This window comes from Streptomyces sp. NPDC107522 (genome assembly GCF_055657525.1).
In genome coordinates this window covers 513,419-625,643 of sequence record NZ_JBVKAU010000004.1, presented here as the reverse complement: position 1 = coordinate 625,643, position 112,225 = coordinate 513,419, and the positions used below count along the sequence as shown (strand labels likewise).

Genomic DNA, 112,225 nt, shown 5'->3' with positions numbered 1-112,225 from the left:
GCCGAGAAGTACGGCAACGGGCCGTTAGGGATGACGCTGCGTGTGCGGGTGGGGGGCGAGACGGAGGCCGGTCCCGGTTATGAGGGGGAGCCCGAGCCGCAGGGGGTCTTCGAGGTGGCGCCCGGCGATCGGGCTGCGGCTGCAGTTGCGGCCGGTGGCGGGTCCGGGGGTGGCGGTGACGCTGCGATGACGCTGCTGGCGGTGAGCGGGATCGGGGCGGGGACCGTGGTGCTGGTGGTGCTGGGGGTGTGGGCGGTGGTGGCTCGGCGGAGGGTCGGGGCCTGGTAGGGGGACGTGTTGGGGTGCTGGGAGGTGCGGCGCGGGCACTCTCGGACATCCCGGTCCGGCGGGGGAGGGAAGGCCCTCCAACGCGGGTGCTCAGCGTTTGGACGCTCGTGGGCATCGGCCCAGCAGGGTCCGGTTCGCCTGCTCGCGGCCTTCGGCGCCTCGGTGATCTCAGATGTGGGCCAGCGCCCAGAACCCGACGGCGTAACAGGCCAGCGCCAGCAGCAGGAGCGGGACTGCGATTTTGGCGGGCGGGCCGGGGCGGCGGCTGAGGCCGTGCGCCGCGCGGCGGGCGGCGCGGTGGCCGCCGCGGCGGTGCGACTGCGGAATTGAGGGTGCCGAAGGTGGAACCTGCGGGCTCTGAGCGGTGTACGAAGCAGTAGAGGCGTCGACGCGCTGGTGTGCCGCAGGCGTCGGCGGCTCGGTCGGGTAGAGCGGTGCGGGCGGGTGAGGGGAGGACAGGACGTGCGTGGTGTCGTAGGGGGAGATGTGAGCGGCGTGGTGCTGGGCGTCCTGGCGCTTCTGTGGCTGCGCTTGGGCCGGGGCTTGGGTCGCCTGTCTCGGGCCGTGCGCCTGGGGCCGGGACTGGGGTGGCGCCTGTACCGGGTACGGGCTCGCGGATCCGCCGACCGGCTGCGATGGGGGCGTTTGAGTCCGGGGCGAGGAGCCGGTGGCCTGAGGCGGTGGCAGATGGAAGCTGCCGGTGTCCGACATGGAGAGCGGCCCGCTGCTGTCGCCGGGCTGCGAGGGGCTGGACGGCTCCTGGGCGGCAGGCGGTGCCGTCCCGGGCTGGGGTGGGCGCTGGGAAGGCGTGGGCTGGGGCTCGACGACATCAGACGCCGGGACAGGGCTGGCCACACCTTGCCGCGGGTCGCTCGGTGCGGTGCCCGAGCCGGTGCCGGCAGTCCCGGAACCGGGAGTCCCGGCACCGGCAGTCCCGGAACCGGTGGCCCGCTGTCCAGGGCCGGTGCCGGGGCCCATCGACCCTGTAGCTGCCGGTCCAGAGCCGGTGCCGATCGGCACGGAGCCTGCACCTGCCGATACGGAGCCGGTGCTCGTCGGCCCGGACCCGGCACCCGGCGACACCGAGCCGGTGGCGCCCCTCCCCACGGTGCCCATGTCGAAGTGCCGCGAGCCACCCCTGCCCCCTTCGACCCCCGGCGCCGCCTTGAGCGGCCCGTCCGGCGCGAACCCGGGTGGCAGCGGACCGATCTGGTCGAAGATCTCGATCAGCTCGTCATCGGGCCCGGGCTCAGGCAGAAGCTCGATGGCCGAGGCGAGGGCCTTGCGCGCCCCCGTAGCGGTGCGGAACCGCGCCTGCGGATCCGGCTGCAGCAGCGAGGCCACGACCTGCCACAGTGGCTCGGGAATTCCCTTGGGCGCAGCGGGAGTTCCGTGCGCGGCGAAGTACTGGATGAGCGCCTTGGCGTCGGGTTTGGCACCCTCCAGCAGATACAGCGCCACCAGTCCTACGGCGAACAGGTCGGCGGGGAAGTCCGGTTCCGCACCCATGAGTTGCTCGGGAGCGAGGTAACCGGGCGTTCCCACCACGAGGTTGGTCTCGGTCAGACGGGGCTCGCCGAGCCGCATGGCGATGCCGAAGTCGGACAGGCGCAGTCGCGGGCGCGCGGTGCCGGTGGCCTCCAGGAGCAGGTTGGCGGGCTTGATGTCGCGGTGGACGACGCCCTCCGCGTGCACCGCGGCCAGCCCCGCGAGGAGCTGGTCGAGGAGCGTGCAGACGAAGGAGGGCGGCAAGGGGCCGTAGTCCCCGACGAGATGGACCAGCGAACCGCCGGCCACCAGGTCCATGGTGAACAGGACCTTGTCGTCGTCGGCGGCCCAGCTGGCGGGCGCGAGGACATGAGGGTGATCGATCCGCAGGGCCTGTTCCCGGACGAACCGCAGCAGCGAGTGCGCGTCGCTCTGCTGCAGCACCTTGGCGGCCACATACCGGCGGCGACGGTGGTCCCAGGCACGCCATACCGCGCCGACGCCGCCGCGTCCGATCGGGTCGACCAGTTCGTACCGGCCGGCGAAGACCTCACCCATGGCTGTGCGTCGCTCCTCCCCCTTCGGTTACCCCCCTTGCTTCCCCCTCGACGAGCGATACGACTCCCCCCTCGTCGACGTCCTCTCCCCCGGCGGACTCGCGGCTGAACCGCACGACCCCCGCCTGCCGCTCAGGACGCGGGCCGTCGGCCCGGCTGCCGAACCCCCTTCGGCGACCGGGCCTCGGGGTCAGTTCTGGTGGGACTGGTAGTGCGCGACCGCGTCGGAGGTGCGGCCGGCGCCGTACACCCGGAGGAACTCTGCCAGTTCCGGGTGGGTGGGGGCGAGGGTGTCCGCAGCGTCGATGATGTCTCCCGCGGCCGCCACCGAGCGCAGCAGCGACTGGATCTCGCGGACCACTCGCTTGACCGTCGGCGCCCCCGAACTGCTCGTCGTCTGTGTGGTGTTGCTGAGCACCGAGCCCCCCTGCGACTTCTTGATCTCCTCCATGCGCTCGGTGGCCTCGGCCGCACTCACGCTGCCGTCCGCGACCTGCCCCGCCAGGTCCTGCAGCAGCTGCACACGCTGCACCACGGCGGGATTGCCGATCTTCGCCCGCTGGCCGCTCATCAGCTGCGACAGCATCGGCGCCGACAGTCCCAGTACCCCCGCGAGACGAGCCTGGTTGAGCCCAAGATCGTCGATGAGCTTACGGAAGAGCGCCCCCAGCGGCTCCCCGTACCAGTTCCGCTGCAGTTCCCGCGCTCTTGCGGTGGCTTCCTGCTGTGCGGCGTCCATTGCGTCTCCCCATCGCTTCCCCAAAAAACCGTGGTTCGCTGTAGCGAACCACGCCGAGCATCTTACGGAGAGTGGTCGTTCATCGGGACCCCCAATCTTTTTGCGAGATACGGGGGGCGACCCGGTACTCTGGTCTGCGGCGCCCGCCGGATGATGGTTCTTCCGGCTGGACGCTTCTCTTCCGGGGCCTTAGCTCAGTTGGTAGAGCGCTGTCTTTGCATGGCAGATGTCAGGGGTTCGACTCCCCTAGGCTCCACACCTCGGACCGGTCAGACGCCCTCGCGGCCTCTGGCCGGTTTCTGCATCCCAGGCATCTCGGCGGACCTTCCATGGGTGACGTGCGTCACCTGGCGGCGGGCGACACCGTTGCGGATGTTTGCGCAAAGAGGTGGTCGGGAGCACTCCGGGGTGACCGCTCAGCCCGCCGACGCGGCGCGAAGTTGGCGTGCTGCGGCGCTGAGGCCTTGCTTGAGCTGGTATGAGACAGATCCGGTAATCAGAAGGTCGCGTACCGTTAAGAAACCCTGCGCATGACCTGCACACACGGTCGTTGCAAACGTCATCACGGGCGAAGGGCGTAAACACGCGCCGTCCCCTCCGCCAAGCCGCCCATGTTCCACGTGAAACATGACTGTGGGGCGGAAGACCCTCAAGTCTTCCGCCCCACAGCTCACTTCACCATGGCGGCCGTTCAGCGGCCCTCACATCGCCGGCCCTCACACATCGCCGGCCCCTACATCACGGGCCTTCGTCGCGCCGGGCTGCCTCCTCCTCGGCCTCCTTCACCTGGACCTCGGGGTCAAGGTCGGACTGGCCGCTGCCGTCCACCGAGGTGAGACGGCCAGACTCGGGCACCTCGGTCGCCGCAGGCGGCTCGACCAGCCAGTCCGGGTTGGCCTGCTTGTCCCACCACTTCCAAGCGGCGAAGGCAGCGCCCGCGAGGGCACCGAACATCGCCAGCGCCTTCGCGGCACGGCCGGCCTTGGCACGCCTCTGGTGCTTGCGGGCCAGCTTCTGAATGTCCTTCGGCGAGATCTGGCCGCGCAGCGCCGCCAAAGCAGCGGCCCCACGCGCAGCAGCCTCGCCCCTGACGGGCCCGGCCGCGGCCACCGCCTGCTCGATCCTCGGCCGGGAGTAGTCGGCAGCCTGCCGGGCAGCCTTACGCGTACGAACGGCTGCCTCATGTGCGGCATGGTCGACCTTCGGCGGCACATGCGCACGGGCCTGCTCCAAGCGCGGCGCGACATACGTGCCGTACTGCATGAGCGCCTGCGCGCGGGCCTGCTCGGTGGCCTGCGACACCTTGGGCGCGAGCCGTACGCGTGCCTCGTGCGCGTAGTGCGCGGCCCTGTCCTTGGCGGTGTCGGCGTAGGGCGCCACCACTTCCGCGGCGTGCAGCACGCTGTCCTTCGCCGAGCCGGTCGCGGCGCGCACGCTGTCAATGCGGGTCACGGGTTCCTCCTCCTCGGTGGCGTACGGTTTTCGACTTTCCACCCTTTTACGGATCATGCCTGCCAGAACGCTCCGCGGCATGTGAGGGCGGGCATATGGGTGCCGATGGACTTGATCGAGTGCAATAACGGATTAATGCGGTTCAACGCGGGCTTGTCGTCGACAATGCCACGGTTCGTCGCTTCGCGCCCCCGCCGCGGACCTTCTCGACCGGTTTTCTGCAAGCGATCACCAGGGTTGCGGGCCGGTGAACAAGTGCCGGGCGACGCCGGCCGCCGTCCGTGCGAGGATCGGGGGGTCACGGAAAGACAACGGAAGGCAGATCGTGGCTGAGCAGCTCTACGCCACCCTGAAGACCAACCACGGCGACATCGAAGTCCGGCTCTTCCCGAACCACGCGCCGATCACGGTCAAGAACTTCGTCGAGCTCGCCACGGGCGAGCGCGAGTGGACGAACCCCGCCACCGGCGAGAAGTCCACGGCCAAGCTCTACGACGGCACGGTCTTCCACCGCGTCATCAGCGGCTTCATGATCCAGGGCGGTGACCCGCTGGGCAACGGCACCGGTGGCCCCGGCTACCAGTTCCAGGACGAGTTCCACCCGGACCTCCGCTTCGACAAGCCCTACCTGCTCGCCATGGCCAACGCCGGCCCGGGCACCAACGGCTCCCAGTTCTTCATCACCGTCTCCCCGACGACCCATCTCAACCGCAAGCACACCATCTTCGGCGAGGTCACCGACCCCGCCAGCCAGAAGGTCGTGGACGCCATCGCCACCACCCAGACCAACCCCCGCACCGACCGTCCCCTCAATGACGTCGTCATCGAGTCGGTCGTCGTCGAGACCCGCGAAGGCTGAGTCCGACACATCCCAGAGGGAACCAAACGCCCCGCTCGTCCGTAAGGATGAGCGGGGCGGTGCATGAGGAAGTGCATCGCGTAGACGACCTAGGGGACCTCATGGACCAGCCGGCAGGCAGCCCGCAGGACGCCCAGAGCCTGCCCGTCTGCTACCGCCACCCGGACCGCGAGACCGGCATCCGCTGCACCCGCTGCGAGCGCCCGATCTGCCCCGAATGCATGGTCAGCGCGTCCGTCGGTTTCCAGTGCCCCGACTGCGTCCGCAGCGGTTCCGGGACAGGGCATGCCCCTACCGCCTCCCAGCCCCGCACACTGGCCGGCGGCACCATCACCGCCGACCCTCGCCTGTTCACCAAGATCCTCATCGGGATCAATGTGGCGGTGTTCATCGCCGTGCAGGCAGGGTCCGACGCACTGCTCAATGACCTGGTCCTCATCGGCGCCTGGCCGCCGGCCCCGTTCACGCCCACCGAGGGCGTCGCGTCAGGTGAGTGGTACCGCCTGGTCACCTCGATGTTCACGCACGAGGCGCCCTGGCACATCGGCTTCAACATGCTCAGCCTGTGGTGGCTCGGCGGACCCCTGGAAGCAGCCCTCGGCCGTGCCCGCTACCTCACCGTCTACTTCGTCTCAGGACTGGCGGGCAGCGCTCTCGCCTATCTCCTGACGTCTCCGAACACCGCCACCCTTGGCGCCTCCGGCGCAATCTTCGGCCTCTTCGGCGCCACCGCCGTCCTGATGCGACGGCTCAACTACGACATGCGACCGATCATCGCCCTGCTGGTGATCAACCTGATCTTCACCTTCAGCCCAGGGTTCAACATCTCCTGGCAAGCCCACATCGGTGGTCTCGTCGCCGGCGTCATCACGGGGTACGCGATGGTCCACGCCCCACGCAAGCACCGCTCCTTCGTGCAGTACGGAACCTGCGCTCTCGTGCTGGCTGTCGTGGTGCTCATGGCCCTGCTCAGGACGGCTCAGCTCACCTGACCGGCACGGTTGTCCACAGCGGGTGGCCAAGCCTGTGCACACTGTTGCGCGAACAGCGGCGCCCCCTGTCACTGACCGTATTTTCGCAGGTCAGACAGGGGGCGAACGCTCGTCCGGATGTGCGGTGTGTCAGTCGTACCGGCGTCAACACTCGACGGGTTATCCACAGATCGTCGTTCTTTTTCCCCAGGTCGCCTGTGGATACCTTTGCGATCTGTGGATAACTCAGCGGATAGCCCTGGGTAGAGCTGAGTTCATCGAGTAGCGACCGCTACTTCCACTGCGTGGAGACGCCGAATCCCGCCGCGATGAAGCCGAAGCCCACCACGATGTTCCAGTTGCCCAGAGCGTCGATGGGCAGCGAACCGTCGGTGACATAGAAGACGACGATCCATGCGAGGCCGATGATGAACATGGCCAGCATCACGGGTGCTACCCAGGCGCGGCTGTTCAGCTTGATGGCGGTCGCCTGCTTCGACGGCGGCGGCGTGTAGTCGGCCTTCTTGCGGATACGTGACTTCGGCACGAGGGTCTCTCCTGTCGATGCGCTGCGTGGCCGCGCAGGGAACTGGGGCTGGCTCGGGGCGGCGTACAAGGGGACTCTGATTGCTCCCCCGGGCGTCCGTTAGCGTAGTGCTTCCGCGGCGCTGAAGGAGATAAGGGTACGTTGAGCAATTCTGCCGACTCCCCCGGGACGGGATCCAGCCCTGTCCGCGGCCGCTTCCGGCCGGTTCGGGTGCTCACCGCGGCCGTCTTCGCTCTGGCGGGGCTCATTTTCTTCACCAGTTTCAATACGGCCAAGGGCACCAATATCCGCACGGACGCCTCGCTGCTGAAGCTCTCGGACCTCATCCAGGAGCGCAGCCACGAGAACGGCAAGCTCAATGAATCCAACGCTGCCCTGCGGGACGACGTAGAGGCACTGGCCGAGCGGGACGACGGCAGCACGAAGGCCGAGGACGAGAAGCTGGCGGCGCTGGAGCAGAGGGCCGGTACGCAGAAGGTGACGGGCGAGGCGGTCACGGTCACGCTCAATGACGCCCCGCCGGATGCCACGGCCAAGCTTCCGGGGTACCCCGAGCCGCAGCCCGACTACCTGGTCATTCATCAGCAGGATCTGCAGGCCGTGGTCAACGCCCTGTGGCAGGGCGGCGCCAAGGGCATCAAGGTCATGGACCAGCGGCTGATCTCCACCAGTGCCGTGCGCTGTGTCGGCAACACCCTGATCCTCCAGGGCCGGGTCTATTCGCCGCCGTACAAGATCACGGCAGTCGGTGACCCGGAGAAGCTGCAGAAGGCGCTCGCGGCCTCGTCGGCGATCCAGAACTACATGGTGTACGTCAATGTGTACGGCCTCGGCTGGAAAGTCACCGAGGACGGGACGGTGACTCTGCCCGGCTACTCGGGCACAGTGGATCTGCAGTACGCCAAGCCCGTGGAGTGAGCCTTCTCTGGAGCTGCCGGTGCGCGTCGTCGTCAGGACCGCCAGCGAGCTGTGCATCACCGTCGGCACCGTGATCGTGCTTTTCGTCGCCTATGTGCTGTTCTGGACCGGCGTGAAGGCGGACAGCGTCATGGACGATCAGATCGACCGGTTACAGGAGCAGTGGGCGCAGGGGGCGGTACGGCCGACGGCCGGGGCGCCCGGCAGCCCCGCGAGTCCGGACGAGAGCTCGCCGACGAGTCCGCCGAAGCCGGCCCCGTACACCGCTGACGAGCCGTTCGCGATCATGTACATCCCGCGTCTTGGTTTCACGTGGAACAAGCCGGTCCTCGAGGGCACCGCCACCAAGACCCTCAAGAAGGGTCTCGGCCACTACGCGAGCACCGCCCAGCTCGGTCAGAAGGGCAACTTCTCGGTGGCCGGCCACCGGCGTACGTACGGCGATCCCTTCAAGGACTTCCCCAGGCTGCGTCCGGGCGATGCGGTGGTCCTGACGGACGGAACGACCTGGTTCACGTATCGGATCGACAAAGGCCCTTACAAAACCCTGCCCACCGACATTGAGGTGATCGACCCTGTGCCCCGTAAGTCGGGGTACACGCGTGAGGGCCGCTATCTGACCCTGACCACGTGTGATCCGGAGTGGGGACACAGTCACCGGTTGATCGTGTGGGCCCACCTGGACTCCACACAGCCTGTGGAGGCCGGGAAACCGGAGGCGTTGCGCCGTTAGTCTGTTGGCTGTACGGCGTGAGTCTGGTGCCGTGGTGCGACGGAAGGGACGGCATGTACGGCTGGATCTGGCGGCATCTGCCGGGGAATGCGTGGGTGAAGGCGTTGATCTCACTCGTGCTGGTCGTGGCAGTGGTCTACGTCCTTTTCCAGTACGTCTTCCCGTGGGCCGAGCCGCTGCTTCCCTTCGGCGATGTGACGGTGGAGGGCGAGTGAGCGCGCGCATTCTGGTCGTGGACAACTACGACAGCTTTGTCTTCAACCTGGTCCAGTACCTGTACCAGCTGGGTGCCGAGTGCGAGGTGCTGCGCAACGACGAGGTGTCGACGGCGCATGCCCAGGACGGCTTCGACGGGGTGCTGCTGTCGCCGGGTCCGGGTACGCCGGAGGAGGCGGGGGTGTGCATCGAGATGGTGCGGCACTGCGCCTCGACCGGGGTGCCTGTCTTCGGTGTGTGTCTCGGCATGCAGTCGATGCAGGTGGCGTACGGCGGTGTGGTGGACCGTGCGCCGGAGCTGCTGCATGGCAAGACGTCGCTGGTCGAGCATGAGGGCAAGGGCGTCTTCGCGGGCCTGCCGACGCCTTTCACCGCGACGCGCTACCACTCCCTCGCCGCCGAGCCGGAGACGGTGCCGGCCGAGCTGGAGGTCACGGCCCGGACGCACGACGGCATCATCATGGGTCTTCGGCACCGTGAACTCCCGGTCGAGGGTGTGCAGTTCCACCCCGAGTCGGTGCTGACCGAGCACGGTCATCTGATGCTGGCCAACTGGCTGGTGGAGTGCGGCGACCAGGGTGCGGTGGCGAGGTCGGCGGGGCTCGCCCCGGTGGTGGGCAGGGCCACGGCGTGACCGCACTGCGCCCCGAGCGCGAGTCCGGCGCCGCGTACGGGGAGTCCTTCACGGACTCCTACAGCGACGCCGACGACCAGGGCACCTCGTACGGGCAGCAGCCGTACGGGGCGTCTGGTGCGCTTGGGGAGTGGTACGGAGGGGAGGACTATGTCGCCGCTCAGCGGCGGGGTGCCGAGGGGTACGGCGCGGAGGGGTACGGCGCTGACGGTTACGGCAGCGAGGGATACCAGGCTGGCGGCCACGGTGCCGAGGGCTACGGGACTGACGGCCAGGGTGCAACGGGTTACGAAGCCGACGGCCACTCTCCCCAGAGCGCTGCCGCGGCCCAAGAGCCGTACGCGGAGCCGTACATACCCCCTCCGGACGACGAGACCGTAGCGCTGCGGATACCGGACCCGCCCGCAGGCGTGGCCAAATCGGCTTCTGCCGCGTCCTCCGCCACGTCGGCCACCGGAACCACCACGGGCGGCCGTGCGGCCCGTAGAAAGGCCGCCAAGCGGCGTCACGGGCGCCATGGGGGCTCCCGGCAGGGGTCGGAGGCCGCCGAGGGTGGCGGCGAGAGTGGCTCGGAGGGTTCGCAGGCGCCCCTGTCGCGCGTGGAGGCCCGTCGGCAGGCACGGGCGCGCAAGCCCAGCCCGGGTGTCCTGGCCAGCCGGGCGATCGGTGAGGTGTTCATCACCACCGGCGTGCTGATGCTGCTGTTCGTCAGCTACCAGCTGTGGTGGACGAACGTCCGGGCGCACGCGCAGGCGGACAAGGAGGCGAGCAGCCTCCAGGACGACTGGGCGAGCGGCAAGCGGAACCCGGGGACCTTCGAACCGGGTCAGGGTTTCGCCATCCTCCACATCCCGAAGCTGGATGTCGTCGTGCCGATAGCGGAGGGCGTCAGCAACAAGAAGGTGCTCGACCGGGGCATGGTCGGTCACTACGGCGAGGGCAAGCTGAAGACGGCGATGCCGGATGCCAAGACCGGCAACTTCGGGCTGGCGGGGCATCGCAACACGCATGGTGAACCGTTCCGGTACATCAACCGGCTCGCTCAGGGCGACGCGATCGTCGTCGAGACGCAGGACAAGTACTTCGTGTACAAGATGGCGTCGGTCCTGCCGGTGACGTCGCCGAGCAACGTGAGCGTGCTGGACCCGATTCCGCGGGACTCGGGCTTCACCAAACCGGGCCGCTACATCACGCTCACCACGTGCACGCCGGAGTTCACCAGCAAGTACCGGTTGATCGTCTGGGGCAAGATGGTCGAGGAACGGCCGCGCAGCAAGGGCAAGCCGGATGCGCTCGTCAGTTAAGGGCAGATGAAAAGTGGCAGCGACCACCGAGGGCACGGAAGAACACACGGCCGCCCCTGCGTCACGGCGCCCGCCGGCACGCCGCCGTATGGGCCGGATCGCGATGGCGGTCAGCGTCTTCGGTGAACTCCTCATCACAGCGGGCCTGGTGCTCGGTCTGTTCGTCGTCTACTCCCTGTGGTGGACGAACGTCATCGCCGACCGGGCGGCGGACAAACAGGCCGACAAGGTCCGCGACATCTGGGCCCACCAGGAGGGCTCCGGCCGTCCCGCCGAGTTCGACTCCAAGAACGGCATCGGCTTTCTCCACGTGCCCGCCATGGGCGACGACGACATCCTGGTCGAGAAGGGCACGACGTCGAAGATCCTCAACGACGGAGTCGCCGGCTACTACACCGACCCGGTCAAGGCGACGCTGCCCACGTCCGGCAAGAAGGGCAACTTCTCCCTCGCCGCCCATCGGGACGGTCACGGCGCCGAGTTCCACAACATCCACAAGATCAAGAAGGGCGACCCGATCGTCTTCGAGACGAAGGACAAGTGGTACGTCTACAAGGTCTACGCCGTCCTTCCCGAGACCTCGAAGTACAACGTCAAGGTCCTCTCCGCGGTCCCGAAGGAGTCGGGGAAGAAGAAGGCGGGCCACTACATCACGCTGACGACTTGCACGCCGATATACACGAGCCGGTATCGGTACATCGTGTGGGGCGAGTTGGAGCGGGTGGAGAAGGTGGATGAGGCGCGGACGCCGCCAGAGGAACTGCGCTGACTGAGTTACCTGGAGCAACTCAGTCACCCAGCATGACGGCGGCCCGAAGCCGCAACTTGCCTTTGCGGCTTTGGGTCTCTTGCTCCGTACGCTGTTAATGGCCCAGAACCTTCAGCGGTTCCCCGGCGCTTTCTCCAGTAGCGAGCGGTCTACGGCGGTTATGCCGCTCTCGGTGGCGATGCTCAATGCGTCAGAGGTGAAGGGGCACGTCGCCACGAAGAGGGCCACATCCGCGCTGTACAGAACCTTGGCCGAGCCGACGAACTTCTGGACGTCGGAGCTGGTGATGGAGTTGTAGGGCGCGAACCTCTTGCAGGGGGCGACGAGGCGCCGGCCGTCGGCTGTGAGCGCGATGACGTCGATGCCCCGATCGCCGAGACCTCTCTGCACGACTACATCCGTGCAACCGTCGCGGTTCAGCAGTGTGGCGATGTGCTCCTCGAACTTGCGGCTGTTCATGGCGTCCATCGCGGCCATGACACCGGCGAGGGGGCGCTCCTCCAGCGGTGCCTCGAGCCTCTGCAGCCGGGCATGGTGGTGCCGAAGCCGTCGCTCGAAGCGCTGGACGCCTGCCCGGAGCGCGATCAGCTCCCTGCGGTGCTCGCCTGATGTTTCACAGGCTGTGTGCGGGCCCTGTATTCCATGTCGAGGAGGTACACACGCACCTGACGTGCGACTTCGCTGTTGCGGAGGAGCATGGCGACGTTGAGGACGGCGCGGCGGGAGAAGAGGGCGAGCGCCTTGGAGCGTGACTGAATCCCACTGGCCCTCTTAAAGAGGGCCAGTGGCGTACCTGTCAGAACTTGGTAGCAGCTGCCTTCCAGTTCTTCGTGATCCTCCACCACTGACTCGAGGGGCTTCACGGCAACCTCGAAGTAAGCCGCCACCATCGCCGTCGTCACATGCACTCCCGTCGGGTAGCAATGATGGTTGCCCTCACACTGTCGAGCACGTCGGTGGGTTCCAGCACGCTGTCGCGCAGGGTCTTCGACTCCAGCAGTGCCGATTCGTTGATCACGTTCTGCCGTTCCACTCGTGGTGTGGCCGTATGGCCGGGGCAGAGCTCTGACTCCCCACCCCACCCGATCAACGAGTCGTGAAAGTGTGAAGGCATGATCTTTGGACGCACCTAGTGCGACAAGGTGGGGGGAAGGTGACGGTCGTCCCGAGAGACCGGGCTGGAGCCGTGGTGGCGAGTGTTCTAGGCGATTCCGGACTGCCCCGTGCCGCAGCTTCCCGAAATGATCCTCTTGGTGCTCCAGTTGCCTTCGCAGGCGTAGAAGTAGACGTCGTAGAGCTCGGGGAAGTCCTTGTTCATGTACCGCACAGTGTCGTTGCCGGAGGTGTTCCAGATGTATCCGGAGCGGACGGCGGGGCCGTTGAACGAGGTGCTGATCTTCCACTTGACGACGGCGGAGTGGCCGTCCTTGTCACGGTCCTCGATCGAGAACCAGTCGCCGTCATGGAAGAAGCAGGCGCGAGCACCGACAGCGTCATCGCACATGAATTCATCCCACTCGGGGCCAGCGACGGCAGTGGCGCGCTGATGGCCGTCGGCGGCGGAGGCGGTGGTGATGGTGAGCATGGTGGCAGCGGCGATGGTGCCGAGGATGGTGGCTGCGCGGGACTTGAGCACTTACTGTCCTCCCCGTGTTGAAGTTGAACATGCGGTCAATGGTCTGTTGACCCGCGGCGAAAGATAGCACAACTGTTCGACTATTGTGGGGAGTTGTACTGTCAGACACCGGTACGTCAGAGCCCCAGCGCCCTGAGCAGGGCACCGGGGCTCACCCACGTGGGTCGGGGTCAGTCCTCCGTGCGGGCCGACGTTCCGGTGACGCCGCCGAAGATCTGGCCGCCATTGTCGCCGCCGCCGTTGTTGTTGCCGCCCTGGTCGAACGCGACCAAGTTGACCGCGGTGCCCTTGGCCACCTGGGTGTTCGGCTGCGGGTCCTGCTGGAAGACGATGGCCTGGTCGTTCTGGGAGCCGGTGATGTTGCCTACCGTCAGGCCGACGTCCTGCAGGGCCTTCTTGGCGTCCTTGAGCGACAGCTGGGTCACGGTCGGCACCGGCACCTGCTCCTGCTCGGCGGCCTTGCCGATCCGGATCTGCACCGGCGAGTTCTTGGAGACCTGGGTACCGATCGCCGGGTCGGTGTCGATGACCTTGCCGACCTGGTTGGGGTCCTGGGTCTCCACCTCGACGCAAGTGCCGACCAGCTCGTTGGCCGACATCTGGGCCTTTGCCTCGTCACAGGACTTGAGAGCGACGTCCGGAACCGTGGACTGTGCCTTCTCCTTGGCCACGGTGAGGGTGATCGTCGTGCCCTTCTCCTGTTCCGTATCGCCCTCGGGGTCCTGGCTGATGACGATGCCCGGTTTCCGGTCGGACTCCTCGGTCTTCTGCTCGACCTTGAAGCCCTTGCCCTCAAGCTCGGACTTGGCCTTCTCGTAGGTCAGGCCCTCCACGCTCGGCACGGTGACCTTCGGGGCCCCGGTCGACACCACCAGATTGACGGTGGAGTTCTTCGGGACCTTCGTGTTGAAGTCGGGGTCCTGGTCGCAGATCTGGCCCTCGGGCTGCTCCTCGCAGGCCTTCCTCGTGACCTCGCCGACCTTGAGGTCGATGTTCTCCAGCGACTGCCTGGCGTTGGGCTCGGTCTGGCCCACGAGGTTGGGCACGGACACATTGTCGTTGCTCGCGTTGTTGCCGTCGAACACCCACCTGCCGATCAGCACCGCACCCACAAGCACCAGCACCGCCGCCACGACCAGCAGGATCGTCGATGTGTTGGACTTCTTCTGGCGGCGCCGGTCCACGCGGTCGTCGTAGCCGAAGCCGCCGTCGTCGGGGTTCATCGGCGGCAGCATCGACGTGGCGCCGGCGTCCGTCTGGCGCAGGGCAGTGGTCGGCTGGTCGTCGGGGTAGCCGCCGTAGCCGACGGAGCCCAGGGCGGCCGTGGCCGCGACCGGCTGGCCGTCGAGGCAGGCCTCGATGTCGGCGCGCATCTCGTCGGCCGACTGGTAGCGGTAGTTCGGGTCCTTGACCAGCGCCTTCAGGACGATCGCGTCCATCTCGGGCGTGATCTCGGGGTCGAAGACCGACGGGGGCTGTGCTTCTTCCCGTACGTGCTGGTACGCGACCGCGACCGGGGAGTCGCCGACGAAGGGCGGGCGGACCGTCAGGAGTTCGTAGAGCAGGCAGCCGGTCGAGTAGAGGTCCGAGCGCGCGTCTACCTGCTCGCCCTTCGCCTGCTCCGGTGAGAGGTACTGAGCGGTGCCGATGACCGCGGCCGTCTGGGTCATGGTCATGCCGGAGTCGCCCATGGCGCGGGCGATGCCGAAGTCCATCACCTTGACCTGGCCGTTGCGCGTCAGCATGACGTTCGCGGGCTTGATGTCGCGGTGGACGATGCCGTTGCGGTGGGCGTACTCCAGGCCCTGGAGGATGCCGATGGTCATCTCCATGGCGCGCTCCGGCAGCAGCTTGCGGCCGGAGTGGAGCAGCTCGCGGAGCGTCGAGCCGTCTACGTACTCCATGACGATGTACGGGATCGACACGTTGTCGATGTAGTCCTCGCCCGTGTCGTAGACCGCGACGATCGCGGGATGGTTGAGCGAGGCGGCCGACTGGGCCTCCCGGCGGAACCGGGCCTGGAAGGACGGGTCGCGCGCAAGGTCCGCGCGCAGCGTCTTCACTGCCACGGTGCGGCCGAGGCGGGTGTCATGCGCGAGGTAGACCTCCGCCATGCCACCACGACCGAGCACCTGGCCCAGTTCGTACCGGCCGCCGAGGCGACGCGGCTCTTCCATAGCTACCTACCAGCCCTCTCCGTCGGTCCCGACCTCACCCTTGTGGGTGTGTCGGTGTGCCGTCCGGGCATACCGTACCCGGCTCATCTTGTGTGACCTGGCCAAGCCCAGAACCCGATACAGGACCGGTATCGCAACGTGCACCGATGTGAAGGGGACGTGAGCGGGGTCACTTCTTGTTGCCGATGACCGCCTCCATGACGCTTTTGGCGATGGGGGCCGCGAGGCCGCCGCCGGAGATGTCGTCGCGGACCGCCTGATCGTCCTCGATCACTACGGCCACCGCGACGGGCGAGCTGCCGTCGGCGAGCTTGGCGTAGGAGATGAACCACGCGTAGGGGTTCTCGCTGTTGTCGACACCGTGCTGCGCGGTACCGGTCTTGCCGCCCACCTTGACGCCGTCGATCTGTGCGTTCTTGCCGGTGCCGTCCTGGACGACCGTCTCCATCATCGACTGCAGGATCTGCGCGTTCTCCGCCGAAAGAGGCTGGCTCATCTCTTCGGGGGTGGTCTTCTCGAGGGGGTCGAGGTTGTTCGTCTGGAGCTCGTCGACCATGTACGGCTTCATCAGCGTGCCGTCATTGGCGACGGCCGAGGCGACCATGGCCATCTGCAGCGGGGTGGCGGCGGTGTTGAACTGGCCGATGGAGGACAGCGCGGTCTGCGAGGGGTTCATGTCGTCGGAGAAGACCGACGCGCTGGTGCGGATCGGCGTGAACTGCTCCTCGGTGAAGCCGAACTTCTTGGCCTCCTCCAGCATCTTGTCGTTGCCGAGGTCGGAGCCGATCTTGCCGAAGACGGTGTTGCAGGAGTACTGCAGGGCGACCCGCAGCGTGGCGTTCTTGCAGGGGATGTCGCCCTCGTTCTTCAGCGGGGTCGTGGTGCCCGGCATGGTCCAGGGCAGCGGCGTCTTGGTGTTCTGGTCCGCTTCCGTGTACAGGCCGTTCTCCAGTGCCGCGGCCGCGGTGACCACCTTGAAGGTGGAGCCCGGCGGGTAGACCTCGCGCAGCGCCCGGTTGAGCATGGGGTCGTCCGGGTTGTTCTTCTTCTGCAGCTTCTGCCACGCCTCGGTGTCGGTCGTCGTGGAGTTGCCGGCGAAGGACGAGGGGTCGTACGACGGGTAGGACGCCAGCGCCAGGATCTTGCCGGTGGACGGCTCGATGGCCGCGACGGCGCCCTTGCCGCCCTGCTTCTTCAGACCGTTGTACGCGGCCTTCTGTGCGGCGGCGCTGAGGGTGGTGACCACGTTTCCGCCTTCCCTCTCCTTGCCCGTGAGCATGTCGAGGGTGTTGCGGAAGAAGAGCCGGTCGTCGTTGCCGGTGAGGATGCCGTCCTCGATGGACTCCAGTTGGTTGGCGCCGAAGGCCTGCGAGGCGTACCCGGTGACGGGCGCCCACATGGGGCCGTTCGTATAGGTGCGCTTGAACTTGAAGTCGCTGCCGTCGGTCTCCTTCGAGCCCGTGATCGCCTCGCCGTCGACGATGATGTTGCCGCGCGGAGTGCCGTAGCGCTCGATGATGACGCGGCGGTTGTCCTTGTTCGTCCTGAGTTCGTCGGCCTGGACGTACTGGATCCAGTTGTCGCGGATGAGCAGTGCCAGGACGAGGAGTCCGCAGAAGATCGCGATCCGGCGCAGGGGCTTGTTCATGACGGGCGGACCACCTGGGTCATTTCGGCGTCGGGGTTGGGGGCGGGGGCGGGTGCCGGGCGGCGCGCGGTGTCGCTGATCCGGAGCAGGATGCCGATCAGGGCCCAGTTGGCGATGACGGAGGAGCCGCCGTACGCCACGAAGGGCAGCGTCATACCGGTCAGCGGAATGAGGCCCATGACACCGCCGGCCACGACGAAGACCTGGAGGGCGAAGGCGCCGGACAGGCCGACGGCCAGCAGCTTGCCGAACGGGTCGCGGGCCGCGAGGGCCGTGCGCACGCCGCGCTCGACGATCAGGCCGTAGAGCAGCAGGATCGCCATGACGCCCGCCAGGCCCAGCTCCTCGCCGAAGGTGGCGAGGATGAAGTCGGAGTTGGCGGCGAAGCCGATGAGGTCGGAGTTGCCCTGGCCGAGGCCGGTGCCGAGGGTGCCGCCGGAGCCGAAGGCCCACAGGGCCTGCATGGCCTGCTCGGAGTGGACGATGCCGTCCTGGACCCCGGAGCGGCTGAGCTGGAACTCGCGCATCGGGTCGAGCCAGGCCTGCACACGCGTCTGGATGTGCGGCTCGAAGCTCGCCACGCCGACGGCACCGACCGCGGACATCAGCAGACCGAAGACGATCCAGCTGGTCCGCTCGGTGGCGACGTACAGCATGATGACGAACATTCCGAAGAACAGCAGGGATGTACCGAGGTCGGTCTCGAAGACCAGGATGAGGATCGACATCACCCAGACGACGAGGATCGGACCGAGGTCGCGGCCGCGCGGCAGGTACAGGCCCATGAAACGCCGGCTGGCCAGGGCCAGGGCGTCTCTCTTGACCATGAGGTAGCCGGCGAAGAAGACCGCGAGGACGATTTTCGCGAACTCACCGGGCTGCAGCGTGCCGAGGCCGGGGATCTTGATCCAGATCTTGGCGCCGTAGGTGGGGGCGCTGAGTCCGGGCACGAGCGGCAGGATCAGCAGGAACAGCGCACCGGCCATGGAGATGTAGGTGTAGCGCTGCAGGACGCGGTGGTCCTTGAGGAAGATCAGCACGACCACGAGCAGGGCGACGCCCATCGCGGAGTAAAGCAGCTGGCGCGGTGCGGCATCGGCGTAGTTGCTGAGTCGCTTCGACTGGTCCAGACGCCAGATGACGACCAGGCCGAGACCGTTGAGCAGGGTGGCCAGCGGCAGCATCAGCGGGTCGGCGTAGGGCGCGAATTTGCGTACGGCGAGATGGCCGATGCCCGCGAGCAGCCCGAGTCCGATGCCGTAGCTCAGCAGTCCGGGCGGCACCTGGTCGTTGATCGCCAACCCCACGTTGGCGTAGGCGAACACCGGGATGACAACCGCGAACACCAGGAGCGCGAGTTCGGTGTTGCGGCGGCTCGGTGCGCCGATCGCGCCGATCGTGGATGTGTGATGCGTCGGCGAGTTCGTAGTACTGCTCATCGTGTGACGGGGCCTCTCACGGCTTGCCTACTGCGTACCGCAGTTCGTGACGACCTTCTGCTCTTCCTCCGAGAGGGTCGGGCCGGGGTTTGGCGTCGCAGTCGGTGTCGGGGAGGTGGAGGTGGACGGGTTGGGGGTCGGGGACTTGGACGCCGACGGGTTCGGCGTCGGTGTCGCCTTGGACGTAAGGGAGGTACGGGTGGTTCCCGTGGTGCCTCCGGCCTCGCCCTCGCCCGTCTTGGAGTTCTGCTCGCTCTCGGCGGCCTGCTGCTCGGACCGCTTCTTGCATGCGGAGGCCTGCACGGCGAGCTCGTCGATCTTCGCCTGCGCGTCCTTCAGGCTGCCTTCGGCGATGGTCCCCTCGACGCCCTTGCGCTGGTACGGCGGCAGGTACTTGAGTTCGATCTCGGGGTGGTCCTTCTCCACCTTCGACAGCGAGACCCAGGCCAGGTCCTGGCTGATCCCCCGGTACAGGGCGACGTGTTCGTCGTTGGTGCCGACGTAGTACTGGGTCTGCGTCCAGCGCCAGCCGCCGTACATGCCGCCGCCGATCACACCGAGCGCGAGCGCGATGTAGAAGGATCTCTTCAGCCACTTGCGGCCCTTGCGGGGCTTGACGAAGTCGTCGTCGGTGTAGCCGAAGCCGTCGGTCGGGATGAACCCCGTGACGTCGCCGGAGCCGGGCGGGCCGAACTCGCCGCCCCCGCCGCCCTGTCCGGGGACCTGGCGGCCGAGCCCGGAGGCGCGTCCGGCCGGGGTCTGCATGATGCCGTTGTCGTGCAGGTGGTTCTGGTTCTCGGCGACGGCGCCGACCACGACCGGGGTGTCGTGCAGCTGTCCGGCGAGGGTGTCGCCGGTGTCGAGGTCGAGGACGTCGGCGACGATGACGGTGATGTTGTCCGGGCCGCCGCCGCGCAGCGCGAGCTCGATGAGCTGCTGGACGGTCTCCTGGGGGCCCTGGTAGCTGGCGAGGGTGTCCTCCAGGGTCTGGTGGGACACCACCCCGGACAGGCCGTCGGAGCAGATCAGGTACCGGTCGCCGGCGCGGACCTCGCGGATGGACAGGTCGGGATCGACATGGTCGCCGCTGCCCAGGGCGCGCATCAGCAGGGAGCGCTGCGGGTGGGTGGTGGCTTCCTCTTCGGTGATACGGCCCTCGTCGACGAGGCGCTGCACCCAGGTGTGGTCCTGGGTGATCTGCGTGAGGACGCCGTCGCGGAGCAGGTAGGCGCGTGAGTCGCCGACGTGGACGAGGCCGAGGCGCTGTCCGGTCCACAGCAGGGCGGTGAGCGTGGTGCCCATGCCTTCGAGCTGCGGGTCCTCCTCGACCATGGCGCGCAGCTGGTCGTTGGCGCGCTGGACGGCCGTGCCGAGGGAGGTGAGGACGTCGGAGCCGGGGATGTCGTCGTCGAGGGCGACGATGGTGGAGATCGCCTCGGAGGAGGCGACCTCGCCCGCGGCCGCGCCGCCCATGCCGTCGGCGATGGCGAGCAGGCGGGGTCCGGCGTATCCGGAGTCCTCGTTGCCCTCCCGGATCATGCCTTTGTGCGATCCGGCGGCGAAGCGCAGTGACAGACTCATGCGCACCTCGCCTGTCGGCTCCGGGTACATCCGCACGGTGCCCACCCTCCGGTCGGGAGCGCGCCGGGGCCCGTGGGGTGGGCCGCCGTTGCGTGCTCGCTCCGCTCGCTCATTGTCGTACTACTTCCGCAGCTCGATGACGGTCTTGCCGATGCGGATCGGCGCGCCCAGCGGAATCGGTGTGGGGGTCGTCAGCCGCGTTCGGTCGAGGTACGTGCCGTTGGTGGAGCCGAGGTCCTCGACGATCCACTGACCGTCGCGGTCCGGGTAGATCCTGGCATGCCGGCTGGAGGCGTAGTCGTCGTCCAGCACGATCGTGCTGTCGTGCGCCCGGCCCAGGGTGATGGTCTGGCCCTGGAGCGCGACGGTGGTGCCGGTGAGGGTGCCCTCGGACACGACCAGCTTGGTGGGGGCGTTACGGCGCTGGCGGCCGCCGCCCTGCTGGCCGCGCTGCTGGGGAGGCGCCGCCTGACGCGCGGCCTGCTGCGGCCGGGCGGCCTCGCGGCGCGAACCGCGCTGCGTGACGCGCGTACCGAACAGGTCGCTGCGGATGACCTGCACGGCCACGATCACGAACAGCCACAGGACGGCCAGGAAACCCAGCCGCATGACCGTGAGGGTCAGCTCTGACATTGCCCCCGCTTCACCCTTCGGCTTGCCTATAGATAACGGTGGTGCTGCCCACGACGATCCGCGAGCCGTCGCGGAGCGTAGCGCGGGTGGTGTGCTGCCCGTCCACCACGATGCCGTTGGTGGAACCGAGATCCTGGATCGTCGAGGGCGTTCCGGTCCGGATCTCGCAGTGCCGGCGGGAGACGCCGGGGTCGTCGATCCGCACGTCGGCCTCGGTGCTGCGGCCCAGCACCAGCGTCGCGCGGGAGATCTGATGGCGGGTGCCGTTGATCTCGATCCAGTAGCGGGTGCGTCCGCCGGCCGCGGGGGCCGCGGGGCGCTGGCCGCCCGCGGGCTGCGGGTAGCCGTAACCACCGGGGCGGCCGCCGGGGGGCGGCGCGGCTGGCATGGGCGGGGCGCCCGCGGGCGCGGCGGCCGGCGGGTAGCCGTAGCCGCCCGGGGCGCCGGGCCGCCCGGCCGGGGCGGCGGGTGCGGGAGCCTGCCGGCCGCCGGCCTGCTGGTCGGTGGAGCCGGCGAGCGTACGGCTGCGCACGCGGTACAGGCCGGTGTCGAGGTCCTCGGCCTTCTCCAGGTTGACCTTGATCGGGCCCATGAAGGTGTAGCGCTGCTGCTTGGCGTAGTCGCGGACCATGCCGGCGAGCTCGTCGCCGAGCTGGCCGGAGTAAGGGCTCAGCCGCTCGTGGTCCGGCGCGCTGAGCTCCACGATGAAGTCATTGGGTACGACCGTGCGGTCGCGGTTCCAGATGGTCGCGTTGTTGTCGCACTCGCGCTGGAGCGCTCCCGCGATCTCCACGGGCTGGACCTCGGACTTGAACACCTTGGCGAAGGTGCCGTTGACCAGACCTTCGAGACGCTGCTCGAACTTCTTCAGGACTCCCATGGGGCACCTCCTCCGTAGCCTGCTTCGTCCTGTATCCCGCCGGGCGGGTACTGCCTTACCTGGTACTGCTTACTGATCGTATCCACGCGCCGGTCAATCGGCTGGTTCCCCCTGTCGGCCCGGTCGACGGGTGTCGACGCCCTCGAAGTTCCCTGTGGAGCTCCCGTTCGAACTCCTCACGGACAAGTCTTGCCATGGATCGTAGAGGCGGCCGCAGACCAGTGTCCCGCACCTGACTGTGGACCTGGACCGGCTCCTGGGGAGATGGGCGGTACCGGTACGAGGTTGATACGTGAACAGGTACTCGTTGATACGGAGCGGTCGGCGCCGAGGGTTGGGCGGTGCTCAGGGGTGCGTGCCGACTGTGCTGGTGGGCGGGCGCGCGGCGGTTGCACGGCGGCTGCCTGGGGATAAGGGATGTGAACCCACCCTGGACGGCGTGCTAATGTTCTGGGTGTCGGAAGGCGCCAGGCCCAAGGGGCAGGGAGCCGGAGGACACACCCAATGCGCGGGTGGCGGAATAGGCAGACGCGCTGGATTCAGGTTCCAGTGCCCGCAAGGGCGTGGGGGTTCAACTCCCCCCTCGCGCACCCTCGAAGAGGCGGCATCGTAGTCACGATGCCGCCTCTTCTTTTGTGTTCTGGTGCGTGTTCTGTTGCGTTCGACACGTTGCCCTTCGGTAGGTGTCCGCGGCGGCCGTGACCTGTGATGAAGCTCTCAGGTCACGGCCCTGGTCAGCCCGCCGCGATGACCGTGGCGAGGGTCACGGCGGCCGGCAGGGCCTGGGCGAAGAGGATGCGGCGGTTGGCGGTGGCCGCGCCGTAGACGCCGGCGACGACGATGCAGGACAGGAAGAAGATCTGGGCGCGGTAACCGGTCGGGTCGCCGGCGATCAGACCCCAGACCAGGCCCGCGGCCAGGAAGCCGTTGTAGAGGCCCTGGTTGGCCGCCAGCGGCGCGGTGGCACGGGCCATGTCGGCGTCGAAGCCGTGGAAACGGCGGCCCGGGCCGCGCTGCCACAGGAACATCTCCAGGACCAGGATGTAGGCGTGCAGCAGCGCCATGAGGGCGACGAGGATGACGGAGATCAGGTGCATGGGGTGATTGTGCCGGTGTCATGTTCGCGCTCGACTGGTCGAGCTGTGGGTGGGTGGTCTGTGGGTGGTGGTCGGTCTGTCGATGGGTGGTCTGGCGGCGGTCGGACGCTCGACGGTCGGACTTTCGGCTGAGCCGCCCGTCGCGAGGGCCGTGAACGGTGGCCGTTCGGCTGAGGTGGCCGATTCCGCCCCCGGGCGAGATTGGAGCTCCCTTCCGCAGGAGCCCACCGATGCCACCCGCGTCACCCACCCTCGTTGCCGGAGCCGTAGTCCGGCCAGGCGGTTCTGTCCTCGCTCCTCCCGCACCGCACAAGCCCCTTCAAGGCGGCCGTGGGTCGTCCGGTCGGGCTCCACGCGCGCGTGCCCGCGTGCGCTGGGACGTGCTGTTCTGGCTCGGATGCGCGGGCTTCGCCCTCGTCATGGCCCTGGTCACGACGCTGACCCCGCATCGCATCTGGGGCGCCTGCGCGGCCGTCGGGTACGTCGTCGCCGCCGGGTTCGCCCGTCGGTCGCCGAGCCCCTGGGGCAGGCGCGGTGCGGTGGCCGCGCTGATCGGTTCCGTCGTGGTCCCGCTGACGCTGATGGTCGCGGTGAGTGCCGCGCAGTCGGAGGTGCATGTCGTCGAGCACTCGGGCGGCCTGCTGCTGGACTCGGTCAGCCCGTACGTGCCGCACCCGGTCGGCGTCGATGACTACAACCCGTACCTGCCCGGCATGGCGCTCTTCGGGATACCTCACGCGCTGTTCGGCGGTGAGCCGCTCGCGGACGCCCGGGTGTGGTTCTGTGCAGCGTTCCTGGTGTGCATGCTGGTCGCCGCGCGGGGGCATGGCCGTAACTCCCTTCGGCGAAGCCTGCCTTCGGACAGGGGCGGCGCGGCGCACGAGGCATCGGCTGCGAACGCCGTACTGCTCCTCGCCGCCTGCCCGGCCGTCGCGCTGCCGTTGGCCGTCGGCGGGGTCGATCTGCCGGTGATCGGGCTGATGTGCCTGGGGCTGGCGCTGGCCGGCCGGGGCGGGTCCGGTACGGCGGCCGGGCCGGCGATGGGGGCCGCGGCCGCGCTGAAGTGGACCGCCTGGCCGCTGCTGCCGGTGGGGCTGGTGCTGCTCGCGATGACGGCGGGGCGGCGGGCGGCCGTACGGGCGGGGATCGTCGCCGTGCTGGTGGCCGTGCCGGCCGTCGTGCCGGTGGCCTTGGCCGATCCGCACGCCTTCGTCGAGCACGTGGTGCTCTTCCCGCTCGGTGAGGGCGGGGTGCGCTCGCCGGCGGCCAGCCCGCTGCCCGGACACCTTCTCGCCGCGTACGTCCCCGGCGACTCCGTACTCGCCATGGCCGCCCTCGCGGTCGCCGCGGTCGGCGTGGCGGCGTCGTTGGCGGTACGTCCGCCCCGGACCGTCGTCGCGGCCGCGGACCGGCTGGCGATCGGGCTGGGGCTGGCGATGTGCCTGATCCCGGCGACCCGGTTCGGGTACCTGGTCTATCCGCTGGTCCTGGCCGCGTGGTTCCGGCGTGCGGAGCTGGTGACGGCTGCTCGGCGGGTGGGGCGGTTGGTGCGGGGCGAGCGGGTCGTGCGGGTCTTGCGGGGCGAGCGGATCGTGGAGGTCCAGCGGGTCGTGTGGGGCGGGCGTGCGTGAGGGAAGGGGCGCGGCTCCGGGGCGGGTCGCGGTGTTCGCGGTGATCGGGCTGGTCGTGGTGCTGTGTCTGCCGTCGGTGGGGCAGCCTGCGGGTCTGCCGTCGGTCGGGCAGCCTGCGGGGCGTCCATCGGTCGGGCAGCATCCGGCGGGGAACTCGTCGCGGTCCTCGACCACCGCGGTCCTCGAGAGGGGTGTCGGTGCGGGGATCGACAGGGGTGTCGGGGGAGTCGGCGGGCGCCGGTGAGGCGTGTAGCCGCCTCGCGTGGTGTATCGGCGACTTGCGCGTACGCGCGCGTACGGCCCGTACCGCTGGAACGGGACCCTACGCGCGCGTGCGGCCGTCGACCCTCGCGACTGCTGGGCCGCTCAGGCCGCTCAGGCCGCGAGCCGCTGGGCCAGCTGCTTCGCCTTCGTGGCGGCCTCGTCGAGTGCGCGCTCGCGGGAGGCCTCGAAGAGGGGGACCAGCTCGGCCATCTCGGGGTCGGCCGGGGCCATCGTGAGCTCCGGGACGATGAACTCGACGTCGGCGCCGAGGAAGTCGGCCAGGATCGCCGACAGGTAGTTCTGCACGTACTCGTAGCCCGCGCGCGGAGTGCCCGGCCCGTACGCGCCGCCACGGCTGGCGACGACGGTGATCGGGGTGCCCTTCACCGACTGGGCGTTGCCCGCCGTACGGCCGAACAGGACCACGTTGTCCAGCCATGCCTTCAGCGTCGACGGGATCGTCAGGTTGTACATCGGGGCGCCGATCAGCACCGCGTCCGCCTGCTCCAGTTCCTCGATCAGCTTCAGTCGCTCCGCGAAGGCCGCGGCCTGCTCGGGGCTGTGCGAGGCCGGATCGGAGAAGCCGGCGGTGTGGGCGTGGGCGGTGATGTGCGGCACGGGGTTCGTGGCGAGGTCGCGGTGGATCACCGTGGCCTCGGGGTGCTGTACCTGCCAGGTGCGGCGGAAGGCGTCGGTGACCGCGCGGGAGGCGGAGGCGTCGGTCGGGAAGACCGAGGAGTCGATGTGCAGGAGCTTGGCCATGGAGATCTCCAGGAGTCGGTACTGAAAGTTCGTACTCGACTATGGATAACACAGTCACTTACTTTTTTTCACCCCCGTACGGGAGGGCAGTACGCTGAAGGCATGGCGGCGGGTGAGCAGAGGCACGACGTATCGGAGTGCAAGCGGGTCGACGACGGCATCAGCCGCGTCTTCCAGCTGCTCGGAAAGCGCTGGACCGGCCCGATCGTGTCCGTCCTGACCGCGGGGCCCGCGTACTTCGTCGCCCTGCGCCGGGCGATTCCCGGCATCAGCGAGCGGATGCTGTCCGACCGGCTCACCGAGCTGACCGCCGCGGGACTCGTCGTGCGCGAGGTGTACGAGGGGCCGCCGCTGCGGGTCGTGTACCGGCTGACGGAGGCGGGTGCCGCACTGGAGCCCGCGCTGACCGAACTCGGCGGGTGGGCGAAGAAGCATCTGTCCGAGGGGGAGCGGCCGGAGGGCTGCTGAGGCCGGGGTTCGGTGAGGACTCCGTGCAGGGTTCGGTGAGGACTCCGTGCAGGGTTCGGTGAGGAATCCATGGCGGGTTCGGTGAGGAATCCGTGCGTGGCTCCGGGCAGGGCTTGGTGCCGGTTTTCCACAACCGCGGAGTTGTCCACAGGGTCTGACGCGTTTCGGCCACCGGTTGTAACGTCGGCACGAGTTGATGTTCGTGTTGATGCGTGAGCGGGGGAGGCGGTCGCTGTGACCGAGGTCGGTGCGGAGACTGCGGCGGGGGCAGATGCGGAAGCGACTGCGGTGGCGCCGGAGTCGGCGTCGCGGCCCGTGGTGCGCCGGCTGCCCCGGGTGGGCGGCTTCGCCGAGTGGCCCGGGGGCGGGTCGCCCAAGGAGGAGGGCAAGGCCCGGCGCAGGCGGGTCCCGCGCGGTGAACACGCGGTCCTCGATCTCGACGCCGCCCGCCCCGACGCCGTGGCCGCCGTCGAGGAGTCCAACCTTGGCCGGCTCCCCGAGCTGACGCCGATCAGGGTCGGCCGGATGGCGGCGACGCCCTTCGCGTTCCTGCGCGGCTCGGCGGGGCTCATGGCGTACGACCTCGCCCGCACCCCGATGACCCGGATCCGCGCCCAGATCTGCGGCGACGCGCACGCGGCGAACTTCGGCCTGTACGGCGACGCGCGCGGCGGGCTGGTCATCGATCTGAACGACTTCGACGAGACGCTGTACGGCCCCTGGGAGTGGGACCTCAAGCGGCTCGCCGCCTCGCTGGTGCTCGCGGGCCGGGAGGCCGGCGCGGACGAGGACGCCTGCCGCAAGGCGGCGCACGACACGGCCGGTGCCTACCGGCGCACCATGCGGCTGCTGGCCAAGCTCTCGGTGCTGGACGCCTGGAACGCGATCGCGGACGAGGAACTGGTCTCCCACACCGACGCCCATGACCTGCTCGGCACGCTGGAGCGGGTCGCGGAGAAGGCGCGGGCCAACACCAGCGGGCGCTTCGCGGCGAAGTCGACGGAGCCGACCGAGGACGGCGGCCGCCGCTTCGTCGACGCACCGCCGGTACTGCGCCGGGTGCCGGACGCGGAGGCGGCGGCGGTCGCGTCGTCGCTGGAGGGCTACGTCACCACGCTCTCCGAGGACCGCCATCCCCTTCTCGCCCGTCACGCGGTGCACGACGTGGCGTTCCGCGTGGTGGGCACGGGCAGCGTGGGCACCCGCTCGTACGTCGTGCTGCTCCTGGACCACCGGGGCGAGTCGCTGGTCCTCCAGGTGAAGGAGGCCCGCCCCTCGGCCCTCGTCCCGCACCTGCTGACGGCCGGCTTCGAGGTGCCGGAGGTGGCGCACGAGGGGCGGCGCGTGGTCCTCGGCCAGAAGCGGATGCAGGTGGTCAGCGACATCCTGCTGGGCTGGACGACGGTCGACGGACGCCCCTTCCAGGTACGCCAGTTCCGCAACCGCAAGGGCAGCGTCGACCCGGCCGCGCTGGCCGCCGACCAGATAGACGACTACGCCCGCATGACCGGCGCCCTCCTGGCCCGCGCCCATTCCCACAGCGCCGATCCCCGCCTGATCTCCGGCTACTGCGGCAAGAACGAGGAACTGGACGAGGCGATCGCCACATTCGCCGTCAGCTACGCCGACCGCACCGAGGCCGACCACAGCGCGCTGGTGGCGGCGGTCCGGGCGGGCCGGATCGCGGCGGAGGTCGGCGTGTGACCTGGTGCGGATGTGTGGCCGGGTGCCTGCGCCGGGCGGCGTCATTCAGCCCGTCTGGGGGTGCCCTCTCTGGGGGAGTTTGAGGACGAGGCCCGTTCAGGGCGAAGCGGGGTCTGGGGCGGCAGGCCCGGCAGGCCCGGCAGGCCCGCGACAACGCCGGTGCTGTCCGGGCGGCGGTGCTGCGGGGCTCGGCTCAGCTGACGCGGTCACGGTGTGGCCTACGCTGGTCGGGTGACGACGCCCGAAGCTGAGCAGTCCCAGGCCGAGCCCGCAGGTGCGGGGACGCGGGGCGGTGCCGAGGTGCCCGCCGGTGGAGCCGAGCAGGGTGGTGAGGCGCGGATGACGGCCGAGGACGGTGCGGCGCGGCCCGAGGAGCGGCTGGAGCGGGCCGTGCGGGCTGCTGAGCAGGCGTTGATCGAGTACGAGATCGCGGTGGAGACCTTCCGGGTCGAGGTGGAGAACTTCTCCCGGCTGCACCACCAGAAGCTCGGCCCGATGTACGCCCGCCTTGACGAGCTGGACGCCTGCATCGCCGAGGCGACGGCCGCTCGCACCGGCGACCCCGAGGACATCCGCAAGGCCGACGAGGCACGCGCCCGGGTGCTGCCGATGCCCGGCGTCGAGGAGCTGTTCCACGGCTGGATGGATGGCGACGGGCTGTCCCCGGAGGCCGCGGCGATGCTCACGGACCAGTCGGTGCGGCCGCCCCAGCGTGTGCGCCCCAGCGACGAGGCCCGGAAGCTCTACCGCGAGCTGGCCCGCAAGGCCCACCCCGACCTCGCCCAGGAGGACGGCGAGCGGCGGCGGCGCGAGGAGTTCATCACCCGCGTCAACGCCGCCTATGCCCGAGGGGACGAGGCGCTGCTGCGGGAGCTGGCCGAGGAGTGGGCCGCGGGACCCGTGCCCAAGGAGCAGGGCCCGACCCCTGCCGAGGAGCTCTACGCCCGCCTCGAATGGCTCGCCCAGCGCAAGGAGATGCTCACCCTGGTCGCGAAGGACCTGGAGGAGAGCGCGATCGGCGCGATGCTCCGCATGGCCCCGGACGACCCGGATCGCCTCCTGGACGAGATCGCCGAACAGCTCCTGGCCCAGGTGGCCGAGCGGGAAGCGGAACTGGCGGCTCTGCTCGGCTAGGGGTGCGGGAGTCGCCGTAGTGGGGCGCGGGGCTGCATCGATATGCGGCTCCGCCGCGTGGGCGAGACAGGCCACGACGAAGCCCGCACTCTCCGGACGGCCGCGCCGCCCTCCCCCTTGGGAGCCCGGCGCCGGCCGGCGCAGCGTCCGGTAGCGTCGGGGTCATGAACTTCGGATCTGCCGTACCCACCGTCGAGGTCACCGACCTCAAGGACGACGACTTCCTCCTGGACGTCCGCGAGGACGACGAATGGCAGGCGGGGCACGCCGAAGGCGCCCTGCACATCCCGATCAGCGAGTTCGTCGCCCGTTACAGCGAGCTGACCGAGGCCGCCCCGCAGGACGGCCGGATCCACGTGATCTGCCGCTCCGGCGGGCGTTCCGCCCAGGTCGCGATGTACCTCGTCCAGCAGGGCATCGACGCGGTGAACGTCGACGGCGGCATGCAGGTGTGGGCGGCGGCGGGACGCCCCGTGGTGAACGACGAGGGACAGCCCGGATTCGTCCTGTAGGGGCAGCCGGGCTCCGCCGGTCAACCCAGCGGATGCGCCGCCAGCAGATCCCCCAGTGTCTCCTCGTGCGCCGCCGCGGGGCCGAGCGCCAGCTCCAGGTGCTTGGCCCAGGCGTGGTACCGGTGCAGCGGATAGTCGACGTCGGCGCCGAAGCCGCCGTGCAGATGCTGGGCCGTCTGCACGATCCGCCGTACGCCCTCCGAGGCCCAGATCTTGGCCACGGCCACGTCTGCGGAGGCGGGCAGCGCCCCCGGCGCCCCTGATGCGATCCGCCAGGCGGCCTGCCATAGCGCGGCCTCCATCGCGCGCAGGTCGATGTAGCGGTCGGCGGACTGCACGGCGACCGCCTGGAACGTGGCGATCGGATGCCCGAACTGCTCCCGCTTGCTCGCATACTCCGAGGTCATCCCCAGCACCCGCTCGCCCAGCCCGAGCGCCAGCGCACACGTCCCGGTGGCGAGCAGCTCCCGCAGCCACTCCCACGCTCCCTCGGCGTCGATGACGTCCCGTGCCGCGAGCCGCACCGACTCCAGCCGCAGCTCCCCCAGCCGCTCCCCGCTGGTCGAGAACTGCTCGGCGAGCGAGACCCCCTCCGCACCGCGCGGCACCACCGCGAGGACGGTGCGGTCGGCGGCCGTACGGGCCGGCACGACGACGAGATCGGCGTCGTACGCCCAGGGCACCGCGGTCTGCACCCCGTCCAGCACCCACCCCGAACCGTCCTGCCGTGCGGTCACGGCGAGCTCCGCCGGGTCGTGGCCGGTGCGGCCGTGCGCGGCGACCGTCAGCACGACCTCACCCCGCCCAGCCCGCGCGAGCAGCTCGGCCTTCAGCTCGGGGCCGCCGTATGCCTGGACGGCCGCTGCCGCCGCGCTGTACTCCAGCAGCGGCACCCGTGCCAGCACCTTCGCCGACTCGCGCAGCACCAGGCACAGCGCGATGGCGTCCAGGCCCGCCCCGCCGTACTCCTCCGCGAGCAGCAGGCTCAGCAGGTCCGCGTCCGCCAGGCGGGCCCACAGCGGGCGGTCGAAGTCGTCGGCGACGGCACCCGGCGTGAGCGCGGGAGAGGGCACCGCGTCCGGCGCGACCCCGGCGAACACCCCGCGCGCCGCCTCGGCCGCCGCCTGCTGCTCCTCGGTGAAGGTGAAGTCCACGGTCCCTGCCCTTCCACACCCACGGCGATCTGACGGGGCGTCAATGTAGAACAGGTTCTAGAAGAAGGGAATGGCGCGTGGAGGACCCGTGTGGAGGACCCGCGTAGGGTCCCGTATGACCCCCGTACGGGCTTGTGGGACCCCCGTATGGTGTGGACGACCGCGGCCCGTCAGGGGCTGTGCGCGGCGGGTGGGCCTGAGTACCGTTCCCGTGCGAGCGCTGAGGCAGGACGGAACGGACCGGAATCGGGGAACGAACGGCATGGCAGACGCGTACGACGCAGGCTCGGCCGCCCCCCAAGGGCAGGAGCAGGAGCCGCAGGACGCGCCGCGCGCCGTCGCGCCCGCGCCCGCCCCTCGCGCCGTCGCGCCCCCGCCCGCCGCTCCCGCCGTCGCGCCCTTGCCCGCCCTTCCCGCACCGCCGTCCCCGGAAGCCCGCACGGGTGTGGCCGCCCTCTCCCTGCGGTACCAGATCGGCGCCGCCCTCGCCCTCGCGGTCGTGGCGATCGCCGTCTGCGTGCACATGGGCCTGGTCTTCCTGCACGTCGCCCCGCCGAACACGGTCACCAAGCAGCACGGCAGGGCGATCGACGACTGGATATACCCGGAGTTCGAACAGAACTGGAAGCTGTTCGCTCCCAACCCGCTGCAGCAGAACATCGCGGTGCAGGTCCGCGCCGAGATCAGCACCGGCGGCGACACCCGCATCACCCGCTGGTACGACCTGTCCGCCCAGGACGGCCGGGCCATCGACGGCAATCTGCTGCCCAGCCACACCCAGCAGAACGAGCTGCGCCGGGCCTGGGACTTCTTCGTCGCCACGCACGACGCCCAGAACCGCCCCATGGGCCTGCGCGGCGCCCTGTCCGAGACGTATCTGCGGCACATAGTTCAGCTGCGCCTCGACCGCGTCGGCGCGGCCGGTGAGGGCGGCGTCGTCGAACGCGTCCAGGTCCGCTCCCGCACCACCAATGTGCGCCCGCCGAAGTGGAGCGACGAGCAGGTCTCGGACCGGCCGACGTACCGGGTGCTGCCGTGGTGGTGGGTTCCGCAGGACGGGGACGACGGTGCGGACCGCACCGATGCCGCCGGTGGGGCTGGCGCCAAGGGCGCGAGCGCGGGAGGCGCCCGGTGAACCGCTTCTCCCTCGCGATCTCCTCCGGCATCGCCCGTGTCACCGAGTCCGCCCTCGGTCCGTACCAGACGGCCGTTGTCCGGATCGGCTTCACCGCGACCTGGCTGCTGTTCCTGCTGCGTGAGTTCCCCCACCGCCGGGAGATGTACGGCCCCGACGGCCCCTGGGACTTCGACCTGGCCCAGCAGCTGATCGGGACGAACGGCTCCTTCACCGCCCTGATCTGGTCGAGCAGCCACTTCTGGTTCGAGACTGTCTACGCCCTCGCCGTCCTGACCAGCGTTCTGCTGCTGCTCGGCTGGCGCACCCGCACGATGTCCGTGCTGTTCATGATCGGCGTGCTCTCGCTGCAGAACCGCTCCATCTTCATGGGCGACGGCGGCGACAACGTCCTGCACCTGATGTGCGTCTACCTGGTGTTCACGCGCTGCGGCCAGGTCTGGTCGCTGGACGAGCGGCGGGCACGGCTCGCGAGCGGGGCACGCGCGCGTGGAGAGCGGGTCGGTCCGGACCGGGTCGGGCCGGCCCTGTGGGGGGTGCTCGGGTTCGCGCTGGTCGTCGTGACCGCGGCGGGCCGCCTCGACGGCGACCTGACCGTGCCGCTGATCCTGTGGGGCGTCTGGCTCGGACTGGCCGTCTGGTGGATCGTGGGCCGCCGCGCACGGACCGCCCAGCCCCGCATCCTGCTCGACGTCATCGGCAACATCGTCCACAACGGCGCCCTGCTGGTGATCATGGCCGAGGCCTGTCTGATCTACGCGACCGCCGGCTGGTACAAGATCCAGGGCTCCCGCTGGCAGGACGGCACCGCCGTCTACTACCCGCTGCACCTCGACTACTTCTCACCCTGGCCCGCCCTCGCGGACCTGCTGTCCTCCAGCGGCACGATGGTGATGCTCATCACCTACGGCACGGTCATCGTGCAGGTCGCCTTCCCGTTCACGCTGTTCAACCGGCGGGTCAAGAACGTCCTGCTCGCCGCCATGATCACCGAACACGCCGTGATCGCGGTCGTCCTCGGCCTGCCGTTCTTCTCGCTGGCGATGATCGCGGCGGACGCGGTCTTCCTGCCGACGCCGTTCCTGCGCCGCCTGGGCGGCTGGGCGGGAGGCGCGCGTGGACGGCTCTCGCGTCTGCTTCGGCGCGGCGACGACCGTACGGTGGCCCCCGCGCCGCACACCCCGGAGAACCCCGAGCACGCGCACGTAGGCTTCACGGCATGACCGTGACCTCCTGGAACCGGCTCGCCGAGACCTCCGTGCTGCTCGACGGCTTCCACGCCCTCAAGCACGCGGTGCGCTTCGGCGCCGAGGTCCCGGTGGCGGTCGCCGTCGACCGGGAAGCCGCACTGGCTCTCGCCGAGGAGCTGGCTCCGGACGTACGGGACGCCCTGGACGCGCTCCTGGCACAGGTCCCGGAGTCGACGTACACATCGCTCGTTTCGCGCCCGCACCCGACCGCGGTGGCCGCCTTGGCGGTACGTCCGTCCCGCGCGGCCAACCTCGAGAAGCTGGCGCACACCCCGCGCACCGCCCCGGTCGTGGTCCTCGACAACCCCCGCAACCTCGGCAACGCGGGCGCGGTGATCCGCCTGGCCGCCGGTTTCGGCGCGACGGGCGTGGTCACCACCGGCACGCTCGACCCCTGGCACCCCACGGTCGTACGCGGCGGGGCGGGCCTGCACTTCGCGACGGCCGTGGAGCGGCTGGGCGTGGACGAGCTGCCACCGGGGCCGGTCTTCGCGCTGGACCCGGAGGGCGACGACATCCGGGGCATCAAGCTCCCGGACGACGCCGTCCTCGCGTTCGGTTCGGAGCGCAGCGGTCTGTCGGCCGAACTACGCGCGCGTACCGACCATTTGGTGTCGTTGCCGATGCGTCCGCAGGTCTCCAGCTACAACCTGGCGACGAGCGTGGCGATGACGCTGTTCCACTGGAGCACGGGTGCTGGAGCGCCCCTTTAGGGGCGCGGGGCTGTATCGATATGCGGCTCCGCCGCGTGGGCGCGAGAAACCACAGACGGCCCGCAGCCGCGCATTCACCACGCCCCCCGAGCTCTTGGGCGGCTCTCAGGCCTCCCGACGCACCTCGACAACCCGGAACCGGTTCGCCACGAACGCCCCGTCGGTGAGCGCCGAGTTGGCCGCCGGGTTGCCCCCCGACCCGTGGAAGTCGGAGAACGCGGCCGTCTGGTTCACATACACCCCACCGGTGAGGTTGAACGACAGCTGCGCCGCCTCCTCCAGGCAGACCTCCTGAATCGCGCCCTCGACCTCCTCGTCGTTGGTGTACGCGCCGACCGTCATCGCGCCCTTCTCGCGGATCGTCCGCCGCAGCAACTCCACCGCGTCCGCCGCCGAGTCGACGGCGACGGCGAACGAGACCGGCCCGAAGCACTCACTCATGTACGCGGCCTCGTCATCCGGCTTGGCCCCGTCCAGCTTCACGATCACGGGCGTACGCACGACCGCGGCCGGGAACTCGGGGTTGGCGACCTCGCGGGAGGCGAGGGCGACTTCGCCCAGCCCCGCCGCCGCATCGAGACGGGCCTTCACATCCGGGTTGACGATCGCGCCGAGCAGCGCGTTCGCGCGGGCGTCGTCGCCGAGGAGGCCGTCGACCGAGCGGGCGAGGTCGGCGACGACCTCGTCGAACGTCCTGGGCCCCTCCTCGGTGCGGATGCCGTCGCGGGGAATGAGCAGGTTCTGCGGGGTGGTGCACATCTGGCCGCTGTACAGGGACAGCGAGAAGGCCAGGTTGGACAGCATCCCCTTGTAGTCGTCCGTGGAGTGGACGATCACCGTGTTGACGCCGGCCTTCTCCGTGTAGACCTGCGCCTGGCGGGCGTTGGCCTCCAGCCAGTCGCCGAACACCGTCGAGCCGGTGTAGTCGATGATCCGGATCTCCGGGCGGGTGGCCAGCGTCTTCGCGATGCCCTCGCCGGCCCGCTCGGCGGCCAGCGCGACCAGGTTGGGGTCGAAGCCCGCCTCGGCGAGTACCTGGCGCGCGACCTGCACGGTGAGCGCGAGCGGCAGCACCGCGCGCGGGTGCGGCTTCACCAGGACCGCGTTGCCGGTGGCGAGGGAGGCGAACAGGCCCGGGTAGCCGTTCCACGTCGGGAAGGTGTTGCAGCCGATGACCATGGCGATGCCGCGAGGGACCGGCGTGAACTGCTTGTTCAGCGCCAGCGGGTCGCGCTTGCCCTGCGGCTTGGTCCACTCCGCCGCGTCGGGGGTGCGGACCTGCTCGACGTACGCGTACGCCACCGCCTCCAGACCGCGGTCCTGTGCGTGCGGGCCGCCCGCCTGGAACGCCATCATGAAGGCCTGGCCGGAGGTGTGCATGACCGCGTGCGCGAACTCGTGCGTCCGGTCGCTGATCCGCTTGAGGATCTCCAGACAGACCACGGCGCGCATCTCCGCGCCCGCGTCCCGCCACGCGCGCATGCCGGAGCGCATGGCCGGCAGCAGCTCGTCGATGTCCGCGTGCGGGTACTCGACGCCCAGCTCGATGCCGTACGGGGAGACCTCGCCGCCCACCCAGCCGTCCGTGCCGGGCTGGCCGAGGTCGAGGCGGCCTCCGAGCAGGGCGTCGAACGCGGCCTTGCCCGCCGCCGCGTCCAGGCTGCCGTTCTCGCCGTAGGCCTTGGGGTGCTCCGGGTGCGGGGACCAGTACGCGCGCGTGCGGATCGCTTCCAGCGCCTGGTCGAGAGTGGGCCGGTGCTTGGCGATGAGCTCGTGGGTGGTCAGTTCGGCGGTGGCCATGCGGGACCAACTCCTCGTTTCCTGAGCTCTCCGTTGAGCTCATGACCTGGGCAGAAACATGGGCAGGAATGGGCGGTCAGAGTTAGAGTAACCGAACGATCGGTCGGGACAAGGGGGTCCGCCGCATCTGTGGAAAACCCCGTGCGGGAGGATCGCGCACATGACAGCACTCGACCTCAGCAGCCCCGTGGCCGTCGTCGGCACCGGCACCATGGGCCAGGGCATCGCCCAGGTCGCGTTGGTCGCGGGCCATCCCGTACGGCTGTACGACGCCGTTCCCGGGCGTGCCCAGGACGCGGCCGACGCGATCGGCGCGCGCCTCGACCGGCTCGTCGAGAAGGACCGCCTCACCGGCGCCGACCGCGACGCGGCCCGCGCCCGGCTGCGGCCCGCCGAGAACCTCACCGACCTCGCGGACTGCGCGCTCGTCGTCGAGGCCGTCCTGGAGCGCCTCGACGTCAAGCAGGAACTCTTCCGCGAGCTGGAGGGCATCGTCGGCGAGGACTGCCTGCTCGCCACCAACACCTCGTCCCTGTCCGTCACGGCCATCGGCGGCGCCCTCGCCAATCCCGGCCGCTTCGTCGGCCTGCACTTCTTCAACCCCGCGCCGCTGCTGCCGCTCGTCGAGGTCGTCTCCGGGTTCGCCACCGACGTCACCTCGGCCACGCGCGCGTACGAGACGGCACGCGCCTGGGGCAAGACGCCGGTCGCCTGCGCCGACACCCCCGGGTTCATCGTCAACCGCATCGCCCGACCCTTCTACGCCGAGGCCTTCGCGGTCCACGAGGCACAAGGAGCCGACCCGGCCACCATCGACGCCGTCCTGCGCGAGTGCGGCGGCTTCCGGATGGGCGCCTTCGAGCTCACCGACCTCATCGGGCAGGACGTCAACGAGTCCGTGACGCACTCCGTGTGGCAGTCCTTCTTCCAGGACGTGCGCTTCGCGCCCTCGCTCGCCCAGCGGCGCCTGGTCGAGTCCGGCCGGCTCGGCCGCAAGAGCGGGCACGGCTGGTACGACTACGCCGAGGGTGCCGAACGTCCCGAGCCGCACACCGCCGAGAAGCAGCAGCCGCCCGCCTACGTTGTCGCGGAGGGCGATCTGGGCCCGGCCTCCGAGCTGCTCGCGCTGATCCGCGAGGCGGGCATCGCCGTGCGCGAGGAGGACGAGGACCACGGCACCCGCCTGGTGCTGCCCGGCGGCGGCCAGCTCGCGCTCGCCGACGGCCAGACCTCGGTGGAGTTCCGGGACGTCGTCTACTTCGACCTCGCCCTCGACTACCGCCGGGCCACCCGGATCGCCCTTTCCGCCTCCCAGGACACCTCGCCGCAGACGCTCGCCGAGGCCACCGGCCTCTTCCAGGCGCTCGGCAAGGACGTCAGCGTCATCGGCGACGTCCCCGGCATGATCGTCGCCCGCACGGTCGCCCGGATCGTGGACCTGGCGCACGACGCCGTCGCCAAGGGCGTGGCCACCGAGGAGGACATCGACACGGCGATGCGCCTCGGCGTCAACTACCCGCTCGGCCCCTTCGAATGGAGCCGCAGGCTCGGCCGCAACTGGGCCTACGCCCTCCTCGACGACCTGCACCTGCGCGACCCCTCCGGGCGGTACGCGCCGTCCCTCGCGCTGTACCGCCACGCCTATGCCTCCGACAAGCGCGAGGGCAGCACCTCATGACCCGGGAGGGCAGCACCGAATGACCACCGCCAAGCGCGACACGTACACGCCCGAGACGCTGCTCTCCGTCGCCGTGCGGGTCTTCAACGAGCGCGGCTACGACGGCACCTCCATGGAGCACCTCTCCAAGGCGGCCGGCATCTCCAAGTCGTCGATCTACCACCACGTCACAGGCAAGGAGGAGCTGCTGCGCCGCGCCGTCAGCCGGGCGCTCGACGGGCTCTTCGGGATCCTCGGCGAGGAGCACGCGCGCGTGGGGCACGCCGCCGACCGTCTGGAGTACGTCGTACGGCGCATGGTCGAGGTGCTCATAGCCGAGCTGCCCTATGTGACGCTGCTGCTGCGGGTGCGCGGCAACACCGAGACCGAGCGCTGGGCGCTGGAGCGTCGCCGCGACTTCGACCACCGGGTCGCCGACCTGCTGAAGGCGGCCGCCGCCGACGGTGAGGTGCGCGCCGACGTGGAGGTGCGGCTGGCGACCCGGCTCGTCTTCGGCATGATCAACTCGATCGTGGAGTGGTACCGCCCGGACGGCCGGGGCATGAACGAGCGCGAGGTCGCGGACACCGTGGTGCGGCTGGTCTTCGGGGGACTGCGACAGGCGGGCTGACCGCCGCCTGCGCGACAGGCGGCCTTAGTACGCGCGCGTGGGGACGGGTGAGTACGCCGGCGGATGTCCCGGGGCGCTCCCGGCTGGTGAGCTGTGCCGCATGACCCAGAACGACGTACGGCCCTCCGACGCCGACCCGACGTGGTGGAAGGCACCTCTCATCGCCACGGTGCCCGGGCTGCCGCTCCTCGTGTGGGAGTTCGTCCTGCTGGGGGCCGAGGACGCCCTCGGCACGGCCCTCGGGGCCGCGGTCTACTGGGCGGTGGGCCTGCTCGCGATCGCCTGGGCGCTGCCGCACCGCCGGTCCGCGCGGATGCTGCGCGTGACGGCGGCCGTCGCCGGGCTCTTCTGCGCGATCCTTCCGTTGCTGTTCCTGGTGTGGATGGCCGTCCTGTGGGGCTCGGCCTGACGGCCGGGCCGGACGCTCACCCCTGCGGCTCCAGGTCCTCCTCCTCGAACACCAGCAGCGTCCGCGTGCTGAGCACCTCCGGGATCGCCTGCAGCCGGGTGAGGACCAGCTCGCGCAGCGCCCTGTTGTCGGGCGTGTGCACCAGGAGCAGGACGTCGAAGTCACCGCCCACCAGGGCGATGTGGGAGGCACCGGGCAGCTGCCGCAACTGCTCGCGCACCGTCCGCCAGGAGTTCTGGACGATCTTCAGGGTGATGTACGCGGAGGTGCCGTGACCCGCGCGTTCGTGGTTGACGCGGGCGCCGAAGCCGCGGATGACGCCGTCCTCGATGAGGCGGTTGATGCGGGCGTAGGCGTTGGCGCGCGAGACATGGACCCGCTCGGCGACCGACCGTATCGACGCGCGGCCGTCCGCCTGGAGCATCTGCAGGATGTCCTGATCAATGGCGTCGAGCGGACGCGGCGCCGCCAGGGGGGCGTTGCCGTCCGGGCTCTCGGCCATTTGTTCAGGCGTCATGTCCCCCCACCTTCCCGCCGTGGACGTACTGCGTTCATTGGAGGCTGTGGAGAACCGTTTGTCCACAGCCTGAGGGTGCCTGTAGCCAAAATGTGCCGACGACCGAACAATCGGTAGGTGAGGCGCGTCACCGAAGCTGCGCCTCCCGTAGCCGCTCCCACGAGGAGGTGCCGTCATGACGGTCATGGAGCAGCGAGGCGCGTATCGGCCATCGCCGCCGCCCGCCTGGCAGCCCCGTATGGACCCCGCGCCGCTGCTGCCCGACGCCGAGCCCTACCGCGTCCTCGGTACGGAGGCGGCCGCGAAGGCCGACCCGGGCCTGCTGCGCCGGCTGTACGCCGAGCTGGTGCGGGGCCGTCGGTACAACGCGCAGGCGACCGCGCTCACGAAGCAGGGCCGCCTCGCCGTGTACCCGTCCAGCACCGGCCAGGAAGCCTGCGAGGTCGCCGCCGCGCTGGCGCTTCAGGAGCGTGACTGGCTCTTTCCTAGCTACCGCGACACGCTCGCCGCGGTCGCCCGTGGCGTGGACCCCGTCGAGGCGCTGACCCTGCTGCGCGGCGACTGGCACACCGGCTACGACCCGTACGAGCACCGCGTGGCCCCCCTGTGCACGCCGCTCGCCACCCAGCTCCCGCATGCCGTCGGCCTCGCGCACGCCGCCCGCCTCAAGGGCGACGACGTGGTCGCGCTGGCCATGGTCGGCGACGGCGGCACCAGCGAGGGCGACTTCCACGAGGCGCTGAACTTCGCCGCGGTGTGGCAGGCGCCGGTCGTCTTCCTGGTCCAGAACAACGGCTTCGCGATCTCCGTCCCGCTCGCCAAGCAGACCGCTGCCCCGTCGCTGGCCCACAAGGCCGTCGGCTACGGCATGCCCGGCCGCCTGGTCGACGGCAACGACGCGGCCGCCGTGCACGAGGTGATCGGCGACGCCGTGCGGCACGCGCGCGCGGGCGGCGGCCCGACGCTGATCGAGGCGATCACCTACCGCATCGACGCCCACACCAACGCCGACGACGCGACCCGCTACCGCGGTGACTCCGAGGTCGAGACCTGGCGCGGACACGACCCGATCGCGCTCCTGGAGCACGAGCTGACCGAGCGCGGCCTGCTCGACGAGAACGGAAAGCAGGCGGCCCGGGACGCCGCCGAGGCCATGGCAGGCGACCTGCGCGAGCGCATGAACCAGGACCCGGTGCTCGACCCGAGGGACCTGTTCGCCCACGTGTACGCCGAGCCCACCCCGCAGCTGCGTGAACAGCAGGCCCAGCTGCAGGCCGAGCTCGCAGCCGAGTCGGAAGGGTCGCACCGATGACCACCGTCGCCGTCAAGCCGGCCACCATGGCGCAGGCCCTCACGCGCGCGATGCGCGACGCCATGGCCGAGGATCCCACCGTGCACGTCATGGGCGAGGACGTCGGCACCCTCGGCGGCGTCTTCCGTGTCACCGACGGCCTCGCCAAGGAGTTCGGCGAGGACCGCTGCACGGACACGCCGCTGGCCGAGGCGGGGATTCTCGGCACGGCGGTGGGCATGGCCATGTACGGCCTGCGCCCGGTCGTGGAGATGCAGTTCGACGCGTTCGCCTACCCGGCGTTCGAGCAGCTCATCTCGCACGTCGCGCGCATGCGCAACCGCACACGCGGCAAGATGCCGCTACCGATCACCATCCGCGTGCCCTACGGCGGCGGCATCGGCGGCGTAGAGCACCACAGCGACTCCTCCGAGGCCTACTACATGGCGACTCCGGGGCTCCATGTAGTCACCCCGGCAACCGTCGCCGACGCCTACGGCCTGCTGCGCGCCGCCATCGCCTCCGACGACCCGGTCGTCTTCCTGGAGCCCAAGCGGCTGTACTGGTCGAAGGACTCCTGGAACCCGGAGGACCCGCAGACCGTTGAACCGATTGGCCGCGCGGTGGTGCGGCGCTCGGGCCGGAGCGCCACGCTCATCACGTACGGACCGTCCGTGCCCGTCTGCCTCGAAGCCGCCGAGGCGGCGCGCGAGGAGGGCTGGGACCTGGAAGTCGTCGACCTGCGCTCGCTGGTGCCGTTCGACGACGAGACGGTCAGCGCCTCGGTACGGCGGACCGGGCGGGCGGTCGTCGTGCACGAGTCGGGCGGGTTCGGCGGCCCGGGAGGAGAGATCGCGGCCCGGGTCACGGAGCGCTGCTTCCACCATCTGGAGGCGCCGGTGCTGCGTGTGGCCGGGTTCGACACTCCCTACCCGCCGCCGATGCTGGAGCGTCACCACCTGCCCGGCGTGGACCGGATCCTGGACGCCGTGGGGCGTCTGCAGTGGGAGGCCGAGAGCTGATGGCACAGGTGCTGGAGTTCAAGCTCCCCGACCTCGGGGAGGGGCTCACCGAGGCGGAGATCGTGCGCTGGCTGGTGGAGGTAGGTGACGTCGTCACCGTCGACCAGCCGGTCGTCGAGGTCGAGACGGCCAAGGCGATGGTCGACATCCCCTGCCCCTACGCCGGCGTGGTCACGGCCCGCTTCGGCGAGGAGGGCACGGAGCTGCCCGTGGGGGCGCCGCTGCTGACGGTGGCGGTGGGGGCGTCTGCCTCCGGCGGTATGGCCGAGGGCCCGGGGGAGGGCACCGACGAGGGCTCGGGCAATGTCCTCGTCGGCTACGGCACCGGTGCGCCCCCGGCGCGGCGCAGGCGAGTACGGCCGGCCACTCCGGCGGCATCGGCGGGACCGGCTGCGGGTGGTGCGGCCAACGGCGCCGCGGCACGCGAGGGCACGCCCACCGCCGAGCGCGCCACCGCCCCGACCGTGGCGCGACCCGTCGGCACAGCGGCGGGACACGGCCCCGTCGGTGCCGGTCACGAGGCGGCGCAGGCCGACGACAGTCGCCATGAAGGTCCCGTCCCCGTGATCTCCCCCCTCGTCCGCCGCCTCGCCCGCGAGCACGGCCTGGACCTGAGGGAACTGCACGGCTCCGGACCGGACGGGCTGATTCTGCGGGCCGACGTGGAGTACGCGCTGCGGGCAGCCGAGGCGCACGGCCGGACCGTCCAGCCGTCGGCCGAACCGCACACGCACGTGACGCCGACGGCCCCCGCCGCCTCCGCCCCGGCCATGCAGGTCCCCGTCCGCTCCTCCGCTCCGCCCGCCGGGATCCGCGTCCCCCTCAAGGGCGTCCGCGGCGCCGTCGCCGACAAGCTCTCGCGCAGCCGGCGGGAGATCCCGGACGCGACGTGCTGGGTGGATGCCGACGCGACCGAGCTCATGCGGGCGCGCGCCGCGATGAACGCCGCCGGTGGGCCGAAGATCTCCCTCCTCGCCCTGCTGGCCCGTATCTGCACCGCCGCCCTGGCCCGGTTCCCCGAGCTCAACTCCACGGTGGACATGGAGGCCCGGGAGATAGTCCAGCTCGACCAGGTGCACCTCGGGTTCGCCGCACAGACCGGACGAGGGCTCGTCGTCCCGGTCGTGCGGGACGCGCACGCGCGCGACGCGGAGTCGCTGACCACGGAGATCGCCCGGCTGACCGAGGCGGCCCGCGCGGGCACCCTCACGCCCGCGGAACTCACCGGCGGCACCTTCACGTTGAACAACTACGGCGTGTTCGGCGTCGACGGCTCCACACCGATCATCAACCACCCCGAGGCCGCGATGCTCGGCGTCGGCCGCATCATCCCCAAGCCCTGGGTGCACGAGGGCGAGCTGGCGGTGCGGCAGGTCGTGGAGCTCTCGCTCACCTTCGACCACCGCGTCTGCGACGGCGGCACGGCAGGAGGCTTCCTGCGGTACGTGGCGGACTGCGTGGAACACCCGGCGGTGCTGCTGCGCACCCTGTGACGGAGGCTCGGCGGCCGACCGATCCACGCCGCCCCCGAGGTCGGCTGCTTCCCCTGCGTTCCCTGTGATCGCGAGGGCACGCATACTCGGGGGGTGACCGCGTACGACTCGACGGGCGCGCAGGGCGCCGCCGATGCCGGGAACGACGTCGCGTACGACGCCGTCGTGCTCGCCGGCGGTGCTGCCCGGCGGCTCGGCGGCGCGGACAAGCCCGCGGTGCGCGTCGGCGGGCGGGCCCTGCTCGACCGGGTGCTCGCCGCCTGCGCCGACGCGCGCACGACCGTCGTCGTCGCCGACCCCCGGCCCACCGCACGGCCCGTGACCTGGGCGCGCGAGGACCCGCCCGGCGGCGGCCCGCTCGCCGCACTCGAGGCCGGGCTGCGGCACACCACGGCGGAGCGGGTCGTCGTCCTCTCGGCCGACCTGCCGTTCCTTGACGAGGGCACCGTCCGGCGGCTGCTGGCCGCCCTGCGCACCAGCGGCGCCGACGGCGCCCTGCTCACCGACGCGGGCGGCCGCGACCAGCCGCTCGTCGCCGCGTACCGCGCGTCCGCGCTGCGCCGCGAACTGGCCGCGCTCGCCCAAGGGCACGATGGCCGCACTGGTCCCGAGGATGGTGGTCGGACCCGACCTGAGGGCGGTGGCCGCACTGGTCCCGAGGATGGTGGTCGGACCCGGCCTGAGGGCGGTGGCCGCACTGGTCCCGAGGATGGTGGTCGGACCCGACCTGAGGGCGGTGGCCGTACCCGCCCCGAGAACGGTGCCCGTACCCGCCCCGAGGGCGGTGGTCGCGCCCGCCCCGAGGATGGTGGCCCCACCAGCCCCGGGGGCGGCGGCCTCACCGGCCTCCCCCTGCGTCGGCTGACCGGCGCCCTCGATCTCACCCGCGTCCCCGACCCCGTCGCGTCCTTCGACTGCGACACCTGGGACGACATCGCCACCGCCAGGGCACGTATCAGGGAGCATGGGCACGTGTTGGATGAATGGATTTCCGCAGTCAAGGACGAACTGGGCATCGACCTCGACGTCGACACCAAGGTGCTGCTGGACCTGGCCCGCGACGCCGCCCATGGCGTGGCACGGCCCGCGGCCCCGCTGACCACCTTCCTCGTCGGGTACGCGGCGGCACAGGCCAAGGGCGGTGAGGGCGGCCCCGAAGCCGTCGCCGAGGCCTCCCGCAAGGCCGCCGCCCTCGCCGTCCGCTGGGCGGACGAGGCGGCCGCCGCCGAACCCGACGCGGCCCCCGACGCCACGCCCGACACCACCCGCCCGGACGCCGGATGACCCCCCGCGGCATCCAGGCGGACGAGGACGCCGAGGACCTCGACGTCGAGGAGGTGCTCGCCCTCGTGAACGAACACACCGGCCACCACACCCCCGGTGATCCCGTGTCCACTCCCGCCCCGCACGCGCCGGGCCCCCACAACCAGGACCGCCACCACAAGGCCACACCCTGGCCCGAAGCCCGCGAGATCGCCGCCCGCGCCGCACGTACCGCCGTCCGGGCCGCCCACCGCGCTCCTGTCTCCGTCCCTCTCGACGCCGCGCTCGGCCTCACCCTGGCCGCCCCCCTCACCGCCCTCACCGACCTGCCCTCCTTCGACACCTCGGCGATGGACGGCTGGGCGGTCGCGGGCCCCGGCCCCTGGGACGTACGGGAAGAGGGCGTCCTGGCCGGGCACGGCGAGCCCGAGCCGCTCACCGACGGCGAGGCCGTCCGTATCGCGACCGGCGCCCGTATCCCCCCGGACACCACAGCCGTCCTGCGCAGCGAGCACGGCCGCACGGACAGCAAGGACCGCCTGCACGGCACAAGGGAGATCGAGCCCGGCCAGGACATCCGCCCCCGCGGCCAGGAGTGCCGCAGCGGTGACCAACTGCTCGCCGTCGGCACCCTCGTGACCCCGGCCGTGCTCGGCCTGGCCGCGGCCGCCGGATACGACACCGTCACCGCCGTACCCCGTCCCCGTGTCGAAGTCCTCGTCCTCGGCGACGAGTTGCTGACCGAAGGGCTTCCGCGTGACGGCCTGATCCGGGACGCCCTCGGCCCGATGCTGCCGCCCTGGCTGCGCGCCCTCGGCGCCGACGTCACCGCCGTACGCAGGCTCGGCGATGACGCCAAGGCCCTGCACAAAGCCCTCACCCGCTCCGACGCCGACCTCATCGTCACCACCGGCGGTACCGCGGCCGGCCCCGTCGACCACGTCCACCCCACCCTGCAGCGCATCGGCGCCGAACTTCTGGTGGACGGCGTCAAGGTGCGGCCCGGGCACCCCATGCTGCTGGCCCGCACCAAGGAGAACCAGCACCTCGTCGGCCTGCCCGGCAACCCTCTCGCCGCCGTCTCCGGCCTGCTCACCCTCGCCGAACCCCTGCTGCGCACACTCGCCGCCCGCCCGGCGCCCGAGTCCTACACGCTGCCTCTCAAGGAAGCGGCGCACGGGCATCCGTACGACACCCGGCTCATCCCCGTCGTGCTGCGCGGCGACCATGCCGTGCCGTTGCACTACCACGGTCCGGCCATGCTCCGGGGCATGGCGGCGGCCGACGCCGTCGCTGTCGTACCGCCGGGCGGCGCGCGTGCGGGCCAGGAGACCGAACTGCTCGATCTGCCCTGGGCGACCGCCGGCATCGAGGTGTGTTTCACGTGAAACTTCCGGGCCAGGACGCGATCGCCCGTCAGGCGGACGAGCGGGTCGCGACCTATCGGGTGAAGCTCCCGAAGAAAATCGTGGAACATCCGTTCCGTCAGGTCGCCAAGCGGGTGTTGCTGGCCCTGATGCTGCTCATGCTGACCGCCGTCATCGTCTACGCCGACCACGAGGGCTACAACGACAACTCCGACGGCGCCGTCGACTTCCTCGACGCCTGCTACTACGCGACCGTCACCCTCTCCACCACCGGATACGGCGACATCACGCCGGTCAGTGACGCCGCCCGGCTCACCAACATCTTCGTCGTCACGCCCATGCGTGTGCTGTTCCTGATCATCCTGGTCGGCACCACGCTCGAGGTCCTCACCGAAAGGACCCGGGAGGAATGGCGTCTGACCCGCTGGAGGTCTTCCTTGCGCGACCACACCGTCGTCGTCGGCTTCGGAACGAAGGGACGTTCGGCGATCCAGACCGTCATCGCGACGGGCCTGAGCAAGGACCAGGTCGTCGTGGTGGACCCGAGTTCCAAGGTGATCGACGCGGCGGTCGCCGACGGGTACGCCGGTGTCGTGGGCGATGCGACCCGGAGCGAGGTGCTGAAGCGGGCCGAGGTGCACAAGGCGCGGAAGGTCATCATCGCGACCCAGCGCGACGACACCGCCGTCCTCGTGACGCTGACGGCCCGGCAACTCAACCGCGGCGCGAAGATCGTGGCCGCCGTGCGCGAGGAGGAGAACGCACCGCTGCTGAAACAGTCCGGCGCCGACGCGGTCATCACCAGCGCCAGCGCGGCCGGACGGCTGCTCGGTCTGTCCGTGCTCAGCCCCGCCGCCGGCATGGTCCTGGAGGACCTGATCCAGCAGGGCAGTGGACTCGACATCGTCGAACGGCCGGTCATAAAGGCCGAGGTGGGCAAGAGCCCGCGGCAGACGGAGGACCTGGTGGTCAGCGTCGTACGGGGGCACCGGGTGCTCGGATACGACGATCCGGACGTCGGGACGCTGGAGTTGACGGACCGGCTGATCACCATCGTGCGGGCGACGCCGAGCAGTCAGGTCGCACCCGATGACCGGCGTCTGCCCCCGGGAATGCAGCCCATCTGACGCCCGGCGCGGCTACTTGCGGTTGTACAGCCGCATCGTGATCGGCCCGAAGACCAGCACGAACATGCCCGCCCAGCCCAGCGACCAGGCGATCTCGTCGGTCGGCCAGTCGCCCGCCATCAACGCGCGGACGGCCGAGGACAGATGGGTGATCGGGCTGTTGTTGACGAAGGCCTGCAGCCAGCCCGGCATGGTCTTCGGGTCGACGAAGACGTTGGACAGGAAGGTGAGCGGGAAGATCACCATCATGCTGACGCCCATCACCGACTTCTCGCTGCGCAGCATCAGCCCGAACATCGTCCAGATCCACGAGAACGCGAACGAGAAGACGACCAGCAGCGCGATCCCGGCGAGCACGCCACCGACTCCGCCGTCCGGGCGGTAGCCCAGGACGATGCCGACGGTGAGCATCACGACGGACGCGATCGTGTAGCGCAGGGCGTCACCCAGCAGATAGCCGACCATGGTCGACGGCCGCCAGATGGGCAGTGAGCGGAAGCGATCGAAGACGCCCTTCTCGATGTCGGTGTTCACCGAGACACCGGTGTACATCGTGATCATCACGACCGACATCACGAGGATGCCCGGCAGCAGGAACTGGATGTACTCCTTCGGCGACCCGGCCAGCGCGCCCCCGAACAGGTATGTGTACATCAGCACCATCATGATCGGGAACGCGGTCACGTCGAAGAGCTGCTCCGGGACATGCTTGATCTTCAGGACCGCACGCCATCCGAAGGTCATGGAGGCCGACCAGGCGCTGGGCCGCGGCGGCCGCTCCCCGGCGACGAGCAGAGCCGCGAGCGACTCGGTGCTGACCGGGGCGAGGTCCTGGCTCTCGGTGGTCGTCGCGGTGCTCATGCCGTCACCTCGTCCTTCTTGTCGTCGGCGTCCGGGGATTCGTGGCTGTCGCGCTTTGTGTGGGTGTCGTGTCCGGTGAGGGCGAGGAACACCTCGTCCAGACTGGGCTGGCCCAGCGAGAAGTTGTCGACGGTGACGCCGGCCCGGGCGAGTTCGTTCAGCGCGCGGGCGGCCTGCTCGGCCGCGGTGTCGTCGCTCGCCGCCCCACTCAGGCGGGCGGTCAGGGCCACCGGGTCGGGCTCCGGCTGCACCCGGGCGTCGAGGGCACGGACCAGCAGCTCCGCCGCTAGGGGCCGCTGGGCGGGATCGCGTAGCCGCAGATGTACGGAACCGGCGCCGACGGACGCCTTCAGCTCGCCCTTGGTCCCCTCGGCGATGACCTTGCCCTGGTCGATGACGGCGATACGGGACGCCAGCTGGTCGGCCTCGTCCAGATACTGCGTGGTCAGCAGCACGGTGGTGCCCTGGGCGACGACCGCGCGCACGATGTCCCACACCTGGTTGCGGCTGCGCGGGTCGAGACCGGTCGTCGGCTCGTCGAGGAAGAGCAGGTCGGGGGTGTTGAGGATGGACGCGGCGATGTCGATACGGCGCCGCATGCCGCCGGAGTAGTTCTTGACCTGCTTTCCGGCCGCCTCCGTCAGCCCGAAGGCCTCCAGGAGCTGCCCGGAACGCTCCCGCGCGGCCTTCTTGCCGTGTCCGAGGAGCCGGCCCAGCAGGACCAGGTTCTCGGTGCCGGTGAGGTCCTCGTCCACGGAGGCGTACTGGCCGGTGAGGCTCACCCGGCCGCGCACCTCGTCGGCCTCGCGGACGACGTCGTGGCCGAAGACGTGGGCCTCGCCGCCGTCGGGTCGCAGGAGGGTGGCGAGCATCTTGACCGTGGTGGTCTTGCCGGCGCCGTTCGGACCGAGGACGCCGTAGACCGTTCCGGCCGGGACCGCGAGGTCCACGCCGTCGACGGCCCGTGTCTCGCCGAACGTCTTCACCAGACCCGCGGTTTCGATGGCCAGGCCTGAGGTGTGCTGGCTCATGGTGGGGTGTCCTTCCGCGTGCTTGGGCTACGCATGGGGAGACCTTTGCCGTCGCGCAAACTCATCGGTCGCGCACGGGGATTTCCGGGTCGGCCCCGCCCAAGGGACGGGAGACCGAGGAGTAGCGTCCTGCCCATGCATGCGATCACGATTCCCGAATTCGGTGGGCCCGAGGTGCTGGTGTGGGACGAGGTCCCCGATCCCGTGCCGGGTGAGGGCGAAGTGCTGGTCGAGGTGGTGGCCGGGGCCGTCAACCGCGCCGACATCGTGCAGCGGCAGGGCTTCTACAACCCGCCCCCCGGTGCCTCCCCCTACCCCGGCCTGGAGTGCTCCGGCAGGATCGCCGAGGTCGGACCCGGTGTCTCCGGCTGGGCCGTCGGCGACGAGGTGTGCGCGCTGCTCGCCGGCGGCGGCTACGCCGAGAAGGTCGCCGTACCGGCGGGCCAGCTGCTGCCCGTACCCAAGGGCGTGAGCCTCACGCAGGCGGCCGCGCTGCCCGAGGTGGTCTGCACGGTCTGGTCGAACGTGTTCATGGTCTCCCACCTCCGGCCCGGCGAGACCCTGCTCGTGCACGGCGGCTCCAGCGGCATCGGCACCATGGCCATCCAGCTCGCCAAGGCCGTCGGCGCCAAGGTCGCCGTGACCGCGGGCAGCAAGGAGAAGCTGGACCGGTGCGCCGAGCTGGGGGCCGACGTCCTGATCAACTACCGGGAGCAGGACTTCGTCGCCGAGGTCAAGAAGGCCACCGACGGGGCCGGTGCCGACGTCATCCTCGACAACATGGGCGCCAAGTATCTCGACCGCAACGTCCAGGCCCTCGCCGTCAACGGACGGCTCGCGATCATCGGCATGCAGGGCGGCGTCAAGGGCGAGCTCAACATCGGCGCGCTCCTGGCCAAGCGCGGCGCCATCAGCGCGACCTCGCTGCGGATCCGTCCGCTCGCCGAGAAGGCGGCGATCGTGGCGGCCGTACGCGAACATGTCTGGCCGCTGGTGGACGCCGGCCACGTACGTCCTGTCGTCGACCGCGAGCTCCCGATGAAGGAGGCGGCCGAGGCACACCGGGTGGTGGAGGAGAGCGGGCACGTCGGAAAGGTGCTGCTCGTGGCGCCGTAGAGCCGCTCGCCGTCGCACCCACAGCGCTGTCCGACCGGCGGATCGGGCCGGTCGAGGGAGGGGGGACGCGGCTCTTCGTGGTGGTGGTGAAAGCGGCGGCACTCGATGAGCGCCGACGGACGGAGGCGAGGGGGCGCCTCCGCCCTGCTCGGCCACCGGGATACGTCCTCCGGCAGCAGGCCTAGCCGAGTGCCACCGGTCGGCCGCCGTGAGCCGTCCCGCCGGCCGCCCGGCGGCACCGGAGGCATCTGGCCGCTGGGAGCCGTCCGTTGGCCGCTCGGAGGCGGCGTCCACCGGATCGCCGAAGTCGGGGCGTCCGAGGTTCGCGACGATGGACAGGTCGACGCACAGGGCGAGAAGACGACTCCGGCCACGGCAGGAATCTGCAAGGGGGCGTTCACCGCCGTCACGGCGGCGCTGCACACGGTGTGCGCGGCCCGTACGGACCTGTCGCGTACAGCAGGCGCCCGTCGACGACCTCGATGCCCGCGCTTCATCCGTTGGCCGCCCTTCGACCGCCCGACCCCCGGCTAGCCGCGCCGCAGGCGCAGGCCGAGGAAGGCCAGGCCCAGGCCGAGCCCGATCAGCACCAGCCCAGTGCCGAGGGGCAGGATCTCCAGTACGGGCTCGGCATGTGCCACGGGCTGCCGTACGGGCCGGGTCGGCGGGGCGGAGGGAGCGGTGGCGGCGTCCCCCGCGGGGCGGTCGGCGGCACCCGCGCTTTCGTGCGTTCCCCCACCGTCGTCCTCACCCTCCCCCTCCGGCAACGTCGAGCCGTCCCCCTCATCCCCGTCGTCGCCCTGACCGCCGTCCTGCTCGCCCCTCGTCGCCTCCGCGTCCTCCAGCGGCCCCTTCTTCCGCCCCGGCCGCTCGCGCCCCTCACCCGCCCGGCTCCCGGCCCTGGACGGGTTGTCGGAGGGTGGGGGAGGGGAGGTGACGGGACCGTGAGCGGGAGCGGCGGAAGACGCCCGTGGTTTTTCTGACTTCGCTGGCTCACCGGATTCTGTCGGCCCTCCGGGTTCCTTCGACTCTCCGGACTTCTCGGGCGTCCCGGGCTTGCCAGGCGCGGCGGAGGGGACGGAGGAGCCCTCGGACGCCTCTCCCGACCCTGGGGCAGGGGAAGGCCGGGATTCGACTGAGGAGCCGGAGGGTTCCCCGGAGGAGCCCTCTGACGAACCCCCGGAGTCCGCAGCACCCCCGGAGTCCCCCGAGGTATCCGTGGGCGACCCCGTAGGCACGGAGGGACCCCGGGGCGCGGGCGTGGAGCCGGAGGACGCCGCGAGCGCAGCCACACCGCGCGGCCCCTCAACGCCGTACGACACCCCAGCGCCCCACAGCCCCGCGCTCAGCCCCATCACCACCACGACCAGCACCTTCACCGCCCGCACAGCCGACAGTCCCCGCACCCCGGGCCGAGCCCGCCCCGCTCGCATAGCCCACAGGCCTCGCGTCCCGGGCCGAGTCGGGCCCACCCGCAGCGCCTGCCCCGCCCGCATAGCCCACAGGCCGCGCATTCCGGGCCAAGCCCGCCCCAACCGCAGCGCCCGCCCCACCCGCACAGCCGACAGCCCCCGCATCCCGCGCCAAGCCCGCCCCACCCCCAGCACCCCGGGCGCCCCCCTCCCGGTCACCGCACCCGGCAATGAGGCGTGCGCCCGCAAACCGCCGGAGGCAGCTCGCGGCCGCGCCCGTCGCTTCCGCACCACGGTCGGCCATGGAGTCATGCGAACCAGCCTCACAGCACCCCGCACACCCGGCATTCCGGACTCCGCCACTCGATCGAATCCGGCGCACAATCCGGTTATGTCGATACGACACGGTCTGCTGGCGCTCCTGGAACCCGGTGCCCGCCACGGCTCGCGGCTGCGCCCCGAGTTCGAGGAGCGCACGGGCGGGACCTGGCCGCTGAGCATCGGCCAGGTCTGTACGGCCCTCGACCGACTGGAGCGGGACGGCCTGGTCGTCCAGGACGGCGTGGACGAGGCGGGCCGGGTGCTGTACGCGCTGACCGACGCGGGCCGCGCCGAGCTGCGGGCCTGGTTCACGCGGCCCGTGGAGCGGGCGAGCCCGCCCCGCGACGAGCTGGCGATCAAGCTGGCGATGGCGGTCGGGGCGCCCGGCGTGGACGTACGGGAGGTCGTGGCGGCGCAGCGCGGACATGTGGCCGAGGCCCTGCACGACTACGTACGGCAGCGGGCCGAGGCGCTGGCGCGGGCGCACGAGCACCCCGACGGGACGGCCCGGCTGCTCGTCCTGGAGCAGCTCGTCTTCCACGCCGAGGCGGAGAGCCGCTGGCTCGACATCTGCGAGGCCCGCCTGCTGCGGCTCACCCGGGCCGGACAGACGGGGCAAGAAAGGCAAGTCGGACAGAATGGGTGGGGTGGAGGGGCCGCCGTGGCCGACGGCTGACGGAAAGTCCCGCATCGTAAACGGTGGATCTCTCCCCACCGGGGGCACCACGATGATGAGCTGTACGGGTGCGAGAGAATGGCGGCATGGAGATGCCGAGGAACGAAAGGCCGTCCGAGAACCCCCAGATCCTGGTCGTGGGCCAGGACGGGATGGCGCTCACCGGCGGCAACGGAGACGAGGACTCCCGCGAGGTTCCGGTGACGGAGATGGTCGAGCAGCCGGCGAAGGTCATGCGCATCGGCAGCATGATCAAGCAGCTGCTCGAGGAAGTGCGCGCGGCTCCCCTCGACGAGGCGAGCCGGGTCCGGCTGAAGGAGATCCACGCCAGCTCGGTGAAGGAGCTGGAGGACGGCCTGGCCCCGGAGCTCGTCGAGGAGCTGGAGCGGCTCTCCCTGCCGTTCACGGACGAGGCGACCCCGAGCGACGCGGAACTGCGCATCGCGCAGGCCCAGTTGGTCGGCTGGCTGGAGGGCCTCTTCCACGGCATCCAGACCACGCTCTTCGCCCAGCAGATGGCGGCCCGCGCCCAGCTGGAGCAGATGCGCCGCGCCCTCCCGCCGGGCGTCGGCGGCCACGAGGACGGCGAACACCACCAGGGCGGCCGCTCGGGCGGACCGTACCTGTAACCACCGGCCACCGATCCGCGTAACCACCGGCGCCCGATACGGACAAGGCCCGGCAGCCGATGCTGCCGGGCCCTTCACATCGCGGGCGCCACCGCGGATGTCAGATCGCTGACGCCACCGCGGACCGCGTCACTCCGGATTGCCCGTCGAGACCTCGAACGTGATCGTCGGCGGATCGTCCGGATCGATGTCCGTACGCGCCTTGGGCGTCTGCCGCATGACGGTGCCCTGGCCGAACGTGTTCTCGTTCACGTCCTTCTTCTCGTACTCCCACCCCGCGGCATCGAGGCACTCCTCGACCGAGGGCCAGTACTTGAACGTGAAGTCCGGCATCGTCACCTTGTCGGGGTCGAGATACGACTCCTGCGGCTCGGTGCACTCGGACGTCTCGATCGTCTTGGAGCTGTCCCCTTCCCGGTAGCCCGCCGCCTTCGTCACCGAGGCCGTCGCGGTCGGGTCGTCGCCGCCCCCGCCCTCGTTCTCGCTGCCGCCGTTCAGCGCCAGCGCCGCGATCAGGCCGACCACCGCGACGATGGACACGACGATCGAGCCGATGATCATCGGCCGGTTGTTCCTGCCGCCGCCCGAAGTGGTCCCGGGCTGGGGCGAGAGGGTGTACGGCGGCGGGGTCGGGTGGCCCTGCTGCGGGGAGAAGGCCGCGGGCGGCGGCGTCTGGTAGCCGGGCTGCTGCGGATAGCCGTACGCCGGGGAGGGCATCGACGGCGGCGGGGTGCCGTACGGATTCGGGGCCGGGGTCGGAGCCGGCGTCTGCTGGTACGGCGTCTGGACGGGGCCCGAGGGCGGGGGCGCCTGGCCGACGGGCGGGAACACCGCGGCGCCGAGGCCCTGGCCGCTCTGCGTCTGCGCGCCCGGCACGATGCTCGGCGGAGCCGCCTGGAAGGAAGCCGCCACGCGCAGGCACTCGTCGCGCATGGACTCGGCGCTCGGGAAGCGTTCGTTCGGATTCTTCCTCAGCGCGCGGGCGACCAGCGCGTCCACGGCCGGCGGCAGGGCGCGGTTGACGGAGGACGGAGCCACCGGCTCCTCCTGCACATGCGCGTACGCGATCGCCAGCGGCGAATCCGCCTCGAACGGCAGCCGTCCGGTGACCAGTTGGAACAGCATGATGCCGACCGAGTACAGGTCGGAGCGCGCGTCCACGGCCCGGCCCAGCGCCTGTTCCGGCGAGAGGTACTGCGGGGTGCCGACCACCATGCCGGTCTGTGTCATCGACGTCACACCGGACTGCATGGCCCGCGCGATGCCGAAGTCCATCACCTTGACGACGCCGCGCTTGGTCATCATCACGTTGCCCGGCTTGATGTCCCGGTGGACCAGCCCGGTCTCGTGGCTGATCTCCAGGGCCGCGAGCACATCGGCGGTGATCTTCAGCGCCTTGTCGGCGGGCATCGCGCCGAACTGCCGTACGTCCTCGTCGAAGACCGAGCTGAGCGGCCGGCCCTCGACGTACTCCATGACGATGTACGGCGTCGTCATCCCGTCGAGGGTGTCCTCGCCGGTGTCGAAGACGGAGACGATGTTGGTGTGCGTGAGCTTCGCCACGGACTGGGCCTCGCGGCGGAAGCGCTCGCGGAACGCCTGCTCGCGGCCGAGTTCGGTGTGCAGCGTCTTGATCGCGACCTGCCGGTCGAGCACGGAGTCGTACGCGAGGTGCACCGAGGCCATGCCGCCCTCGCCGAGCAAGTCGCGCAGCTGATACCGGTTGCCGGCGAGTGACCGACCCGCGTACCGGCCCTGCGCGCCGTCCTGGCTCATGTTCTGCGTCCCCCGTAGCCTCTTTGGGCGCCTGCGATTGCCGTGGATCGGCGGATGCGAGTGATGCGAACGATCCGAGTGATCCAATGCGCTATTCCCGGCCAAGTCTGCCCCACGGCACTGACAGGTCAAGCACGGTGCCCGTTCCGTGACCGTACGCGAAGGAAGCGGCGCGGAAGCGTTACAGGGGCGGTACGGCCGGTACACAGAATTTGCACGACGGGACGGGGTACCGGTTTGATGGCCGGTCCGTCTCCTTCCGGTTTGGGGCGACCGTCTCGGACCGACGGCCCCCGCGAAGGCTGTAGCGTGGCCGACGGAGACCGTAACAACACCGCGCGCACCGCGGGCAGAAACGACGGCGAGGACTGATGGCACAGCAGCAGCGCGCTCAGGGCCCGTCCGACCCCGAGGCGGCTGGCGGCGGTATGTCAGACGCGCCGGAGATGTGGGGTAATGGCGGGCTTGTCGGGGACGGCCGTTATCGGCTGACCCGCAGACTCGGCCGGGGCGGCATGGCCGAGGTGTTCGCGGCCGAGGACGTGCGCCTCGGACGCACCGTGGCGGTCAAGCTGCTCCGCTCCGATCTCGCCGAGGACCCGGTCTCCAAGGCCCGCTTCACGCGCGAGGCCCAGTCGGTGGCCGGCCTCAACCACCATGCGATCGTCGCCGTGTACGACTCCGGCGAGGACTTCGTGAACGGCCAGAGCGTGCCGTACATCGTCATGGAGATCGTCGAGGGCCGCACCATCCGCGACCTCCTCATCAACGCCGAGGCGCCCGGCCCCGAGCAGGCCCTGATCATCGTCTCCGGCGTCCTCGAGGCGCTCGCCTACTCGCACCAGCACGGCATCGTGCACCGCGACATCAAGCCGGCCAACGTCATCATCACCAACAACGGCGCCGTGAAGGTGATGGACTTCGGCATCGCCCGCGCCCTGCACGGCGCGCAGTCGACGATGACGCAGACCGGCATGGTCATGGGCACCCCGCAGTACCTGTCGCCCGAGCAGGCGCTCGGCAAGGCGGTCGACCACCGCTCCGACCTGTACGCGACGGGCTGTCTGCTCTACGAACTCCTCGCGCTGCGCCCGCCTTTCACCGGCGAGACCCCGCTGTCGGTGGTCTACCAGCACGTCCAGGACATCCCGACCCCGCCGTCCGAGGTCTCCGACGCGGCACCGCCCGAGCTCGACGGCCTCGTCATGCGCTCGCTCGCCAAGGAGCCGGACGACCGGTTCCAGACGGCCGAGGAGATGCGCGGCCTCGTCCAGTACGGCCTGCAGATGCTGTACGACCAGGGCGGCCACACCGGCACCTGGAACACCGGCCCGGTGACGATGCACGACGGCCGGCACACCCCGGCGGGCGGCTTCGCGCACACGACCGTCATGGGGCACCCCGGCGACTCCGGCTCCGGTACGACGCAGATCCCGCAGCCGATCCTGCCCGCCGGGTACGGCGGCGGGGACGACGGCGGCTTCGAGGGGCACGGCAACCGGGGCAGCGGCCGCGGCAAGCTGTGGATCCTGGCCGTCCTCGCGGTGATCGCGATCGCGGCGGGCGTCGCGTGGGCGATGAACAACGGCAACGGCACCAAGGACGGCCCCGGCACCACGCAGACGCCGACCACCTCGCAGACCAAGGACGAGGACAAGGCCAGCGAGACGCCGAGCGACGAGCCGACCGAGGAGCCGACCGACGACTACACGGACGACGGCACCGGCACGGGCACCGACCCGGACTACACGCAGTCGTACGAGCCGACGGAGGAGCCCACCGAGGAGCCCACGCAGGAGCCCACGGAGGAGCCGACCACGGCCGAGCCCACGGAGGATCCGACCGAGGAGCCCACCGAGGAGCCGACGGAGGAGCCCACCGAGGAGCCGACGCTGCCGACGCCGACGGGCGGCACCGCAGGCTGACCGAGCGGCCTAAACCGTCCCGCTGTAATACAGCGACCTTCACGCGCGCGTGCGGGCCCGGAAACGGGCTCCACGCGCGCGTGCCGTTGGTACGGGCACCCGATCTCACCCCCCGGCGACTCTTCCCGTGACCTGGGTCACCGATATAACGTGCCGTTGTTCCGGCCCCCTGCAAGGCTGTGACCAGCACTTGTTCCCGGCTTTCGCGATTTACTTGGATATCCAAGCAAAATCGCAGGTCAGGAGGGGTTTCACAGAAATGTGGAGCACTGGGTAACGTGCCTTTTGCAGGGCGCTCGCCGGGGCACCTGTCACGCCTGTCCCCCAACGAGCCGCACCCACCCTGTGCGTCCGTAGGGCTTCAGGTGAGCCGCACTGGCACCCGGCGAACCCGGGTAGCCGGACCGACGGAGGAGCACACGTGACCGTGGAGAGCACTGCCGCGCGGAAACCGCGACGCAGCGCCGGTACCAAGAGCACGGCCGGCAAGACCACAACCACCAGGAAACCGACGAGCAAGGACCCCGAGCTCGTCCAGCTGCTGACGCCCGAGGGCAAGCGCGTCAAGAACGCCGAGTACGACAAGTACGTCGCCGGCATCACCCCCGAGGAGCTCCGCGGCCTCTACCGCGACATGGTGCTCACCCGCCGCTTCGACGCCGAGGCCACCTCCCTGCAGCGCCAGGGCGAGCTGGGTCTGTGGGCGTCGCTGCTCGGCCAGGAGGCCGCCCAGATCGGCTCCGGCCGGGCCACCCGCGAGGACGACTACGTCTTCCCGACCTACCGCGAGCACGGCGTCGCCTGGTGCCGCGGAGTCGACCCGACGAACCTGCTCGGCATGTTCCGCGGCGTGAACAACGGCGGCTGGGATCCCAACAGCAACAACTTCCAGCTCTACACGATCGTCATCGGTTCCCAGACGCTGCACGCCACGGGCTACGCGATGGGCATCGCCAAGGACGGCGCCGACAGCGCGGTCATCGCCTACTTCGGCGACGGCGCCTCCAGCCAGGGCGACGTCGCGGAATCGTTCACCTTCTCCGCGGTCTACAACGCCCCCGTGGTGTTCTTCTGCCAGAACAACCAGTGGGCGATCTCCGAGCCGACCGAGAAGCAGACCCGTGTCCCGCTGTACCAGCGCGCGCAGGGCTTCGGCTTCCCCGGCGTGCGCGTCGACGGCAACGACGTCCTGGCCTGCCTCGCCGTGACGAAGTGGGCGCTGGAGCGTGCCCGCGCCGGCGAGGGGCCGACGCTGGTCGAGGCGTACACGTACCGCATGGGCGCCCACACCACCTCCGACGACCCGACCCGCTACCGCGGCGACGAGGAGCGCCTGGCCTGGGAGGCGAAGGACCCGATCCTGCGCCTTCGCCGCTATCTCGAGGCTTCAAACCACGCGGACGAGGGATTCTTCGCGGAACTGGAGACCGAGAGCGAGGCGTTGGGCAAACGAGTGCGCGAGGCGGTCCGCGCCATGCCGGACCCGGACCACTTCGCCATCTTCGAGAACGTGTACGCGGACGGGCATGCGCTCGTCGACGAGGAGCGCGCCCAGTTCGCCGCCTACCAGGCGTCGTTCGCGGACGTAGAGGGGGTCTGACATGGCAGCGGAAAAGATGGCTCTGGCCAAGGCGATCAACGAGTCGCTGCGCCGCGCCCTGGACTCCGACCCCAAGGTCCTGATCATGGGCGAGGACGTCGGCAAGCTCGGCGGTGTCTTCCGGGTCACGGACGGCCTGCAGAAGGACTTCGGCGAGAGCCGCGTCATCGACACCCCGCTCGCGGAGTCGGGCATCGTCGGCACCGCGATCGGCCTGGCCCTGCGCGGTTACCGCCCGGTCGTGGAGATCCAGTTCGACGGCTTCGTCTTCCCGGCGTACGACCAGATCGTCACGCAGCTCGCGAAGATGCACGCGCGCTCGCTGGGCAAGGTCAAGCTGCCGGTCGTCGTCCGCATCCCCTACGGCGGCGGCATCGGCGCGGTCGAGCACCACTCCGAGTCCCCCGAGGCGCTCTTCGCGCACGTGGCCGGCCTGAAGATCGTCAGCCCCTCCAACGCGTCGGACGCGTACTGGATGATGCAGCAGGCCATCCAGAGCGACGACCCGGTGATCTTCTTCGAGCCGAAGCGCCGCTACTGGGACAAGGGAGAGGTCAACACCGAGGCGATCCCGGGCCCGCTGCACAAGGCGAAGGTCGTCCGCGAGGGCACGGATCTCACCCTGGCCGCGTACGGCCCGATGGTGAAGCTGTGCCAGGAGGTCGCCGACGCGGCGGCCGAGGAGGGCAGGAACCTGGAGGTCCTGGACCTGCGCTCGGTCTCCCCGCTCGACTTCGACTCCATCCAGGCCTCCGTCGAGAAGACCCGCCGCCTGGTCGTGGTCCACGAGGCCCCGGTGTTCTTCGGCTCGGGCGCGGAGATCGCCGCCCGGATCACGGAGCGCTGCTTCTACCACCTGGAGGCCCCGGTGCTCCGGGTCGGCGGCTATCACGCCCCGTACCCGCCGGCGCGCCTGGAGGAGGAGTACCTGCCGGGCCTGGACCGGGTGCTCGACGCCGTCGACCGTGCCCTGGCGTACTGAGGAGAGGGGCATGACGACGATGACTGAAGCGTCCGTGCGCGAGTTCAAGATGCCCGACGTGGGCGAGGGACTCACCGAGGCCGAGATCCTCAAGTGGTACGTCCAGCCGGGCGACACGGTCACCGACGGGCAGGTGGTGTGCGAGGTCGAGACGGCCAAGGCGGCCGTCGAGCTGCCCATCCCGTACGACGGGGTGGTCCGCGAGCTGCACTTCCCCGAGGGCACGACGGTGGACGTCGGTACGGCGATCATCGCGGTCGACGTGGCCGGCGGGACGGCGGCCGCCGCTGCGGCGCCGGTCGCGGAGCCTCAGGCCCCGAAGGAGGAGCCCAAGGCCGAGGGCTCGGGCCGCCAGCCGGTGCTGGTCGGCTACGGCGTGGCCGCGTCCTCGACGAAGCGCCGCCCGCGCAAGGGGACGGAGGCCTCGCCCCAGGAGGCCCCGGCAGCTGCGCAGGCACTGCAGTCCGAGCTGAACGGGCATGGTCCCGCGGTCGTGGACCCGGTCGTGGCCCCGGTCGCCGAGCAGCCCCGCCCGCTGGCGAAGCCGCCGGTGCGCAAGCTCGCGAAGGACCTGGGCGTCGACCTGGCCACGGTGACGCCGACCGGCCCCGACGGCATCATCACGCGCGAGGACGTCCACGCGGCGGCGGCCCCGCCGGCCCCGGCCGCCGAACCGGTGCCGCAGGTCGTCCCGGCCGCCGCTCCGGCTGCCGCCCCGGCGCCGGTGGCGACGTACGACACGGTCCGTGAGACCCGTATCCCGGTGAAGGGCGTCCGCAAGGCGACGGCGGCCGCGATGGTCGGCTCGGCGTTCACGGCACCGCATGTCACGGAGTTCGTGACGGTGGACGTGACGCGCACGATGAAGCTGGTCGAGGAGCTCAAGGAGGACAAGGAGTTCGCCGGTCTGCGCGTGAACCCCTTGCTGCTGATCTCCAAGGCCCTGCTGGTCGCCATCAAGCGCAACCCGGACATCAACGCGTCCTGGGACGAGGCGAACCAGGAGATCGTGCAGAAGCACTACGTCAACCTGGGCATCGCGGCGGCGACCCCGCGCGGCCTCATCGTCCCGAACATCAAGGACGCCCACACCAAGACGCTCCCGCAACTGGCGCAGGCGCTCGGCGAGTTGGTGTCGACGGCGCGGGACGGCAGGACCAGCCCCGCCGCGATGCAGGGCGGCACGGTCACGATCACCAACGTCGGCGTCTTCGGCGTCGACACCGGCACACCGATCCTCAACCCCGGCGAGTCCGCGATCCTCGCGGTCGGCGCGATCAAGCTGCAGCCGTGGGTGCACAAGGGCAAGGTGAAGCCGCGTCAGGTGACGACGCTGGCGCTGAGCTTCGACCACCGGCTGGTGGACGGGGAGTTGGGGTCCAAGGTCCTCGCGGACGTGGCGGCGATCCTGGAGCAGCCGAAGCGGCTGATCACCTGGGCGTGAACCGAGGACGGCCCCCGCATCGAGCGGGGGCCGTCGTCATGTCGGGTCGGGCGTGATGTCGGGTCGGATCAGTCGCGCTGTGCGCCCTGCGGCAGGGTGCGCAGCTGCATCGTGCTCGCCGAGCTGGAGCCGAAGGCGTAGTCCATCAGCTTCGCGGCGTCCGTGAAGCGGTACTGGTCGTTGAGGAGGACGCCGACGACCGTCTTGCCGTCGCGGGTGCCGGCGAAGACGAGGCAGGGGCCGGCCGGGGTGTTGGTGCCGGTCTTCACACCGATGGCGCCGCTGTAGGAGCCCAGCAGCTTGTTGGTGTTGTACCAGGTGTAGGTGCGGGTGCCGCCGGTGCTCGTCGTCGCGTACTGCACCGTCTTCTGCTTCTTCACGATGCCCGCGAACGTCGAGTACTTCATCGCGCTGCGCGTGAGCTTGGCGAGGTCGCGCGGGGTCGTGTAGTTCGTGTTCTGCGTCGAGTTGCCGTCGAACGTGTCGAAGTGGGTGTTCGTCAGGCCGAGCGCGTCGGCCTTGGTGTTCATCTTGCTGATGAAGGACTTGGTGCGCGCCGAGACCGTCGTACCGGTGCCGAAGGTGTCCGCGAGGGCCATCGCGGCGTCGCAGCCGGACGGCAGCATCATCGCGTGCAGCAGCTGGCGGATGGTGACCTTGTCACCGGTCTTCAGGTCCGCGGTGCTCGCGCCCTTGGCGGCGACGTAGTCGCGGTAGGCCTGCTTGATGGTGATCTTGCGGTCGAGGTTCAGGTCGGGCGTGCTGAGCACGACCCGCGCCGTCATGATCTTGGTGGTGCTCGCCATCGGCCGCTTGGTGTCGGCGTACTTGCTGTAGAGCGTGGAGCCCGTCGCACTGTTGAGCATGAACGCGCCCTTGGCGCTGACCGTGGGGGCGGTCGCCGCCTGGGCGGGCGCGGACAGGGCGCCGCCCGCGACCAGCGCGCCGGTGGTGGCGACGACGGCTGCGGCTCTGCGGATACGTACGCCCTTGATGCCGGTTATCACTATGAACGCTCCGAAAGTGCGAAATGCCCTGATGGACATCTGCGATGTGGAGGGGGGAGGCGCTCAGGAGACTCACGAGGAGCGGCAAGGGTTGTACGGCGGACGGAAGTAATGCATGCGACGAGGGCGGCCACTGACGAGTGGCCGCCCTCTGTCCGGTGAACGCGAAGGTCAGCTGATCTTCGCGTAGCCGTAGTTGATGAGCTTCTTCACGTCCTCCATGCGCTTGGCCTCGGAGGGCGCGGTGAGGACGGCGCCGATCACCGACTCGCCGTTCTTGGTGGCGGCGAAGACGAGGCAGTACTTGGCCTCGGTGCCGGAGCCGGTCTTCACGCCGAGCGTGCCGTTCCAGCCGAGCAGGAGGTTGGTGTTCTTCCACGCCGCCATCGTGCGGATGGAGCCGGTCTTGGTGATGGTCTTCGCCGTGTACGACTTGGTCTTCACCACCGTCTTGAACGTGGAGCTCTTCATCGCGCTCCGGGCGACCTTCGTCAGGTCGCGCGGCGTCGAGTAGTTGGAGCCGTTGCTGATGCCGTCGAACGAGTCGAAGTGCGTGTTCGTCATGCCCAGGCTCCTGGCCATGGTGTTCATCTTGCCGATGAACGACTTCACGCGCGCGTTCACCGTCGAGCCGGAGCCGAACTTGTCGGCGAGGGCCATCGCGGCGTCACAGCCCGACTTGAGCAGCATCCCGTACAGCAGCTGGCGGACGGTGACCTTGTCGCCGACGATCAGGTTGGCCGTCGAGGGATACCCCTTGGCGACCATGTAGTCGCTGACGGCACCCTTGATCGTGACCTTGGTGTCCAGGTTCAGGTTCGACTGCGAGAGCACCACCTTGGCTGTCATGATCTTCGTGGTGGAGGCGGTGAGCCGCTTCGTGTCGGCAGCCTTGGTGAAGAGGGTCTTGCCGGTCGCGCTGTTCATCAGGTAGCCGCCCTTGGCGCTGATGGTGGGTGCCGTGGCGGCCTGCGCGGGTGCCGCGGTGAGGGCTCCGGTGGTGAGAACCGCGCCGGTGGTCACGACGGCGGCTGCGGCCCTGCGGATGCGGAAGCCCTTGGTGGCAGTTATCAACTGAAATACCCCGATTTGGTCGAATGCCCCTGTATGCGGCCGAGTTTGGAGGGAGAGACAAGTGGGCCGCACGTGTGTGACACGTAACTAGCACAGAAGGTTGTGTGGCTGGTGCGGCGGGCTGTCTCCCAGGGGCGCGCCTCGTCCGCATGGTGGACCGAAGCCCCCATGCGTACGTGTTGTATCTATGCTGTGGGCATGCCTTCCTCCCCGCCCGCCTCCCTGAAGCAGCCACCCGCCGCCGACCGCGTCTACACCCACGTCAAGCAGGGCGTCCTGGAACGCCGTTACGAGGGCGGGACGCTGCTCACCGAGGGCGAGCTCGCCGAGGCCGTCGGGGTCTCGCGCACACCGGTGCGGGAGGCACTGCTGCGGCTGGAGGTCGAGGGGCTGATCAAGCTCTATCCGAAGAAGGGCGCCCTGGTCCTGCCGGTCTCCGCGCAGGAGATCAAGGACGTGGTGGAGACGCGGATGCTCGTCGAGGAGCACGCGGCGCGCAAGGCCGTCCCCGCGCCCCCCGGGCTCATCGAGCGCCTGGAGGAACTGCTCGCCCAGCAGAAGGCCCAGGCCGCCGCCGGCGACCTCGCCGCTGCCGCCGTCACCGACCGGTGCTTCCACGCCGAGATCGTCCGCAGCGGCGGCAACGAGATCCTGTCGCGGCTGTACGACCAACTGCGCGACCGGCAACTGCGCATGGGCGTCGCCGTCCTGCACTCCCACCCCGACCGGATCGCCAAGACCCTCGTCGAGCACGAGGAGATCCTCGAGGCCCTGCGCTCCGGGGACGCCGAGGCGGCGGTCGGGACGGTTCACCGGCACATCGGCTGGTTCTCGCATCTCGCGCGAGGTGAGGAGCGATGAAGGCCGCCGCACTGCCCGGCGACCCTCCGGGCGGCCGCCGCGCCTTCGCCGTCTGGGGCATTGGCGTCTCGGTCTACTTCGTCGCCGTCATCTTCCGTACGTCGCTGGGGGTCGCCGGTCTCGACGCCGCGGACCGCTTCCATGTGAACGCTTCGGCCCTGTCGACGTTCTCGATCCTGCAGCTGCTCGTGTACGCGGGCATGCAGATACCCGTCGGCCTGCTCGTCGACCGGTTCGGCACCAAGAAGGTGCTGACCCTGGGCGTGGTGCTGTTCACGGCGGGCCAACTGGGCTTCGCCTTCTCCCCGTCGTACGGCATGGCCCTCGCCTCGCGCGCCCTGCTGGGGTGCGGCGACGCGATGACGTTCATCAGCGTGCTGCGGCTCGGCACCCGGTGGTTCCCGGCCCGGCGCGGTCCGCTGATCGCGCAGTTCGCGGGGCTGGCGGGCATGGCGGGCAACCTCGTCTCCACGCTGGTGCTGGCGCGGCTGCTGCACGGGGTGGGCTGGACGGCGGCGTTCGCGGGCAGCGCGGCGGCGGGTGTCGTCGTGCTGGTGCTGTTGCTGCTGTTCCTGAAGGACCACCCCGAGGGGCACGAGCCGGAGCCGCTGCCGCATCGGGGCGCGGCGTACGTACGACGTCAGATCGCCGCGTCCTGGCGGGAGCCGGGCACGCGGCTGGGGCTGTGGGTGCACTTCACGACGCAGTTCCCGGCGATGGTGTTCCTGCTGCTGTGGGGGCTGCCCTTCCTGGTGGAGGCGCAGGGGCTGTCCCGGGCGGCGGCCGGTGAACTGCTGACTCTGGTCGTCCTGTCGAACATGGTCGTGGGGCTGGTCTACGGCCAGATCGTCGCGCGGCACCACGAGGCGCGGCTGCCGCTGGCGCTGGGGACCGTGGGGGCGACGGCGCTGCTGTGGGCGGCGACGTTGGTCTGGCCCGGGGAGACGGCGCCGATGTGGCTGCTGGTCGTGTTGTGCGCGGTGCTCGGGGCGTGTGGGCCGGCGTCGATGATCGGGTTCGACTTCGCGCGGCCGGCGAATCCGCCGGAGCGGCAGGGGACGGCGTCCGGGATCACCAACATGGGTGGGTTCGTGGCCTCGATGACGACGTTGTTCGCGGTGGGGGTGCTGTTGGACGCGACCGGGGGTGACTACGGCGTTGCGTTCTCGGCGGTGTTCGTGCTGCAGGCGGTGGGGGTGAGTCAGATTCTGCGGTTGCGGAGGCGGGCGGCTCGGCGGGAGCGGGAGCGGTTGGTTGCGAGCCGGGTGGAGACGGTGCACGTTCCGGTGTGAGGCGGTGCGTCCGGGGGCAGCGGTTTTTCTCGCCCCCGCCGCCCCTACCCGTCCCATCCTGAAGGGGCTCCGCCCCTTCGACCCCGCCAGGGGGCTCCGCCCCCTGGACCCCCGTCGGCCCTGAACGGGCCTCGTCCTCAAACGCCGGACGGGCTGAATGCCTGGACCGGCGTCGGGAAGTGACGTCGTCGCTACTGCGTCACCGTGAAGTTGCGCAGGATTGCTGTCGTCAGGCCCGGGTCGCCCTCTGCCTTCACGCGGTCCGCGACGGCCTCGGGTGTGACGCGGCCGCAGGCCAGGCGGACGTACGTTTCCCAGTCGAGGGTGAGAGTGGCGGCGGGGCCGAGGGCGGGGGCCGTTTCGAGGGTGCCGCGGCCCTGGATGTCGATGCGGATCGTGCGGAGGAACTCGATCGGGCCGTGGACGTCCAGGACGATCGCCGAGCTGCGGGGGGCGTCGGCCTTGGTGGCGACGATGTCGGGGAGCTTGGACAGCAGGACGTCGCGGGCCACGTGGGCGCCGGGGGAGTCGAGGTTGCCGGGGCGGCCGAGGGCGGTGCGCAGGTCCTGTTCGTGGACCCAGATGTCGAACGCGTGGGCCCGCATGGACTCTTCGAGGGTGAGCTCGGCGCCGAGCGGGCCGCGCACCTTCGTGCCGGGGTCACGGGACTCGTTCCGCAGCTGGCGGTTGCGGCGGATGATCGTGTACTCCAGCTCGGACGTCATCTCCGGCGCCGTGTGGTGGCGGCGGACGTCGACCTGCATCTCCATGTAGCGCTGGTGGTCGTTCGTGACGTGGAAGAGGTCGCGCGGGAGGGTGTGGATGGGGCGCGGGTCGCCGAGCATCTCGCAGTCCAGGCCGATGACGTGCGACACGATGTCGCGGACCGACCAGCCCGGGCACGGGGTACGCCGGTTCCACTCACCCTCCACCAGCGGCGTCACCAGCTCGGATATCGCTTCGATGGAGTGGGTCCAGGCGTCGGCGTAGGGCTGGAGGGTGGGATGCAGACTCACGGAACGGGACCCCTCGGCGGTTGGTACGTCGGTACGCGGGCAGGTTGTGGCGTCGTTGCCAGTGGGAGGCGGCTGCTGTCGGCGGGTGTCTTGGAACGCTAAGTTACGCTGCTGTGAGGCACCCCGGCAGTGCTTTCGTGTGACGATCGTAGGCCCGTGTGTAAGCCCGTGTGGACCGCTCGAATGCCAGGACGGTGGTAGTGTGCGCGCCTCTTTGCTCCAGATCGACGTCAACGCGGACGAATCGGTCGCCTCACGTCGGGTGAGGGCGGCCTCGCTCGTGCGGGAACAGGCCGGAGTGGCCGACCTCGTCGTCCTGCCCGAGCTGTGGACCACCGGGGCGTTCGCCTACGAGGAGTTCGCCAGTGAGGCCGAACCGCTCGAAGGGCCGACGTACGAGGCGATGGCGAAGGCCGCGAGCGACGCGGGCGTATGGCTGCACGCGGGCTCGATTCCCGAGCGGGACCCCGACGGGCCGCTCTACAACACCTCTCTCGTCTTCTCTCCCTCCGGTGATCTGGTCGCCGCGTATCGGAAGATCCATCGCTTCGGCTTCGACAAGGGCGAGGCGGTGCTGATGGGCGCGGGCGAGGAACTGGTGACGGTCCGTCTGCCCGAGACCACCCTTGGTGTGGGCACCTGTTACGACCTCCGTTTCCCCGAACTCTTCCGCGGCCTCGTCGACGCCGGCGCCGAGACCCTGGTCATTCCGGCGGGCTGGCCGGAGCGCCGCCGGGCGCACTGGACGCTGCTGGCTCAGGCGCGGGCGGTGGAGAACCAGGCGTTCGTGCTCGCCTGTGGAACGGCCGGGACCCACGCGGGAGTTCCACAGGCCGGTCACTCGATCGTGGTCGATCCCTGGGGCGAGGTGCTGGCGGAGGCCGGTGCGGGGGAGCAGGTCCTCACGGTGGAGTTCGACCCGGCGAAGGTGGCGGCGACCCGGGAGCAGTTCCCGGCGCTGAAGGACAGGATGCTGGGGCTGACGCCGCCGAGCCGCTGACGGCACGGAGCCGCTGACATCCCCGAGCCGCTGACATCCCCGAGCCGCTGACATCCCCGAGCCGCTGACATCCCCGAGCGCGGACGCCTCCGTGCCGCGGACGGCACCGAGCCGCTGGCATCCCCGAGCCGCGGACGCCTCCGAGCCGCGGACGCCTCCGCGCCGCTAACGCCCCCGCGCTCCTCAGTCGTCCCCGTGCTCCTTCTCCGCGAGGTGGATCACGCACACCGCCACCGCGATCAGCAGGGCCGGGTCCGCGTCGTCCCGTACGACGTCCACGCCGTACGTCTCGCGGACGTGCAGCCAGCGCCGGGAGACGACGGCCAGCAGCTCGCCGTCGTACTCGATCGCGAACTCCCGGTCGAGGATCTTGCCGCTGACGTCCAGCTCCGTGCTGCCGTCCGCGAGGGTCACCCGGTAGTGGTTGCGCAGCAGGGACAGCCGCTTGCGGCGGATCTTCGCGAGCGGCTCGCCGTCCCGCTCGATCACCATCGTGTCGCGCAGGGACAGCATCTTCTGGTGGATGTCGATGAGGACGCGCCCCTGTGTGTCCTTCAGCTCGAAGGTGTCCCGCAGCCGCATCGCCTTGCCGTCGACGAGGAACACCTTGTTGCCCCGGTCGTCCTCGATCCAGTAGTCGTCACCGATGCCGAGGAGCCGGTCGCGTACGAGGAATCTCATGGGACGAGGGGTTCCCCGCCGCCCGGCCCGAAACGCCGTCTGTAGGCCGACGGGCTGAGCCCCGTCTCGCGCCGCACGCGCGCGCGGAGGTTCGCCGCGGTGCCGAGTCCGCTCCTCGCCGCCACGACGTCCAGCCGCTCCTCACCGCGCTCGATCAGTCGGCACGCGAGCGCCACCCGCTCCCCCGTCAGCCAGGCCAGCGGCGTCGTCCCGAGCTGTGCCCGGAAGCGGCGGTGCAGGGTGGCGGGCGACACCGCCGCCCGCTCGGCCAGGTCCGCCACCGTCAGCGGCTCGCCCAGCCGTTCCTGCGCCCACGCCAGCAGCGGTCCCAGCGACTCGTCCGGCACGTCCGGCACCGGCCGCTCCACGAACTGCTTCTGCCCGCCGTCCCGGTGCGCGGCGAACACCAGCCTCCGGGAGACGTGGTTGGCGATCTCGGCGCCGTGGTCACGTCGTACGACATGCAGGCCCAGGTCGAGCGCCGACGCGCTGCCGGAGGCGGTGAGGATGTCCCCGTCGTCGACGAAGAGCACGTCCGGCTCGAGACGGACCTCCGGGAACCGCGCCCGGAACGACTCCGCCCACATCCAGTGGCATGCCGCGCGCCGACCGTCCAGGAGCCCGGCCTCCGCGATCGTGAACGCCCCGGAGCAGAAGCCGAGCAACCGGGCGCCACGCGCGTGTGCCCGGCGCACGACCTCCAGCACCTGACGTGACCGGGGCGTATCGGTGTCCGGGCGGTTGGGGACGATCAGCGTGTCCGCCTCCTCGGCGGCCTCCAGCCCCGCGACTCCGGTGAGCGTGAAGAAGCCGTCGCGCATACGGGTCAGGGGCTGGGCGGCGCACAGCCCGAAGTCGTACAGCTCCCGCCCCAGTTCCGGCCTGCGCAGTCCGAAGACCTCGATCGCACAGCTCATCTCGAACGGATTCGAGTTCTCGTCGACCACGAGAACCACGCGATGCGGTTGAGAGGATCCTTGCGGCATATGCGATTTCTAGCACTCGTGCCCGCGCCGGGCCATCGCCGAGCATGACGTACATGACCAGCGAACCCATCTCCCTCGCCCAGGCCCTCGCGTCCTTCACCGACCGGTGGAGCCCCCGCATCGTCACCACCGTCAACGACTACGACGTACGCATCGCAAGGGTCGAGGGCGAGCACGTCTGGCACGTGCACGACCACACCGACGAGTTCTTCCTGGTCCTGGAGGGCGAACTGCACGTCTCCCTGCGGGAGCCGGCCGGGGAACGCACGGTGGTCCTCCCGAAGGGCAGCGTCTTCACCGTCCCGCGCGGCACCGAGCACAAGCCGTACGCTCCGACGCCCTCCGCGATCCTGGTCCTGGAGCCCACCGGCACCCTCACGGTCGGCGACCGCCACGACGACGTGCCGGACCATGTGGACGCCACCACGGGGCACGCCCTGACGTGACGGCCGGTCGTGACTGTCAGTGCCGGGTGGCACGCTTGAGCCATGACCGACTCATCCCCGGCCCCGACCCCCCGTCGCGTCCGCGTCCGTGCCCCCGAGCTGATCGGCAAGGGCGGCTGGCTGAACACGGGCGGCCGCCCGTACACCCTCGCCGACCTGCGCGGACGCATCGTGATCCTGGACTTCTGGACGTTCTGCTGCATCAACTGCCTACATGTCCTGGACGAGTTGCGGGAGCTGGAGGAGAAGCACGCGGACACGGTGGTCGTCATCGGGGTGCACTCGCCGAAGTTCGTGCACGAGGCCGAGCACCGGGCGGTCGTCGACGCCGTGGAGCGGTACGGCGTCGGGCATCCCGTCCTGGACGACCCCGAGCTCGCCACCTGGAAGCAGTACGCGGTACGGGCCTGGCCGACGCTCGTCGTGATCGACCCGGAGGGGTACGTCGTCGCGCAGCACGCCGGTGAGGGCCATGTGCACGCCATCGAGCGGCTCGTCGGCGAACTGGAGGCCGAGCACGAGGCCAAGGGGACGTTGCGGCGCGGCGACGGGCCGTACGTGGCGCCGGAGCCGGAGCCGACGGTGCTGCGTTTTCCGGGCAAGGCACTGCTTCTGCCGAGCGGGAACTTCCTGGTCAGCGACACCACCCGGCATCAGCTGGTGGAGCTGGCGGCGGACGGGGAGACCGTCGTACGGCGGATCGGTCAGGGCAGCCGCGGCGCCACGGACGGTTACCCGGACCGGGCGCGGTTCCAGGAGCCGCAGGGGCTGGCCCTCCTGCCGGACGGGACCGTGGCGGTCGCCGACACGGTGAACCATCTGATCCGGCGCTTCGATCCCGAAACGGGCCGGACCACGACCGTTGCGGGGACGGGCTTCCAGTGGATGCAGGGAGGGGCCACCTCGGGCCCCGCGAGGGACGTCGAACTCTCCTCACCCTGGGACGTGGCCTGGTGGAACGACAGGCTCTGGATCGCCATGGCCGGCGTCCACCAACTGTGGGCGTACGACCCGGCTGACAGCACAGTGTCCGTCACCGCCGGAACCACCAACGAGGGGCTCGTCGACGGCCCCGCCGCCGAGGCCTGGTTCGCCCAGCCGTCCGGCCTCGCGGCGACGCCCGAGCGGTTGTGGCTGGCCGACTCGGAGACCTCGGCGCTGCGCTGGGTCGACCTCGACGGCGCCGTCCACACCGCCGTCGGCACCGGCCTCTTCGACTTCGGGCACCGTGACGGCGCCGCCGAACAGGCGCTGCTGCAGCACCCGTTGGGCGTCACGGCCCTCCCCGACGGCTCGGTCGCCGTCAGCGACACCTACAACCACGCCCTGCGCCGCTACGACCCCGCGACCGGTGAGGTCACCACCCTCGCCACGGACCTGCGGGAGCCGTCGGACGCGGTGCTCGCCGGGGACGACATCGTGGTCGTGGAGTCGGCCCGGCACCGGCTGACCCGGCTGCGCCTGCCGGAGGAGGCCGTACGCGTCGAGGCGGTCGCCCACCGCACCCAGCGTGCCGCCACCTAAGTCGCCCCGGGCAAGCTCCAGTTGGACGTGATCTTCGAGGCGCCTGCGGGCCAGAAGCTGGACACGCGCTACGGCCCCTCGACGCGCCTGCTGGTCTCGTCGACGCCGCCCGAGTTGCTGCTCGCCGGTGAGGGCGCGGACACCGATCTCGTCCGCACCCTGGAACTCAACCCGGCTGTCTCCGAGGGCGTTCTGCACGTCTCGGCGATGGCGGCGTCCTGCGACGACGACGCAGGCAACGAGTACCCCGCGTGCCATGTCCATCAGCAGGACTGGGGCGTGCCGGTCCGCCTCTCGGAGACCGGCACGCCCCGCCTGCCGTTGGTGCTTGCGGGGATGGACGCTCAGACGCCGTAACCGTCGCTGTAGCCGTCCCGCCTGTGGTGGTGGCCGGTCTCGTCGACGACCGGCGTCGACGGCGGGACCACCACGCGTCGGCGCCTGGCGATGCTGCTGAACGTCGTGGTTCCGATCAGTCCGACGATCATCAGGATGATTCCGACGAGGTCGAGATTGACACCCTGCATGTCCCAGTCGGTCGCGAACGTGAGGATGGCTCCCACGGCGATGAGGATGATGCACCCGCCGAGGCCCATGAGTTGTCGCCTCCCTGTCCGGTGGTTCCGGTCGGAGGCGAGTACCCCACCCTGCGGGAACTACCCCTCCAGGAACGCGACCAAGGAGTTCGCGAGCAGCCACGGGTCGTCCGCCCCGCACAACTCCCGTGCGCTGTGCATCGACAGGATCGCCACCCCGATGTCGACGGTCTTGATGCCGTGCCGGGCCGCGGTGATCGGGCCGATGGTCGTGCCGCAGGGCATCGAGTTGTTGGAGACGAAGGACTGGAAGGGCACCTCGGCCTTCTCGCAGGCCGCCGCCCACACCGCCCGGCCCGAACCGTCCGTGGCGTAGCGGTTGTTGACGTTGACCTTGAGGATCGGCCCGCCGTTGACGCGCGGGTGGTGCGTCGGGTCGTGGCGCTCCGCGTAGTTGGGGTGGACCGCGTGGCCCGTGTCGGAGGAGAGACAGACCGTGGCCGCGAAGGCGCGTGCCTTGTCCTCGTACGACCCTCCGCGCGCGAACACCGAACGCTCCAGGACGCCGCCCAGCAGCGGCCCGTCGGCACCCGTGTCGCTCTGCGAGCCGTTCTCCTCGTGGTCGAAGGCGGCCAGCACCGGGATGGCGGGCAGGGCCGCACCCGAGGTCGCCGCCGCGGCCAGCGCCGCCGCGGCCGCGTGCACCGAGAGCAGGTTGTCCATGCGGGGGCCGGCGACCAGCTCCTTGTCCCGGCCCAGGTACGCCGGCGGCTCCACGGAGTACGTCATCAGGTCCCAGCCCGTGACCTCGCCCGCCGCGAGACCCGCCGTCTCCTCCAGGAAGGCGATCAGGTCGCCGTCGCGCACGTCGTTGCCGAGGCCCCAGATCGGCTGCAGATGCCGCTGCTTGTCGAGCTTGAGCCCCTCCGCCGACACGGAACGGTCGAGGTGGATCGCGAGCTGGGGGACCCGGAGGAGCGGGCGGTCCACGTTCACCAGCCGCGTCGTGCCGTCCCGCAGCGACAGCCGGCCCGCCAGCCCCAGGTCACGGTCGAGCCAGGAGTTGAGCAGCGGCCCGCCGTAGATCTCCACGGCCACCTGCCGCCAGCCGTGCGCCCCGCTGTCGGGCAGCGGCTTGACGCGCAGGTTGGGGGAGTCGGTGTGCGCGCCGACGATCCGGAACGGCGTGTGGGGCGCCGCGCCCTCGGGGACGTACCAGGCCACGATCGCGCCACCGCGCAGCACGTACTTGCCGCCGCTCGACCCGTCCCAGGCGTCCGTCTCCGCGACCTGCCTGAAGCCGGCCTTTTCCAGCCGCTCGGCGGTGTTCGCCACGGCGTGGTACGGCGAGGGGCTCGCCGCAAGGAAGGACATGAGGTCGTCGGTGTGGCCGCGGTCGAAGCGGGGGGGTTCGCTCATGGGGTTCACCTTAACGACGTACGAGGGCCCGCTCCCGGTGAAGAGGAGCGGGCCCTCGTGAGGGCGATGCGGATTGTCCGTGAGTGACGGGAACGCCTGGCCGGAATCAGTGCCCAGAACCCGGAACCAGGAACCCGGAACCAGTGCCTAGAACGCGGCCTCGTCCAGCTCCATCAGGTCCAGCTCGACGTGCTCGGCGAGCTTGCGCGCACCGGTGACGCCCGGCAGGACGTTGGCCGCGAAGAACTTCGCCGCCGCGATCTTGCCCTGGTAGAACGCCTTGTCCTTGGCGGAGGCGTTCGCCAGCTTCTCGGCGGCGACCGCGGCGCCCTTGAGCAGCAGGTAGCCGACGACGACGTCACCGGAAGCCATCAGCAGGCGGGTGGTGTTCAGGCCCACCTTGTAGATGTTCTTGACGTCCTGCTCGGTGGCCGCGAGGTCGGTCAGCATCAGGCCGACGATGGCCTCCAGCTCGACGGCCGCCTTGGCCAGGTGCTCGCGGGCGCCCGCCAGCTCCTCGCCGCCCTCGCCGACCGCGAGGAACTTCTTGATGTCCTCGGCGAGCGAGTTCAGCGCGGCGCCCTGGTTGCGGACGATCTTCCGGAAGAAGAAGTCCTGGCCCTGGATCGCCGTGGTGCCCTCGTACAGGGTGTCGATCTTGGAGTCGCGGATGTACTGCTCGATCGGGTACTCCTGCAGGAAGCCGGAGCCACCGAAGGTCTGCAGCGACTGGGCGAGCTGCTCGTAGCCCTTCTCGGAGCCGTAGCCCTTGACGATCGGCAGGAGCAGGTCGTTGAGCGCGTGCTCGGCCTTGGCGTCCTCGCCGGCCGCCTCCTTGACCTGGATCGCGTCCTGGATCGAGGCCGTGTAGAGCACCAGCGCGCGCATGCCCTCTGCGTACGCCTTCTGCGTCATCAGCGAGCGGCGCACGTCCGGGTGGTGGGTGATGGTGACCTTGGGCGCGGTCTTGTCCATGAAGTTCGCGAGGTCCGGACCCTGGACGCGCTCCTTGGCGTACTCCAGCGCGTTGAGGTAGCCCGTCGACAGCGTGGAGATCGCCTTCGTGCCGACCATCATGCGGGCGAACTCGATGATGCGGAACATCTGGCGGATGCCGTCGTGCTTGTCGCCGATCAGCCAGCCCTTGGCGGGGTGCTTGTCGCCGAACGTCATCTCGCAGGTGTTGGAGGCCTTCAGGCCCATCTTGTGCTCGACGTTCGTGGCGTAGACGCCGTTGCGCTCGCCCAGCTCGCCGGTCTCGAAGTCGAAGAGGTACTTCGGGACGAGGAACAGGGACAGGCCCTTGGTGCCGGGGCCGTGGCCCTCGGGGCGGGCGAGGACGTAGTGGAGGATGTTCTCCTCCATGTCGTGCTCACCGGACGTGATGAAGCGCTTCACGCCCTCGATGTGCCAGGAGCCGTCCTCCTGCTGGATCGCCTTGGTACGGCCGGCGCCCACGTCCGAACCGGCGTCCGGCTCGGTCAGCACCATCGTGGAGCCCCAGGTCCGCTCGACCGCGATCTGGGCGATCTTCTTCTGGACCTCGTTGCCCTCGTCGTAGAGGATCCCGGCGAACGCCGGGCCGGAGGAGTACATCCACACGGCCGGGTTCGAGCCGAGGATCAGCTCCGCGTACGACCAGATCAGGGACGGCGGGGCCGTCGTGCCGCCGATCGCCTCGGGCAGCCCCAGACGCCAGTACTCGGAGTCCATAAAGGCCTTGTAGCTCTTCTTGAAGGACGCCGGGACCGGCGCGGTGTTGGTCTCCGGGTCGAAGACCGGCGGGTTGCGGTCTGCGTCCGCGAAGGACTCGGCCAGCTCGTTCTCCGCGAGCCGCGTCAGCTCCTCGAGGATGCTTTTCGCGGTGTCGACGTCCATCTCCTCGAACGGACCCGTGCCGTACAGCTTGTCGCGTCCGAGTACTTCGAAGAGGTTGAACTCGATGTCGCGGAGATTCGACTTGTAGTGCCCCATGGTCACGGCTCCGTAGAGAGGGATCGGCGAGGCACTTGGTTCCTCGCGCTAGTTCACGTACCAACAAGTAGCTACGATGATGCTACCCGCCAGTAATAAGACGCAACCCCGATCCGTGATCTGTGACAGGTCACACCGGATCACACCGGAACGGTCAGCGTGGCGGTGTAGCCCTGCTCGGCACTGCCGGACATCGTGGCGAGCTGCTGTTCGTAACCGTCGCTGAAGATGTTGTCCGTCTCCAGGGAGATACGGCTGAGATTCGTCACACTTTGGTCGTAGCCGTCCGTGGCGTACACGGTGTCGCAGGTGTCCTTGGGAAAGGCGAGCTGCGAGGTGTTGGTGATGGACGTGGCCGCCGTGGCGTCGGCCAGGCTGCCGTAGACCTCGAAGTGGATGTGCGGCCAGCGGCCGTCGTAGCAGCCGGGGAAGACGCTCTTGAAAGTGACCTGGCCCTTGTCGTCCGCCTCCTGGACGCCCCGCAGGTAGTTCTCCTCCGTGACGCCCTCGGAGTACAGGGAGTACCTGCCGTCCCGGTCGGCGTGCCACAGGTAGACGGCGGCGCCCTTCTTCGGCGTCCCGCAGCCGGAAGCCGCGTCGACGACCGTGAGCGTGACGGTCAGCGGTACGCCCTCCGCGGTGCCGCCCGCGGAGTCACCGAAGCTCTTGGTGATGTCGCTGCGGACGACGCCGCTCTCCTTGAGGACGTTCACGCCGTTCGAGCCGTCGCCCGGGTAGGGCCCGGCGGTCTCGCCCGGGATGGTCGCGCACTCGGCGGACGAGGAGGAGGCGGCCGAGGAGGAGCCGCCGGAGGAGGCGGCCGAGGAAGAGGAGGACGAGGCCGCCGAGGTGTCGTCCTGCGACGTGCAGCCCACCAGCGGCACCAGGCTCGCGCCCGCCATCAGGCGGATCATGCGGCGGCGGGCGAGGACGGGAAGGTCGTGGGACAGCCCTCTGTCGTGCTCGTGGACCTCGTCGTCGTGGTGGCGGTGCATGGTGTCCCCTCGCTGGTGCGGGCCTTTTCGGGGGGCGCTCCCCTCGTCATGCCGACGCTAGGAGCGGCGGCTGTGGGAAACCAGGGCGCGGACTGTCGACTCGCTGTCAAGTCGCTGTCGGTTTGCCCGCATGGCGGTACCGGCCCGCCCTCCCGGCCGCTCTCGGTACGCTTGCGCCCATGTACGGCTATGACCAGAACGTCGGTGCACAGCAGCAGTACGCCCCGCCGCAGCAGCCGGGCGGCGTCGGTGGGTACGGCCAGCAGCCGCCGCTCTACCCCGAGCCGTCCCCGCCCTCGCTCGCGGACGCGGTGCGGGCCTTCACCACCGGGCAGATGTCCGCCGAGGACTTCCAGCAGGTCTTCGCCACGTCGAAGGTCTACTGCCCGCGCGGCGACAACCCCGGCTTCCTCGCCCTGCACAACACCCAGCAGCCGGTGATCCCGATGTTCACCTCGCTGAAGGAGCTGCGGCGGTACGCGGGCAAGGAGTCCAAGTACTTCGTCATCACCGGCGCCGAGGTGATCGACCTGCTCCCCACCGGCTACGGCTTCGTCCTGGACATGGAGGGCGAGCACCGCATGGTCTTCGACGCGAAGGCCGTGGAGCAGATGGTCGAGTTCGCGATGCGGCGGATGTACGGCTAGCCGTACGCCGCAGCCCGCAGCCCGCAGCCCGCAGGTCGGGGCCGAATACCCCTCCCCGGTTGTCACAACCATGCCATAGAGTGCCCCCTGGCAGCCGCGCCCCGCACGCCACCGCCTTCCCGCGGTCCGCGTCCGGGTGCCGCGCGGCGCTCTCATCTCCCGGCCCGAGGCCGGTTTCTCTGTGGGGGTTCATCACTGTGCGCATGCGCAGCACCTCGGCCGCGACGGCGCTCGCGGTCCTGTTCAGTTCGGCGGCGCTGAGCGTCGTCGCGGCGGGGCCGGCCTCGGCCGCGTCCGCCGTTGTCAGTACGCCCGGTGGCATCGTCGCGGACGGCGTCCACCAGCGGGTCTTCGTCGGTGACAACGCGGCCGGCACCATCGTGGCCGCCGACTACTCGGGCGCGGTGCTCGAATCGGTGAGCGGCGTCCCCGGAGTGACCGACCTGGCACTGTCGGCCGACGGCGCCACGCTGTACGCGGCCTCGTCGGCACTGCACGAGATCGTGGCCCTGGACCCGGCCACCCTCGACGTCAAGGCGCGATACTCCGTCGCCACCGACAAGGGACCGCGCTACGTCGCCTTCACCGCGGGCAAGCTGTGGTTCAGCTACGGCGACCAGTGGAGCAGCGGCATCGGCTCGGTCGACCCGGCGGTGGACCCGGCGAGCGGCACCGACCCGGTGACACTCCACGGGCTGCCGTCGGGCACCTGGATCAACGACCCGGGCCTGCTCGACACCGATCCGAACACCCCCGGTCTGCTGGCCGTGGGCGAGACCGGTCTGTCCTCGGACTCGATGGCCGTGTTCGACGTCACGGACGGCACCCTGAAGACGGTCGCCTTCCACAACGGCGACTACACCCTGAACCAGGGCATCAGCGACATCGACGTGGTCCCGGGCGCCCCGCAGGTGCTGGTCAACGGCCATCTGCGGGACGGCTACGAGAACGGCGGCTTCAAGCAGGTCGGCACCTACCCGACCGGCCACCACGCCGACATCGCCCCCGACGGGCTGGTCGCGCAGTTCAACGGCACGAAACTGGCCGTGTTCCGGCCCGACGCGACGAAGCCGCTGCGCACCTACGACGTGGGCACGTACGGCACCCCCGACCTGACGTGGGCACCGGACTCCTCCCGGATCTTCGCGCTGGTCGGCACCTCGGGCGGCCGCTACACCCTCAAGGCCCTCACCGACCCGACGAAGAACGTCCCCACCCTCACCGTCAACGCCCCGTCGACCGCCACCCGCGCCAAGCAGCTCACCGTCACCGGCAAGCTCTCGGCGACGGTGCCGCTGCCGGCCGGAGTCCAGCTGACCGTCACCCGCACCGACCTGGAGAGCCCCAGCGGCAAGGCGCTGCCGTCCGTCACGGTCAAGGCCGACGGCACCTACTCCTTCACGGACACCCCGCCCGCCGGCGGCAAGGTCAAGTACACGGTGAAGTACGCGGGCGACGCGACGCACACCGCGGCCACCGCCTCCGACACCGTCGAGGTCTCCCGCGCCACGACCTCGCTCAGCCTGAACAACAACGGCAAGCTGTACAGCTACGGCACCGACGTCAAGTTCACCGCGCACCTCGGCACGACGTACAAGAACCGCACGGTCGAGATATGGGCCAACCCCTTCGGCGGCGACAAGCCCAACAAGCTGATCAAGAGCGGGACGGTCAACTCCGACGGCAACATCGCCGCGTGGGTGGACATGACCCGGGACACCACCGTCACCGCGGTGTTCAAGGGCGACGCCCGCTACAAGCCGAAGACGGTGAAGGTCACGGCCTACGCCAAGGTGAGGGTCTCCACCGCCGTCTCCAAGCACTACAAGACAGCGAAGATCGGCTCCACGACGTACTACTGGTTCCACAAGAGCACCGACCCGCTGCTCACCACGACGATGACCTACTACCCGGGCCGCCAGCAGCGCTTCGACCTGCAGGTCTACTACCAGGGCTCGTGGTACTCGGCGGACTCGGAGTACTTCCCGCTCGGTACGAACGGGAAGTCGGCCGTGACCCTGGAGGCGCCCGGTGAGTCGGGCATCCGGGCGCGGATGCGGTCGGTGTACGTCAACGGCTCGTCCGGCGACAGCGTGAACTCGACGACGTACGGGTCCTGGAAGTACCTGTACTTCAGCAACTGACACCGGTCCGCTCGGACGGGGGGAAGCCCGGAGGGAATGTCCTCCGGGCTTCTCCTGTTGGGAGTGGCAGGAAGTTCAATGCTCAACTAAACTGGTCGCACAAGGAGGTACCGACATGCCTGCAGTGACCGTCGAGAACCCGCTGACGCTGCCCCGCGTCGCCGCGCCTGCGGAGGCCGTGGCCCGTCCCGTGCTCGCCGTCACGACCGCGCCGAGCGGTTTCGAGGGTGAGGGCTTCCCGGTGCGCCGGGCGTTCGCCGGGATCAACTACCGCTATCTGGACCCGTTCATCATGATGGACCAGATGGGCGAGGTGGACTACGCGCCGGGCGAGCCCAAGGGCACCCCCTGGCACCCGCACCGCGGCTTCGAGACCGTCACGTACATCATCGACGGGATCTTCGACCACCAGGACTCCAACGGCGGTGGCGGCACCATCACCAACGGGGACACCCAGTGGATGACCGCGGGCTCCGGTCTCCTCCACATCGAGGCCCCGCCGGAGTCCCTCGTCATGTCCGGCGGTCTCTTCCACGGCCTGCAGCTGTGGGTGAACCTCCCGGCCAGGGACAAGATGATGGCGCCGCGCTACCAGGACATCCGCGGCGGCAACGTCCAGCTGCTCACCACCCCCGACGGCGGCGCGCTGCTGCGCGTCATCGCGGGCGAGCTGGACGGCCACCAGGGTCCCGGTATCACCCACACCCCGATCACGATGATCCACGCGACCCTCGCCCCGGGTGCGGAGATCACGCTGCCGTGGCGCGAGGACTTCAACGGCCTCGCGTACGTCCTCGCAGGGCGGGGCGCGGTGGGTGCGGAGCGCCGTCCGATCCACCTCGGCCAGACCGCGGTCTTCGGTGAGGGCGGCTCGCTGACGGTCCGCGCGGACGAGAAGCAGGACTCCCAAACCCCGGACCTGGAGGTCGTGCTGCTGGGCGGGCAGCCGATCCGGGAGCCGATGGCCCACTACGGCCCGTTCGTCATGAACACCAAGGACGAGCTCATGCAGGCCTTCGAGGACTTCCAGAAGGGCCTGCTGGGGACGATCCCGGCGGTGCACGGGATGAGCGCGAGCGGCCCCGAGCAGGCGTAGGGCTGCCACCGATCGGCATGTCCGGTATGTTCTGCCCCTTCTGTCCCTTGCGTACGGGAGGGGCAGAATGGGTTAAGAGTCCTGTTTCGGGACCCTCGCGTGACCTCATCGCGTGGGAGGCCGACATGACCACGACTCCGACGAGACCGGTACCGCCGAGGGCGCACACCCAGGGGGCGAAGCCGCGGGGAATCTTCTGGCCCGGTGTCGCCGGCATCGCCTCCGGCGTGCTGATGCTCGTCTCCCTGCTGGTGATGTACAGCAACAGTCCGGACTACGCCGACGAGAACGGTCTGCGCAAGACGGTCGAGTTCTACCTCGACAGCGGCAACCGCGACCTGACCGAGGCCATGACCCTGGTGATGCTGGCAGCCGCCCTGCTCTTCCTGTTCTTCCTGGGCGCCCTGGCCCGCGTCGCCGCGAGCCGGTCGGCCCAGGTCCTGGTGGGCGGGATCGTGTTCACCACACTGGTGATGGTCGGGACGATCGCCGGTGCCATCTACGCCGTCTCCGCCAGCCACACCGACGATTTCCTGGTGACCCCGCAGACCGGAATGGTGGCCCTCCTGCTGCAGGACGTTGCCTACGGCGGGTTCATCGCCGGCATGATCGGCGCGGCGGTGCTCCTGTTCGCCGTGTGGCGCACGGCCCGCACCACCCGGGCCCTGCCGCAATGGCTGGGCTGGTTCGGGTTCGTCATCGCGGTGCTGAGCCTGGCGGGCCCGTTCAGCGCATGGCTGACGGTTCTGCTCATGGGGGTGTGGACGGTGCTCGCGGGGGTGGTGCTGGTGATGCGGCCGCCGGTGGAGGTCTAGGGCTGGTCTAGGGCCTGTCCGGCGGATCAGGCCCTGGCCGTCGATTCCGCCCAGGGGTGACGTCACCCGCCCGGCCGCCCGCGCACGACAGCCCGCTCTGCCCGTGATCGCCTGGGAGCGTGCAGGACTCCAAGCCGTTGCTGCCCGGGCCCGTGCGTCGGCTCGCCGCCTGGTGTGCCGTGGTGCTGCTCGTGGCCGGGGTCGTCTACGTCGGGATCCGGCTGGCCGACGAGTTCCGTACGGCTGTCGTGCCCGTGCTGCTCGCGTTGCTCGGGACGGCGTTGCTCGGGCCCTTGCACCGGCGGCTGGTGAAGGCCAAGGTCAACCGGTCCGTGGCCGCCGGGCTCACCTGCGTGGCCGTCGTGGCCGTCGTCGGTGGGGCCGTGTACATCGTCGTCGCCGCGATCGTCGAGACCGGCGACCAGATCGTCGCCGCGCTCAAGCAGGCGGCCGAGGATCTCGCCGACCACTTCGGGGCCGCCGGGACCTCGCTGGACGATCTCGCCTCCAACGCCAAGGAGTTGCTCACCAAGTTCGGGGGGACGGCCGCCTCCGGGGTCATCAGCGGGGTCAGCGTCGTCGGCGAGATCATCGCCACGGCTGTGCTGGCACTGCTCCTCGTCTTCTTCTTTCTGCGGGACTCCCACCGGGCCGCCGATGCGCTGCGGTCCGTCGTTCCCCGCAAGAGCGGGGACACCGTGGAGGCCATGGCCCGGCGGGCGTTCCAGGCCGTGGAGGGGTTCATGCGGGGGACCACCTTCATCGCCTTCATCGACGCCGTCTGCATCACCGTCGGGCTGCTCGTTCTCGACGTTCCGGGTGCGGTCGGGCTCGGGGCGCTCGTCTTCGTCGGGGCCTACATCCCCTACCTCGGCGCCTTCATCTCGGGGGCCGTCGCCGTGCTGGTCGCGCTCGCCGACCGGGGGTTCGTGATCGCGCTGTGGGTGCTGGCGATCGTCGTCGCGGTACAGCTGCTGGAGGGGCATGTGCTGACGCCGATGATCCAGAGCCGGACGGTGCAGATGCACCCGGCCCTGGTGATGGTGGCGATCACGGCGGGGGCCTCCGTGGCCGGAGTCCTCGGGATGCTGCTCGCCGTACCGCTCACCGCCGCCGTCACCGGCGTCGTGAACGAGCTGAGGGAGCGTTACGAAAGCCCGGAGCCCCCCGAGCCGTCCCCGCCCCCCGAGCCGTCGGCGCCCTTGGACTCGTAGAGCTCGAACCACGTGCTCTTGCCCTCGCCCCGCGGGTCCACGCCCCACGCCTCGGCCAGCAGCTCGATCAGCATCAGGCCCCGCCCGGACGACGCCAGTTCCCCGGGCCGGCGCTTGTGCGGCAGGTCGTCGCTGGTGTCCGTCACCTCCACGCGCAACCGCCGGTCCCCCGGCTCGCCCCGCACCTCGGCGAGGAGCAGCGCGTCGGCGTCGGTGTGGACGAGGACGTTCGTCAGCGTCTCGGACAGCAGCAGGACCGCGGAGTCCACCTGGTCCGCGGAGCCCCAGTCGTGCAGCAGCTCCCGCAGCTGCTGGCGGGCCACCGCGACCCGCTCCGGCTCGGCCTGCGCGACGGTGAGCATGGTGCGCCGGACCGTCGGCCGGACGGCGATCGTGTCGCCGCAGCCGCAGCCCTCCCCCGGCCGGCACAGCAGCAGCACCGCTATGTCGTCCTCGCGCCGGTCGGCGAGCGGACCCGTGGTGTGGTGGGAGGACGGGCCGTGGACGGCCTGGACGAGGGCGTCGGCGAGTGCCTCCAGATCGCCGTCGTGCTCCTCGAGGATCGCGCGGATGCGCTTCCAGCCGGTCTCCAGATCGTGCCCGCCGGTCTCGATCAGACCGTCCGTGCAGATCAGCATCGTCTCGCCGGGTTCCAGGGTGATCCTGGTCGTCGGATAGTCGGCGTCCGGGTCGATGCCCAGGGGGAGACCGCCGGCCGTCGGGCGGGCCAGCACCGTGCCGTCGGACATGCGGATCGCCGGGTCCGGGTGGCCGGCGCGGGCGATGTCCAGCAGGCCGGTCGTGGGGTCGACCTCGACGTACAGGCAGGTCGCGAAGCGCAGGTCGGACGGGTCCTCGTCGAGGGCGCCGAACGTCATGCCGTGCAGGAAACGGGAGGCCCGGGAGAGGACGGCGTCGGGCCGGTGGCCCTCGGAGGCGTAGGCGCGCAGGGCGATGCGGAGCTGGCCCATCAGGCCCGCCGCGCGCACGTCATGGCCCTGGACGTCGCCGATGACGAGGGCGAAGCGGCCGTTGGGCAGCGGGATCATGTCGTACCAGTCGCCGCCGACCTGGAGTCCGCCGCCGGTCGGGACGTAGCGGGCGGCGACGCTCATGCCCGGTATCTCGGGGCCCAGCTTGGGCAGCATCGAGCGCTGGAGGCCGTCCGTCAGCTCCCGCGCGGACTCGGCGGCCTCGGCCCGGGAGAGGGCCTGGGCGAGCATGCGGGCCACCGTCGTCAGCACGGACCGCTCGTCGGGCGTGAAGGCGACCGGATAGGTGAACGCCGCCATCCAGGCACCCATCGTGCGGCCGGCCACGGTCAGCGGCAGGAACGCCCAGGACCGACGGTTGAAGTGCGCGGCGAGCGGCCAGGTGAGCGGGTAGCGCTCCTTGTACTTCTCGGGGGAGGAGAGGTAGACGGCACGGCCGGTGCGGACCACCTCGGCGGCCGGGTAGTCCGTGTCCAGGGACATGTGCGAGAAGGGGCCCTCGTCACCGGGCTGGTGACCGTGGTGGCCGATGATCGTCAGGCGATCGCCCGTCACCCCGAACACCGCGAGCCCGTCCGGTGAGAACCCCGGCATCGACAGGCCGGCCGCGACCCGCAGCACCTCAGCCGTCGACCGCGCCTCGGCCAGCGCCCGGCCCGCGTCCAGCAGGAACGCCTCCCGCGAGCGCCGCCAGTCGCCGGTCACGGCCGTACGCCCCGCCGGGGTGCCCGGCGCCGGTTCGGTGACCTCCTGGAGCGAGCCGGTCACCTCGTACGACCGCTTCTCGCGATCGAAGGAGGCATGGAAGCGGCTGCGGCCCACCCGGACGACCCGCCCCCGCTCGTCCATGATCCGCACCCGCACCTCGCCGAGGCTGCCCTCGGCGACGGCGAGCTGGATCACTCCGGTGATCTCGTTCCAGTCGACCGGATGAAGGCGGGCGCGCACCTGGGCCTGGCTGAGGGTGGCCCGCTCGGCGGGCAGCCCCAGCAGCCGTGCCGCCTCCGCGTCGACCGTGACCAGTCCCGTGGCGGTGTTCCAGTGCCACAGTCCGGTCGCGAGGGCGGCGAGAACCTCCCCCACGGCGGGCAGGGGCTCACCAGTGTGCATTGCCCTACTTTAAGAACAGGTGATCGCACACTGCCACCGAAGCTGTATGGGGCATCCGGTCGGGAGGGACCCAGGGGTGCGAGGGAGAGGGATCCCATGGGCGGCGAGGGGGCACGGCCAAATGGTGGGGAGCCGATCTTGGGGTCCCCGGTAGGCTTGGGGGGAGTTTCACGTGAAACACGCCCCCCGATCCGCGAAGACTGGATGAACGACGATGCATCGGTACAGGTCCCACACCTGCGGCGAGCTCCGCTCCTCTGACGTCGGCACCGACGTCCGGCTGAGTGGCTGGCTGCACAATCGGCGCGACCTGGGCGGCATCCTCTTCATCGATCTGCGCGACCACTACGGCATCACGCAGCTCGTCGCCCGTCCCGGCACCCCCGCGTACGAGGCCCTCGACAAGCTCTCCAAGGAGTCGACCCTCCGCGTGGACGGCAAGGTCGTCTCCCGCGGCGCCGAGAACATCAACCCCGACCTGCCCACCGGCGAGATCGAGGTCGAGGTCGGCGAGGTCGAGCTGCTCGGCGCGGCCGCCCCGCTCCCCTTCACGATCAACACCGAGGACGGGGTCAACGAGGAGCGGCGCCTGGAGTACCGCTTCCTGGACCTGCGCCGCGAGCGCATGCACAAGAACATCCTGCTGCGTACCGCGGTCATCTCGGCGATCCGCCACAAGATGACGGCGCTGGGCTTCAACGAGATGGCGACGCCGATCCTGTCCGCGACCTCCCCTGAGGGCGCCCGTGACTTCGTCGTCCCCTCCCGTCTGCACCCGGGCAAGTTCTACGCCCTGCCGCAGGCCCCGCAGCAGTTCAAGCAGCTGCTGATGATCTCCGGCTTCGACCGCTACTTCCAGATCGCGCCCTGCTTCCGTGACGAGGACGCGCGTGCGGACCGCTCGCCGGGCGAGTTCTACCAGCTCGACATCGAGATGAGCTTCGTCGAGCAGGAGGACGTCTTCCAGCCCGTCGAGAAGCTGATGACCGAGCTCTTCGAGGAGTTCGGCAACGGCCGCCACGTCACGTCCCCCTTCCCGCGGATCCCGTTCCGCGAGGCGATGCTGAAGTACGGCTCCGACAAGCCGGACCTGCGCGCCCAGCTGGAGCTCGTCGACATCACCGACGTCTTCGAGGGCTCGGAGTTCAAGGCGTTCGCCGGCAAGCACGTGCGCGCGCTGCCCGTGCCGGCCGTCCAGGACCAGCCCCGCAAGTTCTTCGACCAGCTCGGCGAGTTCGCGATCTCGCTGGGCGCCAAGGGCCTGGCCTGGGTCCGCGTGGCCGAGGACGGCTCGCTGACCGGCCCGATCGCCAAGTTCCTCACCGAGGAGAACATCAAGGTCCTCACCGAGCGCCTGGGCCTGGAGGCCGGTCACGCCGTGTTCTTCGGCGCGGGTGAGTTCGACGAGGTCTCGAAGATCATGGGCGCGGTCCGCGTCGAGGCCGCCAAGCGGGCCGGGCACTTCGAGGAGGGCGTCTTCCGGTTCTGCTGGATCGTCGACTTCCCGATGTACGAGAAGGACGAGGAGACCGGCGCGATCGACTTCTCGCACAACCCCTTCTCGATGCCTCAGGGTGGCCTGGAGGCCCTGGAGACCCAGGACCCGCTGGACATCCTGGGCTGGCAGTACGACATCGTCTGCAACGGCGTCGAGCTGTCCTCCGGCGCGATCCGGAACCACGAGCCGGAGATCATGCTGAAGGCCTTCGAGATCGCGGGCTACGACCGCGAGACCGTCGAGGAGAAGTTCGCCGGCATGCTGCGCGCCTTCCGCTTCGGCGCCCCGCCGCACGGTGGCATCGCGCCCGGCGTCGACCGCATCGTCATGCTGCTCGCCGACGAGCCGAACATCCGCGAGACCATCGCCTTCCCGCTCAACGGCAACGCCCAGGACCTGATGATGGGCGCGCCGACGGAGCTGGAGGAGGCGCGGCTGAAGGAGCTGCACCTGTCGGTGCGCAAGCCGCAGCCGAAGTAGGACGCAGCAGGACGGGTGGCCCGGAACCGGCGTCGGTTCCGGGCCACTTTCGTACGCAGGGCTTTTACCCAGTTCTTACCCACGTTCCTGACAGGCGCCGTCCCTAGGTTCCCTGCCCATGACGGGAAACCAGACGGCCGAAGGGCCGAAGCACAAAAGGGATCTGACGCGGCGCAACGTCGTGGCGGCCGGCGCGGGCGCGGCGGTCGCCGTAGGGGTGGGCGGCAGCCTCGCGGCGGGCGCGTTCGCGGGTGAGACGAGCGGGTCCGCGTCCGCGGGCGCCACCGTGTCGAGCAGCTCGTCGAGCGCCGAGGCCTGCTACCAGCTGACCTCCGAGACGACCGAGGGCCCCTACTACATCGACGCGGACAAGCTCCGCCAGGACGTGACCGAGGACCAGGAGGGCATCCCGCTCACCCTCCGCCTCAAGGTGATCGACTCCGAGACCTGCAAGCCCATCAGGAACGCCGCGGTCGACATCTGGCACTGCAACGCGCTGGGCGTGTACTCGGGCTACGAGGCGATGGGCAGCGGCGGCGGTGGCGGGGCCGGCGGGGGCACTCCACCGTCCGGTGAGCCGACGGGCGAGCCCCCCTCCGGTGAGCCGACGGGGGCGCCGGGCGGCGGAGGCGGCGTCCACGAGGAGCCGACGGACGACGAGCGCTATCTGCGCGGCACGTGGAAGACCGACAGGAACGGCCAGGTCGTCTTCAGGACGGTCTTCCCGGGCTGGTACCAGGGCCGCTGCGTTCACATCCACACCAAGGTGCATGTGAACGGCACCTGGACGGACGCCGGTTACGAGGGCGGCACCACCTGCCACACCGGCCAGCTCTTCTTCGACGAGGAGAGCGTGCTGGCCTCCGCCGAGGTCGAGCCGTACTCCACCAACACCACGACCCGCACCACCCTCGACGAGGACACCATCTACCCGGACAACGGGACCGAGGGTGGCCTGCTGAAGCTGAAGTACAAGAAGAACGACATCGCCAAGGGCGTCGTCGGCACGATCACGATGGGCGTCGACCCGGAGGCGACGAACACCGGCAGCTGAGGGACGTACGGAGCGCGCGGGGCGGATGTGTACGGACACATCCGCCCCGCGTTCACCGACGTTGGCGCCTACGAAAGGAACTTGTAGCCGCTCCACCCGCTCGCGATCCGCGCCCGCGAGCCGAACGAGCCCTTCCCGTCACCGCTGTTGCGCCACAGGTTGCCGCTGGTGTCGCGGGAGACGAGGTCCGGGCGGCCGTCGTCGGTGATGTCGCCGACGCCGACGACGGCGTTGTAGGAGCCGCCCCAGTCGGCGAACAGCTTCACGCGGGCGGCGAAGGTGCCGTCGCCCTTGCCGTTGTAGCGCCAGAGGGTGTTCGCGGTGTCCTGGGCGAGGAGGTCGGGCCGGCCGTCACCGGTGATGTCGCCGACGCCGACGATCTTCTTGTAGCCCTTCCAGTTGTCGTAGAGCTTCACGCGGGCGGACAGCTTGCCGTCGCTGGTGCCCTTGTAGAGGTAGACCGCTCCGGTGGACGAGTTCCGCGCGATCAGGTCCGGCCGGCCGTCGCCGCTCACGTCGCCGGGCGAGGTGAGGACGTTGTACTGCGTCCAGCCGCTGGTCGCGAGGGTGGTGTACGACGTCGACGGCTTGACCGCCGCCCCGCAGCCCGGCTTGTACAGCCGCAGGGCGCCGCTGCTGTAGCGCACCAGGACGTCGTTGCAGCGGTCGCCGCTCAGGTCGCCGAAGGGGACCGCCTGGATGGACGTGGCCCATCCGGTGCCCGTGTACTTGTCGCTGAACCTGCCCGTCCCCGTGCCGCTGTGGAAGGTCAGCCCGCCCGAGGAGTTGAGGGTGAGCAGGTCGCCGCGGCCGTCCAGGCCGTCGGGGCTGACGAAGTCGCGGCGCACCGCGGCTCCGCGCTGCAGGAAGCCCTTGCCGCTGGTCACCGTGTTCACCGTGGCGGTGCTGAGGCCGGTCGCCTTCAGGGTCCAGGTGAAGTGGCCGTTGGGGAAGTAACCCCCGCTCGCCGTCCTGCCGTTCCAGGTCGCGCTCACCCGGTCCGGGGTCGCCCCGCCGGTGATCGTGCGGGTGACCTTGCCGTTCGCGCCGTCCTGCACCGAGGTGAACGTGAGCGACCAGGAGGTGACCGGGCGGGACAGCACCCAGGTGCCCTCGAAGGACATGCCCGGGGTCACGGAGTCGCTGACCGACGTCTCGAAGGCCGTCACGGCGGACGGGGCGATGCCGGTGGTGGTGACGTGGGTGCGCTCGTAGTCGTCGAACCAGGCGACCAGGCCGGTGTACTCGTCGACCGTCCAGCGGTAACGGCGGTCCGTGGTCAGGCCCTTGTCGGCCAGGTCGGAGGCGATCGTGCGGGTGGTGCCGGTGGCCGCCTCGGTGAGGACCAGGGTGCGGGTGGCGTGGTCGTGGCGGACGGTGAAGCCGTCGCCGAGGAGCACGTCACCGGGGGTGACCGCCCTCGACGTACCGGCCTTGGTGTCGTACACGCCCGCCGAGTCCGTCCCGCAGGCCCAGTACACCCAGCGGCCCGCCGCCTGGAGCTCGCTCGGCGTGCAGGCCAGGCCCGGGACGGTCACCGTGGCGAGCGTCTTCGCCAGCGGGATGCTGTACGAGGTGAGCGTGCCGACGGTGGTGGTGGCGCTCCACAGGGTGGAGCCGTTCAGGGCCGCGGCGCGCACGGACCGCTTCAGCTTCTCGCCGTAGCCGAACTCGCCGACGTACTGCGCCGGGGTGGTGCCGCCGGAGTCGAAGACGGCGTAGTCGTCGGAGACGTCGACGATACGGCCGCCCCGACCGCCGAAGTCCAGGTAGTGGCCGCCGATTTCCTTCAGCCGGTCGTCGCCGAGGCCCTCGCCCTCGTCGGTGCCGCCGCCCGCGTCGAGAAAGACGTCGTGGGCGTCGAGGTTCCCCCACAGCGCCGAGCATGTGGTGCCCTCGTACGGGCAGAGGGCGGCGTAGATCGAGCCGCTCGCCGTGGCCTCGGACGCGGTCAGCTCGGTGGAGCCGTTGGTGGTGAGGGTCCGTACGGACGTGGTGTCCGCGACGGCGTTCGGGTCGTCCTCGGCGACGCGCAGGCTGCCGCGGCTGAGCGCGATGCCCGTCTTGGCCTTCTCCACCGCCGGGGACTGGAGCACCTTCTCCAGCCGCAGCGTGCCGTCCTCGGCCTGGCTCACCCGCTGCACCCACCAGTCGGTGGCGTCGGTGCCGCCGGAGACGAGCGCGCCCCCGCTGCCGGCCGCCAGCGCGTACTCGCCGGCGCTCGCCAGCAGGGTCTGCTGGACCGAGGGGTCGTTTACGCTGACCGCGAGGAGCTTGGAGCCGAGGTCGCTGGAGGACAGCGGGAGCAGCAGCCAGTCGCCGACCAGGACCGGGTCGCCGTCGAGCGCACCCGGGTGGGCGGGCAGCGTGACGACCTGCTCGGCGGCGGTGAGGTCGGTGCGGGACTTCAGGTGCAGCTCGGCGGTGCCGGCCTGGTACCAGCCGATGCGGTCCTCGCTCATCACGTAGTGCGAGGCGTAGGTGGCGTTGGTGAACACGCTGGTGTTCACGGCCGAGGCGATGTCGATGTAGTGGAGCGAGCCGTAGGTGCTGTTCTTCACGAACACACCGGCGGAGTCCGCGGCGAGCACGTCCTCGCTTCCCACGCTCGTCGCGTCACCGGTGACCTTGCGGGTGCGCCACTCGCCGTCGACCTTGTCGATCAGGGAGTTGGTGGTGACGACCGTGTCACCGGCCAGCGCCCGGTAGTAGCCCTGGCCGTACTGGACGGAGCCGTTCCAGCTCACCTTCCTGGACGTGGCCGTCGCCGGGTCCCAGAGGGTGGCGTACGCGTCGCCGGCCGTGGTCGGCAGGGCGACCAGGTCGCTGTCCGAGCCGTACCAGGCCGTACGGCACTCGGAGCCGATGGACGTGCAGCCGGTGCCCGGGGTGTAGACGCCGGTGGCGTTCTCCACGGTCACGGTCCTGCCGGTCGCGTAGTCGGTCCACAGCAGCCCGGTCCTGCCGGTCTGCCGGTGCAGGAAGCCGCTGTCGCCCGCGACGTACGGGCGGTCGGTTCGTGGTGTGGCGGAGCTGGGGGCGACCAGTGTGATCGCGGTGGTCCCGGCTTCGGCCGCTTCCGCGGAGCCGCCGCCCTCCGACAGGACGACGACGGACGCGGTCGCGACGGCGACCGCGAGCGAAGAGACGGCGACGGCGAGACCGCCCCGTCTCAGGGCGTGTCTGCCCACGTGATGTTTCCCTCCCCTACGAGGGCCCGTGCCCTCGCACAAGTGGCCGGATCTTATCAGGGGGTCGGGAGTGCGCAGCGGCGGTGTTCACGCAGGTGAAGGGGGCTCAGGACGGGAACCTGCGAGGGGCCGGGGCGGTGGCCGTGGCCGGGTATCACTCGTCCGCCGGCGGGCTGAGCGCCTCCTCCTCCAGCAGCCGCTCCGCGATGTCGTCCGCCCACGCGCGAACCCACCGGCGGAACACCGGCACCGACTCCTCGTCGAGGCCGAGGGCGGTGAACTCCCGGTCGTCCAACAGCTCCGTGGCCTCCAGCCGGGACTGGAGGTCCGCCAGGCCGAGCTCGTCCCAGGCGTGGCGCCGGCCCAGTTCCTCCAGGTCGGGGTAGCTCCAGTGGGCCGCGGCCACATAGACGTCGACGACATCGCGCGCGGCGCCGCGGTCGGTCACGGCGCGGACCTTCGTGCCGATCAGGTCCTCCAGGGAGAGGGCCGGGCCGAGGTCGGTCATCACCACTGGGCGCCAGAGGGTTTCCTTCAGCAGGTCGACCGTACGTTCCTCACCCGTGTCGGGGTCCGTGACGAGCAGGCGGGAGGCGAGCGGGTCGGTCTCCAGGGGGCGTACCTGCCAGCCCCGCTCCGTCAGGCCGTGCCGGACCATCGCCGCGATCTGGTCCATGGGCTCGGAGTTCTCGGTCGCCACCTCCACCGACGCAACGCGCCGTGCGGTCAGGCCGTGCGCCTGGATCGCGCGGTCGCCGGCCAGCACGAGGGGGTAGCGGGCGCCGACGGTGAGGACGTCGGTCAGCAGGTCGTGGTGCGGGAGCGGCGGCATGGTGGCCCCGATTATCGCGTCCGTACCCGGATCGGCTCGGTGCCAACATGCCGCCGTACAGGTGTGGCTACTTGGCCACGAACTGCGTGAGGATCGCCTGTACCTCGTAGATGTCCACGCCCTTGGTGAACGTCTTCTCGATCGGCGTCGGCGTCCCCGACACCCAGATCTTCAGCTCGGCGTCCAGGTCGAAGGTGCCGGCCGTCTCCACCGCGAAGTGCGTGATGCTGCGGTAGGGGATGGAGTGGTACTCCACCTTCTTGCCGGTGATGCCCTGCTTGTCGACCAGGATCAGACGGCGGTCGGTGAACAGGATGGTGTCGCGTATCAGCAGGTACGCGGCGTGCACCTGCTCACCGTGGCCCAGCAGGCGCGCATAGTCCTGCTGCGCCTGTCCCTGGTCGATGGTGTGCGCGTTCCCGAACAGTGCCATGGATGGATCCCCCCACGCATTGGCTTGGATGTCTGGTCATGTCCCAGTAAGTCACTGGCTTCACATGATCTTCGCAATGTATAGCGCCTTGGGGGTGGACCCGCATAGGGGTGTAGGGCAGCGCGATGGATCAGGTGTCGTACGAACCGTCCCACGGTGCGCCGAAGCCGAGGTGGTCCGGGTAGAGCTCGGCCCAGGGCTCGCCGTCGTCCTCTCCGGTCACCAGCCCGAACAGCACGCCGTCGACCGTGAGTTGGAAGGGGCGGATCGCGATGTCCGTGTATGTGCGCCGGGGCAGGCTGCGCAGCAGCGTCGCCAGGTGGGCGCGGGCCCGGGCCAGGACCGAGTCGGGGCCGTGCGGGGCGCGTTGCTGCTCGGCCCAGGTGCCCGCGCACCAGATCTCCGAGTCGCGGTAGCGGCCCTCGGCGTCGAAGGTGTGCAGGACCGAGTACAGGCGTTTGTGCTCTTCCCAGCCGTGGTCGAGGCGGAAGCCCTTGGGGAAGCCGTAGGTGACCGACCCCATGAACTGCCCGTCCGCATACAGACCGATCGCCTCGGTACGGCCGCGCGGCTCGTAGGCGATCGGGATGACCTCAGGGACTGCCATGGCGGAACCATACGGAGGTGTCGGGGGCATGGTGGCGTCGGGGCGCCCCTAAAACCAGCCAGCGGACCAATTTCCGCCGCACTCCCACGACTTGATCACTGATCCGTCGAAAACTCCACGGCAACCTTTCCGATCTCCACGACCACAGACGAGTCGCAAGCCCCGTTCACGCGGGCCCGCTCCGAAGCACATAAGGACTCATACGTGGCATCCCCTTCCCACCGCCGCTCCCTCCGCAGGCGCCGCACCGTCGTCGTCACCGCCGCCGTGGCGGCCGCCGGCATCGGTGCCGGTGTCTTTGTGATGAACGCGAACGCCGGCGCGGTCGACCTGTACCACCAGTCGCTGCCCGCGAAGGACGGCTGGGCGGCCTCCGGATCCGGTACGACGGGCGGCGCGAAGGCCGACTCCGCGCACACCTTCACCGTCAGCACCCGTGCCCAGCTGGTGAAGGCGCTCGGGTCCGTCTCCGACACCACGCCCCGCATCATCAAGATCAAGGGCACGATCGACGCCAACACCAGCGACGCCGGCAAGAAGCTGACCTGCGCCGACTACGCCTCCGGCACCGGCTACTCGCTCTCCGCCTACCTCAAGGCCTACGACCCGGCGACCTACGGCAAGAAGGCACCGTCCGGCACCCAGGAGAACGCCCGCAAGGCGGCCGCGGACAAGCAGAAGAAGAACATCGTCTTCCGGGTCCCCGCCAACACCACCGTCGTGGGCGTCCCGGGCACGAACGCCGGCATCAAGGGCGGCAGCCTCCAGGTGCAGAACGTCAAGAACGTCATCGTCCGCAACCTGACCTTCTCGGCGACGGAGGACTGCTTCCCGCAGTGGGACCCGACGGACGGCTCGTCCGGCGAGTGGAACTCCAACTACGACGCCGTCACCCTGCGCGGCGCGACGAACGTCTGGTCCGACCACAACACGTTCACCGACACCCCGAACTTCGACAAGTCGCTGACGACGTACTTCGGGCGCAAGTACCAGATCCACGACGGCGCCCTCGACATCACAGGCGGCTCCGACCTGGTGACGGTCGAGCGGAACGTCTTCGACAGCCACGACAAGACGATGCTGATCGGCAGCAGCGACAGCGACAGCACCGGCAAGCTGCGGGTCACCATCCACCACAACGTGTGGAAGGGCATCGTCCAGCGCGCCCCGCTGGCCCGCATCGGCCAGATCCACCTCTACAACAACGTCTACGACACGACGACGCTCAACGGCTATGCCCCGAAGTACAGCATCGACTCCCGCGCGGGGGCCCAGGTCGTCGCCGAGCACAACGCCTGGAAGCTGCCCTCCGGCGCCAAGGTCGCCAAGCTGCTGAGCGGCGACGGCACCGGCTCGATCGCCGGCGGCGGCAACCTCGTCAACGGCACGGCCACCGACATCGTGGCCGCCTACAACGCCGCGAGCTCGAAGAAGATCAAGACGACGGTGAACTGGAAGCCGACGCTGACGGCGGGTCTCCAGACGTCGGCGAAGAGCCTGGTGACCGAACTGGCGACGACGGCCGGCGCCGGGGTGCTGTCCTGACGCGGGGCGTACGGCGGTGAGAGGAGCACCCGGGGCAAGGGGAGCCCCGGGCGCTCCGTGCCGGTCAGCCGCGGCGGCGCCACCAGCGGCGGGGGCGTTCGGCGGGTGCGGGTGCGGAAGGGGTCGGCGCGGTGGTGTCGAGCGCCTCTCGGACGGACTCCCGGATGTGGTCGAACCTGGCCACGGGATGGTGGCCGAAGCCGTGGTCGTCGGCCGGGAGGATCACGCCCGCGCAGACCAGTTTGAAGCTGTCTCCCCGCTGGGAGAGGCTCAGGAAGACCGGGGCGCCCACGAAGCCCTCGGGGAGTTCGCCGCCCCAGCGGACGGTGCCGTCCGCGGCGCGGGCAAGGGCGCCGACCGCGACCGCCTGGTGCCGTTCCCCGTTCTCGCCCACGTCGTGACCCAGGGCGTACGCCGGCAGCGGGTCGCCGCCGATGCGGATGATGTCCTGCGTGCGGGCCGCGATGCCGTCGGTTATCTCGTCGGTGGTCCAGCGCCAGCCCTTGCGCTCGGCGTACGTGTGCAGACCGGCGGCGGGCTGTACGGCCACGCCGAGGCCGTCGAGGTGGGTCCAGCCGTCGGCGAAGTCCATCATCATGAGCTTCTCGGCCGTGGGGGCCGGATCGCCCAGCTGGGGGCGGAGCGTCACCTCGGCGAGGTCCATGCGGGCCGGCTCGGCGGCCGTGACCAGGTACTGCCGGACCAGGTCGGTGTCGCCGTCGTGGCCCACCAGGTCGTTGAACCAGAACGCCGTCGCGTACGGCCCCGGGTGGTGGGCGCGCTGGAAGGGCAGGGTCGCGCGGGCGGCATGGCCCAGGATCGCGTCGACGGTGGCCTGTTCGAGGCTCGGCAGTTCGGACATGAGCAGGGAGCCTAATCGGCCGAACGATCTCTGCCTCCACAGATTCTTCGGATCTCCGTCACAGTTCCGGCAGCCCCGGCGTCAGGGAGGCAGTGGACCCGCCGCACGGCACCCGCCATGCGGTACCGACCGCAGCTGACCAGGAGATCCTCATGCAGACCGCGTATGTCGTCGTCACCGTCGTCGCCGCCCTGATGGCCGGTTTCTCCGGAACCGTCCTGCTCCTGCGCGCCCAGTGGATCGTGCAGGCGCTCCAGGAGTACGGAGTGCCCCGGTCGTGGTGGACCTGGCTGGGGCTGGCGAAGGCCGCCGGGGCCGTGGGGCTGGTGGCCGGGCTGTTCGTACCGGTGATCGGGGTGCTGGCCGGGGTGGGGCTGGTGCTCTACTTCCTCGGGGCGGCCGTGACCGTGGCCAGGGCCCGCTGGTACGCGCACATTCCGTTCCCACTGGTCTACGCGGCACCGGTCGTCGCTGCCCTGGCCCTCGCGTACGCGAGCTGATCGGCGGAGTTGGCTCGGGTTACGCCGCTTCGCCGCCGAAGCGCTCCTTGTACGTCTCCAGGTCCTCGTCCGTGAGCTTGGCGAAGAGGACCGGCGGGACGGTGAAGGGGGTGCCGGCGGGGAGGGACGTGAGGGACTTGGCCTCGTCCGGGGTGACCCAGGTGGCGGTGTCGTCCTTCAGGGAGAACGCCTGGCGCATCGCGGCCGACGTGGTCGGGATGAACGGCTCCGAGACCACCGCGTACAGGTGGATCAGGTTCATCGCCGTGCGCAGGGTCAGCGCCGCGCCGTCCTTGTCGGTCTTGATCTCCAGCCAGGGGGCCTTCTCCTCCAGGTAGGAGTTGCCAGCCGACCACAGTGCGCGCAGGGCCGCCGCCGCCTTGCGGAACTGGAGGGCCTCCATGTGCGACTCGTACTCGGCGAGCAGCTCCGCGATCTGCTCGCCGAGCTTCGCCTCCGCCTCGCCGGGCTCGCCGCCCGCGGGGACCTCCTCGCCGAAGCGCTTCTTGGAGAAGGACAGGACGCGGTTGACGAAGTTGCCGAGGGTGTCGGCGAGGTCCTTGTTGACCGTGGCGGTGAAGTGCTCCCAGGTGAAGGACGAGTCGTCCGACTCGGGGGCGTTGGCGATCAGGAAGTAGCGCCAGTAGTCCGCCGGGAGGATCTCCAGGGCCTGGTCGGTGAAGACGCCGCGCTTCTGGGACGTGGAGAACTTTCCGCCGTAGTACGTCAGCCAGTTGAAGGCCTTGACGAAGTCGACCTTCTTCCACGGCTCGCGGATGCCGAGTTCGGTGGCCGGGAACATGACGGTGTGGAAGGGGACGTTGTCCTTCGCCATGAACTGCGTGTAGCGGACCTCGTCGTCGACGTCGTACCACCACGACTTCCAGTCGCGGTTCTCCGGGTCCTGGTCCGACCACTCCTTCGTCGAGCCGAGGTACTCGATCGGCGCGTCGAACCAGACGTAGAAGACCTTGCCCTCGGCCGCCAGCTCCGGCCACGTGTCCGCCGGGACGGGGACGCCCCAGTCCAGGTCACGGGTGATCGCGCGGTCGTGCAGGCCCTCGGTCAGCCACTTGTGGGCGATGGAGGACGCCAGGTGCGGCCATACGCCGTCGTGGCGGGCCACCCACTCCATGACGTCGCGCTGGAGCTTGGACTGGAGGAGGAAGAGGTGCTTGGTCTCGCGGACCTCCAGGTCGGTGGAGCCGGAGATCGCCGAGCGCGGGTTGATCAGGTCGGTCGGGTCCAGGACGCGGGTGCAGTTCTCGCACTGGTCGCCGCGGGCCTTGTCGTAGCCGCAGTGGGGGCAGGTGCCCTCGACGTAGCGGTCGGGGAGGAAGCGGCCGTCGGTCGGGGAGTAGACCTGGCGGATCGCCCGCTCCTCGATGAAGCCGTTCTCGTGGAGCTTGCGGGCGAAGTGCTGGGTGATCTCGACGTTCTGGGAGCTGGAGCTGCGGCCGAAGTAGTCGAACGCCAGCGCGAAGCCGTCGTAGACCGCCTTCTGGGCGTCGTGTGCCTGGGCGCAGAACTCGTCGACCGGGAGGCCCTGCTCCTTCGCCGCCAGTTCGGCCGGGGTGCCGTGCTCGTCCGTCGCGCAGATGTAGAGGACGTCGTGGCCGCGCTGGCGGAGGTACCGGGAGTACACGTCCGCCGGGAGCATGGACCCCACCATGTTGCCCAGGTGCTTGATTCCGTTGATGTACGGAAGGGCGCTGGTGATGAGGTGTCGAGCCATCGCGGGCTGCTCCCAGGTCGGGGTTGTTTTACGAACCTCGAAATGGTAGCCGACATGGGTGGGCCGCCCGCTTCCCGTTTTGCGGGGTGAGAAGGGGCGGCCCTGGGTGATCTCGTGGGGAGGCTACGGGCGCCAGTCGATCAGTACGCCGTCGTAGAGCTCCGCGTCCGTGAGCTCGAGGGGGGTCGGGCCCGCGTGGAAGAAGGCCGTGTTGTCGGTCTTCAGTTTGCGGAGGTAGTCGAAGGCCTTGTTGTCGTGCTCGCCGAACGCGACGAAGGAGAAGAACACCGAGGGGTGGGACTTCGCGGCGTCGGTGAGGGCCTGGGTGGCCGGGGTCTTGGCGTCGGGGGCGCCGTCGGTCTGGAAGACGACGAGGGCGGGGGTGCCGGGGGCTTTGGGGGTCACGTTCTTGTCGTAGTGGGCGAGGACGGCTTCCACGGCGGCGTGGTAGCTGGTCCGGCCCATGCGGCCGAGGCCCGCGTGAGCGGAGTCGACGGCGTTCTCGGGGGAGGTCGGGGTGAGGTCGGTGGTGCCGTCGACCTCGGTGGAGAAGAAGACGACGTGGACGGAGGTGTTCGGGGCGTCGGGGTCCAGGTGCTCGGCGAGGGCGAGGGTCTGGTCGGCGAGGGCCTGGGCGGAGCCGTCCTTGTAGTACGGGCGCATGCTCGCGGAGCGGTCGAGGACGAGGTAGACCTTGGCGCGGGTGGTGGTGAGGCCGGCCTTGGCGAGGGCGGTGGCGGGGGCGAGGTTCTGCGGCGCGGGGGTGTTGGGCGCCGGTTCAACGGCCTCGGCTTCGCCTTCGGCCTTCGGGTTCCCACCCGCACCACCGGTGCTGCTTTCGTCGTCGGCTGCGAGTGGCCCTTGTGGGGTCTCCTCGCCGTCGGCGGCCGCGGGTGCGTCCTGCGGCTGCGGCTCGGGGGCCGGTTCCGGCGCGACCTCGGCGACCGGCTCCGCGGCGGGCTCCTCGGCCGGGCTCTCCGCGACGGGCTCCGCCGCGACGGGCTCCTCGGCGGCCGGCGTCTCCGCCACGGCCTCCTCAGTCACCGGCTCCTCGGCGGCCGGGGTCTCCGCGACCGGCTCCTCGACGACCGGCTCTTCGACCACCGGCGTCTCCGCGACGGGCTCTGCCGCAGCGGGCTCCTCGGCGGCCGGCGTCTCCGCCACGGCCTCCTCAGTCACCGGCTCCTCGGCGACCGGCTCCTCGACGACCGGCTCTTCGACCACCGGCGTCTCCGCGACGGGCTCCGCCGCCACGGCCTCCTCGGCCACCGGCGCCTCAGCCGCGCGCTCCTCGGCGGCCGGGGTCTCCGCGGCGGGCTCTGCCGCGACGGGCTCCTCGGCGGTCGGCGTCTCCGCCACCGCCTGCTCCGTCGTCGGCGTCTCCGGCTCGCCCGTCTCCACCGGCTTCGCCGGCTTCGCCGGCTTCGGGACCGTGACGTTGTTGAAGGCGGCCGAGACCAGATCGTGCTCTGCCCGGTCCGAGTCCTCCGGTGTGGTCGGTTCCGAGACGCGGGGTTCCGGGACCTGGGCGGTGGGCGTCGGCTGGGGTTCCGGGGACGGGGAAGGGACCGTCGGCTGAGGGGTCTGCTGCGGTTCCGGCGAAGGAGTCGCACCCTCTGCTTCGGCGGTACGCCCCTTGCGTGACCGGCCGAACGCGTTCCGCAGGAGAGTGAGAATGCCCATGTGCGCAACCCTTCGCGTGAGTTGATGCCCGTCGATCCCTGGCCAGGACGGACACGTAAGGTTAGCGGCCCGCGGTGGCGATCTTGGGGAGGGGCGGGCACAACGGCCCAGCTCCGTCAAGGGCGCATCGCGTCGAGTCCGGGCTACGCATCGATCCCCGTGCCAACTCCCGTACATCCACCTCTGGTTCACTCGCCGTTCATTCGGTGGCCCCGCTCCCGCACAGACGTGCCCCTACCGTCCCCCACGCTGCACTCAAGGGGAAGCAAGGGGAGAACGAGACATCATGCGCATACCGCTGCCCATCATCAGAACCAACAGTGACTCGCACCCCGGTGGGCGGTCTGCCCTGACTTGCCGGTTCCGGTGTGGTGACGCCTGTTTCCACGAGGTGCCCAACACCTCCACGAACCCGTACGTCGGTGACGTCATCGCCGACGCCCTCAGCCGCCGTACGACGCTGCGCGCCGCCGCGGTCGTCAGCGCGGCCGCCGCCGTGGGCGCCACCGCGACCGTCGCCGCGCCGAAGGCCGACGCCGCCGAGGCAGCCGCCGGGGCGGCCCCGACCGAGCGGACCGGCACCTTCGGCCGCGGTGCGCGCGGTCTGCGCTTCAACCCCGTCGCGCCGAACACCGCCGACGCAGTGACCGTTGCGGACGGATACGCGCAGAACATCGTCATCCGCTGGGGCGAGCCCATCCTGCGCGGCGCCCCCGCCTTCGACCCGGACAACCAGACCGGGGAGTCGCAGTCCCAGCAGTTCGGGTACAACAACGACTTCCTCGCCCTGCTCCCGCTGCCCGGCGAGCGGAACCGGCAGATCCTCGTCGCCAACCATGAGTACACCGACGAGGTGCTCATGTTCCGCGGGTACGACGCCGCCAACCCGACCAGGCAGCAGGTCGAGGTCGCGTGGGCCGCCCACGGGCTCTCCGCCGTCGTGGTGGAGGGGGACCGCAGGAGTGGGAAGCTGACCGCCGTGCCTCGGCATCCGCTCAACCGGCGCGTCACCGCCACCACCGAGTTCAAGGTCACCGGGCCCGCCGCCGGCTCCGACCTGCTGAAGACCTCCGCCGACCCGACCGGCACCAAGGTCCTGGGGACGCTCAACAACTGCTCCGGTGGCGTCACCCCCTGGGGTACCACGCTGCATGGTGAAGAGAACTTCAACCAGTACTTCGCCAACGCCACCCGCGCCACCGACAAGCGGTACGGCCTGGGGACGGGGGCGAGCGAGCGCAAGTGGGAGCGGTTCGACAAGCGGTTCGACGTCGCCCAGGAGCCGAACGAGCCGCACCGCTTCGGGTACGTCGTCGAGCTCGACCCGTACGACCCCACCTCCACGCCGCGCAAGCACACCGCCATCGGGCGCTTCAAGCACGAGGGCGCGACCGTGCGGCTGACCGACGACGGCCGGCCCGTCGTCTACTCCGGTGACGACGAGCGCTTCGACTACTTCTACAAGTTCGTCAGCAGCAAGCGGATGAAGAAGGGGACGTCGCGGGCTGTGCGGGAGCACAATCTCTCGCTGCTCGACGAGGGGACGCTGTACGTCGCCAAGCTCACCGGTGACTCCCCTGCCATCGAGATCGACGGCACCGGCAAGCTGCCCGCCGACGGCGAGTTCGACGGCAGCGGCGAGTGGATCCCGCTGGCCACCGCCACCGCCGACGGCGCCGTCTCGCACGTCGAGGGGATGACCGCCGAGGAGGTGTTCGTCTTCACCCGTCTCGCCGGGGACAAGGTCGGCGCCACCAAGATGGACCGGCCCGAGGACATCGAGCCGAACCCGCACACCGGCAAGGTGTACGTCGCCCTCACCAACAACACCAACCGCGGCAAGACCGGCTTCGCCCCCGCCGACGAGGCCAACCCGCGCAACAGCAACAAGCACGGCCAGGTCCTGGAGCTGACCGAGCGCTGGAACCGGGCCGACAGCAAGAAGTTCGCCTGGACGCTGTTCCTGGTGGCCGGTGACCCGAACGACCCGGCCACCTACTTCGCCGGGTTCCCGAAGGAGGACGTCTCCCCGATCTCCTGCCCGGACAACGTCGCCTTCGACTCGTACGGCAACCTGTGGATCTCCACCGACGGCAACCAGCTCGGCTCCCACGACGGCCTCTTCGGCGTCGCTACGCGCGGTGAGCGCCGGGGTGAGCTCAAGCAGTTCCTGACGATGCCGAAGGGCGCGGAGACCTGCGGCCCGGTCATCCAGGACCGCCGCGTGCTCGTCTCCGTGCAGCACCCGGGCGAGATCGACGGCGCGACCGCCGAGAACCCGCTGAGCGCCTGGCCCGAGGGCGCCGGCAAGATCAACCGCCCCGCGGTCGTGGCGGTCTGGCGCAAGGACGGCTGCGACATCGGCGTCTGAGCCCGACAGACACCGGTCACGGGAGTACTGGGACCGGCGGCTGCCGCTCGCCGTCGTGTTCCAGCCACTCCCGGTACGCCGGGGCGTGCCGGGCCGTCTCCCAGTACGCCTCCTCCAGTGCGGGGTAGACGCCGTCCAGTTCCGTCTCCGTACGGGCCGCGAGGAGCAGGCGTACGCCGAGCGGGTCGCCGTGCAGGCGGCGTACGGCCATGGTGGGGCTGTCGGCGTGGGTGGGCTGGCAGACGGTGACCACCTCGCCGGTGGCGACCAGCGCGTCGGCCGTGTAGTAGTCGCCGTGCAGGACATGGGGGTTGACGCCGGCCGCGCGGAACATCCGCTGCACGGCGTCCCACTCGCCGTCGACGGTGGGGTCGACCATCCAGCGGTCGTCGGCCAGGTCACGCAGATGGACCTCGGATTTCGCCGCGGCCGGGTGGTCGGCGGGCAGGGACACGAACTGCGGTTCGCGCTCCATCAGCACGCGCAGGCGGAGTTCCGGCGGGATGCGCAGGGGGCAGCCCTCCACCTCGTGCACGAAGGCCACGTCCAGCTGGCCGTCGGCGACCATGCGCAGCAGGGCGTTCGGGGAGACGTTCATGTGCAGGGTCGGGTCCTGGCCGTCGCCGCGCAGCCGGCGCAGCCAGCCCGCCAGGGCCTTGCTGGCCGTCGAGCCGACGCGCAGCTGCGGTCCGCCCACCGCGGCCGCCCTCGCCTCGGCGACCAGGGCGCGCATGTCGGCCACCAGCGGGCGGGCCCGGCTGAGGACGAGACGGCCGAGCGGGGTGGGACGGCAGCCGGATCTCGCGCGCAGGAACAGCGCGCCGCCCAGCTCCTGCTCGATTCTCCGCAGCTGTGTGCTCAGCGACGGCTGGGCGACGCCCAGTTGGCGGGCGGCACGGTGCAGACTGCCGGTGTCGGCTATGGCGCACAGTGCGCGGAGGTGTCTCACCTCGAGGTCCATGCCCTCGGAGACTAAAGCGGAAGCACAGGTTTCACCAGCCGCACAAATCCTCCCGGATGCCTGCCGATTGGGGCCCTGATAGGGCGGTGCTATCACCGGTTGGCATCATCACAGCCGAGCCACAGGCCCCGACACTCGCCTTGACGACTCACCCCCCACCTAGGAGTCATCAATGCGTACGTCCTTTTCCCTGTCCGCCCGTTCGGCGGTGGCAGTCGGTCTCGGTGTCGCGGCCCTCGGCTTCGGCACGGTCGCTCCGGCGACGGCGGCCCCGGCCGCTGCGCAGGCCGGCTACGTCGCCAAGTCGGCCGAGTCCGACGCCAGTCGGGCCTTCTTCCAGGCCGTCCTGAAGTCGGTCGCCGAGAAGCGTGCCGCGAACCCGAAGGCCGCGGCCGTCACCGTCACCTACGACGCGTCGGCCGCGCCCACGTTCAGCGCGCAGATAGCCCGCAGCACCGAGATATGGAACGGCTCGGTGTCCAACGTCAAGCTCCAGGAGGGCTCCAACGCCGACTTCACCTACCGCGAGGGCAACGATCCGCGCGGGTCGTACGCGTCCACCGACGGGCACGGCAAGGGGTACATCTTCCTCGACTACCAGCAGAACCAGGAGTACGACTCGACTCGCGTCACCGCGCACGAGACGGGGCATGTGCTGGGGCTGCCGGACCATTACGAGGGGCCGTGCAGTGAGCTGATGTCCGGTGGCGGCCCGGGCCCGTCCTGCACGAACTCCATCCCGGACGCGAATGAGCGGGCCAAGGTCGAGCAGCTGTGGGCCAACGGGTTCGCTGCGGCGCTGGACAAGGCTCTGCACAAGGTCAACGCGCGCTAGCCGCGTCAGAAACCACCCCCCACACCCGGCGCGGTCGTCCTCCTGCACAGGGCGGCCGCGCCGACGTGCTGTGGGATTGGTTCGCCCAACAGCTCGGGTGGTGTGTCTTGTTGCGCGGGTGCGGGTTGTATGTGGCTGGTCGCGCAGTTCCCCGCGCCCCTTGAGGGCGTTCTAGTGCGGGGACGCGATTGCGCGTGCTGCTGCTACTTCTTGCCGTAGAGGTTCCAGGACGCTGTCCGACGGGCCCGTGAGGTCTGTGCGGACCGCGTACAGGGTCTCGGCCTCGCGTACGCCCGCCGCCAACTCCCGTAGCTGACGGGCGACCTGGTCCACCTCGGCCGCAGACGGCCGAGTCGCCCCGTACCGCACGTGCACGCGTGCCGCCGTCGTCGCGTCCACGATGCGTTCCACGGCGACGACCAGGGGCCACCAGGCCGCCGCGCGGCGGCCGGTGGGTGGGGGTTCGGTCAGGGCGCGTTGGAATTCCGTGCGGATGGTGGAGAGGTTGCGGTAGAGGCGGCGGCGCATGCGGGCGCGGGCCGGGGGGTCTACGGGGTCGGGGCCGAAGGCGGCCTCCACGTAGCGTGCCGTGTCCTCGACCGCGTCCGCGAGCCGGTCGCCGACTCGGGTGTGCCAGCTCTCCGGCCACAGCAGGTACCCGGCGACGAGGGCGATCGCGCAGCCCAGGAGGGAGTCGACGAGGCGGGGCAGCAGGAGCGCGGTGCCCTCGCGGTTCAGGATGTCGGAGAGGAGGAGGATCACGGGGGTGATGGCGGCCGTCTGGTAGCCGTAGCCGCGGGGCGTGAGCGCCGGGATCAGCGGCGCGAGCAGGAGCAGCACGGGTACGTCCGCCCAGCCGCGCGGCACCTGGGAGAGCACCGCCGCCGCGATCACCAGGCCGGCGACCGTGCCGAGGGCGCGCAGCAGGGCGCGGGAGAAGACCGAGCCGAAGTCGGGCTTGAGGACGAAGGTGATGGTCAGGGCGACCCAGTACGAGCGCGGGACCGGGATCAGGGAGACCAGCGCCTGCGCCAGTCCGATGCACAGGGCCAGGCGCAGGCCGTAGCGCCAGGAAGCGGCGGAGAGGGCGACGTTCCGGGCGGCGCGGGCGGCGCGGATGCCGAGCGCGGCCGGGCGGCCGAGGCGGTCGTCGATGCCGCGCGGGTCGACGTCCGGGGCGGCGACGACCTCGGCGGCGTGGCGCAGGGCGTGGTCGACGGCGCGGGTCGTCTCGGTCGTGGGGTCGGGGAGCTTGAGCCCTATGGGGCCCGTGTAGCCGGTCTCGACGGCGGAGGCGAGGTGCCGTACGGCTTCCGGGACCTCGGGTGGGAGCGGGGTACCGCCGAGGTGGGCGGCGGGAGCGGCCTCCACGACCGGGGTGATGGCGTTCAACTGGGCGAGCAGCCGGGCGAGTTCGGGGCTGCGGCCGTGGTGGCGGGCGCGGTGGGCGAGGACGGTGTCGTACGACTGGTTCAGGGACTGGGTGACGGCGTGGCGGGCGTCGTCGTACGTCCGGGTGCCACCGCCGACGGCCGTCAGCAGCTCGGCGACCGCCCGGTAGGTGTCCGCGACCGCGGCCCGCTCCGGCACGCCCTGCCGCAGCGGCCAGGCGAGCAGGGCGAGGACGAGCACGAGCAGCCCACCTCCCGCCATCAGCAGCGGCGCGAGCCACCACTCGCCCGGCATCGGCAGTCCCGCCCCGACCACGCAGGTCAGCAGCAGCACCAGCCCCGACACGGAGGCGACCGCGCCGATCGTCGAGATCATCCCGGAGACCAGGGCGACGCCGGTGACGGCGGCGACGGCGACCCAGCCGTGGCCGTGCACCAGGGAGCCGAGGGTGATGCCGACGGCGCCGAAGAGCTGGGGGATCGCGATGGTGGGGATGCGGATGCGGTACGCGGCGGCGGTGTCGCTGAGGACGCCGTTGAGGGCGCCCATGGAGGCGAGGGCGCCGTAGGCGGGGCGGTCGACGGCGAGGCCGACGGCCAGGGGCAGGGCCATCGCGATCGCGGCGCGGACCATGGCCGGCCGGTTGACCGGGGCCGGCTGGGCCCGGAGGTTCCGCACCAGCCAGTCGGGGGGCGTGAGGCCGATGGGGAACTCGCGGGGCATGCGCCCCATTATGAGCACCCTTGTTCGGCTCGTCGTTCACCTCATCCCGTGTGAAGGGTGAGGTCGACGAGCAGGGCGCGGTGGTCGGTGGCGGGCAGGTCGAGGAAGCGGGCGGTGCGGGCGGAGAAGTCGGGAGAGAGGAGCACGTGGTCGATCTGGGCCCCGAAGGCCGGGGTGGTGAGGGTCGGCCAGCTGGGGGTGCGGTCGTGGCCGGTGAGCCGGGCGGCGTCGCGCAGGCCGGTGTCGAGGATGCGGCGGAAGGCGGCGTGGTCCTGGGAGGCGTTGAAGTCGCCGGCGAGCACCAGGGGCGTGCGGTCGGCCTCGGCGGCGAAGTCGTGCAGCGCGTCGAGTTCCCGGCGCCACAGGTCGATGCCGCCCGGCATCGGCGGCATCGGGTGGGCGAGCTGCAGCCGTACGGCGTGTCCGCGTACGTCGGCCACGGCGCCGGGCATGGCCATGGTGCCGGGGACGCCGTCGGCGGGGGTGAGCGGGAAGCGGCTGAGGACGACCGAGCCCCCCGAGCCGTCGGCCACCTGGGCCGCCCGGTGCGGATAGTCGGTGCCGAGGGCCTCCCTGAGCGTGGCGTCGCAGGTGTGCTCGCACTCCTGGACGAACACGATGTCCGGTTTCTCCCGGCGGACGGCGGTGACGAGGGCCTCGGTCGCGTGTCCGAACTCGACGTTCGAGGTCAGCACCCTGAAGGAGGCGAGCGGGGGACCGTCCGGCCGGCCGGTCTTTCCGTACGGCTCGATGAACCAGGCCAGCAGCCCGAACAGCGCGACGGCCCACACGACGCCGATCCACCAGCGCGAGAACAGCGTCAGGAGCAGCGCGAGGCCGGCGGGCACGAGCAGCCAGGGCAGGAAGGCGAGGAGCTGCGGGATCGGGGTGATGCCGTCGGTGTCGGCGACACGGCAGCCGACGACCGTGCTGACGCCCAGCATCAGCAGGGCGGCCGACCAGACGCCGAGCCGCCGCCGACGCCGCCGTCCCGGCATGCCGTCCGGGGAAGCCGTCCACTCGGCAGCCGCAGTCTCCAAGGCCCGGCCTTCCGTTCGCTGGTGGGATGTCCGGATTCTCCCTCAAAGACGGTGGCCGTGGGGCGAAGGTTGCGCGGGAGGGGTCCCGGCCCCCCTCGCCGTCGTCGGGTCGGCTTTCATGAACATGGCTGTGAGCGGTCGAGCCGTTCCCGAGTGGGGTGCGGGTCACCCGTCGATACGAGCCAGGAACGCCCCCAGCGCCTCGTTGAACTCCTCCGGCCGTTCCAGGTTCGGCATGTGTGCCGCGCCGTCGATCACCCGCAGGGCCGAGTCCGGGAGTGCGGCGTGCATCGCCTCCGCGTCGGAGACGGGGGTGTAGGCGTCGTCCGCGCCCACGACCACCAGGGCCGGGACCGTGACGCGGGTCAGCAGCTCGCGGTAGTCGGGGCGTTCGGCGCGGCCGCGCAGGGCCGCCGCGGCACCCTCGGGCGGCGTCGCCGTCATCATGCGGTGGACGTGGGCCTTGACCTCGGCGTCCGCGTACGGCGCGACCATCTTCTCCAGCACCTCGTCGGCGTATCCGCGCATCCCCTCGCGCAGCAGGCGGTCCGCCATGGCGCCCCGCGCCTTCTTGCCCTCGGCCGTCTCCGCCGCCGGGAAGGTGTCCGCGAGGACCAGGCCCCGGATGCGGTCGGGGAAGCGGTCGTAGCACTCCATGACGATCTGGCCGCCCATCGACAGGCCCGCCAGCACGCACGTCTCCACCTTCAGGTCGTCCAGCAGGGCCTCGATGTCCCCGGCGAAGTCGGAGAGGAGGGTGATGCCGGGTACGACGGGGGAGGCGCCGTAGCCGCGCAGGTCGGGGGCGACGACCCGGCGGGTGGCGGAGAAGGTCTCGATCTGCGGGGCCCACATCGTGCGGTCGAAGGGGTGGCCGTGGACGAGGACGAGGGGAACCGATGCGGAATCGGCGCCTTTGTCCTCGTATGCGAGGAAGGGGCTCATGTGAACGACCCTAGATCGGCTCAACTCCTCGGTGCAATAAGATCTTTGCCCTCGGTGCAATGTCAGGGGGAGAGCACGTGAACGACTACCGGCACCTCGCCGACCGCATAGCCGACGACATCACCGCCGGACGGCTCAAGCCCGGCGAACGGTTGCCCCCGCAGCGGGTGTTCGCCCGGCGGCGCGGGATCGCCGGGTCGACGGCGGGGCGGGTGTACGCCGAACTCGTCCGGCGCGGGCTGGTGGTCGGCGAGGTGGGCCGCGGCACCTTCGTACGGGCCGCCCCGTCGGGGACCGGGCGCTCGCTCGTCGAGTCCGCGACCGCGGAGGTGGCCGCGGAGGTGGTCAACCTGGAGCTCAACTACCCTTCCGCGCCCGGCCAGTCGGAGCTCCTCGCCCCCACCCTCGCCCCGCTCCTGCGCCCCGACGTCCTGACCGACGCCCTGCGCCCCGCCCCCGCCCTCGGCACCGCTCCCGCCAGGGAAGCCGCCGCCTCCCTGCTCACCACCCCCGGCTGGCGCCCCGCTCCGGCCCAGGTCGTCTTCACCGGCAACGCCCGCCAGGCCATCGCCGCCACCCTCGCCTCCCTCGTCCGGCCCGGCGGGCGGCTCGGTGTCGAACCGCTGACGTATCCCCTGGTCAAGGAGATCGCCGCCCGGCTCGGCGTCACCCTGGTCGCGCTCGCGGCGGACGAGGGCGGGGTGCGTCCGGAGTCCGTCGCCGCCGTCCACCGCGGTGCCCCGCTGTCCGCCCTCTACGTCCAGCCGACGCTGCACAATCCGACGTCCCTCACGATGAGCGGCGAGCGGCTCGGCCACCTGGCCGCCACCGTCCGCGCGCTGGACATCCCCGTCGTCGAGGACCGCATCTGGTCGTTCCTCGCCGATCCGCCGCCCGACCCCCTCGCCGCCCACGCGCCCGGCCTCACCCATGTCGTCGACAGCCTCTCCAAGCGTGTCGCCCCCGGGCTCACCGTCGGCTTCGTCGTGGCGCCCGAGGAGCGTGTCGAGGCGCTGGCGGCGGCCGTGCGGTCCGGGGGGTGGAGCGCGGGGCGGTTCGCGGTGGAGGCGGCCGTGCGGTGGATCGGGGACGGGACGGTGCGGCGGCTGGTCGCGGCGAAGCGGGCGGATGCCGCGCACCGGCAGCGGATCGTCGGCGAGGAACTGCGCGGGTTCGCCGTACGGTCCGATCCGCGCGCCCTCTTCGCCTGGTGGCAGTTGCCCGCGCCGTGGCGCGCGGACACCTTCACGGCCGCGGCGGCCGCACACGGCATCGCGGTGACGCCGGGCCCCGCCTTCGCCGTCGACCCGAACCGCACGCCGGACGCCGTCAGACTCGGACTCGCGTCGGCCCCGGAGCCGGAACTGCGGCGTGCGCTGCGGACGTTGGCCGGTGTCGTGCGACGTGGTTCGTGAGTGAGTGGGTGAGAGCGTATGCCGGGCGTCGTCAGACTCGGGCTCGCGTCGGTCCCGGTCCCGGTCCCGGTGCCGGGTCCGCGGTGGGCGTTGCGGACGCTCGCCGGCGTCGCGCGAGCAGTTCCGTGAGGCGGCAGACGAGGGCCGCCGTCAGGCCGAGGGCGATCAGCAGCCAGGACACCGTGCGCAGGGTCTGCGTCAGGGCGTCGTAGACCGCGCCCGCGGCCGGGCGGTGGGCCGCGTCGGGCAGGTCGGCCAGTGTGAGCCGGCGGCCGATCGCCACCGTGAGCAGCAGGAACGCACCGCCGAGAGCCGTCCCCAGCGCCGTCGCCGTGACCGCGCGGCGTCGGCAGGCGGCGACCGCGATGCCGGCCGCAGCCAGGGCGACGGCCGAGACGGGCAGCCAGAAACCGGCGACTTCCAGCACGTCGTACCCCTTCCTGAGCCGGTCCAGCTCCGCGGCCGGAAGCACGGCGACCTCGGTGTGCTCGACCGGGATGTGCCGCGCCAACGGCACGTGGTCCTCGGCGAGCCGGCGTTTGACCTGGGCGGTGACCGGGGCGAGGTCGACGGTGACCGTGCGGTCGCGCCCGTCCTGAAGGGCGCTCAGCACGGCGTCGTGGACCGCCCGGTTGCCCGCCTCCCATGCCGTGCGGAAGGCCTCGGTCCGGGTGAACGAGCGCACCGCGTCGTGCACGAAGGGCCGTACGGTGCCGTCCTCGTCGCGGGTGTCGAGCTCGTGGCCCAGCCGGGGCGCGACCTCGTGCACCAGCCCGGCCCCCACGGCGTCCGCCACCGCGCCCTGCACGGCCGGATCCGCGGCGAGCGGCGCCATCGCGGTGACGTAGCGGCCGGTGTCGGCGAGCCCGTACGTCACCCAGGCCGCCAGTGCGCCGCACGGCAGGAGGAGGCACGACAGGGCGATCAGCGCTGCCGACAGGGCGTTCCGCACAGGGGTGGGCGGAACAGGGGTGGGCACGTGGGTGGACACGTTCCCAGGCAAGAGGCGCGGGGGCGGGAGCGCCAGTCGTGTGCCTGCATACGGCCGCACTGTCGCGCTCTCCGGTGGAGCGTTCACCCGAACGGGTGTCTCATGGATCAGAGAGACCAACCTGTGGGTGGATGAAGGGGAACGGGTCGGCCCCGGCGCCATCGGCGACCGGGGCCGATCCGTGCGTCCGTCACCTGTTGTCCGTCATCCGATGTCCGTCATCGGATACGGCGGCCTCGGGCGTCCTCGTGGGTGTAGTAGCGGTAGAACAGCACGACGAAGACGACCGCGCCGATCACGAACCCCATGGCCGAGGACTTGAGCACGGTGTTGCCGCTCTGGTTGTACAGGAACCCGAACGCGCCGCCCAGGAAGGCGCCCCACATGATCGCGTGCACCTCGCGGATCGTGCGTGAGGCGATCTCGCGCACGGCGACGTACAGCACCATGAACGCGAGCGCGGTGACGAAGCCGAAGAGCAGGTTCCAGCCGGTGATCTCGCCGCCGGAGCGCCGGTTCGCCGCGGCCCAGTAGCCGTAGACGAGGCCGAGGACGATCGGCACGGCGACGCTCGCGATGCGGTGCGTCCGCACACTGAACACGTCGGGCAGGCCGCTCGGGCCGGTCGCCGCCGTCCTTGACGTCCCTCGACGGGACGCGGGTGCCGCATGAGCCATGAGAGCACTCCTCTCTCCTCGCCCCGCATTCAAGGGCACACCGGGGGCGGGCCACAGGCAAGTCGGCGGTGCCGAAAAACAGCCCGTCCGGCGTTCGAGGACGAGGCCCGTTCAGGGCCGAAGCGGGGTCTGGGGGCGGCAGCCCCCAGGCACGGTCACGAAAACGCCGGGTACCCGGGAAAACGCCGGGCACCCGGATGCGGCCGAACCCACGGCGTGCTTCGCTGAAGCCCATGAGGGCCGTAAGCGACGGTGGAGCCGGCCCGCAGGGCGCCACGCTGCTGCGCGTGCGCGGCCGCAGTGTCGCCTGGGTGCCCCCGCTGCTGCTGCTCGTCGGCATCGTGCTGGTCGACTTCAGGACCAGCAGCGACTTCCGGATCCTGTCCTGGATCGTGCTGGTGCCCGGTATCGCCGCCACGATCTGCGGGGTGTGGGGGACGGCCGTGTTCGCGGTGCTCGCGCCCGCCTCGTACGTCGCCGCGGACGCCGTGCTGCCGCACGAGTACCAGGCCGGCCTGCCCGACCTCTGCCTCGCCGGCATCGGCGGTGTCCTCGCCACGCTGGCCTGCGTGGTCCGGGTGCGCGGCGAGCGGCGCATGCTGCACATGCAGGACGTCACGGAGACCATCCGCCGTACCGTGCTGCGTCCGCTGCCGCCGGGCTGGGGCGGCCTCGACCACGCGGGGGTGTATCTCTCCGCCGACAGCGAGGCCCGGGTCGGCGGCGACTTCTACGACATCCAGACCGGCCTGCACGGCACCCGCGTCATCGTCGGTGACGTCCAGGGCAAGGGGCTGGGCGCGGTGGAGGCGGCGGCCGCGCTGCTCGGCACGTTCCGGGAGGCCGCCTATCACGAGGCCGACCTGACGGCGGTCGCCGCGCGGCTGGAAGTGCGGATGCAGCGGCACATCCGTATGCGCACGGCGCTCGGCAGGGAGGAGGGCGACCGGTTCGCCACGGCGGTCCTGCTCGACTTCCCCGAGGACGATCCGGGCGTGATGGACGCCGTCGTCCTCGGGCACGACGCCCCGCTCGTCGTCGGCCCCGACGGCGTACGGTCCCTGCCGCCCGACCACGGGCTCCCCCTCGGCCTCGGTGAACTCGCCCCCACCGACGGTCCGCCGCCGGTGCTGCGTGTGCCCCTCGCACCCGACGAGACGCTGCTGCTGACCACGGACGGGGTGACCGAGGCGCGGGACGGCACCGGCGCCTTCTACCCGCTCGCCGCCGAGGTCGCCGCGGCCGTCGCCGCCGACCCCGGCCTCGCTCGTCCCGCGCGGCTGGTCGCGTTCGTCCGGGAGCGGACGCTGCGGCACTGCGGCGGGCGGCTGGCCGACGACACGACGGTGTTCGCGGTACGGCGGAGAGCGGTTGTCGGGAATGGTGTGGGGAATGGGGACGGAATCGGGCGCACCCAGTCCTGAGATCCCGCTTCGCAGCCGCAGCGGTTACGGTGCTGCCGTACGTGATCGACGGGGGATGGGGAGGGACCGATGCCCGGAACCGTGCTGCTGCTGGCCGCCGCCCCGGCGGGCAAGGGCTGTCTGGTGGACGCCGCCTCCGTGCTCCCCGTCCTCGCCGCGGTGCCGCCCACGGTGCTGTCGGGAACGGACACGGCGAACGTCGTGGAGCTGGCCGACCCCCTGGAACCGCAGGCCGTCCTCACCCGCCTGCGCGCCGCCGCGGCCTCCCCGGCCCCGCTCTCCGTCTTCGTCACCGGCCAGCTGCACCTGGACCGCCGCCAGCACCTCCCCCACCTGGCACTGGCCCGCACGACCCCGACGACCATCCGCTACACCGGTTTCCCCTGGCACTGGATCCGCGAGGAACTGCGCCTGCGCGCACCGGGCTCGACGACCCTCCTCCTCGACCTGCACGCCGACGCCGAGACCTGGCAGTGGCTGCGCGCCAACCCCCTCGACTCGGGGCGCAACAGCGCGGTCTACGGCCGTATCGCCCCGCCGCCGAGCCGCCGCACGCTGGCGGGGCCGACGTACATGAAGGCCGTCGCCACCCTCCTGCGCAGCGGCCACCGCCCACCCCTCGACCAACTCCACCAGCAGGCACTGTCCCGCATCTCCCCCGAGGGCGGCCCAGGCACCGACATCGTCCTGACAGCCCAGAGCCCCGCGCACATCCCCCCGCACATCGTCGCCCAGCCGCCCGTACACCTACGCCCACACAGCTCGGTACGGGTCCCGCCACAGGCACAGGTTCTGCCGCCGGAGGGCTCTGCAGCGACCCCGGAAGGGGGTCCGGCACAGGTCCTGCCCCCGGAGAACCCCACGTCGACCCGGGCGCAGGGGCCCGCGCCGGTCCTGACCCAGCGACCGCCGCTGCCGCCGGAGGTTCCTGCGTCGATCCCGGCGGGGGGTCCGGCACAGGTCCTGCCGCCGGAGAACCCCACGTCGACCCGGGCGCAGGGGCCCACGCCGGTCCTGACCCAGCGACCGCCGCTGCCGCCGGAGGGCTCTGCGGCGATCCCGGCGGGGGGTCCGGCACAGGTCCTGCCGCCGGAGAACCCCACGTCGACCCGGGCGCAGGGGCCCACGCCGGTCCTGACCCAGCAACCGCCGCTACCGCCGGAGTTTCCTGCGTCGGTCCCGGCAGGGGCCACTGCGCAAGTGCTGCCGCCTGAGAGTCCCACGCCGACTGCGGCGCAGGTTTCGCCTCAGGCGTCCTCGGAAGGTGCGGCGCCGGTCGCGGCGCCCGCTCCCGCGCAGGTCTTGCTTCAGCAGTCCTCGGAAGGGCCGGCGTCGGTCGCGGGGCACGGTGCTGCGCAGGTTCCCCCTCAGCAGTCGCCCGATGCCTCTGCGCCGACCCCGGCGGGGAGTCCTGCGCAGGTTCTCCCGCCGCACGCGCCGGAGAGCCTCTCACCTACCCCGGCACAGGGTCCCGCGCAGCTACTGACGCAACAGCCGGAGCAGAGCTCCGCACAGACTCCCGCGCCCGACCTCGCGCCGGCTCCCGCGCCCGACCTCGCGCCGACTCCCGCGCAAAGCATCCCTCCGATGCCCGCGCACAGCCCCGCCCTCCTCACCTCGGCACAGCTCCCTGCCCCCACCGACCCCCACGCCGTAATCGCCGCGGCCGCCGAAGCCGGGCGGCATGGTGAAGCCGAGGCGTTGGCTGCTCATCATGAGCAGGTTGCTCTGCGGGCGCATGGGCCGGCGTCGGAGGAGGCGTTGCACTGGATCGAGGTGCGGGCGGATCTGGCGATGCTGGCGGGGGACGCGGTGCGCAGTTGCCGGACTTGGCTGACGGTTGCTTCCGCCCGGCTCTCCGCGGGGCAGGCGCCGGACGCGCCCGCGGTCGAGGCCGCCGTCGACCGGGCCCATCACCAGTGGGGTCAGATCAAGGACGCCGCCCCCGCACGTGAACTCGGCCCCGTGCTCGCGGAGCTACGGGGCCGAGTGCCGGGACGGCGGCGGGGCGCGCTGGAGAACGTCCTTCAGCAGCTGCGGCAGCTGCAGGTCAGCGGGTGAGTCAGCGGGTGAAGACGAAGTACTTCCAGCCGCCGTACGTCGTCGTGTTGACGTTGTCCCCCGACTTCGTGTCGATGTAGGAGGAGCGGAGCCGGAAGCGGACGCCGGTGGGCGGGGTGCCGTCCAGGACGACCGAGTCCTTGCCGTAGGAGTCGAGCGCGAAGTACTCGGTGTCCGTGGTGTGCCAGGCGCCGTCGGAGAAGGCCTGGACCTGGAACTGGTACTTGCGGCCGGGGTACGGCGTCATCGTGGTGTTGTAGACCGGGTCCTTGGACTGGCGGAAGTAGTAGTACGTCGCGTTCCAGGCGGTGGCCGTCTTGTAGTAACCGCTCAGCGACGTCGAGATCTTCACCTTCGTGTAGACGGTGTTCGTCACCGTCTTCGCCGCGTACCGCGTGTCACCCGTGAACTTCGCGCTGACCTTGGCGTCCCGGGTGAGGTGGACCGTCGCCGACAGGTTGCCGTTCGCGTCGACCGTGCCCTTCTTCACCAGCGCGT

At 70.6% G+C, this 112,225-nt stretch carries 96 protein-coding genes, 2 tRNA genes and 2 pseudogenes (2 of these 100 cut by a window edge); 54 read left to right on the top strand and 46 right to left on the bottom strand.

Annotation, left to right across the window (positions count from 1 at the left end; genetic code table 11):
- On the top strand, nucleotides 1-288 hold the 3' portion of the coding sequence (locus ACZ7L6_RS16895; protein ID WP_471924469.1) for a hypothetical protein. The gene continues 1,008 nt to the left of window position 1, outside the view; only the last 288 of its 1,296 coding nucleotides appear in the window; its start codon lies off the left edge, out of view; it ends in the stop codon at nucleotides 286-288.
- 168 nt (nucleotides 289-456) lie between these two features.
- Here ACZ7L6_RS16895 and ACZ7L6_RS16890 read toward each other — a convergent pair whose 3' ends face one another.
- On the bottom strand, nucleotides 457-2,334 hold the full coding sequence (locus tag ACZ7L6_RS16890; protein WP_471924467.1) for a serine/threonine-protein kinase: 1,878 nt from the start codon (nucleotides 2,332-2,334) through the stop codon (nucleotides 457-459).
- Nucleotides 2,335-2,523: 189 nt separating this feature from the next.
- On the bottom strand, nucleotides 2,524-3,072 hold the full coding sequence (locus tag ACZ7L6_RS16885; RefSeq protein ID WP_433043716.1) for a helix-turn-helix domain-containing protein: 549 nt from the start codon (nucleotides 3,070-3,072) through the stop codon (nucleotides 2,524-2,526).
- 183 nt (nucleotides 3,073-3,255) lie between these two features.
- Here ACZ7L6_RS16885 and ACZ7L6_RS16880 point away from each other — a divergent pair.
- A tRNA-Ala gene (locus ACZ7L6_RS16880) sits at nucleotides 3,256-3,328 on the top strand.
- Nucleotides 3,329-3,810: 482 nt separating this feature from the next.
- Here ACZ7L6_RS16880 and ACZ7L6_RS16875 read toward each other — a convergent pair.
- Nucleotides 3,811-4,524 (bottom strand): DUF5324 family protein, encoded by a 714-nt coding sequence (locus ACZ7L6_RS16875; RefSeq protein WP_471924465.1) that lies wholly within the window; start codon nucleotides 4,522-4,524, stop codon nucleotides 3,811-3,813.
- Between the two features lie 325 nt (nucleotides 4,525-4,849).
- Here ACZ7L6_RS16875 and ACZ7L6_RS16870 point away from each other — a divergent pair, with 325 nt between their 5' ends.
- The gene (locus ACZ7L6_RS16870; RefSeq protein WP_471924463.1) at nucleotides 4,850-5,383 is read left to right on the top strand and encodes a peptidylprolyl isomerase; all 534 of its coding nucleotides are present in this window, start codon (nucleotides 4,850-4,852) and stop codon (nucleotides 5,381-5,383) included.
- 101 nt (nucleotides 5,384-5,484) lie between these two features.
- On the top strand, nucleotides 5,485-6,375 hold the full coding sequence (locus ACZ7L6_RS16865) for a rhomboid family intramembrane serine protease (RefSeq protein ID WP_471924461.1): 891 nt from the start codon (nucleotides 5,485-5,487) through the stop codon (nucleotides 6,373-6,375).
- Nucleotides 6,376-6,646: 271 nt separating this feature from the next.
- Here ACZ7L6_RS16865 and crgA read toward each other — a convergent pair whose 3' ends face one another.
- The gene (gene crgA, locus ACZ7L6_RS16860) at nucleotides 6,647-6,901 is read right to left on the bottom strand and encodes a cell division protein CrgA (protein WP_384765806.1); all 255 of its coding nucleotides are present in this window, start codon (nucleotides 6,899-6,901) and stop codon (nucleotides 6,647-6,649) included.
- A gap of 141 nt (nucleotides 6,902-7,042) precedes the next feature.
- On the opposite strand from crgA, the gene ACZ7L6_RS16855 reads away from it, so the two are divergent.
- From ACZ7L6_RS16855 to ACZ7L6_RS16830, 6 genes are read left to right on the top strand one after another with little or no spacing between them, the layout of a single operon-like run.
- Nucleotides 7,043-7,819 (top strand): DUF881 domain-containing protein, encoded by a 777-nt coding sequence (locus ACZ7L6_RS16855; protein WP_471924458.1) that lies wholly within the window; start codon nucleotides 7,043-7,045, stop codon nucleotides 7,817-7,819.
- Between the two features lie 19 nt (nucleotides 7,820-7,838).
- Nucleotides 7,839-8,552 (top strand): class E sortase, encoded by a 714-nt coding sequence (locus tag ACZ7L6_RS16850; protein ID WP_471924456.1) that lies wholly within the window; start codon nucleotides 7,839-7,841, stop codon nucleotides 8,550-8,552.
- A 17-nt stretch (nucleotides 8,553-8,569) separates the two neighbouring features.
- Nucleotides 8,570-8,767 (top strand): hypothetical protein, encoded by a 198-nt coding sequence (locus ACZ7L6_RS16845; protein WP_433055243.1) that lies wholly within the window; start codon nucleotides 8,570-8,572, stop codon nucleotides 8,765-8,767.
- Nucleotides 8,764-9,402, top strand: a complete 639-nt coding sequence (locus ACZ7L6_RS16840; protein ID WP_433043733.1) for an aminodeoxychorismate/anthranilate synthase component II — start codon at nucleotides 8,764-8,766, stop codon at nucleotides 9,400-9,402. Before ACZ7L6_RS16845 ends, ACZ7L6_RS16840 begins: the two co-directional genes overlap by 4 nt.
- A complete protein-coding gene (locus ACZ7L6_RS16835) occupies nucleotides 9,399-10,706 on the top strand; it encodes a class E sortase (protein ID WP_471924454.1) in 1,308 nt (435 codons plus the stop codon). The genes ACZ7L6_RS16840 and ACZ7L6_RS16835 overlap by 4 nt, the downstream gene beginning before the upstream one ends.
- A 13-nt stretch (nucleotides 10,707-10,719) precedes the next feature.
- The gene (locus ACZ7L6_RS16830) at nucleotides 10,720-11,475 is read left to right on the top strand and encodes a class E sortase (RefSeq protein WP_471924452.1); all 756 of its coding nucleotides are present in this window, start codon (nucleotides 10,720-10,722) and stop codon (nucleotides 11,473-11,475) included.
- 111 nt (nucleotides 11,476-11,586) lie between these two features.
- Here the strand turns inward: ACZ7L6_RS16830 and ACZ7L6_RS16825 are convergent, their stop codons facing one another.
- The 9 genes from ACZ7L6_RS16825 to ACZ7L6_RS16785 all read right to left on the bottom strand — a co-directional run bounded on the left by ACZ7L6_RS16825 (nucleotide 11,587) and on the right by ACZ7L6_RS16785 (nucleotide 21,469).
- Complete coding sequence (locus ACZ7L6_RS16825; protein WP_471924450.1) at nucleotides 11,587-11,943, bottom strand: restriction endonuclease; 357 nt, start codon at nucleotides 11,941-11,943, stop codon at nucleotides 11,587-11,589.
- 116 nt (nucleotides 11,944-12,059) lie between these two features.
- The gene (locus ACZ7L6_RS16820) at nucleotides 12,060-12,377 is read right to left on the bottom strand and encodes a hypothetical protein (protein ID WP_471924448.1); all 318 of its coding nucleotides are present in this window, start codon (nucleotides 12,375-12,377) and stop codon (nucleotides 12,060-12,062) included.
- 299 nt (nucleotides 12,378-12,676) lie between these two features.
- Nucleotides 12,677-13,111 carry a hypothetical protein gene (locus ACZ7L6_RS16815; RefSeq protein ID WP_471924446.1) on the bottom strand — a complete coding sequence of 145 codons (435 nt, stop codon included), beginning with the start codon at nucleotides 13,109-13,111 and terminating at the stop codon, nucleotides 12,677-12,679.
- Nucleotides 13,112-13,281: 170 nt separating this feature from the next.
- Nucleotides 13,282-15,288: a Stk1 family PASTA domain-containing Ser/Thr kinase gene (gene pknB / locus ACZ7L6_RS16810; RefSeq protein WP_471924444.1), complete on the bottom strand. Its 2,007-nt coding sequence runs from the start codon at nucleotides 15,286-15,288 to the stop codon at nucleotides 13,282-13,284.
- Between the two features lie 169 nt (nucleotides 15,289-15,457).
- On the bottom strand, nucleotides 15,458-16,936 hold the full coding sequence (locus ACZ7L6_RS16805; protein WP_471924442.1) for a peptidoglycan D,D-transpeptidase FtsI family protein: 1,479 nt from the start codon (nucleotides 16,934-16,936) through the stop codon (nucleotides 15,458-15,460).
- Complete coding sequence (locus ACZ7L6_RS16800; protein ID WP_471924440.1) at nucleotides 16,933-18,375, bottom strand: FtsW/RodA/SpoVE family cell cycle protein; 1,443 nt, start codon at nucleotides 18,373-18,375, stop codon at nucleotides 16,933-16,935. The genes ACZ7L6_RS16805 and ACZ7L6_RS16800 overlap by 4 nt, the downstream gene beginning before the upstream one ends.
- 27 nt (nucleotides 18,376-18,402) lie before the next feature.
- On the bottom strand, nucleotides 18,403-19,986 hold the full coding sequence (locus ACZ7L6_RS16795) for a Stp1/IreP family PP2C-type Ser/Thr phosphatase (protein ID WP_471924604.1): 1,584 nt from the start codon (nucleotides 19,984-19,986) through the stop codon (nucleotides 18,403-18,405).
- A 90-nt stretch (nucleotides 19,987-20,076) separates the two neighbouring features.
- Nucleotides 20,077-20,589: an FHA domain-containing protein FhaB/FipA gene (locus tag ACZ7L6_RS16790; protein WP_003999678.1), complete on the bottom strand. Its 513-nt coding sequence runs from the start codon at nucleotides 20,587-20,589 to the stop codon at nucleotides 20,077-20,079.
- Nucleotides 20,590-20,599: 10 nt separating this feature from the next.
- Nucleotides 20,600-21,469 (bottom strand): FhaA domain-containing protein, encoded by an 870-nt coding sequence (locus ACZ7L6_RS16785; RefSeq protein ID WP_471924438.1) that lies wholly within the window; start codon nucleotides 21,467-21,469, stop codon nucleotides 20,600-20,602.
- Between the two features lie 506 nt (nucleotides 21,470-21,975).
- On the opposite strand from ACZ7L6_RS16785, the gene ACZ7L6_RS16780 reads away from it, so the two are divergent.
- Nucleotides 21,976-22,059, top strand: a tRNA-Leu gene (locus ACZ7L6_RS16780).
- Between the two features lie 144 nt (nucleotides 22,060-22,203).
- On the opposite strand, the gene ACZ7L6_RS16775 is transcribed toward ACZ7L6_RS16780, so the two are convergent.
- Entirely contained in the window at nucleotides 22,204-22,566 is a 363-nt protein-coding gene (locus tag ACZ7L6_RS16775; protein WP_471924436.1) for a DUF1304 domain-containing protein, read from the bottom strand.
- A 368-nt stretch (nucleotides 22,567-22,934) separates the two neighbouring features.
- Between ACZ7L6_RS16775 and ACZ7L6_RS16770 the strand changes: the two genes are divergently transcribed.
- Nucleotides 22,935-24,197, top strand: coding sequence for a glycosyltransferase 87 family protein (locus ACZ7L6_RS16770; protein WP_471924434.1), 1,263 nt, complete (start codon nucleotides 22,935-22,937; stop codon nucleotides 24,195-24,197).
- A 375-nt stretch (nucleotides 24,198-24,572) separates the two neighbouring features.
- Here the strand turns inward: ACZ7L6_RS16770 and ACZ7L6_RS16765 are convergent, their stop codons facing one another.
- A complete protein-coding gene (locus ACZ7L6_RS16765) occupies nucleotides 24,573-25,223 on the bottom strand; it encodes an FMN-dependent NADH-azoreductase (protein ID WP_471924431.1) in 651 nt (216 codons plus the stop codon).
- Between the two features lie 102 nt (nucleotides 25,224-25,325).
- Here ACZ7L6_RS16765 and ACZ7L6_RS16760 point away from each other — a divergent pair, with 102 nt between their 5' ends.
- From ACZ7L6_RS16760 to ACZ7L6_RS16745, 4 genes are all read left to right on the top strand, one after another.
- Entirely contained in the window at nucleotides 25,326-25,691 is a 366-nt protein-coding gene (locus ACZ7L6_RS16760) for a winged helix-turn-helix transcriptional regulator (protein ID WP_471924429.1), read from the top strand.
- Nucleotides 25,692-25,925: 234 nt separating this feature from the next.
- Entirely contained in the window at nucleotides 25,926-27,395 is a 1,470-nt protein-coding gene (locus ACZ7L6_RS16755; RefSeq protein ID WP_471924427.1) for a DUF2252 domain-containing protein, read from the top strand.
- A 231-nt stretch (nucleotides 27,396-27,626) separates the two neighbouring features.
- Nucleotides 27,627-28,529 (top strand): hypothetical protein, encoded by a 903-nt coding sequence (locus ACZ7L6_RS16750; protein WP_471924425.1) that lies wholly within the window; start codon nucleotides 27,627-27,629, stop codon nucleotides 28,527-28,529.
- Nucleotides 28,530-28,693: 164 nt separating this feature from the next.
- Entirely contained in the window at nucleotides 28,694-29,041 is a 348-nt protein-coding gene (locus ACZ7L6_RS16745; RefSeq protein ID WP_471924423.1) for a rhodanese-like domain-containing protein, read from the top strand.
- A 20-nt stretch (nucleotides 29,042-29,061) separates the two neighbouring features.
- Here ACZ7L6_RS16745 and ACZ7L6_RS16740 read toward each other — a convergent pair whose 3' ends face one another.
- Nucleotides 29,062-30,195 carry an acyl-CoA dehydrogenase family protein gene (locus tag ACZ7L6_RS16740; protein WP_471924421.1) on the bottom strand — a complete coding sequence of 378 codons (1,134 nt, stop codon included), beginning with the start codon at nucleotides 30,193-30,195 and terminating at the stop codon, nucleotides 29,062-29,064.
- Nucleotides 30,196-30,457: 262 nt separating this feature from the next.
- On the opposite strand from ACZ7L6_RS16740, the gene ACZ7L6_RS16735 reads away from it, so the two are divergent.
- Genes ACZ7L6_RS16735 through ACZ7L6_RS16725 form a run of 3 tightly spaced genes read left to right on the top strand, consistent with a single transcriptional unit; the run spans nucleotide 30,458 to nucleotide 33,293 of the window.
- Nucleotides 30,458-31,330, top strand: coding sequence for a DUF5819 family protein (locus ACZ7L6_RS16735; protein WP_471924419.1), 873 nt, complete (start codon nucleotides 30,458-30,460; stop codon nucleotides 31,328-31,330).
- Nucleotides 31,327-32,553, top strand: a complete 1,227-nt coding sequence (locus tag ACZ7L6_RS16730; RefSeq protein WP_471924417.1) for an HTTM domain-containing protein — start codon at nucleotides 31,327-31,329, stop codon at nucleotides 32,551-32,553. Before ACZ7L6_RS16735 ends, ACZ7L6_RS16730 begins: the two co-directional genes overlap by 4 nt.
- Nucleotides 32,550-33,293: a TrmH family RNA methyltransferase gene (locus ACZ7L6_RS16725; RefSeq protein ID WP_471924415.1), complete on the top strand. Its 744-nt coding sequence runs from the start codon at nucleotides 32,550-32,552 to the stop codon at nucleotides 33,291-33,293. The genes ACZ7L6_RS16730 and ACZ7L6_RS16725 overlap by 4 nt, the downstream gene beginning before the upstream one ends.
- A 105-nt stretch (nucleotides 33,294-33,398) precedes the next feature.
- Here the strand turns inward: ACZ7L6_RS16725 and paaN are convergent, their stop codons facing one another.
- Nucleotides 33,399-35,093, bottom strand: coding sequence for a phenylacetic acid degradation protein PaaN (gene paaN / locus ACZ7L6_RS16720; protein ID WP_471924413.1), 1,695 nt, complete (start codon nucleotides 35,091-35,093; stop codon nucleotides 33,399-33,401).
- A gap of 160 nt (nucleotides 35,094-35,253) precedes the next feature.
- Between paaN and ACZ7L6_RS16715 the strand changes: the two genes are divergently transcribed.
- The 3 genes from ACZ7L6_RS16715 to ACZ7L6_RS16705 all read left to right on the top strand — a co-directional run bounded on the left by ACZ7L6_RS16715 (nucleotide 35,254) and on the right by ACZ7L6_RS16705 (nucleotide 37,790).
- Nucleotides 35,254-36,771 carry a 3-hydroxyacyl-CoA dehydrogenase gene (locus tag ACZ7L6_RS16715; RefSeq protein WP_471924411.1) on the top strand — a complete coding sequence of 506 codons (1,518 nt, stop codon included), beginning with the start codon at nucleotides 35,254-35,256 and terminating at the stop codon, nucleotides 36,769-36,771.
- A 19-nt stretch (nucleotides 36,772-36,790) separates the two neighbouring features.
- Nucleotides 36,791-37,381: a TetR/AcrR family transcriptional regulator gene (locus ACZ7L6_RS16710; protein WP_471924409.1), complete on the top strand. Its 591-nt coding sequence runs from the start codon at nucleotides 36,791-36,793 to the stop codon at nucleotides 37,379-37,381.
- A gap of 100 nt (nucleotides 37,382-37,481) precedes the next feature.
- Nucleotides 37,482-37,790, top strand: coding sequence for a hypothetical protein (locus tag ACZ7L6_RS16705; RefSeq protein ID WP_471924407.1), 309 nt, complete (start codon nucleotides 37,482-37,484; stop codon nucleotides 37,788-37,790).
- Nucleotides 37,791-37,806: 16 nt separating this feature from the next.
- On the opposite strand, the gene ACZ7L6_RS16700 is transcribed toward ACZ7L6_RS16705, so the two are convergent.
- The gene (locus tag ACZ7L6_RS16700; protein WP_471924602.1) at nucleotides 37,807-38,292 is read right to left on the bottom strand and encodes an Lrp/AsnC family transcriptional regulator; all 486 of its coding nucleotides are present in this window, start codon (nucleotides 38,290-38,292) and stop codon (nucleotides 37,807-37,809) included.
- Between the two features lie 190 nt (nucleotides 38,293-38,482).
- Here ACZ7L6_RS16700 and pdhA (ACZ7L6_RS16695) point away from each other — a divergent pair, with 190 nt between their 5' ends.
- The 6 genes from pdhA (ACZ7L6_RS16695) to ACZ7L6_RS16670 all read left to right on the top strand — a co-directional run bounded on the left by pdhA (ACZ7L6_RS16695) (nucleotide 38,483) and on the right by ACZ7L6_RS16670 (nucleotide 45,870).
- Nucleotides 38,483-39,619: a pyruvate dehydrogenase (acetyl-transferring) E1 component subunit alpha gene (gene pdhA / locus ACZ7L6_RS16695; RefSeq protein ID WP_471924405.1), complete on the top strand. Its 1,137-nt coding sequence runs from the start codon at nucleotides 38,483-38,485 to the stop codon at nucleotides 39,617-39,619.
- Nucleotides 39,616-40,620, top strand: a complete 1,005-nt coding sequence (locus ACZ7L6_RS16690) for an alpha-ketoacid dehydrogenase subunit beta (protein WP_471924403.1) — start codon at nucleotides 39,616-39,618, stop codon at nucleotides 40,618-40,620. Before pdhA (ACZ7L6_RS16695) ends, ACZ7L6_RS16690 begins: the two co-directional genes overlap by 4 nt.
- Complete coding sequence (locus ACZ7L6_RS16685; protein ID WP_471924401.1) at nucleotides 40,620-42,113, top strand: dihydrolipoamide acetyltransferase family protein; 1,494 nt, start codon at nucleotides 40,620-40,622, stop codon at nucleotides 42,111-42,113. Before ACZ7L6_RS16690 ends, ACZ7L6_RS16685 begins: the two co-directional genes overlap by 1 nt.
- Nucleotides 42,114-42,206: 93 nt before the next feature.
- The gene (locus ACZ7L6_RS16680) at nucleotides 42,207-43,397 is read left to right on the top strand and encodes an NTP transferase domain-containing protein (RefSeq protein WP_471924399.1); all 1,191 of its coding nucleotides are present in this window, start codon (nucleotides 42,207-42,209) and stop codon (nucleotides 43,395-43,397) included.
- Complete coding sequence (locus ACZ7L6_RS16675; protein WP_471924397.1) at nucleotides 43,394-44,764, top strand: molybdopterin molybdotransferase MoeA; 1,371 nt, start codon at nucleotides 43,394-43,396, stop codon at nucleotides 44,762-44,764. Before ACZ7L6_RS16680 ends, ACZ7L6_RS16675 begins: the two co-directional genes overlap by 4 nt.
- The gene (locus ACZ7L6_RS16670) at nucleotides 44,761-45,870 is read left to right on the top strand and encodes a potassium channel family protein (RefSeq protein ID WP_471924395.1); all 1,110 of its coding nucleotides are present in this window, start codon (nucleotides 44,761-44,763) and stop codon (nucleotides 45,868-45,870) included. The genes ACZ7L6_RS16675 and ACZ7L6_RS16670 overlap by 4 nt, the downstream gene beginning before the upstream one ends.
- A 12-nt stretch (nucleotides 45,871-45,882) precedes the next feature.
- Here the strand turns inward: ACZ7L6_RS16670 and ACZ7L6_RS16665 are convergent, their stop codons facing one another.
- Nucleotides 45,883-46,731 carry an ABC transporter permease gene (locus ACZ7L6_RS16665; protein ID WP_471924393.1) on the bottom strand — a complete coding sequence of 283 codons (849 nt, stop codon included), beginning with the start codon at nucleotides 46,729-46,731 and terminating at the stop codon, nucleotides 45,883-45,885.
- Nucleotides 46,728-47,762, bottom strand: coding sequence for an ATP-binding cassette domain-containing protein (locus tag ACZ7L6_RS16660; protein WP_471924391.1), 1,035 nt, complete (start codon nucleotides 47,760-47,762; stop codon nucleotides 46,728-46,730). Before ACZ7L6_RS16660 ends, ACZ7L6_RS16665 begins: the two co-directional genes overlap by 4 nt.
- Before the next feature lie 135 nt (nucleotides 47,763-47,897).
- Here ACZ7L6_RS16660 and ACZ7L6_RS16655 point away from each other — a divergent pair, with 135 nt between their 5' ends.
- Nucleotides 47,898-48,878 carry an NAD(P)H-quinone oxidoreductase gene (locus tag ACZ7L6_RS16655; RefSeq protein WP_471924389.1) on the top strand — a complete coding sequence of 327 codons (981 nt, stop codon included), beginning with the start codon at nucleotides 47,898-47,900 and terminating at the stop codon, nucleotides 48,876-48,878.
- A 530-nt stretch (nucleotides 48,879-49,408) separates the two neighbouring features.
- Here the strand turns inward: ACZ7L6_RS16655 and ACZ7L6_RS16650 are convergent.
- Complete coding sequence (locus ACZ7L6_RS16650) at nucleotides 49,409-49,645, bottom strand: hypothetical protein (protein WP_471924387.1); 237 nt, start codon at nucleotides 49,643-49,645, stop codon at nucleotides 49,409-49,411.
- Nucleotides 49,646-50,681: 1,036 nt separating this feature from the next.
- Between ACZ7L6_RS16650 and ACZ7L6_RS16645 the strand changes: the two genes are divergently transcribed.
- Both ACZ7L6_RS16645 and ACZ7L6_RS16640 read left to right on the top strand, forming a co-directional pair.
- Nucleotides 50,682-51,287: a PadR family transcriptional regulator gene (locus ACZ7L6_RS16645; RefSeq protein ID WP_471924385.1), complete on the top strand. Its 606-nt coding sequence runs from the start codon at nucleotides 50,682-50,684 to the stop codon at nucleotides 51,285-51,287.
- 86 nt (nucleotides 51,288-51,373) lie between these two features.
- Nucleotides 51,374-51,916 carry a bacterial proteasome activator family protein gene (locus ACZ7L6_RS16640; protein WP_471924383.1) on the top strand — a complete coding sequence of 181 codons (543 nt, stop codon included), beginning with the start codon at nucleotides 51,374-51,376 and terminating at the stop codon, nucleotides 51,914-51,916.
- 129 nt (nucleotides 51,917-52,045) lie between these two features.
- Here the strand turns inward: ACZ7L6_RS16640 and ACZ7L6_RS16635 are convergent, their stop codons facing one another.
- Nucleotides 52,046-53,692, bottom strand: coding sequence for a protein kinase domain-containing protein (locus ACZ7L6_RS16635; RefSeq protein ID WP_471924381.1), 1,647 nt, complete (start codon nucleotides 53,690-53,692; stop codon nucleotides 52,046-52,048).
- Between the two features lie 371 nt (nucleotides 53,693-54,063).
- Between ACZ7L6_RS16635 and ACZ7L6_RS16630 the strand changes: the two genes are divergently transcribed.
- The 4 genes from ACZ7L6_RS16630 (at nucleotide 54,064) to ACZ7L6_RS16615 (ending at nucleotide 59,643) form a co-directional block, all read left to right on the top strand.
- Nucleotides 54,064-55,617, top strand: a complete 1,554-nt coding sequence (locus ACZ7L6_RS16630) for a protein kinase domain-containing protein (RefSeq protein WP_471924379.1) — start codon at nucleotides 54,064-54,066, stop codon at nucleotides 55,615-55,617.
- A gap of 421 nt (nucleotides 55,618-56,038) precedes the next feature.
- Nucleotides 56,039-57,217: a pyruvate dehydrogenase (acetyl-transferring) E1 component subunit alpha gene (gene pdhA / locus ACZ7L6_RS16625; RefSeq protein ID WP_471924377.1), complete on the top strand. Its 1,179-nt coding sequence runs from the start codon at nucleotides 56,039-56,041 to the stop codon at nucleotides 57,215-57,217.
- A gap of 1 nt (nucleotide 57,218) precedes the next feature.
- The gene (locus tag ACZ7L6_RS16620; RefSeq protein ID WP_433043839.1) at nucleotides 57,219-58,199 is read left to right on the top strand and encodes an alpha-ketoacid dehydrogenase subunit beta; all 981 of its coding nucleotides are present in this window, start codon (nucleotides 57,219-57,221) and stop codon (nucleotides 58,197-58,199) included.
- Nucleotides 58,200-58,209: 10 nt separating this feature from the next.
- Nucleotides 58,210-59,643 (top strand): dihydrolipoamide acetyltransferase family protein, encoded by a 1,434-nt coding sequence (locus tag ACZ7L6_RS16615; protein ID WP_471924375.1) that lies wholly within the window; start codon nucleotides 58,210-58,212, stop codon nucleotides 59,641-59,643.
- A gap of 68 nt (nucleotides 59,644-59,711) precedes the next feature.
- On the opposite strand, the gene ACZ7L6_RS16610 is transcribed toward ACZ7L6_RS16615, so the two are convergent.
- Both ACZ7L6_RS16610 and ACZ7L6_RS16605 read right to left on the bottom strand, forming a co-directional pair.
- Nucleotides 59,712-60,689: a D-alanyl-D-alanine carboxypeptidase family protein gene (locus ACZ7L6_RS16610; protein WP_471924373.1), complete on the bottom strand. Its 978-nt coding sequence runs from the start codon at nucleotides 60,687-60,689 to the stop codon at nucleotides 59,712-59,714.
- A 132-nt stretch (nucleotides 60,690-60,821) separates the two neighbouring features.
- A complete protein-coding gene (locus ACZ7L6_RS16605; protein ID WP_471924371.1) occupies nucleotides 60,822-61,724 on the bottom strand; it encodes a D-alanyl-D-alanine carboxypeptidase family protein in 903 nt (300 codons plus the stop codon).
- Between the two features lie 198 nt (nucleotides 61,725-61,922).
- Between ACZ7L6_RS16605 and ACZ7L6_RS16600 the strand changes: the two genes are divergently transcribed.
- Both ACZ7L6_RS16600 and ACZ7L6_RS16595 read left to right on the top strand, forming a co-directional pair.
- Entirely contained in the window at nucleotides 61,923-62,585 is a 663-nt protein-coding gene (locus ACZ7L6_RS16600) for a GntR family transcriptional regulator (RefSeq protein WP_471924369.1), read from the top strand.
- On the top strand, nucleotides 62,582-63,877 hold the full coding sequence (locus ACZ7L6_RS16595) for an MFS transporter (protein WP_471924367.1): 1,296 nt from the start codon (nucleotides 62,582-62,584) through the stop codon (nucleotides 63,875-63,877). Before ACZ7L6_RS16600 ends, ACZ7L6_RS16595 begins: the two co-directional genes overlap by 4 nt.
- Nucleotides 63,878-64,068: 191 nt before the next feature.
- On the opposite strand, the gene ACZ7L6_RS16590 is transcribed toward ACZ7L6_RS16595, so the two are convergent.
- On the bottom strand, nucleotides 64,069-64,893 hold the full coding sequence (locus ACZ7L6_RS16590) for a maleylpyruvate isomerase family mycothiol-dependent enzyme (RefSeq protein ID WP_471924364.1): 825 nt from the start codon (nucleotides 64,891-64,893) through the stop codon (nucleotides 64,069-64,071).
- A 202-nt stretch (nucleotides 64,894-65,095) separates the two neighbouring features.
- Here ACZ7L6_RS16590 and ACZ7L6_RS16585 point away from each other — a divergent pair, with 202 nt between their 5' ends.
- On the top strand, nucleotides 65,096-65,893 hold the full coding sequence (locus ACZ7L6_RS16585; protein WP_471924362.1) for a carbon-nitrogen family hydrolase: 798 nt from the start codon (nucleotides 65,096-65,098) through the stop codon (nucleotides 65,891-65,893).
- 183 nt (nucleotides 65,894-66,076) lie between these two features.
- On the opposite strand, the gene ACZ7L6_RS16580 is transcribed toward ACZ7L6_RS16585, so the two are convergent.
- Nucleotides 66,077-66,574, bottom strand: coding sequence for an LURP-one-related/scramblase family protein (locus ACZ7L6_RS16580; RefSeq protein ID WP_471924360.1), 498 nt, complete (start codon nucleotides 66,572-66,574; stop codon nucleotides 66,077-66,079).
- Nucleotides 66,571-67,560, bottom strand: a complete 990-nt coding sequence (locus ACZ7L6_RS16575; protein ID WP_471924358.1) for a helix-turn-helix domain-containing protein — start codon at nucleotides 67,558-67,560, stop codon at nucleotides 66,571-66,573. Before ACZ7L6_RS16575 ends, ACZ7L6_RS16580 begins: the two co-directional genes overlap by 4 nt.
- A gap of 53 nt (nucleotides 67,561-67,613) precedes the next feature.
- Here ACZ7L6_RS16575 and ACZ7L6_RS16570 point away from each other — a divergent pair, with 53 nt between their 5' ends.
- Both ACZ7L6_RS16570 and ACZ7L6_RS16565 read left to right on the top strand, forming a co-directional pair.
- Nucleotides 67,614-68,006, top strand: a complete 393-nt coding sequence (locus ACZ7L6_RS16570; RefSeq protein WP_471924356.1) for a cupin domain-containing protein — start codon at nucleotides 67,614-67,616, stop codon at nucleotides 68,004-68,006.
- A gap of 42 nt (nucleotides 68,007-68,048) precedes the next feature.
- Nucleotides 68,049-69,887, top strand: a pseudogene (locus tag ACZ7L6_RS16565) (NHL domain-containing thioredoxin family protein).
- On the opposite strand, the gene ACZ7L6_RS16560 reads toward ACZ7L6_RS16565, so the two are convergent.
- The 4 genes from ACZ7L6_RS16560 to ACZ7L6_RS16545 form a co-directional block, all read right to left on the bottom strand.
- The gene (locus tag ACZ7L6_RS16560) at nucleotides 69,875-70,126 is read right to left on the bottom strand and encodes a DUF6458 family protein (protein WP_301998974.1); all 252 of its coding nucleotides are present in this window, start codon (nucleotides 70,124-70,126) and stop codon (nucleotides 69,875-69,877) included. The pseudogene ACZ7L6_RS16565 and the gene ACZ7L6_RS16560 overlap by 13 nt on opposite strands.
- 60 nt (nucleotides 70,127-70,186) lie before the next feature.
- Nucleotides 70,187-71,485 carry a M18 family aminopeptidase gene (locus tag ACZ7L6_RS16555; RefSeq protein ID WP_471924354.1) on the bottom strand — a complete coding sequence of 433 codons (1,299 nt, stop codon included), beginning with the start codon at nucleotides 71,483-71,485 and terminating at the stop codon, nucleotides 70,187-70,189.
- A 147-nt stretch (nucleotides 71,486-71,632) separates the two neighbouring features.
- On the bottom strand, nucleotides 71,633-73,459 hold the full coding sequence (locus ACZ7L6_RS16550; protein WP_471924352.1) for an acyl-CoA dehydrogenase: 1,827 nt from the start codon (nucleotides 73,457-73,459) through the stop codon (nucleotides 71,633-71,635).
- Nucleotides 73,460-73,599: 140 nt separating this feature from the next.
- Entirely contained in the window at nucleotides 73,600-74,454 is an 855-nt protein-coding gene (locus ACZ7L6_RS16545; protein ID WP_471924350.1) for an intradiol ring-cleavage dioxygenase, read from the bottom strand.
- 179 nt (nucleotides 74,455-74,633) lie between these two features.
- On the opposite strand from ACZ7L6_RS16545, the gene ACZ7L6_RS16540 reads away from it, so the two are divergent.
- From ACZ7L6_RS16540 to ACZ7L6_RS16520, 5 genes are all read left to right on the top strand, one after another.
- On the top strand, nucleotides 74,634-75,101 hold the full coding sequence (locus ACZ7L6_RS16540; RefSeq protein ID WP_234763985.1) for an SseB family protein: 468 nt from the start codon (nucleotides 74,634-74,636) through the stop codon (nucleotides 75,099-75,101).
- A 203-nt stretch (nucleotides 75,102-75,304) separates the two neighbouring features.
- Complete coding sequence (locus ACZ7L6_RS16535; protein WP_471924348.1) at nucleotides 75,305-77,245, top strand: YncE family protein; 1,941 nt, start codon at nucleotides 75,305-75,307, stop codon at nucleotides 77,243-77,245.
- 115 nt (nucleotides 77,246-77,360) lie between these two features.
- Nucleotides 77,361-78,341: a pirin family protein gene (locus ACZ7L6_RS16530; RefSeq protein WP_471924346.1), complete on the top strand. Its 981-nt coding sequence runs from the start codon at nucleotides 77,361-77,363 to the stop codon at nucleotides 78,339-78,341.
- Nucleotides 78,342-78,466: 125 nt separating this feature from the next.
- Nucleotides 78,467-79,156 carry a hypothetical protein gene (locus tag ACZ7L6_RS16525; protein WP_471924344.1) on the top strand — a complete coding sequence of 230 codons (690 nt, stop codon included), beginning with the start codon at nucleotides 78,467-78,469 and terminating at the stop codon, nucleotides 79,154-79,156.
- Between the two features lie 119 nt (nucleotides 79,157-79,275).
- Nucleotides 79,276-80,370 (top strand): AI-2E family transporter, encoded by a 1,095-nt coding sequence (locus ACZ7L6_RS16520; RefSeq protein ID WP_471924342.1) that lies wholly within the window; start codon nucleotides 79,276-79,278, stop codon nucleotides 80,368-80,370.
- On the opposite strand, the gene ACZ7L6_RS16515 is transcribed toward ACZ7L6_RS16520, so the two are convergent.
- Nucleotides 80,304-82,472 carry a SpoIIE family protein phosphatase gene (locus ACZ7L6_RS16515; RefSeq protein ID WP_471924340.1) on the bottom strand — a complete coding sequence of 723 codons (2,169 nt, stop codon included), beginning with the start codon at nucleotides 82,470-82,472 and terminating at the stop codon, nucleotides 80,304-80,306. The genes ACZ7L6_RS16520 and ACZ7L6_RS16515 overlap by 67 nt on opposite strands.
- A gap of 214 nt (nucleotides 82,473-82,686) precedes the next feature.
- Between ACZ7L6_RS16515 and aspS the strand changes: the two genes are divergently transcribed.
- Both aspS and ACZ7L6_RS16505 read left to right on the top strand, forming a co-directional pair.
- Nucleotides 82,687-84,450: an aspartate--tRNA ligase gene (gene aspS / locus ACZ7L6_RS16510; RefSeq protein ID WP_471924338.1), complete on the top strand. Its 1,764-nt coding sequence runs from the start codon at nucleotides 82,687-82,689 to the stop codon at nucleotides 84,448-84,450.
- 118 nt (nucleotides 84,451-84,568) lie between these two features.
- Nucleotides 84,569-85,504: an intradiol ring-cleavage dioxygenase gene (locus tag ACZ7L6_RS16505; protein ID WP_471924336.1), complete on the top strand. Its 936-nt coding sequence runs from the start codon at nucleotides 84,569-84,571 to the stop codon at nucleotides 85,502-85,504.
- A gap of 68 nt (nucleotides 85,505-85,572) precedes the next feature.
- Here the strand turns inward: ACZ7L6_RS16505 and ACZ7L6_RS16500 are convergent, their stop codons facing one another.
- From ACZ7L6_RS16500 to ACZ7L6_RS16485, 4 genes are all read right to left on the bottom strand, one after another.
- Complete coding sequence (locus tag ACZ7L6_RS16500; RefSeq protein WP_471924334.1) at nucleotides 85,573-88,695, bottom strand: FG-GAP repeat domain-containing protein; 3,123 nt, start codon at nucleotides 88,693-88,695, stop codon at nucleotides 85,573-85,575.
- A 154-nt stretch (nucleotides 88,696-88,849) separates the two neighbouring features.
- Nucleotides 88,850-89,527, bottom strand: a complete 678-nt coding sequence (locus ACZ7L6_RS16495; protein WP_471924332.1) for a nucleotidyl transferase AbiEii/AbiGii toxin family protein — start codon at nucleotides 89,525-89,527, stop codon at nucleotides 88,850-88,852.
- Nucleotides 89,528-89,594: 67 nt separating this feature from the next.
- On the bottom strand, nucleotides 89,595-89,960 hold the full coding sequence (locus ACZ7L6_RS16490) for a PH domain-containing protein (protein ID WP_369170746.1): 366 nt from the start codon (nucleotides 89,958-89,960) through the stop codon (nucleotides 89,595-89,597).
- 130 nt (nucleotides 89,961-90,090) lie between these two features.
- Nucleotides 90,091-90,567, bottom strand: coding sequence for a hypothetical protein (locus ACZ7L6_RS16485; protein WP_471924329.1), 477 nt, complete (start codon nucleotides 90,565-90,567; stop codon nucleotides 90,091-90,093).
- 204 nt (nucleotides 90,568-90,771) lie between these two features.
- Between ACZ7L6_RS16485 and ACZ7L6_RS16480 the strand changes: the two genes are divergently transcribed.
- Nucleotides 90,772-92,112: a pectate lyase family protein gene (locus ACZ7L6_RS16480; protein WP_471924327.1), complete on the top strand. Its 1,341-nt coding sequence runs from the start codon at nucleotides 90,772-90,774 to the stop codon at nucleotides 92,110-92,112.
- Nucleotides 92,113-92,176: 64 nt separating this feature from the next.
- Here ACZ7L6_RS16480 and ACZ7L6_RS16475 read toward each other — a convergent pair whose 3' ends face one another.
- Nucleotides 92,177-92,974, bottom strand: a complete 798-nt coding sequence (locus tag ACZ7L6_RS16475; RefSeq protein WP_471924325.1) for a hypothetical protein — start codon at nucleotides 92,972-92,974, stop codon at nucleotides 92,177-92,179.
- A 152-nt stretch (nucleotides 92,975-93,126) separates the two neighbouring features.
- On the opposite strand from ACZ7L6_RS16475, the gene ACZ7L6_RS16470 reads away from it, so the two are divergent.
- Nucleotides 93,127-93,474, top strand: coding sequence for a DoxX family protein (locus tag ACZ7L6_RS16470; protein WP_471924323.1), 348 nt, complete (start codon nucleotides 93,127-93,129; stop codon nucleotides 93,472-93,474).
- A 19-nt stretch (nucleotides 93,475-93,493) separates the two neighbouring features.
- Here the strand turns inward: ACZ7L6_RS16470 and metG are convergent, their stop codons facing one another.
- Complete coding sequence (gene metG, locus ACZ7L6_RS16465; protein ID WP_471924321.1) at nucleotides 93,494-95,209, bottom strand: methionine--tRNA ligase; 1,716 nt, start codon at nucleotides 95,207-95,209, stop codon at nucleotides 93,494-93,496.
- Nucleotides 95,210-95,332: 123 nt separating this feature from the next.
- Entirely contained in the window at nucleotides 95,333-96,892 is a 1,560-nt protein-coding gene (locus ACZ7L6_RS16460; protein ID WP_471924319.1) for a VWA domain-containing protein, read from the bottom strand.
- Between the two features lie 286 nt (nucleotides 96,893-97,178).
- Between ACZ7L6_RS16460 and ACZ7L6_RS16455 the strand changes: the two genes are divergently transcribed.
- Nucleotides 97,179-99,263 carry a PhoX family protein gene (locus ACZ7L6_RS16455; RefSeq protein ID WP_471924317.1) on the top strand — a complete coding sequence of 695 codons (2,085 nt, stop codon included), beginning with the start codon at nucleotides 97,179-97,181 and terminating at the stop codon, nucleotides 99,261-99,263.
- A gap of 16 nt (nucleotides 99,264-99,279) precedes the next feature.
- Here ACZ7L6_RS16455 and ACZ7L6_RS16450 read toward each other — a convergent pair whose 3' ends face one another.
- On the bottom strand, nucleotides 99,280-100,224 hold the full coding sequence (locus ACZ7L6_RS16450) for a LysR family transcriptional regulator (RefSeq protein ID WP_471924315.1): 945 nt from the start codon (nucleotides 100,222-100,224) through the stop codon (nucleotides 99,280-99,282).
- A gap of 172 nt (nucleotides 100,225-100,396) precedes the next feature.
- Here ACZ7L6_RS16450 and snpA point away from each other — a divergent pair, with 172 nt between their 5' ends.
- On the top strand, nucleotides 100,397-101,059 hold the full coding sequence (snpA, locus tag ACZ7L6_RS16445; protein WP_471924313.1) for a snapalysin: 663 nt from the start codon (nucleotides 100,397-100,399) through the stop codon (nucleotides 101,057-101,059).
- Between the two features lie 171 nt (nucleotides 101,060-101,230).
- On the opposite strand, the gene ACZ7L6_RS16440 is transcribed toward snpA, so the two are convergent.
- The 3 genes from ACZ7L6_RS16440 to ACZ7L6_RS16430 form a co-directional block, all read right to left on the bottom strand.
- Nucleotides 101,231-103,174 (bottom strand): FUSC family protein, encoded by a 1,944-nt coding sequence (locus ACZ7L6_RS16440; protein WP_471924311.1) that lies wholly within the window; start codon nucleotides 103,172-103,174, stop codon nucleotides 101,231-101,233.
- 41 nt (nucleotides 103,175-103,215) lie between these two features.
- Nucleotides 103,216-104,214 (bottom strand): endonuclease/exonuclease/phosphatase family protein, encoded by a 999-nt coding sequence (locus ACZ7L6_RS16435; protein WP_471924308.1) that lies wholly within the window; start codon nucleotides 104,212-104,214, stop codon nucleotides 103,216-103,218.
- Nucleotides 104,215-104,379: 165 nt separating this feature from the next.
- Nucleotides 104,380-105,159 (bottom strand): alpha/beta fold hydrolase, encoded by a 780-nt coding sequence (locus tag ACZ7L6_RS16430; RefSeq protein ID WP_471924306.1) that lies wholly within the window; start codon nucleotides 105,157-105,159, stop codon nucleotides 104,380-104,382.
- 77 nt (nucleotides 105,160-105,236) lie between these two features.
- On the opposite strand from ACZ7L6_RS16430, the gene ACZ7L6_RS16425 reads away from it, so the two are divergent.
- Nucleotides 105,237-106,574, top strand: a complete 1,338-nt coding sequence (locus tag ACZ7L6_RS16425) for an aminotransferase-like domain-containing protein (protein ID WP_471924304.1) — start codon at nucleotides 105,237-105,239, stop codon at nucleotides 106,572-106,574.
- 31 nt (nucleotides 106,575-106,605) lie between these two features.
- Here ACZ7L6_RS16425 and ACZ7L6_RS16420 read toward each other — a convergent pair whose 3' ends face one another.
- Nucleotides 106,606-107,565, bottom strand: a complete 960-nt coding sequence (locus tag ACZ7L6_RS16420) for a hypothetical protein (protein WP_471924302.1) — start codon at nucleotides 107,563-107,565, stop codon at nucleotides 106,606-106,608.
- 218 nt (nucleotides 107,566-107,783) lie between these two features.
- On the bottom strand, nucleotides 107,784-108,242 hold the full coding sequence (locus ACZ7L6_RS16415; RefSeq protein WP_471924300.1) for a hypothetical protein: 459 nt from the start codon (nucleotides 108,240-108,242) through the stop codon (nucleotides 107,784-107,786).
- Nucleotides 108,243-108,475: 233 nt separating this feature from the next.
- Between ACZ7L6_RS16415 and ACZ7L6_RS16410 the strand changes: the two genes are divergently transcribed.
- Together ACZ7L6_RS16410 and ACZ7L6_RS16405 are read left to right on the top strand one after the other, a co-directional pair.
- Nucleotides 108,476-109,666, top strand: a complete 1,191-nt coding sequence (locus tag ACZ7L6_RS16410; protein ID WP_471924298.1) for a PP2C family protein-serine/threonine phosphatase — start codon at nucleotides 108,476-108,478, stop codon at nucleotides 109,664-109,666.
- A gap of 1,635 nt (nucleotides 109,667-111,301) precedes the next feature.
- Nucleotides 111,302-111,727: pseudogene (locus tag ACZ7L6_RS16405) on the top strand (hypothetical protein); the annotation flags it as partial.
- Between the two features lies 1 nt (nucleotide 111,728).
- On the opposite strand, the gene ACZ7L6_RS16400 reads toward ACZ7L6_RS16405, so the two are convergent.
- Nucleotides 111,729-112,225 carry the 3' portion of an Ig-like domain repeat protein gene (locus tag ACZ7L6_RS16400; RefSeq protein WP_471924296.1) on the bottom strand. 1,480 nt of this gene lie beyond the right edge of the window, so the window shows 497 of its 1,977 coding nt (coding positions 1,481-1,977); its start codon lies beyond the right edge, outside the window — the gene reads right to left on this strand; it ends in the stop codon at nucleotides 111,729-111,731.

What these genes read in the sequence shown, in the direction of transcription:
- ACZ7L6_RS16610 (WP_471924373.1), bottom strand. Translation starts at nt 60,689, where the DNA reads ATGTCCATCAGGGCATTTCGCACTTTCGGAGCGTTCATAGTGATAACC.
- ACZ7L6_RS16790 (WP_003999678.1), bottom strand. Translation starts at nt 20,589, where the DNA reads ATGTCAGAGCTGACCCTCACGGTCATGCGGCTGGGTTTCCTGGCCGTC.
- ACZ7L6_RS16785 (WP_471924438.1), bottom strand. Translation starts at nt 21,469, where the DNA reads ATGGGAGTCCTGAAGAAGTTCGAGCAGCGTCTCGAAGGTCTGGTCAAC.
- ACZ7L6_RS16635 (WP_471924381.1), bottom strand. Translation starts at nt 53,692, where the DNA reads ATGAGCCAGGACGGCGCGCAGGGCCGGTACGCGGGTCGGTCACTCGCC.
- ACZ7L6_RS16470 (WP_471924323.1), top strand. Translation starts at nt 93,127, where the DNA reads ATGCAGACCGCGTATGTCGTCGTCACCGTCGTCGCCGCCCTGATGGCC.
- ACZ7L6_RS16495 (WP_471924332.1), bottom strand. Translation starts at nt 89,527, where the DNA reads ATGCCGCCGCTCCCGCACCACGACCTGCTGACCGACGTCCTCACCGTC.
- ACZ7L6_RS16550 (WP_471924352.1), bottom strand. Translation starts at nt 73,459, where the DNA reads ATGGGGCACTACAAGTCGAATCTCCGCGACATCGAGTTCAACCTCTTC.
- ACZ7L6_RS16760 (WP_471924429.1), top strand. Translation starts at nt 25,326, where the DNA reads ATGGCGGCGGGTGAGCAGAGGCACGACGTATCGGAGTGCAAGCGGGTC.
- ACZ7L6_RS16430 (WP_471924306.1), bottom strand. Translation starts at nt 105,159, where the DNA reads ATGAGCCCCTTCCTCGCATACGAGGACAAAGGCGCCGATTCCGCATCG.
- ACZ7L6_RS16525 (WP_471924344.1), top strand. Translation starts at nt 78,467, where the DNA reads ATGACCACGACTCCGACGAGACCGGTACCGCCGAGGGCGCACACCCAG.
- ACZ7L6_RS16575 (WP_471924358.1), bottom strand. Translation starts at nt 67,560, where the DNA reads ATGCCGCAAGGATCCTCTCAACCGCATCGCGTGGTTCTCGTGGTCGAC.
- ACZ7L6_RS16415 (WP_471924300.1), bottom strand. Translation starts at nt 108,242, where the DNA reads ATGGCTCATGCGGCACCCGCGTCCCGTCGAGGGACGTCAAGGACGGCG.
- ACZ7L6_RS16690 (WP_471924403.1), top strand. Translation starts at nt 39,616, where the DNA reads ATGACCACCGTCGCCGTCAAGCCGGCCACCATGGCGCAGGCCCTCACG.
- ACZ7L6_RS16685 (WP_471924401.1), top strand. Translation starts at nt 40,620, where the DNA reads ATGGCACAGGTGCTGGAGTTCAAGCTCCCCGACCTCGGGGAGGGGCTC.
- ACZ7L6_RS16655 (WP_471924389.1), top strand. Translation starts at nt 47,898, where the DNA reads ATGCATGCGATCACGATTCCCGAATTCGGTGGGCCCGAGGTGCTGGTG.
- ACZ7L6_RS16775 (WP_471924436.1), bottom strand. Translation starts at nt 22,566, where the DNA reads ATGCACCTGATCTCCGTCATCCTCGTCGCCCTCATGGCGCTGCTGCAC.
- ACZ7L6_RS16570 (WP_471924356.1), top strand. Translation starts at nt 67,614, where the DNA reads ATGACCAGCGAACCCATCTCCCTCGCCCAGGCCCTCGCGTCCTTCACC.
- ACZ7L6_RS16705 (WP_471924407.1), top strand. Translation starts at nt 37,482, where the DNA reads ATGACCCAGAACGACGTACGGCCCTCCGACGCCGACCCGACGTGGTGG.
- ACZ7L6_RS16450 (WP_471924315.1), bottom strand. Translation starts at nt 100,224, where the DNA reads ATGGACCTCGAGGTGAGACACCTCCGCGCACTGTGCGCCATAGCCGAC.
- ACZ7L6_RS16530 (WP_471924346.1), top strand. Translation starts at nt 77,361, where the DNA reads ATGCCTGCAGTGACCGTCGAGAACCCGCTGACGCTGCCCCGCGTCGCC.
- ACZ7L6_RS16475 (WP_471924325.1), bottom strand. Translation starts at nt 92,974, where the DNA reads ATGTCCGAACTGCCGAGCCTCGAACAGGCCACCGTCGACGCGATCCTG.
- ACZ7L6_RS16725 (WP_471924415.1), top strand. Translation starts at nt 32,550, where the DNA reads ATGACCGTGACCTCCTGGAACCGGCTCGCCGAGACCTCCGTGCTGCTC.
- paaN (WP_471924413.1), bottom strand. Translation starts at nt 35,093, where the DNA reads ATGGCCACCGCCGAACTGACCACCCACGAGCTCATCGCCAAGCACCGG.
- ACZ7L6_RS16460 (WP_471924319.1), bottom strand. Translation starts at nt 96,892, where the DNA reads ATGGGCATTCTCACTCTCCTGCGGAACGCGTTCGGCCGGTCACGCAAG.
- ACZ7L6_RS16560 (WP_301998974.1), bottom strand. Translation starts at nt 70,126, where the DNA reads ATGGGCCTCGGCGGGTGCATCATCCTCATCGCCGTGGGAGCCATCCTC.
- ACZ7L6_RS16440 (WP_471924311.1), bottom strand. Translation starts at nt 103,174, where the DNA reads ATGCCCCGCGAGTTCCCCATCGGCCTCACGCCCCCCGACTGGCTGGTG.
- ACZ7L6_RS16865 (WP_471924461.1), top strand. Translation starts at nt 5,485, where the DNA reads ATGGACCAGCCGGCAGGCAGCCCGCAGGACGCCCAGAGCCTGCCCGTC.
- ACZ7L6_RS16890 (WP_471924467.1), bottom strand. Translation starts at nt 2,334, where the DNA reads ATGGGTGAGGTCTTCGCCGGCCGGTACGAACTGGTCGACCCGATCGGA.
- ACZ7L6_RS16645 (WP_471924385.1), top strand. Translation starts at nt 50,682, where the DNA reads ATGTCGATACGACACGGTCTGCTGGCGCTCCTGGAACCCGGTGCCCGC.
- ACZ7L6_RS16710 (WP_471924409.1), top strand. Translation starts at nt 36,791, where the DNA reads ATGACCACCGCCAAGCGCGACACGTACACGCCCGAGACGCTGCTCTCC.
- ACZ7L6_RS16715 (WP_471924411.1), top strand. Translation starts at nt 35,254, where the DNA reads ATGACAGCACTCGACCTCAGCAGCCCCGTGGCCGTCGTCGGCACCGGC.
- ACZ7L6_RS16485 (WP_471924329.1), bottom strand. Translation starts at nt 90,567, where the DNA reads ATGGCAGTCCCTGAGGTCATCCCGATCGCCTACGAGCCGCGCGGCCGT.
- ACZ7L6_RS16665 (WP_471924393.1), bottom strand. Translation starts at nt 46,731, where the DNA reads ATGAGCACCGCGACGACCACCGAGAGCCAGGACCTCGCCCCGGTCAGC.
- pknB (WP_471924444.1), bottom strand. Translation starts at nt 15,288, where the DNA reads ATGGAAGAGCCGCGTCGCCTCGGCGGCCGGTACGAACTGGGCCAGGTG.
- snpA (WP_471924313.1), top strand. Translation starts at nt 100,397, where the DNA reads ATGCGTACGTCCTTTTCCCTGTCCGCCCGTTCGGCGGTGGCAGTCGGT.
- aspS (WP_471924338.1), top strand. Translation starts at nt 82,687, where the DNA reads ATGCATCGGTACAGGTCCCACACCTGCGGCGAGCTCCGCTCCTCTGAC.
- ACZ7L6_RS16615 (WP_471924375.1), top strand. Translation starts at nt 58,210, where the DNA reads ATGACGACGATGACTGAAGCGTCCGTGCGCGAGTTCAAGATGCCCGAC.
- ACZ7L6_RS16505 (WP_471924336.1), top strand. Translation starts at nt 84,569, where the DNA reads ATGACGGGAAACCAGACGGCCGAAGGGCCGAAGCACAAAAGGGATCTG.
- ACZ7L6_RS16805 (WP_471924442.1), bottom strand. Translation starts at nt 16,936, where the DNA reads ATGAACAAGCCCCTGCGCCGGATCGCGATCTTCTGCGGACTCCTCGTC.
- ACZ7L6_RS16735 (WP_471924419.1), top strand. Translation starts at nt 30,458, where the DNA reads ATGGCAGACGCGTACGACGCAGGCTCGGCCGCCCCCCAAGGGCAGGAG.
- ACZ7L6_RS16700 (WP_471924602.1), bottom strand. Translation starts at nt 38,292, where the DNA reads ATGGCCGAGAGCCCGGACGGCAACGCCCCCCTGGCGGCGCCGCGTCCG.
- ACZ7L6_RS16535 (WP_471924348.1), top strand. Translation starts at nt 75,305, where the DNA reads ATGCGCAGCACCTCGGCCGCGACGGCGCTCGCGGTCCTGTTCAGTTCG.
- ACZ7L6_RS16580 (WP_471924360.1), bottom strand. Translation starts at nt 66,574, where the DNA reads ATGAGATTCCTCGTACGCGACCGGCTCCTCGGCATCGGTGACGACTAC.
- ACZ7L6_RS16745 (WP_471924423.1), top strand. Translation starts at nt 28,694, where the DNA reads ATGAACTTCGGATCTGCCGTACCCACCGTCGAGGTCACCGACCTCAAG.
- ACZ7L6_RS16600 (WP_471924369.1), top strand. Translation starts at nt 61,923, where the DNA reads ATGCCTTCCTCCCCGCCCGCCTCCCTGAAGCAGCCACCCGCCGCCGAC.
- ACZ7L6_RS16640 (WP_471924383.1), top strand. Translation starts at nt 51,374, where the DNA reads ATGGAGATGCCGAGGAACGAAAGGCCGTCCGAGAACCCCCAGATCCTG.
- ACZ7L6_RS16675 (WP_471924397.1), top strand. Translation starts at nt 43,394, where the DNA reads ATGACCCCCCGCGGCATCCAGGCGGACGAGGACGCCGAGGACCTCGAC.
- ACZ7L6_RS16825 (WP_471924450.1), bottom strand. Translation starts at nt 11,943, where the DNA reads ATGGACGCCATGAACAGCCGCAAGTTCGAGGAGCACATCGCCACACTG.
- ACZ7L6_RS16455 (WP_471924317.1), top strand. Translation starts at nt 97,179, where the DNA reads ATGCGCATACCGCTGCCCATCATCAGAACCAACAGTGACTCGCACCCC.
- ACZ7L6_RS16410 (WP_471924298.1), top strand. Translation starts at nt 108,476, where the DNA reads ATGAGGGCCGTAAGCGACGGTGGAGCCGGCCCGCAGGGCGCCACGCTG.
- ACZ7L6_RS16515 (WP_471924340.1), bottom strand. Translation starts at nt 82,472, where the DNA reads ATGCACACTGGTGAGCCCCTGCCCGCCGTGGGGGAGGTTCTCGCCGCC.
- metG (WP_471924321.1), bottom strand. Translation starts at nt 95,209, where the DNA reads ATGGCTCGACACCTCATCACCAGCGCCCTTCCGTACATCAACGGAATC.
- ACZ7L6_RS16885 (WP_433043716.1), bottom strand. Translation starts at nt 3,072, where the DNA reads ATGGACGCCGCACAGCAGGAAGCCACCGCAAGAGCGCGGGAACTGCAG.
- ACZ7L6_RS16595 (WP_471924367.1), top strand. Translation starts at nt 62,582, where the DNA reads ATGAAGGCCGCCGCACTGCCCGGCGACCCTCCGGGCGGCCGCCGCGCC.
- pdhA (WP_471924405.1), top strand. Translation starts at nt 38,483, where the DNA reads ATGACGGTCATGGAGCAGCGAGGCGCGTATCGGCCATCGCCGCCGCCC.
- ACZ7L6_RS16490 (WP_369170746.1), bottom strand. Translation starts at nt 89,960, where the DNA reads ATGGCACTGTTCGGGAACGCGCACACCATCGACCAGGGACAGGCGCAG.
- ACZ7L6_RS16630 (WP_471924379.1), top strand. Translation starts at nt 54,064, where the DNA reads ATGGCACAGCAGCAGCGCGCTCAGGGCCCGTCCGACCCCGAGGCGGCT.
- ACZ7L6_RS16620 (WP_433043839.1), top strand. Translation starts at nt 57,219, where the DNA reads ATGGCAGCGGAAAAGATGGCTCTGGCCAAGGCGATCAACGAGTCGCTG.
- ACZ7L6_RS16765 (WP_471924431.1), bottom strand. Translation starts at nt 25,223, where the DNA reads ATGGCCAAGCTCCTGCACATCGACTCCTCGGTCTTCCCGACCGACGCC.
- ACZ7L6_RS16660 (WP_471924391.1), bottom strand. Translation starts at nt 47,762, where the DNA reads ATGAGCCAGCACACCTCAGGCCTGGCCATCGAAACCGCGGGTCTGGTG.
- ACZ7L6_RS16795 (WP_471924604.1), bottom strand. Translation starts at nt 19,986, where the DNA reads ATGTACCCGGAGCCGACAGGCGAGGTGCGCATGAGTCTGTCACTGCGC.
- ACZ7L6_RS16800 (WP_471924440.1), bottom strand. Translation starts at nt 18,375, where the DNA reads ATGAGCAGTACTACGAACTCGCCGACGCATCACACATCCACGATCGGC.
- ACZ7L6_RS16545 (WP_471924350.1), bottom strand. Translation starts at nt 74,454, where the DNA reads ATGCACCGCCACCACGACGACGAGGTCCACGAGCACGACAGAGGGCTG.
- ACZ7L6_RS16540 (WP_234763985.1), top strand. Translation starts at nt 74,634, where the DNA reads ATGTACGGCTATGACCAGAACGTCGGTGCACAGCAGCAGTACGCCCCG.
- ACZ7L6_RS16555 (WP_471924354.1), bottom strand. Translation starts at nt 71,485, where the DNA reads ATGAGCGAACCCCCCCGCTTCGACCGCGGCCACACCGACGACCTCATG.